The following is a 115,343-nucleotide window of genomic DNA, read 5'->3' as shown; positions in this document are numbered from 1 at the left end:
CGACGGCGGCGACCCGGCTCCCGTCGTCGACTGCCCTTCCGCGCTGTACCCGCTGAAGGTCCAGTGGGTTCCTGCCCGCGAGCACCGCTTGGACGCTCGAGGCGTTTCCCGGCTTTTCCTTGACCACGTGGCCCACACGGCGGCGACAACCCACGCAGCAGCCTTGGCCCCGGACGCCGACGTAGACGCCTTGGTTTTCCTTCCGGGAGCCCGTGAAGTGTCCGACGTCGCCACTCGTCTTCGTGGTCTGGTGTCGGGGAACGTGGAGGTGCTGGAGTTGCACGGCCAGATCGGTCCGGAAGCCCAGGACCGCGCGGTATCCGGCCGTGAACCTGGCGGCCTGCCGCGCATCATCGTGTCTACCTCCTTGGCTGAATCGTCGCTCACAGTTCCCGGCGTGCGTGTGGTCATCGACTCGGGGCTTTCAAGGGAACCGCGCCGGGACGCCGGCCGCGGCATGTCCGGACTCGTGACCGTTTCCTGCTCCAGGGCCTCGGCTGATCAGCGTGCCGGCCGTGCAGCACGGCAGGGTCCGGGTACGGTGGTCCGCTGCTACGACCAGCAGGCTTATGCTGCAGCTCCGGCACATCAGACACCCGAAATCTCCGTTGCAGACCTCACCAGCGCTGCTTTGGTCCTTGCATGTTGGGGCGCGCCGGGCGGCGTAGACCTGAAACTTCCCGATGCACCGCCGGTTGCGGCCATGAACGATGCCGTGGAGGTCCTCCGGGAGCTGGGTGCCGTGACAGCGGAAGGAACAGTCACCGCCGTGGGCAAGACCTTGGCCCGGATCCCCGCCGACCCCCGGCTTGCCCGCGCCTTGCTGGACGGATCGGCGGTGGCGGGTCGACGCGCAGCGGCTGAAACAGTGGCCCTCGTTGCCGGCGGGCAGAGGGCACCGGGGGCGGACCTCAACAAGCTGCTGTCGGCCCTGCGCTCAGGTTCGGACCCGGGCGCGCGTCGTTTCGCGGAAGACGTCCAGCGGATGGAGACGTTGGTACGGAAGGAAGCTGCCGCCGTCGTGCGTCCCAAGGCGGCCGCCGATGTCACGGCAGGGGAAGCGACGGGCCTTGTGGTGGCGCTGGCTTTCCCGGACCGCGTGGCAAGGCGTGTTCCCGGCGACGGCTCTACCACGTACTTGTTATCGTCCGGAACGCGCGCCGGACTTCCCTCCGGTAGTTCACTGTCCGGGCATGACTGGCTTGCAGTTGCCGAGGTGTCCCGCGCGCAGGGGCGCGATGCCGCAGGAACGGGCGCCGTCATCCGTTCGGCCGCGCCGTTGTCGGCCGAATTGGCGGAAGCGGCCGCACCGGACCTCCTCACGGAGAAGGTGCAGGCGAAGTTCGATCAAGGCCGCGTGATGGCCAGGCTGGAGCGGCGCTTGGGTGCCATCGTGTTGTCCTCCACGCCTGTCCGCCCCACCGCCGAATCCGGTCGTCGTGCCGTGTCCGAGGCGCTGGAGAAGACGGGATTGTCCATGATCGGCTGGTCACCCGCAGCCGATGCCCTGCGGAGGCGTCTTGCCTTGCTGCACCGTGAACTCGGAAGCCCGTGGCCCGACGTCCGCGAAGCAGCCCTTCTGTCCAGGCTGGAGGATTGGCTGGGCCCGGAGCTCGAGGCGATGGCCACCGGCGCCGCCGTGAGTTCCATCAACCTCGTTGATCCTTTGAGGCGCCTGCTTCCGTGGCCGGACGCCGCGCGGCTCGAAGACCTCGTGCCGGAGCGTCTGGAGGTGCCGAGTGGCTCGCGTGTGCGCATCGACTATCCCGAGGTTTCGGATCGCAGCAGCGGGGATCACGACGACGGCCGTCCGGTGGTGGCGGTCAAGCTTCAGGAATGCTTCGGTTGGGACAGCACGCCGCGGCTCCTAGCTGGCAGGGTCCCTGTTCTGTTTCATTTGTTGTCCCCGGCAGGAAGGCCGTTGGCTGTCACGGACGATCTCGCGTCGTTCTGGTCCGGTCCCTACTCCCAGGTTCGGGCCGAGATGCGTGGGCGCTACCCCAGGCATCCCTGGCCCGAAGACCCGTGGACAGCGCAGGCTACGGCCAAGACCAAAAACCGCATGTAGCCGCGCTCTTGTGCTCGGGACGCGGCAGTTACGCGAGCCGCTCCAGGAGGAACTGGAGCTCGCCGTCCACGATCGTCCCCAGGACATTGCTGGCGGCGAACTCGTCCGGAGCCGTGGTCAGGGGATCGAGTTCGAACGCCGTGAAGTCTGCCCGCTTGCCCACCGTGATCGAGCCCGAAACTTCCCACAGCCCCGCAGCTTTCGCCGCATGCGAGGTGTAACCCTCAAGGGCTTGGAGTGCCGTGAGGGCCTGGGACGGGGCGATGGGTTCCTGCTCCGGCACTCCGGATCGGCGCCGCAGCTGTGCGTCCGCCATGATCGGAAGCGGCTCGTAGGGTGCGATCGGCCAGTCAGAGCCGATACCCAAGGTCACTCCGGCCTCGCGAAGGTCCCGGCACCGCCAGGCCCGGTCGGCGCGCTCATTCCCCAAGCGCATGGACCAGTTGTCACTGTGGTCCGCCAGGGAGTAGTGCGTGCAGTGGGTCGGCTGCATGCTGGCTACGACGCCCGTGCCCTTGAATCGGGCTACCAGCTCGTCCGGCACTGTTTCGATGTGCTCGATCCTGTGGACGGTCCGGCGCAGGACATCTGCCGGAACAACGGTGGCCAGGGACTCCAGAGCGTCCAACACATGTTCAACGCCGGCATCGCCGATTGCGTGCGTCGCCGTCGGGATGCCCCGGGAGGCAAAGTAGCGGACAGCAGCGGAGTATTCTTCGGGTCGCGGCCAGAACGGTGCCGTGGATTGACCGTAGAGGTCCGGTTCGTAGAGCCAGGCAGTCCCGTTGTCTACGGTTCCATCGACGAAGAGCTTGATGGCTTCAATGGACCACCTGCGGCCGCCCTTCCCCAAGGTTCGGGCCAGCGACTTCCAGTCGTTCTCATCGCTGCCCGGCATGCACCACGGAGCGGTTCGAAGCCGCAGCGGCAGCTCCCCATCGGCCTCCAGGGCCTGGAAGAGGGCCGACGATTCCTCGCTATGGTCCATGACATGGCCGCCGGTAAGCCCTGCGCGGGCGAAGTCCCTGAGGAGCGCGGCAAGCCTCGACTTGCGCTCCTCGAAGGTCTCCCGGGGAATGTGGCTTTGGATGAGTTCCATCGCCGCCGCCTCAACAAGGAAACCAGTGGGCCGTCCGTCGGCGTCGCACACCACCTCGGAGGCCTGGTCAAACTGGTACCGTCCATGGACACCGGCCACTTCAAGCGCCCGGCTGTTCACCAGCGCTGAGTGCCCGTCGAACAACCGGATCATGGCGGGCTTGCCGTTGCTGACGTCGTCCAGGACGCTACGGTGCAGCGGCACCGTACCGAAAGCGTTCGGGTTCAGTCCCCAGCCACGCAACCAGCCGTCGTCGTGGCTTGCTTCTGTCAGCAGGAGTGACCGGACTTCATTCAGCGTCGAAGCCCCGGAGAGATCCACGCCGATAGTGAGGTCCAAACCGAACACGGGGTGGATATGGCAGTCCACCAGGCCCGGTGTCAGCGTTGCGCTGCCGAGGTCCACCACGCGGGTGCCGGCCTGGCGCCATGCTTGGGCGTCCTGACGGCTTCCGACGGCGGCAATCAACCCGCCGCTGACTGCGACGGCCTGGATGGGCTCGGCATGTCGGTTGTCCAGGGTGTGGATGGTGTCCGCAAGGACGATGAGGTCAGGAGTCATGGGTTTCAAAGCTTCCAATCCGGGCGAAGACGTCAGGGCGGGTGGTGCGCAGTCTGCGGGCAATCAGCAGGCCCGCAAGGAAAACAAGAGGGGCGACCAGGAGCAGGATGGTGTTGGTTAGAGCATCCGCAAAGGTGAGTAGTTCGATGTTGATGGCGATCAGTGCCACCACACCGAAGAGCAGGATGGCCGAGGCCACGCTCAGGGGAATGAGGAAACGGTTGGTGGCTGCGGCGCGGTTGCGTCGCAGGTAGATGAACGCTGCAACGGACACCAGACCCTGCAGGGCCACAATGCCAACGATGCCGGGGGTGTTGACCCAAATCAGCAGTTGCTTGTACGGGTCCGCGCCGGCGATGGCGCACATGATGATGACGACGGCGGCCAAGATAGTCTGGATCTGCCCGGCACGATGTGGGGACTTGTACTTGGGGTGGGTCCTGCCGAGGAAAGCGGGGAGCACGCCGTCCTTGGCCAGCATGTACACGTAGCGGTTGATGGCGTTGTGGAAGGCCAGTTGCGAGGCATAAACACTGGTCACGATCAGCACATACATGACCACCTCGGCCCAGGGGCCCACGTATTGGTTGATGGTGGCGAAGAACATCCCATCGGCCAGTTCGCCGGCAGCTGCAACCACGTTTCCGTCACCGTAGGCCTGGATGACGGTCCAGACAATGAAGGCATAGAACACGGACATGAAACCCACTGCGATGTAAGTTGCCCGGGGGACGGACTTGTCCGGATTACGCGCTTCACGGCGGTACAGCACGGTTGATTCGAAGCCCATGAAGGCAGCGAAACAGATAGCCAGGATGGCAAGGACTCCAGGGGTGAAGGCATGCTCCGGGGAGAACGAGGTGAAACTGATGCCTTCCGCACCGCCGCGGGCAAGGATGCCGACGCCCATGATTGCCAGGATGGCGGTCTCGGCAATAAGCAGGACGCCGAGTACCTTGGCGCCGACGTCGATGCCCCGGTATCCGAGAAACCAGACGGCCGCGATGGCCACCAGGGCAACGGCGGGCCATGGCACATCCATACCAAAGAGTGCGAGGAGCATGGCTTGTGTTTGGACGGCGAACAATCCATAGACCCCGATTTGCAGGCAGTTGTAGGACACGATCGCCAGGATGGCCGAGGCCAGGCCCACGGTTTTGCCCATGGCCAAGGTGATGTAGGTGTAGAAGCCACCGGCGGCTTTAACGTGTTTGGTCAGGGCCATGAAGGAGACAGCGAAGACCAGCAGGACTGCGCCGGCAATGACGTAGCCCATGGGGGCGCCTATGCCCCCAACTCCGATGGCCACGGGCGCCACGCCGGCCATCACGGTCAGGGGAGCTGCTGCGGAGATCACCAGGAAGGCGATACCGCCGGTGCCTATGGCATTTCGTTTGAGCCCATTCCCGGCATCAGCTGCCGGGGGTCGGGTTTCGAGGTCAGACATGGGGATCCTCTGGGGTGTTCGGGGAGGGAAGATTCTCGGGGAGCCATCAATAAAGCGAAAGGCTTTCGTTTATGGTAGATCCTTGTGACCCGCCGCACAATACTCCGACGCAAAGTTCTGGCTAGAGTCGTAACAACAACCTTGAATGGAGACACCCGTATGGCACGCCCGCTGGTCCCGCTGATATCCATCGACGCACTCGTCACCGCTGCCTTGGAGCTGGTGGACGAGGCAGGGGACTTCAGCCTGCCGAAACTGGCCAAACGGATCGGGGTCAGCCAGTCCTCCATCTACAACCACGTCAGCGGCCGGGAGGAGATCCTTGAGCTCATGCGTGGCCGGATCATCGCGGAAAGCCCGTACGTCTTGGAGGATGAGCAGGATTGGGAGGCTTCGCTTCGTGCCATCGTCCGGAGCTATCGTGATGCCTTCGCCCGCCATCCAAAACTCGCGCCGCTGCTGGTACTCCAGACGGTGCAGGATGACCAGGTCATGGCCCTGTACGAGAACCTGGCCGTGGCCCTCGAAACCGCGGGGTTCCGGGGCCGGGACGTGATGTCAGCGATTTCCACCATTGACAGTTTCGCGCTGGGCTTCGCTTTGGACTTGGCGGCACCGGACGTCGTCTGGGCACCACCCGCGCAGGGGTACCCCGCCCTCACCAATGCCTTGGCCCAGGCAGGACCCGCGGACGAGCGAGGCGAGGCAGCTTTCGAGTTCGGCCTGGAGATCCTCATCGCCGGACTGCACTCCCGTCTTCAGTCGACGGTGCTGTGAAGCAGACGGCAGAGGGGGCTTGGAAGGCGCAGTGAACCTCCTTCAAACCTGGTGGGACGCCGTGGTCCGCGGGTTCACCGACACCCACACCACCGCGGTGCCATTGCCAGCCCTGCTGGGCATACTCGCGTGCGCCGTCGTCTTGAGCATCCCGCGCGTCACGTGGCGCTGGTTCGGTCTCTACGTCACTTTTGTCCATGAGCTGGGCCACGCCTACGCCGCGCTCATGACGGGCCGTTTCGTCCATGGGCTCCGGATCGGACTCGACCATTCGGGCCGCCTTGTCAGTAGTGGCAGGAGCGCCTTCGGGGCAGCATGGTCCGGATTCTGGGGCTACCCTGCACCCGCCGTGGTTGGTTTGTGCCTGATTGCCGCCTTCGCCGCCGGCCGCTCCGGCGCCGCTATGTCCATCGGGGCCTTGATCCTGCTGGTCTCGCTGATCTTCCTGAGGAACCTTACCGGGATCCTTGTAGCGGTGTTGAGCGCCACGATCGCCCAACTGCTGATCCTGTTCGCGACACCCACAACGGTCAACTACGTTGTGCTGGCTCTCGGAGTTGCCCTTTCCGTGGGCGGCGTCCGGGATTTGCTCAAGCTGGCCGGCGTGCACACCCGTCGCCGCGACCGGCTGGCGGCATCCGATGCCTTCATCCTCGGCCGCACCACGGCCGTACCCGCATTCGTTTGGCTGACCGGATTCACAACCGTGATCGCCGGATGCGCTGTAGCGTCGGCGTGGTTACTGTGGGGGATGCTCACCGTATAGGCCGTGGTGGATCCGCTGTCAGGGGTCCCGACGGCGATTGGCTGGCTTTCGTCCCCACCAGCCCTTGCCCTGTGGTCGCTTCAGGGTGTCCAATCCTCTTTAACGTTCGAACTGGATGTGTTCGGACTCCGTGCCGGGATACAACACCAGGAGGTGCCCATGTCCGCGAAGGGCACACGCGAAACGGCAAGAGGAACCGGACCTGGCACCGCGGAGGCCAGGCGCGGTGAGAACGGTGCTGCCCTGGCTGCAAGCGATCCAGCGAAGATCCGGAATGTGGCGCTCGTGGGACATTCGGGTGCAGGAAAATCGATGCTCGTGGAGTCGTTGCTCGCCGCAACCGGAGCCATCACCAGGATGGGCTCCATCAGCGAGGGCACCACTGTCAGTGATTCCGATCCTTCAGCCATCCATCAGCAAAGGTCAGTGACGTTGTCTGTCGCCCCGATTCTAGTGGGCGACGTAAAGGTCAACCTGATCGACACACCCGGGTACACGGACTTCACCGGCGAACTGCGTGCAGGTTTGAGGGCCGCCGATGCGGCCCTTTTCGTTGTCTCGGCCATTGATGGCATTGACGGTGCCACCGTTGCTTTGTGGGGCGAGTGCGAGAAGATCCGGATGCCGCGTGCCGTGGTGGTCAGCAAACTGGACCATCCGCGCGCTGACTTCAGTGCCGCCGTCGTGCGTTGCCAGGAAGCGTTCGGTGAGTCGGTCCTCCCGCTGTACGTCCCGGCTGTTGGCAACGCCGGACTCATCGGTGTGCTCCATGGCGCCGCGGATGAGGACCAGACACCGGCTTCGGATGTCGAAGAAGCCAGGGGCCCGCTGATTGAGGGCATCATCGCGGAGAGCGAAGACGAAACCCTCATGGACCGGTACCTCGAGGGCGAAGAACTGCCTCTCGCGGACCTGATACAGGATCTTGAAACTGCTGTGGCACGGGCAAGCTTCTTTCCCGTCATGCCCACCTCGGCCGAAACCGGTTTGGGCCTTGCGGAACTTATGGCCCTGCTGACTGATGCCTTGCCATCGCCGTTGGAACGCATCAACCCCGCGGTCATGAAACTCGACGGTTCGTCACTGAAGCCACTGGAGGGTGAGCCCACCGGGCGCCTTGCCGCGGAAGTGGTCCGAACCACTGTGGATCCCTTCCTTGGCCGTGTCTGCCTGGTCCGGGTCTTTTCGGGAACCCTCCGGGAGGATTCCTCGATCCATATCGGCGGCAGGGGATTGGCTGACAGGGGGCACGAGGATCATGACGCCGATGAACGCATCACGCATCTGTACTCGCCTGTTGGATCCAGCCTGAAGGCGGTTCCACAGTGCATTGCCGGTGACATCTGCGCCATCAGCAAGCTGGCCAGTGCCGAGACCGGGGACACGGTCTCAGACCGTGAGGCGCCGCTGCTGATCGAGACGTGGAACATGCCCGAGCCCCTGATGCCGGTAGCCATTGAGGGGGCATCCCGCAGTGATGAAGACGCGCTGGCCAAGAGCATCGGAAAGGTGGCGGCCGCCGATCCGACGCTGCGGTTGGAACGAAACCAGGACACGCACCAACTGATCCTGTGGTGCATGGGGGAGGCCCATGCAGAGGTGGTCCTGGACAGGCTGCGTAGCCAGGGCGTCAAACTCCAGACCGTGGACGTGATCACTCCGCTCCGGGAAACCTTTGCCAGCAAGGCCGCCGGACACGGGCGGCATGTGAAGCAATCCGGTGGCCACGGGCAGTTCGCCATCTGCGACATCGAGGTGGAGCCCCTGGCCCGCGGCGGGGGCTTTGAATTCACCGACAGAATCGTTGGCGGTGCAATCCCCGGTACGTTTGTCACGTCAGTGGAAAAGGGTGTCCGCTCGCAAATGCTCAAGGGTGTGTCAGCGGGATTCCCCGTGGTGGACATCAAGGTGACGCTGGTGGGCGGAAAAACGCACAGCGTGGACTCGTCCGACGCAGCCTTCCAAGCTGCGGGTGCGTTGGCTCTCAGGGAAGCTGCCGCAACCGCCAAAATCCAACTGCTGGAACCCGTATCGTCCGTCGTCATCAGCGTTCCTGATGAATACGTGGGCGCCGTCATGAGCGATTTGTCCGGACGCCGGGGTCGCGTGACCGGCACAACCGCCGCAGACGGTGAGGGCACGGAAATCAGCGCCGAAGTCCCGGACCAGGAACTCCTGCGATACGCCATTGAACTCCGTGCCCTCACAGCAGGCACGGGGCGTTTCAGCCGGTCCTACCTTCGACACGAACCCCTGCCGAAATAGGCCTAGGTGTTTGCCCGAAGGAAGGTTGCGACTTCCGGGGCGAGGGACGCCCCTACCTCGGCCGCACCACGCTTCACACCTTTGACAGCGAACGAATGGTCCCCGCCCTCGCTCCACTGAAGAGTCGCCGTCGGGCCTATTTTTTCCACCACACGCTCCAACAGTTCCGGCGTCGCGAACGTATCGCGGGTGCCTTGGAGAAAGAGCATCGGCACCGTGACGCCATAGAGGTGTTCGTCCCGGAGCTTCTCAGGCTTTCCGGGGGCGTGGAGTGGGTAGCCGAGGTACACGAGGCCCCTTGCGGCCATCCCTTCAGCCACTGCCATGGAGGCCATGCGTCCACCGAACGATTTACCGGCAGCCCAGAGGGGCTCTCCTTGGCTTAGCTCAGCTGCTTTGTCCATCACTGCCCGCCAGGTAGCGATGGCCAGAGGAGGACGATCCGGGAAACGCCGGCCGGCCTCACGGTAGGGAAAGTTGAAGCGCAACGTGGCCACGCCTTCCTCGGCCATCGCCTCAGCGAAACCCTGCAGGAACGGGTGTTCCATTCCTGCTCCCGCGCCATGCGCCACCACCAGGGTGGCGGAGGGCTGCTTGGGCCGGATGTGAAGGGCAGAGACTTCGGTTTCTCCCACAGCGACGTTCAAGGATGTTTCAGTGTCTGGCATGCATCCATCATTGCCCATCACGGCAAAACGCACTGGGGTGCTGACGCGCAGGGCATAAACGGGGTAGCTTGTGGCCATGGCGAGCGAAGCAACCACCGTTACTGTCCCTGGTCCCGACGGCCCGCGCGAGGTCAGGATCTCCAGTCCAAGCAGGGTGATGTGGCCCGAGGCGGGACTGACCAAACTGGACCTTGCCACGTACCTCATCGACGTCGGTGAGGCTTTTGTCGAGGCTAACGGGAACCGGCCCATCAGCCTCCAGCGTTACTCGGGCAACATTGAGGGTGAGATGTTCTTTTCCAAGAATCCGCCCAAGGGTGCCCCGGAGTACGTCCGTTCCGTGCCGGTGACCTACCCCAGCGCGCGTTCGCATCCCCAGTTGGTGATCGATGAGCCGGCGGCTGCAGTGTGGGCCGCGCAAATGAACACCGTGGTGTTCCACCCCTGGGCGTCCCGGGCCAACGATCCCGACAATCCCGACCAGCTCAGGATTGACCTTGATCCTCAACCCGGCACGGACTTCGATGACGCCATCCCTGCCGCCTTGGAACTTCGCACCGTGCTGGAAGAAGCCGGACTGACTGCGTTCATCAAGACCTCCGGAAACCGGGGGCTCCACGTCTACGCCCCTATCCATCCGAAGCATGAATTCCTGGATGTCCGCCATGCCGTGATCGCCGCTGGACGCGAGCTGGAGCGGCGCATGCCGGAGAAGGTCACTACGGCCTGGTGGAAAGAGGAACGCGGTACGAGGATTTTCGTGGACTTCAACCAGGCCAACAGGGATCGAACCATTGCCGGGGCGTACAGCCCCCGCGCCGTCCCCACGGCCCAGGTGTCCTGCCCGTTGACGTGGGACGAACTGGAGAACGCCGATCCCGCGAAATACACCATCAAAACGGTCCCGGACCGCTTGGCAAAAGTAGGCGACCCTTGGGCGTCCATGCACGATCACCCGGGCGACATTGACGTGCTGTTGAAGTGGTGGGAGCGTGACGTCAAGAACGGTCAGGGGGAAATGCCCTTCCCGCCGGAATTTCCCAAGATGCCGGGCGAGCCCATGCGCGTGCAGCCGAGCCGGGCACGCAAGCCCGAAGAGTAGGCCGGAGAAACTGAACCGGGAGAGCGTGTGCCGCGACCACCAGCTGAAAGGATCCAGAGGATTCCCCGGGCGTGCAGCTTGTTCCTCAGCGGTTTGTTCCTGAGCTGTTTGTTTCTGAGCGGGTGCACCGAAACCCCGGAGCCACGTCCGCTCCCGCCCACCACCGCTGCAGCGCTCCCGTCAACGCTCACGCCAACAGCTCAACCGCCGACGACAGGCCCTCCTCCCGGTCCAACCCCCGCGCCTGCTCCGGCGCCCTCGAACAGTGTTGTATTCACCCCAGCGTTCCAGGAGCTCCGTGCCACCCTTGAGCTGTTCTCGCGGGAGAAGCTGGATGAAGGGGCATCAGCCGTCCTCATCAAGGCAAAGGTCGGCCAGCAGGAATGGACGCTCGCAGAAGGAGTGCTCACCCGGGAGGGACGGGTTGCTGTCCAACCGGGTCACCGTTTCCATGTGGGGGAGCAGTTCCGGACGCTACTGGCTGTGTCAGTCATGAAACTCGTGGAAGAGGGCCGGCTGGGTTTGGACGACCCCCTGGCTGCCTACCTTCCCGGGTCAGTCTCGGCGGGCACAGCCGTGACCATACGCCAGCTCCTTGGCGACGTCGCGGACTTGCCTGCTGGCCTGGCTGCCTCAGAGCGCGCGCCTGGCGCTCCGGGACCCGATGCGTTGCTCGGCCTGGTGGTGGAGCAGCTTAGAGGCGTGCCGCTGGGTACCGTCCTGCGAACGGATGTCCTGACACCCTTGAACCTTCGTTCCACGGAGCTGCTGGATGCTAATTCAGCAATCCCGGATGATCTCGTCCACGGATACGTCCAGCTGGAGGGAGAAACCATGGACGTTACCCGCACCGGGCTCCAGGACGGGATCGCCAACGGAGGTCTGGTGTCCACTGTGGAGGATATCTCGGCGTTCCACACTGCGCTGCTGAGGGGTGAGTTGGTGCAGCCGGCGAGCCTTATCGCCATGAAGGGGACAGTGTTTGACGACTATGGCCTTGGCCTGGATCACTGGGATGACCGCTGCACCAACGGCTCCTACTACGGCCATGCCGGCGACGTTCCGGGGTATGGAAGCATTGCCATGAGCAGCGCCGACGGCAACCGCCAACTATCCATTTTCATGGCCTACCCGCCTCAGGCGGTGTCCACACAGCCGTCAGCCTTGGCACTGGAAATGACGGGCGTCGCCCAGGTTGCCCTGAATGCGGGATGCCGCTTCCAATTCCGGTGAACAGTCAAAAATAGTTCGGTGACGCTTATTCGAAGCGCGAAGGATCGCCGGTTCCGTACCGCACAACCTCGGCCACTCCGCTGGAGAAGTCGATCACGGTGGTGGGTTCCGAGCCGGTGTCTCCGGCATCGATGACGCCGTCCACTTGGTTATCCAAACGCTCCTTGATTTCCCAGCCCTGAGTCAACGGTTCTTCCTCATCCGGCAGCAGGAGCGTGCTGGAGAGCAAAGGCTCGCCCAGCTCGGCCAACAGCGCCTGGACCACACGGTGGTCAGGAATGCGCACGCCCACGGTTTTCTTTTTGGGGTGCAGAAGCCTTTTGGGAACTTCCTTGGTGGCCGGGAGGATGAAAGTGTAGCTGCCAGGGGTAACTGCTTTGATGCTCCTGAAGATGTCGTTGTCCAACATGACGAACTGACCCATCTGGGCGAAGTCCTTGCACACCAGCGTGAAATGGTGTTTGTCGTCCAGCTGCCTGATGGTCCTGATGCGGTCCAAAGCTTCCCTGTTTCCGATCTGGGCGCCCAGCGCGTAGCAGGAGTCAGTAGGGTAGGCGATCAAACCGCCGCCCTGGAGCATGTTCACCACTTGGCCGATGGCGCGTGGTTGGGGATCTTCCGGGTGCACGTCAAAGAATCTGGCCATGGAAAGAGCCTACGACAAAGCTATGACAAGACGTCCTTGTTGGAGAATTTTGCATATGCCAGCGCGCCGCAAACCGCGATATAACCGGTTTGGAGGAGCGCATTCTCACCGAAGGAAGTCCACGAGATCGGCTGTCGCAGCAGATCCGCGAAACCCAGCCAGTGGTGGCTGAACAGCCACGGATGCAGCCACTCGAGCTGGGGCAGATTGTCGAGCACCTGCGATACCACGGAGAGCACGATGGTTGCAGCCATGGCCCCCACCGGAACGTCAGTGAAGGTTGAGATCAGCAGGCCGATCGCGGACAGGCCGAGCAGGGACACCGTAATGTAGGCGGCGATCAGCAGGGATCTCAACACCGACTCGCCAACGCTGATGGTGTTCCCGGACAGCAACGTCACCGGACCCACAGGAAAAAGTACGACGCCGGCCAAGGCGCCCGAGGCTGCTACGGTGGCTGTCGCAGCGAAACAGAAGGCAACGGCCCCGGCGTACTTCACCAGCAGCAAGCGAATGCGCCCGGCGGGAGCAAGGAGCAGGTACCGCAAGGTTCCCAGGTTCGCCTCCCCGGCGATCGTATCCCCGGCCACCACTCCGACAGTGAGTGGCAGGAACAAAGGAACACACACCACCAGGGCAGTGACCGCGACGAAGAGGCCGTTCTGGGTGATGCGGTCCAGAAACAAAGGCCCCCGGCCGGGAGTTGCAGGCCGGGCCGACAACTTGACTGCCACGGCAATCAGAATGGGCACCGCAGCGAGGGCGAGCAGCATGGCCCACGTGCGGAGCCTGCGGAACAGCACGGACAACTCCGAGCCCAATAGCGCCCATCCAACTCCAGCACGCTGAGGTGGTGCAGCAGTTTCAGCCGACAACGTCAAAACCCTCCCCGGTCAAGGACACGAAACGCTCTTCCAGGCTTGCGTTCTCCACGGTGAAGCCGCGGACCCGGACGCCGTCAGCAACCAATGCGGCCACGATCGCCTCGGGTTCATGTCCGTTGATGCCGGTACCCACCACCGCCGCGTTACCCCACGGGCTGCCGGCGCCTGGTGCTTCGCCGGGAACCAGGCCAAGGCGCGTCAACACACGGGACGCCAGTTCGACGTCGGGCGTTTGCACCACAACGTGTGCCTGCCCGGCAGACCGGAGCTCCTCCAGCGGCCCTTGGGCCACAAGTCGACCGGCGCTCATCACGCCCACATGGGTACACATCTGCTCCACCTCGGCGAGCAGGTGGCTGGAGACGAATACAGTGGTCCCGCCCGCAGCGAGGGAGCGAACCAGGCTGCGGACTTCACGGGTACCTTGGGGATCCAGGCCGTTGGTTGGTTCGTCGAGGACCAGCAACTCCCGCGGCCGGAGCATGGCGTTGGCCAGTCCGAGGCGCTGCTTCATGCCCAACGAGTAGGCACGGACCTTCTTGCCGGCTGCGTGGCTGAGCCCTACGCGTTCAAGGGCGTCCTGAACGCGCTGCCGCCTGGTGGAAGACGACGCATGACGGTCGGCGGCATCCAGGCGCATCAAGTTACCCGTGCCGGAGAGGAAAGGATAGAAGCCGGGGCCCTCCACTAACGCCCCGACATCAGGGAGTACAGAAGCCAAAGCCAGTGGCATCTCCCGGCCAAGAACGCGGATGTCTCCGCTGTCCGCCGAAGCCAAGCCCAGCAGCAATCGGATGGTGGTGGTCTTCCCCGATCCATTCGGACCCAGGAAGCCGAACACGGAGCCGCGGGGAACCGCCAGGTCAATTCCGTCGACGGCGGACCGGTGACCGAAGCGCTTCACCAACGCGCGCGTTTCTATGGCGAGATCAGACGAGCGGACGGGAGTCGCACCATGAGCGGCGGCTGTCCGGGGTTCGTTCACTGGGCGGCAGCGGCTGACTGAAGCCGTTCCAAAGGAACCATACCCGCATAGACGCGGCCGTCATCGAGAATCAGCACGCTCAGTAGCGACGTCGTCAACGCCCGGCCACCGTCAACAGGCTGCAGGGTTTGGGAGAGCTCGGGATTGGACGTGAATTCTGCGGGGGCAGAACCAGCGGGCAACGCGACCACGGAATCCCAACCCATACCCGTGACTGTGGCCCCCCTCGCCGGCGCATCGGGGGAGGGCGCATCGGGGGCGGGCGCATCGGGTGCCGGGACAGGGGCATCGGCGGGGGGCTTCACCGGCAGTACCTTCTCATTAGCCGGCAGTACCTTCTCAGTGACCGTTGCTCCCGGTGGCGGGGTGAAGTCAAACAACGCAGCATCCGGCGTGGACAGGTCCAGCTGGGTGTATTCCAGTGAATACGCTGGTTCGGACTGGCCTTTGGCCCGCACCTCGACACCCAGCGGCAGACCGGTTTCGGAGTCGACGTCGATGGTCACCGAATCAACCAGGGTTTCAGTACTGCGGGGGTTAAGAGTCAAAGAGTAAGCGCTGCGGCCAGCCACCGTTGAGGCCTCAGCAACGGTCACCTCCGTGCTGGCATCAATGGCTGCAATGAAACGGCTGGCCATGGCCTCCGGCGTCGGCATGTCCGGACGGGTCGGCTTGGCGGGAAGGGACTTCAGTTCCGCCAGGGACGGAACCGGCACGGTCAGATGCGTGGCGCTGTTGTCCCTTGAGTTGTAGAACCAGGCGTCTCCGCCGTTGACTACCACGTCACGCTCGGCCATCTGGTCCAGGATTTGTACCCGCGCCCGCAGGGGCCCGTCTACATACACCCTGGCCGTGTGGGAGCCCGTCAGGAACTCAAGGGCAGAGGCGGCGCCCGAAATGATGCCCGGACCTGATGCGGGGACTTCCGGAAGCCCCAACTCCGCGGTCTGCTCCACCGTGCCGGACAACGCCCGCACCTCGGTGCGCGCCACCATGGCCAGAATCTCTTCAGCGGTCTTTAGCGGAAGGGAAACGGTAGCGCCGGCTTGCACTGAACCGAAGAGGACAGCCATTGCCAAGGCAAGGGGAATGAAGAGAGCTGGCAGCCACCGCTGCCTGGCCCGCGCCACTGCTACCAACCACCGCTCGTGAGAGGCATGAATCCAGACTACTCCGGTTGGGTGCGGCGATCACCTGCCCGTATCGGTCCTGAATAAGCCGGCCCAGTCCTGCATTAGCCGGCCCAGTCCTGCATTAGCCGGCTCAGTCCTGAATCAGGCGACGGGCCAATTCCACCGCTCCATGGACCGGAGGCTGCGCCAGGATCCGGATCGTGGACGGATCCTCCAAGGAAACCTTGCGGGCCACCGCCCCGGCGAGTTGGCTCTGATTCACCAACAAGGCACCAGCCATGACCAACGGCAGGTCCAGTCCCAGCTCGCCCATGACCTGCCGGGCAAGCGTGGCCAGCGAATGCGCGGCCTCCGCCTGGATGCGCAATGCCGCGGGATCGCCCTCCGCGGCCAGGTCCAGGACAAGCGGAGCCAAACCGGCCCAATGGTCGGGTTCGGGTTTGGCGTAGAAGGCGTCCATGAGCTGCAAAGCGTCCACGCTCGCCGTCGCTGCCATCACTGCCTTGACCAGGGTGCCGGGTTCCAGCCCGGCATAGTACTCCCGGAGCGCCTCACGGACGGCATCCCGCACCACCGAGTAACCGCCGCCCTCGTCGCCCAGCAGGTACCCGTAGCCTCCGCTGCGGGCCTCCCGTCCGTCACGGCTCCGGCCCCACGCCACCGAGCCGGTGCCCGCAACCAAGACGGCTCCGGCGTCGAGACCTGATGCTGCCAGCACAATGCGGGTGTCATGGACGACGTCGATCCTGGCACCGGGAAAATGCTCCGTGAGCAAGGCGGACAGGACTGCCCGGCTTGCCGGGGTATCCGCTCCGGCGGCTCCTGCACAAACGGCCTCGATTCCGCCGCCCACACTCGACGCGATCCGGCGCAGCACGGCGTCGGCACCCTGGTGCCCCACGGAGGACAGGTTTGCGCTGGCTTCGGTAATTTCGACGCCGGAGCCTCCTTGGGAGCCCGCATCGCCTCGCGCTGCATCGGAGCGGACGGCGTGCGTCTTGGAGCCACCGATGTGAAGGCCCAGAACGGCGGGCGTCACAGGATTCCCGCCGGTTCAGTGGTCTTTTGCGATGACGCGTGTGTGGTCTCAACTTCAGGCCACTCGCGGCCGTTTCGCCGGAACTGCTGTGTTTTCTCCAACTGGCGTCCCTTCGTTTCGGATGCGAACCTTCGGATAAACATAAACCCGAGGATAGCCAGTACTCCGAACACTGCGTGCAGGATCGGCATCTTTGTCCTTGGTTGTGTGGAAAAGTATGGTCTTCGGGAGTGTTTCCGAGATTGGTTTAGACCAACGTGACAAGATTGGCATAGACCAATGATGTTGTCTAGAAGTAGGATGTCCAATATGCCCAGTGATGTCGCGCATGCAACCCCCAAGTACTACGTCCTCAAGACCGAGGTACTCCGGCTGATGGCGGGTCTTCAGCCAGGCACGCTCATTCCTACCGAGCGTGCCCTGGCCGAAAAGTACGGGACATCCAGGACCACCGTCAGGCAGGCCATCAGCGAGCTGGTGGCTGAGGGGAAACTGGGCCGCATCCAAGGTCACGGCACCTTCGTAGCACCGCCAAAGGTGACGCACGTCCGGCAGCTGACCTCATTTTCTGATGACGCCCGTACCCAAGGCATGCGGCCGGACTCCACCCTGGTTGCCCTCAACGTGGTTGGTTCCGATGCTGAGATTGCCGCCCGCTTAGGGCTCGATCAAGGCGAGCCGGTGACCCGGCTTGAGCGCATCCGTTTGATAGAGGGAGAACCGCTGGCACATGAGGTCGCCTGGCTTCCCGGCAAGCTGCCGCGGTTCAAGTCCAACCTGGCCAAGGCGGGGTCGCTCTATGCCGTCCTGGCTGACGTCTACGGGGTCCATATAGCCGACGTTGAGGACACGGTGGAGACAGCACTTGCCGGTCCGGCCGATGTCAGGCTGCTGGGAATCGAGATGGGAGCACCACTGTTGGTGGTCCACCGCTTGGCCCGGGATGCGGCGGGAGCGCCGGTGGAATGGACTCGCAGCGCATTTCGCGGTGACAGGTTCCGGTTCGTGTCGCGCGTAAAGTCAGGGAGCTAAAGTGGCCAACTCAACCTCGGGTGAGTCCGTCATCCGCCGGGTGGTCCGCTTGGCGGGCGCGTTCGGGAACGTCCCGCAGGTCTTCGCAGCGGCAGTTGGGCTTCAAAACACCCATCGAAGATCTTGCGGAGCCGTATTCGCGGGGAGTCGCAGCCGGGAACGGGATGTAGCCGTCAGGAAACGGCCGCCCGGGCAGTTTCCTGAAGAACGCTCCGGACAAACTGCCCGCTCGGTTCCGCGTATGCAGCAACTATCCGACTGAACAGGGCAGTGCCCTGGGCCCCGGGCCAGTCCGCAGGCAGGAATGCCGACGGCAACCCGGGGTCGAGGTACGGAATGATCCGCCATCGATCGATGCACTGGACGTACGCAGCAAAGGCCTCCGGGGAAGGCTCCACCGCTTCACCGCTGCTCGCTGGAATGTCGGCGCCGTTTCCGCTGACCCATCCGTGCTCGCGGATAAAGTCCCTGTGCAGTTCGGCCACCGCGTCCAAGTCCCACCACTTGGACGCCGCATCCTGAAGGCTGCCGCCCACAAGCGGAGTCTCCGTCACGAAAATGGTGGCCATGGACCGCAGATCGAGATCGGCAAGAATTTCTTCCACCTCAACCCGCAGCGAATCAGGGCAGATCCACAGTCCGGCAGCCACCGTACCGCAACCGATCCAGTGGAGCCTGCGCCGTAATTGATGCCGCTTCTCGCGCTCTGTCTCCGGAATGGAAAAGGAGATCAGGCACCAAGGGTCCGACGCTGACATGCTCCGGGGGTTGTAGATCCGGCGGTCGCCGCGGGCCAGCATGGTCGCCGCGCCCTCGGTGAGCGTAAAGCCGGGGACGCCGTCCCGGGCCTCTTGCAACACCACGTCCTTCTTGCGGAGCCGCCCCAAGGCCGTCCGGGTTACTGTCCCGGACGTGCCCAAGGCTTCCATGAGAGTCACGATGTCCTTGGCGGACATCCACCCCCCGGCGTCACGCAGATAGAGGCCGATGACGGTACGCAGCAGCGACGTTGTACTCCCGGGACGGGAGTCCATATCGTCTAGGACGGCACTCATTTCCGGTTCACAGGAGTTCCGAGAGGGCGTCGCGGATGGCTGCGACTCCCAGCTCGACCTCGGCAAAGCTTGTGCTCAGCGGTGAAAGGCCAATGCGCAAGCCGTGGGGTGGACGGAAGTCGGGGATGACACCCTTTTCCCACAGCTTGGGCGTGACATCAGCGAAGAGCGGGTGGTCCACCGTAATGTGCGAGCCACGCTGGGCGGGATTGCGAGGACTCACGATTTCGGCACCAAGCGGCACCAGGAGCTCCTCGGAAAGCGCGATTGCATATTCGGTCAGCTTGATCGACTTCTCGCGGACGGCGTCCATTCCCACCGTGGCGATCAGTTCCACCATGTCTTTGAGGGGCTGCATGGCCAGCACCGGAGGCGTTCCCGTGATGAACCTGCGCATGCCCTGTGCGGGTTTGTACGACTCCGTCATTCCGAATGGGTTGTCTGCACCCATCCAACCCCAGATGGGCTGCTGCAAACGGTCCTGCTGCGAGGCGTTGACGTAGGCGAAGGCGGGCGATCCGGGTCCGCCGTTGAGGTACTTGTAAGTACACCCGACGGCAAGGTCAACACCCCATTCGTCCAGCTCCAAAGGCACGGAGCCAACCGAGTGGCAGAGGTCCCAGAGCATGAGGGCTCCGGCTTGGTGCACCTTGGCGGTAATTCCCTTGGCATCGGCCAGGAACCCGGAGCGGTAGGCCACATGGCTCAGGACAACGACGGCGGTCCGCTCACCCAACAGCCCGTCCAGGTCTTCCGCGCACACGCCGCTGGCAGGGTTCGCAGCAATCCATTTGATGTTCGCCCCGCGCTCCTTGGCGATGCCCTCAATGATGAACCGGTCAGTGGGGAAGTTGTCGCGGTCGATGATGATTTCGTCGCGACCCGGCTGGGCATCCACTGCGGCGCGGATCATTTTGTACAGCATCACCGAAGTGGAGTCACCCACCGTGGTCTGTCCCGGCGCAGCACCCAATGCCACTTCGCCGATGCGGTCGCCCACCACGGTGGGCTCGTCCATCCATTGCTCGTCCCAGCCACGGATGAGGCGGCTGCCCCAGGCATCGTGAACGAAAGACGCCAGATTCGCGGAGGTGACCTTCAGCGGGCGTCCGAGGGAGTTGCCGTCCAGATATGAGACGAGCTGATCGGCGTCGGGCGTGTAGAAGGCATCACGCTGGGCGGCGAGGGGATCAGCGGCGTCCAATTCGGCCGACGTTGGCCGTTGGGTTTGCTGTGCTGTGGTCATGGTTGCTCCTGCGGAAGTATTGGGCGGCAGCGGCCCGGTGATGTTGTTAGTTGCCGATCTCGGTGCGAACGGCGTAGAGCTCCGGGAAGAACGTGAGGTCCAAGGCGCGCTTCAGGAAGTCCACGCCGGACGATCCGCCGGTACCTACCTTGAAGCCGATGGTGCGCTGGACTGTCCGGAGGTGGCGGAAGCGCCAGGCCTGGAAGTTGTCCTCAATGTCCACCAGGTCCTCGCAGGCTTCATAGAGGCCCCACGGGGTATCGTCCGATTCGTAGATCTTCTGGAAGATGGGAACCAGGTCTTTGCGGAACGTCCACGGCTCGCTCGTGTCCCGGTCCAGAATGTCGGCAGGAATGTCATAACCGGCGCGGGCCAGAACCCTAAGGAAGGCGTCGTACAACGTGGGCTCCTCCAGAAGCGTGCTGAGCAACGCGTGAGCCTCCGGTTCGCTCTCGAAGACGCGCAGCATTCCACGGTTCTTGTTGCCGAGCAGGAATTCAACGCCGCGGTACTGGTAGGACTGGAAGCCGGATGAGCTCCCCAGGAAACCACGGAACTGCGCGTACTCGCGGGGTGTGAGCGTTCCTAGTACGGACCATTGCTCGGTCATGGTGCGTTGGATGGCCTTGACCCTGGCGATGCACTTGAGTGCCTTGCCAAGGTTGTCCGCGTCGAAAAGCCGGCGGGCTTCCAGCAGCTCATGCAGGACAAGCTTCAGCCAAAGCTCGCTGGTCTGGTGCTGGATGATGAACAGCAGTTCATCGTGGTGTTCGGGTTCGCTGAGGGGGTGCTGGGAGCTGAGCAGACGGTCAAGGTCCAGGTACCCGCCGTAGGACATCGCATGCCGGAAATCGGTGCGGACGGTGTCCTCGATGTCACGAACACTTTGGGCGGAATGGACTGTGGGCTTTTCCATGATTTGAGATTATCACTTCCATGACGAACGTCAAGAGTTTGATTTTTCAGGCTGCGCCAAGCTGTTGTCCCGTAGGCTAAGCCACAGTCGTGGGAAAGGGGGAGTGTCATGGATTCCAGCCAAGGCGCTGTCGCGCCGGTGTCTGTTTACCTGGACGTCGACGGCGTGGTGAACCCCTTCAGCCCTCTGGGTACCACCGACTGGGGTGGCGAATGGGCCATCGCCGATGCCGGCATCCTGGATGTCGCCTTTGCGCCGGAAGCCGTAGCCGAACTGAATGAGTTAGCGGCCCATCCTGCTGCACGTTTTGTCTGGCTTACTACCTGGGAACGCCTGGCCCCTGAGTTCTTGTGCCCCGCGATCGGGCTGAACGGACACGATTGGCCCGTGCTTTCCAGCCAAGGTTGGGACGAGGGCCCGGAATGGTGGAAGCTGGTGGCCCTTCAACGGGATCTGGCCGCTGTCGGCAGCGAACGAATCGTCTGGCTCGACGATCAGCTCAGCCAAGAGTCAGATGCCCGATCCTGGGCCGAGTACCAGCAGGATCGTGTGCTTTGCATCTCACCGGATCCCCGCAAAGGTCTGTCCCGTCGCGACCTCGCTGCTGTGAGGGCGTATTTAGGCTGAACCGGAACCCGCGCACGTTTGTCCGCTCACCGGTTGGCACGTAGGATTCTTAAGGTTTCAAGCCCGCCAGAGTGAATCCCGCAAGCCACTTCAGTTGAACAATGGCTGAACTATGCTGTGGATGGCAGGTATGGGGAAGTGAAACTGCTGAACGTCGTCGACTCTGCAGATTGGGCAACAGGTGGATATCACCTTCATGGTCGCGCTGGTAATAGCGTTGGCCCTATTCTTTGACTTCACCAACGGGTTCCACGACACTGCCAATGCGATGGCTACGCCTATCGCTACGGGGGCGATCAAGCCCAAAACGGCCGTCGCCCTGGCCGCCGTGCTCAACCTCGTCGGCGCGTTCCTCTCCACGGAAGTGGCAAAGACCATCTCCGGCGGACTGATCCGCGAAGGCTCGGACGGCATCCACATCACCCCGGACATTATCTTCGCCGGACTCATGGGGGCCGTTCTCTGGAACATGATCACCTGGCTCAAAGGCCTGCCGTCGAGTTCCTCGCACGCCCTCTTCGGCGGCCTCATCGGAGCAGCAGTGGTGGGCATCGGCTTCCACTCCATCAACTTCGAGACCGTGCTGCAGAAGGTGATCCTGCCCGCCATCTTCGCGCCGCTCATCGCAGGCCTTGTAGCGTACATCTGTACCCGCCTGGCCTATGCCCTTACCTCCCGGCACGATCCCGAAACCGGTGACAAGCTCACGCAGAAACGCGGCGGCTTCCGCACCGGACAGATTTTCACCTCCAGCCTGGTGGCCCTCGCGCACGGAACCAACGACGCCCAGAAGACCATGGGCATCATCACCCTGGTCCTCATCGCAGGAGGTACGCAGGCTCCGGGCAGCGGTCCGCAGTTCTGGGTTATCGCTGCCTGTGCTTTCGCCATCGCGATCGGCACCTACGCCGGTGGCTGGCGCATCATCCGCACCATGGGCTCGGGCCTCACTGAAGTCAAGCCGGCCCAGGGATTCTCCGCCGAAACCAGCACGGCCTCGGCCATCCTGGCCTCATCCCACTTGGGCTTCGCCCTTTCCACCACACAGGTTGCCTCGGGCTCTGTCATCGGTTCAGGGCTCGGCCGCAAGGGAACCTCTGTCCGCTGGGGCACCGCCGGCAAGATTGCCCTCGGTTGGTTGTTCACCCTCCCGGCCTCTGCCATCGTGGGAGCACTGACGGCCCTCCTGGTCAGCATCGGCGTTGTTGGCGTCGTCATCGCCGCCGTGGTGGGAACCGCGGCAGTCCTGTTCATGTTCGTGGTGTCACGCAAGTCCCATGTGGGCCACCACAACGCCGTCGAGGTCGAAGAAGCCGGCCACGCGGTGCGCTTCCGCAAGAAGAAAAAGTCCCGAAAGACCACCACCCCCAGCGAGGATGTGCAGCGATGAAATGGTTGGAATTGCTGCAGGTGGCCGGAGTCACTCTCTTGGCCGCAGTCACTTTGGTGGTGCTGTATTCCCTGGGCGTACGCCTCACGGCCATCGCCGGTGACGCCCAACAGAAATCGCCCGCCTTGGTGCGTTCACTGGCCTATATCTGCTTTGGTTTCTGCGCGCTGGGCGTCCTGTTCGGCATCTACCTGATCGTGCCCTACTTCGGAAAGTAGCTGCCTTTCTGGTCGTCAGCTCTGTTCGGGAGAATAATCAGCACTGTAGTTATGCACATAGCTGCGTGATTGAGAACCGCCAAAGGTGGGGCTGTCATGAAGAGCCGATCCCGGGAGCATCTCATCGGACTGGTGCTGTGCCCTGTCCTGATGCTGGGACTTTCGGCATGCCTTCCGCCTTCAACTGACGGTCTCTCGCCTGGCTCGAACCCCGCTTCGCCCCCTGCGGCCCCCGAGGCAAATGCCAGCGCATCTCCGAACAGCACCACAGCAAATAGCACCTCATCAAACAGCGCGTCCCAGAACACCCCGGCACAGGACACCTCGGCGTCGGCCCCCACAACACAGGAGGCCTCGACGCAAACGCAACCCGCCGGCGTCGACCCCACCGGAAGTTCCAGCATCTCCCAACAACCCGGGGAAAGCACGGGTCCCGTGGCAGCTCCCCAGGAGCCCACCGTGGTGAGCTGGCTACCCACCGGACCCATCGGGTCCGGCGATCCTGTCCCGGGCCAGCGGTACCTCCTGCTCCAGCAACTCCAGTGCGATGCCTTGGCCGAGCACGTGGAAGGCGCATCGGATGCCGCGCTCTGGCTGGCGGGCGCCGCCGTCTGCCGCGCCCTTCAGACCGGAAGCCAAGAGGACTGGCAGCGGGCGTCCATCGCCGTAGCCACCACTCCACGGGTGTCCCAAAGGCAGTGCCTTGAATTCAGGGTGGCTGCCACGTTGACTTCTGTGGTGGCGCAGCACCGCCGCAGTCCCGGCAGTGTTTTCACGGCGGATCCGGCACCGGGAGAAGCGTGCCCCCGGCAATTGCTCGGGCTGACCGTAGTGGACGAGGACTTGCGACCCCTCATCGGCAGGCCCCGCGCCTCGGGTCCCAGGACAGGCGGCACCATTGTGCGCTTGGACGGCTACTACGTACGGGTAGGAGCTGTCCTGTTCGACGGCGTCCCTGCAGTCCCGGACATTGTGGCCGGGGGAGGGGACTACCAGGCGTTGTACCTGCGAATGCCGCCCGCCGATGGCAGGGACACCCTCCGGATTTCCATCACGGACACGGTGGAGGTGGCCGGGACGGTGACATTCTTCTACGACGATCCCGCCGTTTCCAGCAGCACCCCTCATCCATCGGAAGCCGCGGGCACGCCACCGGATAATGAGTCGGACAATGAGCCGGCCAACGGGCCGCCAAGTGAACCGCCCAACAACAGTCTCTCTCGACGGACAGGGCAAGACGCGCCCTCCCTGGGCAAGCGGACCCGTCCGTCCACTGACTAGTCCGGGGTCATGTCTTAGTCTGGGGCCATGTCGATTTTCCAGTACTACGTAGCTTCAACTGTTGATGGCTTCATCGCATCACCGGATGACGACCTTGGCTGGCTCCTGCAGTTCGACCGAGTCGAGGGCGTGAACGAGAGCATCGAGTCCTTCATGGCCGGTGTCGGCTGCATCGCCATGGGGGGCGAAACCTACCGATGGCTTATGGAACATGAACCCGGGAAGTGGCCGTATCCGGGCACCCCATGCTGGGTCTTCACCCACCACGAGTACTCCGCACCGGCCGGCTCGGATATCACTTTCGTCCGCGGTGACGTTCGTGAGTTCGCACCGGACCTGCTCAAGGACGCTGGAGACAAGAACGTTTGGCTCGTGGGTGGGGGCGACCTCGTGGCCCAATTCGCTAATGCCGGTCTGCTGCACGAGATGATTGTCACCATCATTCCCGTGGTGCTGGGCGCAGGAAAGCGGCTGTTGCCGCTCAACGGCCCCACGGCGCCGCTCGAGTTGGTTTCGTCCAAGATCCTTGGCGGGGCGGCGGCCGAACTGCACTACCGGCTTCCCCGGTAGTCACGTCAACTGGCTGGAGTCAGTGGCGATTGTCCCGGATCATATTGGTGATCCGGGCTGTTGAGAGCCTCCGCCCTTTGTCATCCGTAATGACAATCTCGTGGGTGGCCAGGGTGCCGCCCAGGTGGATGGCCGTGCAGGTGCCCGTTACGGTGCCGCTGGCGACGGATCGGTGATGGGTTGCGCCGACTTCAATGCCCACGGCGTGGCGTCCCTTGCCGGCGTGCAGCGAAGCAGCAAACGATCCCAGTGTCTCCGCCAGGACAACGTGCGCCCCGCCGTGCAGGATGCCCGCAACCTGGGTGTTTCCCTCCACGGGCATGGTGGCAACACTGCGTTCGGCGCCCAGTTCCGTGAAGCGGATGCCAAGTTTCACTACAAGGGCACCAACGCCGTGTGCTGAGAGCCAATCGTGGAATTCCTGCGGCACACCTGCCTCGTTGAGCTCGTCGACAAACCTGTTCGGCGTGAAATTGTCCATCATGCCAACTAGGCTGGCACCTGTGAGTGAAACAACCAAACCGGACCAGGTTCCAACGGCCCAAGCTGCTGCCATCGCTACAGCACCCACCCCCTCTGCCACAGCATCCACCAGCATCACGGGGGAGGGCCGGCCAAGGTTGCTGGTCCTGGACGGCCACTCCATGGCGTTCCGGGCTTTCTACGCCCTCCCCGCAGAGAATTTCTCCACAGCCAGGGGGCAATACACCAACGCCGTCCACGGCTTCACGTCAATGCTGATCAACCTGATCAAGGACCAGAAGCCCACCCACGTCGCCGTAGCCTTCGATGTCTCCGATGACACCACGTTCCGTAAGGCGGAATACAGCGAATACAAGGGCGGCCGTAACGCCACGCCAGCGGAATTCGCCGGCCAAATCGATCTCATAGCCAAGGTCATGGAAGCCTGGGGCATCCGGACCATTGCCATGCCCGGATACGAAGCCGATGACGTCCTGGCCACGCTGGCAGCACAAGGTGACGCTGCAGGCTTTGAGGTGCTGCTTGTTTCCGGTGACAGGGACGCGTTCCAACTCATCAATGACAACGTCTTTGTGCTGTACCCCAAGCAAGGTGTCAGCAACATCCCGAAGATGGACGCAGCGGCCATCGAGGAGAAATACTTCGTCAAGCCCGGCCTGTACTCGGACCTTGCCGCGCTGGTGGGGGAGACTGCGGACAACCTTCCCGGAGTTCCGGGAGTTGGCCCCAAGACCGCTGCCAAGTGGATCAACCTCTATGGAGGGCTCGAGGGCATCCTGGAAAACCTTGATTCGATCGGCGGAAAGGTGGGTGGCGCACTCAAGGAGAACCTTGAAAACGTCAAGCGAAACCGCCGGCTGAATCAACTTCTGACCGATCTTGACTTGCCTATCACTCTGGCGGATCTACACGAGCCCCGCCCGGACCGCCAAGCGATCGAGGAGCTCTTTGAAGAGCTTGAATTCCGTACCCTACGCACCAGGCTTTTCGATCTCTACGGCGACGACACCGCTGGGGCCGCGCCGGAGACCATCGAGGCACCTGAGTTCGCCAAGCTCACGGATGCTGCAGGACTCGAAGCATTCTTCGCCGCAGGATCCGGTGTCCGCTCAGCCCTCGCCGTGCAGCTGGTACCCGGACGCATCGGGGATGACGCGAGTGCCCTGGCTGTTGTCAGGAACAACGGAGCTGCCTACATAGAGCTGGCAGGCCTGGACGCGGCTGCAGAATCTGTCCTGGCCCGCTGGCTGCAGGATCCCGAGGAAGCCAAGGTCCTTCACGAATTCAAGTCGGCTCTCAAGGCCCTTCACAACCGTGGCTTGGGACTGGAAGGCGTGGTGGATGACACCTCCATCTCGGGCTACCTGATCCAGCCGGACCGCCGCAGCTACGACCTTGCTGAGCTGGCCCAAGTGCACCTGAAGATCTCCCTTGCCGCTGCTGCGGCCCAGTCCGGACAGTTGGAATTGGACCTTTCCGGTGACACCGACGAAGTTGCCGCAACAGCGCTCGTCCAGCATGCCGCCGTCGTGCACGCCCTGAGCAAGCACTTCGAAAAGGAACTTGCCGAGATCAAGGCCGATGCCCTGTTGACCACGCTGGAACTTCCGGTGGCACGCGTGCTGGCACAGATGGAACTGACCGGCATTTTTGTGTCCACGGACCGAATGGACGAGCAACTGGCTGACCTCACCAAGGTGATCGAGAATGCTCAGGAACAGGCTTTTGCGGCTATCGGACATGAGGTCAACCTCGGGTCCCCCAAGCAGTTGCAAACGGTGCTGTTCGACGAACTAGGCCTCCCGAAGACCAAAAAGATCAAGTCCGGCTACACCACGGACGCTGCGTCGTTGAAGGGGCTGTTGGAGAAGACCGGCCACGAGTTCCTGGTACAACTCATGGCGCACCGCGAGTCGTCCAAGCTGGCCCAGATGGTGGAGACCCTCAAAAAGTCCGTGGCGGATGATGCGCGCATCCACACTACGTACGCCCAGAACATTGCAGCCACGGGCCGCATCTCGTCCAACAACCCCAACCTGCAGAACATCCCGGTCCGCAGCGAAGAGGGTCGTCGGGTTCGCAGCATCTTCATGGTCAGCGAGGGCTATGAATGCTTGCTATCGGCCGACTATTCGCAGATCGAGATGCGCATCATGGCGCACCTTTCAGGGGACCAGGCATTGATTCAGGCCTACAAAGACGGGGAGGACCTGCACCGCTTCGTCGGTGCGCGGATCTTCAATGTTGAACCGGCCGAAGTCACCAGTGCCATGCGCTCAAAAGTGAAGGCGATGTCCTATGGCTTGGCTTACGGCCTGACGTCATTCGGCTTGTCAAAGCAGCTGGAGATCTCCGTGGACGAGGCTCGCACGCTGATGAAGGACTACTACGACCGCTTCGGTGCCGTACGCGCCTACCTTGACGGCGTCAGGGACCAAGCCAGGGTAGACGGTTACACAGCCACCATCGAAGGGCGCCGCCGCTACCTGCCGGACCTGACCAGCACCAACCGTCAAGCCCGGGAAGCAGCCGAGCGCATCGCACTGAACTCACCCATCCAGGGTTCGGCCGCGGACATCATCAAGCGCGCCATGCTGGGCGTCTCGGCTGAGCTTGCCAGCCAAGGACTCAAGTCCCGCATGCTGCTGCAGGTCCACGACGAACTTGTCCTGGAGGTTGCCCCGGGAGAACGCGAAGCCGTGGAGAAGCTCGTGATCGAACAGATGGGCTCAGCTGCTGAATTGTCAGTCCCGCTTGATGTCCAGATTGGCGTCGGTTCCAGCTGGTACGAGGCCGGACACTAATCCGGGCAGAGCATTCACAGGAACGCCGGAGGGCGCGCCGCCGAGATGGTGGCGCGCCCTCCGGCGTCTGGCTAGGCTCGAGGCGTGGCTGATCCCATTGACAACAACTCCGGAAAATACACCGTCCAACGTTTCCCTGCCGTAGCCGATCCGGCTGACCCCGGCTACAGCCGCTGCACCACTTGGGTACAGGCCGTCTCCCACGGCTTCCACCAACAGCGGCGCGACGACGAATACCTGGCCAAGACCCTGACGGCCTATCAAACCGACAAGCGCGAACTGACAGGCGTCTATGTCAACGGCAGCGTGCCTGATCACTCGCTCGGCGCCGACGTTCCGGTGGCAACGTACGCCACCATGCGCAAGGCCTTGAACATTGGCTTCGGCCGCCAGTTGGAAGCCCACCTGGTCACCGCCGTCACAGTCCGCGGTACGCACCGGCGGAACGGGATCCTTCGCGGCATGATCACCGCTGATCTGGAAGCTGCCAAGGATGACGGCCTTGCCATGGCCGCCCTCACAGCGTCCGAGGCCTCCATTTATGGCCGCTTCGGCTTCGGCGTGGCAACTTTTGAACGAAGCATCAAGGTTGATACAGGCCCACGCTTCCGGCTGAGGGGTCTGCCGCAAGGCACTGTGGAAGTCGCCGATCCGTCTGTGCTCCTGGACGTGGCCCCACAGGTCTTTGAACGTCTCCAGCGGCTCTCGCCGGGTTCCATTGACCGGCAGGAGTACTACCGGCTGGTCGCTTCCGGTTCCATCGGCCATGACGGCAAGCCAGACACCTCCGTCCGTTGCGCCCTGCACTATGACCTTTCCGGATCCTTGGATGGCTACGTTTCCTACCGCTTCAAAGGCTGGGACCACAAGCCATACACCATGGAGATCGTGGATCTTGTGGCGGCAAGCAACGCGGCCTACCTTGACCTGTGGCGCTTCCTGGGCAGCATCGACCTCATTGACGAGGTGACGTGGGTTGAAGCGCCTGTCGATGACCCCCTTGCGTGGGCACTGGAGGATCCGAGGTGCATTGAGGCCTCTGAAATCCGCGACATGCTGTGGCTCAGGATCCTGGATACACCAGCCGCCTTGCAAGCCCGCAGCTTCCCCGTTGCCGGCAGGCTGGTGCTGGAGGTGACGGATTCTTTGGGTTTGGCGGGTGGCACCTGGGTTCTGGAGTCCGACGGCGGTGCTGCCGCCGTCGTGAAGGAAGCGGCCGGAGAGACGCCCGACCTCAGCCTCGACGCAGCGGACCTTGGCTCCATCTACCTAGGTGCGGTGTCGCCGGTGACCTTGGCCGCGGCCGGTCGGATCCAGGAGAAGACCCCGGGCGCAGCCTTACTGGCCCAGCAACTCTTTGCAGTCGAACGATCTGCGCACTGCCTCACCCACTTCTAGACGGCATCAGATAGCCACAATCACATAGTCACAACCAGATAGGGACATCCATGGGGGATTCCAAGCGGCGGCCGTTGGCCGGCCGGCGATCAGTGCTGCTTGGAATGGCAGGGCTCGCTTCTGCTGCCTTGGCGGCGTGTGCGGACGGAGGCAGTGCCATCCCACGGGCGGCCTCAAACGCAACTCCTTCAGGGGCCCCGCGTACGGGTCCGGCCATAGCCCCACCTTCCATTGCTGCCAGGTCCAGCGAACAGGCCGCTGCTGCCCTTGCTCCGGCCGCAACGGCCACACCGAAGGCCAGGCCGGACAAGCAGCAGATCGTGGCGGAATTCGCCGGCAGGCATCCCAAGGAATGGGGGCTGCACGTGACGGGAGTCGTGAACAAGTCACAGTCCCACAAGGTGGCACTGACCTTTGATGCGTGCGGCGGACCGGGCGGTACGGCCTGCGACCACAAACTCCTGCAAACCCTTCGGAAGCTCAGTGTTCCCGCAACGCTGTTTATCAACAGTCGCTGGATCCATGCCAACCCCTCTCTGTCCGCAGAACTGGCCGCTGACCCCCTGTTCGAACTCGCCAACCACGGCACCGCCCACCTGCCGTTGTCAGTGAATGGCAAGTCCGCTTATGGAATCCACGGCACCGCCAGCGTTGCCGCGGCCTACGACGAACTCATGGGCAACCAGGCGATCCTGCAGGAGATCGGCGGTAAGGTTCCGCAGTTTTTCCGCCCAGGGACTGCGTTCTACGACGACGTCGCGGTAGAAGTGACGCGAAGGCTCGGTATGATGCCGGTCAACTTCACGGTCAACGGCGACGGCGGAGCCACATATTCTGCAGCCACCGTCGCGGCGGAGGTGGGGCGGGTGGTGCCGGGTGACATCGTCATTTCACACTTCAATAGACCGGCTGCAGGCACTGCGGACGGCTATGCGCGCGCCTTGCCGCGCCTGCTGGACCACGGCGTCTCGTTTGCCCGTCTTGGAGACGTTCTGACGCTGTAACACTCCTTTTGACCCTGCTTTGCCAATGCGACTAGAATAAACGGGCGTGTACTACGTGCATGCATCCATTTTGTATTAATCCACAAATCAGGATGACCCGGTATTTTGCCGTGTTCTGCCGTCCGGACCCGGGCGGCAGCGGTTTGCCTGACCGACTATCTATCCACAACGGAGCCCCTACTACATGACCATCACCTCCACCGAGAAGCCCGGTACCCCCGTAGTCGCCATTAACGACATCGGTACCGCTGAGGACTTCCTCGCAGCTGTCGACGCCACCATCAAGTACTTCAACGACGGAGACCTCGTCGAAGGTACCGTCGTCAAGGTCGACCGCGACGAAGTTCTGCTCGACATCGGTTACAAGACCGAAGGTGTCATCCCTTCCCGCGAGCTTTCCATCAAGCACGATGTTGATCCCGGTGACGTCGTCGCCGTTGGCGATCAGGTCGAAGCTTTGGTTCTCACCAAGGAAGACAAAGAAGGCCGTCTGATCCTCTCCAAGAAGCGTGCTCAGTACGAGCGTGCCTGGGGCGACATCGAGAAGGTCAAGGAAGAAGACGGTGTCGTTACCGGTACCGTCATCGAGGTTGTCAAGGGTGGCCTCATCCTGGACATCGGCCTGCGTGGCTTCCTGCCCGCATCGCTCGTGGAGATGCGTCGTGTCCGCGACCTCGCTCCGTACATCGGTCAGCAGATCGAAGCCAAGATCATCGAGCTGGACAAGAACCGCAACAACGTTGTGTTGTCCCGCCGTGCATGGCTCGAGCAGACCCAGTCCGAGGTTCGCTCCACGTTCCTCAACAAGCTGGAAAAGGGCCAGGTTCGTCCGGGCGTCGTTTCCTCCATCGTCAACTTCGGTGCATTCGTGGACCTGGGCGGCGTAGACGGCCTCGTTCACGTTTCCGAGCTGTCCTGGAAGCACATCGACCACCCGTCCGAGGTTGTCGAGGTTGGCCAGGAAGTCACCGTCGAGGTCCTCGAAGTGGATCTGGACCGCGAGCGTGTCTCCCTGTCGCTCAAGGCTACGCAGGAAGATCCGTGGCAGACCTTCGCCCGCACCCACGCCCTCGGCCAGGTTGTTCCGGGTAAGGTCACCAAGCTGGTTCCGTTCGGTGCGTTCGTTCGCGTCGAAGACGGCATCGAAGGCCTCGTGCACATCTCCGAGCTGGCAGTCCGCCACGTTGAGCTCGCCGAGCAGGTTGTCTCCGTTGGCGACGAACTGTTCGTCAAGGTCATCGACATCGACCTCGAGCGTCGTCGTATCTCCCTCTCCCTCAAGCAGGCTAACGAGGGCGTTGACGCTGACAGCACCGAGTTCGATCCCGCTCTGTACGGCATGGCCGCTGAGTACGACGAAGAGGGCAACTACAAGTACCCTGAGGGCTTCGACCCCGAGTCGAACGAATGGCTCGAAGGCTACGAGACCCAGCGCGCCGCTTGGGAGCAGCAGTACGCTGACGCCCAGACCCGCTGGGAAGCTCACAAGAAGCAGGTTGCCCAGCACGCTGCTGACGACGCTGCTGCTGCAACGTCCGGTGAGAGCGATTCCGGCACCACGAGCTACTCCTCGGAGCCGGCTGCTGCTGAGTCCAACGCTGGTACCCTGGCGTCCGACGAAGCACTCGCCGCACTGCGTGAGAAGCTGACCGGCAACTAATTCCGCCTCCCTCACGGGATGTGCTGAATAGCCAAAGAAGGACCCCTGCCTCCGGGCAGGGGTCCTTCTTGCTTAAGCCGGAACGGGGCAATCGATTAGCAGGGAACGTCCACCCACTCGGTTCCCTGGAGCCGTAGCTCCAAGTTCCCGGACGTCAACGAAGCCAAGCGGGCGTGGGCCTCGGAGATGGCCGCATCATCATCAGGCAAGGCCACCCGAAGTATGGTGTGGCGGGGTTCGTATCCAGTTTCGGCCATCACATAACCGGCGCTGCGCAGGTCATTTTCCAGGCGTCCTGCGTCAGCGTGGGGACTATTTATGGCGCACAGCCGCAGGCGTCGTCGCTGGACGAGCGGAGCGAGGTCCAAAGCAGTGGAGACCGACTCGGAGTACGCACGGACCAGCCCGCCCGCACCCAGCAGGATTCCTCCGAAATAGCGCACGACGACGACGCTGATGTCGCTAAGGTCAGTCACCGTTGCTGCCGTCTCACGTTTGATGAGGGCCTCCAGCATGGGGATGCCCGCAGTACCGGAAGGTTCGCCGTCGTCGCTGGAGCGTTGAATCATGCGATCCGGACCAATGACGAAGGCGGAACAGTGATGGCGGGCGTCGTGAAATTCACGCCGCAGGTCTGTGACCAGTGAGCGGGCGGTTTCCTCATCGGGTGAACGTCGAAGAACTGTGATGAAACGGGACCGCCGGATCTCCAGTTCGTGACGGTGATCCGGACCCGCCGCGAGTGTTGTATACCTTGTCGCGCGGCTGTCTTCCTCATTGTCCACCGCTTCAGTCTAGTGTTGGAGGGTGCTGAAGATCGGGCTGACGGGCGGCATCGCCTCGGGGAAATCACTGGTGGCTTCCAGGTTGCAGGAACTGGGTGCGATCCTGGTGGACGCAGATGTCATTGCGCGGGAGGTGGTGGAGCCCGGGACACCTGGCTTGGAGCAGGTTGTTGGGGCCTTCGGTCCTGGCATCCTCGACGCCAGTGGCAGGCTTGATCGGCCCAAGCTCGGTTCCATTGTGTTTCAGGACCCTTCTCAACGCGAAGTTCTCAACAGCATCATCCATCCGTTGGTCCGTGAGGTTGCTGCGTCGATCGTGGCCAGTGCGGGCCCTGGTGACATCGTGGTCCAGGACATTCCGCTTCTTGTCGAAACAAGGCAGGGCAGCAACTTTCACTTGGTAGTGGTGGTGGATGCTCCCGATGAAGTTCGCGTTCAACGCATGGTGGGCTTCCGGCGGATGTCCAAGGAGGACGCGCTGGCCCGTATGGCGTCGCAGGCTACGCGTGCAGAGCGCATGGCCGCTGCCGACGTTGTCCTGGACAACTCCGGAACTCGGCAAGAGTTGCTCGACGCGGTGGATGATTTGTGGGCGCGCCGCTTGATGCCTTTCGCGGAGAACCTCCGCCGAGGCACCAGGGCCCGCCGCGCAGTTTGCCCTGTCATTGGTGCTTCGAAGGGGGAGTGGGCAGCTCAGGCTGAGCGGCTCGCCGAACGAATTCTCGCCGTCGCGCACCGGGACATTCTTGCGGTGGACCACATAGGTTCCTCGTCGGTGCCCGGGCTGGTGGCAAAAGACGTCATTGACCTCCAAGTCGCTGTCGCAGATCTTGAAACGGCGGATCGGATCTCGCCCCTCCTCGCCGCTTCCGGGTTTCCCGCAGTACCCCAATCCGATCAAGACACGCCAATGCCCTCGCACCCGAAACCAGCAGAGTGGCAACAACGATTCCACGCCAACGCGGATCCGGGCCGGCCGGTGAACCTGCACGTCCGGGTGGCCGGCTCACCCGAATGGCGTTATGCGCTGCTGTTCCGCGACTGGTTACGGGCAGAACCGTCTGCCGCGGAACTGTATCAAGCACACGAGCACGAACTGGCGGCCTCGCACACGGGGGACCAAGGCGCTGCTGCCTACGCCGACGCCAAGGAGCCGTGGTTGACCGAGGTTGCCTGGCCGCTCATGGATGAGTGGGCCAACCGCACAGGCTGGATGCCGCCGTCGTATATCTCTTCTGCTGAAGGCAAACGCGGACAGTAGCTGTCCTGGGGCGGGGGTAGATTGGTTTCATGAGCCTTGCCCAGGAAATCAACCGTGTCGTCGCGCCTTTCGAAGTGATCAGCGAGTTCAAGCCCGCCGGTGATCAGCCGACAGCCATTGCAGAGCTGACAGAACGAATCAACAATGGCGAAAAGGACGTCGTCCTTCTCGGCGCCACGGGTACGGGTAAGAGCGCCACCACGGCATGGCTCATCGAACAGGTCCAGCGCCCCACCCTGGTGATGGTCCAGAACAAGACCCTCGCCGCACAGCTGGCCAATGAATTCCGGGAGCTGCTGCCCAACAACGCGGTGGAATACTTCGTTTCCTACTACGACTACTACCAGCCGGAGGCCTACGTAGCGCAGACGGACACCTTCATCGAGAAAGACTCCTCCATTAATGAGGAAGTCGAAAGGCTCCGGCACTCGGCCACCAACGCCCTCCTGACCCGCCGCGACGTGATCGTGGTGGCCACGGTATCTTGCATTTACGGCCTGGGTACGCCGGAAGAGTACATCGCCGGCATGGTCACGCTCCGCAAGGGCGCGGAAATGAACCGCGACCATCTTCTTCGGAAATTCGTCTCCATGCAGTACGCCCGGAATGACATGGACTTCCACCGCGGCACGTTCCGCGTGCGCGGCGACACCGTGGAGATCATTCCGATGTACGAGGAACTCGCCATCCGGATCGAATTCTTCGGTGATGAGATCGAGAACATCCAGACACTCCACCCCCTGACCGGAGAGGTTCTGCGGGACGAGGAAGAGATGTACGTTTTCCCGGCCTCGCACTATGTGGCCGGGCCTGAACGGATGGCCCGTGCCATCAAGCGGATCGAGGATGAACTCGCTGACCGCCTCAAGGTCCTCGAAGGCCAGAACAAGCTCGTGGAAGCCCAGCGGCTTCGCATGCGCACAACGTACGACCTCGAAATGATGCAGCAGATGGGTTTCTGCAACGGCATTGAGAACTACTCCGTCCACATTGACGGCCGTAACCCCGGGACCGCGCCGCACTGCCTCATCGACTACTTCCCTGATGACTTCCTGCTCGTGGTTGATGAATCGCACGTCACCATTCCACAAATCGGAGCCATGTACGAAGGCGATATGTCCCGTAAGCGGAACCTCGTAGACTTCGGCTTCCGCCTGCCGTCGGCCATGGACAATCGGCCCCTGAAGTGGGATGAATTCCTGGAACGCATCGGCCAGACTGTGTATCTGTCCGCAACCCCGGGTAAGTACGAGCTAGGCAAAGCCGATGGCTATGTCCAGCAGATCATCCGTCCCACCGGACTCATTGACCCGGAGGTGGTGGTCAAGCCCACCAAGGGACAAATCGACGACCTCCTCGGTGAGATCAGGACCCGTACGGAAAAGAACGAACGCGTTCTGGTCACCACGTTGACCAAGCGCATGGCCGAGGACCTCACCGACTACCTGGTGGGTCATGGCGTCAAAGTGGAGTACTTGCACTCCGACGTCGACACCCTGCGGCGAGTGGAATTGCTCCGGGAGCTCCGGATGGGCGTCTTCGACGTCCTCGTGGGCATCAACCTGCTCCGCGAAGGTTTGGATCTTCCCGAGGTTTCCCTCGTCAGCATTCTGGACGCGGACAAGGAAGGCTTCCTGCGGTCCTCCACCTCCTTGATCCAGACCATCGGCCGTGCTGCCCGTAACGTTTCGGGCCAGGTACATATGTACGCAGACAGGATCACCGACTCCATGGCCCACGCCATTGAGGAGACCAACCGCCGCCGTGCCATCCAGGTGCAGTACAACACCGACCACGGCATAGACCCCCAGCCTCTGCGCAAGAAGATTGCCGACATTACCGATCAGCTGGCAAAGGAAGACGCAGACACCCAGGAACTGCTCAACAACAACCGGCTGGCCAAGGGTGGCAAACGTGGCAAATCAGCCGCCAAGGGCGCCGCTACTGTTCGGCAGGATGGCCTTGCCGCAGCTCCGGCCGAAGATCTTGTAGGTCTCATTGAGCAGCTGACAGAACAGATGCATGGGGCGGCCGCTGAGCTGCAGTTCGAAGTCGCAGCCCGGATCCGCGATGAAGTCAAGGAGTTGAAGCGCGAATTACGCCAGATGCAGTCCGCCGGGCACGCCTAAGGTAAGGTTGAGGTCACGTAGGGGAGTATCCCAAGCGCTACGTCCGTCAGCACGCAAGGCACAGATGCCTCGCCGGATCTAGCGGGCCGCCAACATTTGCATTCACCGCACCCTGGCAGGCCGGAGAGACTTACACCGCTTTCCCGTACCCTGCGAAAGGCACCTTTAATGCAGCTTCCCGTCTGGTTCGAGATCGGCTCTTTTGTCGCCCTCGGAATCATCCTGCTGATCGACCTCCTGTTGGTCGTCAAGCGTCCCCATGAACCTTCCATGAAGGAAGCCGGCCTGTGGGTCGGCTTCTACGTTGCACTCGCCCTGCTGTTTGCAGTGGCCATGTTCATCTTCGCCGGCCCGGAATACGGCGGGCAATTCGTCGCCGGCTGGGTCACTGAGTACAGCCTCAGTATCGATAACCTCTTTGTCTTCATCATCATCATGGCGCGCTTCTCGGTGCCCCGTAAGTACCAGCAGGAAGTACTGATGGTGGGCATCATCATCGCGCTGATCCTCCGCGGTATCTTCATTGCCCTGGGCGCAGTGGTCATCGAGCAGTTCAGCTGGGTCTTCTACATCTTCGGCGCCTTCCTCCTCTGGACTGCTTGGAAGCAGGCCCGGGACTCCGGTGAGGACGAGGAAGACACTGAGAACCCGCTGATTGCCCGGATCCGCAAGGTCCTCCCGATGTCCGAGAAGTTTGATGGCAACAAGATCCGCACCGTGGTGGACGGCAAGAAGGTCTTTACCCCCATGCTGATCGTTTTCATCACCATCGGCCTCACTGACCTCCTGTTCGCCGTGGACTCCATCCCGGCGATCTTCGGCCTGACCCAAAGCGCCTTCATCGTCTTCACCGCGAACATCTTCGCCTTGATGGGCCTGCGTCAGCTGTACTTCCTCCTCGGCGGACTCATGACACGCCTGGTGTACCTGAAGCACGCCCTGTCCGTAATTCTGGCCTTCATCGGCGTCAAGCTTGTCCTGCACGCCATGCACGTCAATGAGCTTCCGTTCATCAACGGCGGCCACCACATCGAGTGGGCTCCTGAGATCCCCACCTATGTTTCGCTGGCGGTCATCGTGGGCACCATCATCGTTGCTGTCGTAGCAAGCCTGTTGAGCCCTGCAGCACGCCAGGCGAAGCTGGATGCACGCTTGGAAGAAGATGCACGCAAGAGCATGAGCGAAGCAGAGTAACTGACCTCCAAAAGTTGTAGTCTCGTGAAGTGACTACCACTTCAACTACGGCGCTGGACCCACAACGGGTTCAGCGCCGTACTGTTTTCCTGCTCAGTTCCGCACAGCTGCTCAGCGGCGTTGGCAATGGGGCCACACTTTCCATCGGCTCCCTGCTGGCCGTGGACCTATCAGGATCCGAAGCATGGGCGGGATCCATCACCACCGTCCTGACACTGGCTGCCGCAGTTGCAGCACTGCCGCTGGCCAGATTGGCTGAGGCACGCGGCCGGCGCGTAGGTCTTGTCACCGGGTTGGTAGCTGCGATGGTGGGTGCGCTGCTCATCATCGCGTCAGTCATGAGCCAGTCGTTTGTGCTTCTTTTGCTGGGCGCAGCCTTCCTTGGCCTTGGGACCGCCGCGAACCTGCAGGCACGGTTCGCCGCCGTCGACCTCGCTGAACCGGAGCACCGTGGTCGATCATTGTCCACCGTGGTCTGGGCCATCACCATCGGAGCCGTGGCAGGGCCTAACCTGATCCAGCCCGGAGCCGCAGTGGGTGAGGCACTTGGCCTGCCGCCCATCGCCGGCCCCTTCGTCTTCTCCGCTGTGGGACTGTTCCTGGCAGCCGGCCTGTTGTTCGCAGGCTTGAGGCCGGATCCTCTGCTGATGTCCCGTCGACTGGCCGCTCAGGCTGAGGCTGGAGACGAGCCAGGGGCCCAGCCTGTCCGGGGAACCATCCGGTCCGGTCTTCGCGCAGTCCGTTCATCACCGCAGGCGATGCTCGCACTGGCGGCAGTGGTCGCTGCCCACGGCGTCATGGTGGCTGTCATGTCAATGACACCGCTGCATCTTCAACAGCTTGTGGGTGGATCCCACGAAGGACACCATGGAGGAACCACCGACAGCACGGATGCGCTGGTGGTCATCGGGCTCACGATTTCCCTCCACATCGCTGGAATGTTCGCCCTATCGCCCCTGTGGGGTTGGCTGACAGACAAGGCCGGCCGCTTTCAGACCATTGCCATGGGCCACGGGCTTTTGCTGGTCGCGGTGTTCATCGCCGGCTTCGGCCAACATGAACCTGCGTTGGTGACGGTAGGGCTGATTCTCCTGGGCCTGGGATGGTCGGCGGCAAGCATTGCCGGATCAACGCTGTTGGCCGAGAGCCTCGCACCTGAGCAACGCGTCACCGTGCAGGGCGTCTCGGACACCCTGATGGGTGCCGCCGGGGCGGTCGGCGGTGCAACCTCCGGCCTCTTGCTTGCCTGGATTGGCTATCAAGGCCTCAACATCGCTTCCAGCGTTCTCGCCGCAGCCGTGCTTGCCCTGACTGTCATTATGGCAGCCGGCCGGCGGACACCGGCATTGATGGGCGGCCAGCCGGATGGCACGTCTGCTTAGCGGGTGGCGCGCACCATGCCGAAGAGTCTCCCAAAGATGCCCTCACCGTCTTCGCCGATGCCGTCATGGTGGAAGTCCGAGGTGACCCAGGTTTGAAGTCCGCGCACCGCAGCAGCGGTTTCAAGGGAAAGATCATGATCCACGTAGATGTCGTCCTTGTATACGGCGGCGGCAACGGGGACTGTGTTGGACGCCAACCGGGTGGGGTCGTATAACGGTTTCCAATCTTTCCGGGCGGCAAGTTGCTCGGCCACATCGCGCAAGGGAACGAGTGCCGGATCCTGTTCGAAGTACCAGGGGTAGACCATTTCCCCCGTGAGCAGAGGCTCTTCCGCCTCAGGCTTGAACTCCGGGTAGTCCTCAAGAACACGCCAAGCGGCCCAGTTGGTTGCCTCGCCCTGACCATAGATTGATTCGTGCAGGACGGCGTAGAGCGGATTGGCTGCCCGGCTCACGAGCCCCCGTACTTGTTCCAGGAACGTTTCTGACAATCGCTCGCCCGAAGGCGTGTCGATAAAAGCATCCTCCAACAGGTAGTGCAAAGCATCGACCCTGGTGTTGCCGCCCAGGAAGGATCCCACCATTTGGAAACGCTCCGGTGTCAACCGTTCGCCACTGGCCATGAGTTCAGTGTGCTGCTCCAGATGACGGGCAATTCGCGTGACCTTTTCCCGGTCCTCCGGGTACCACGAGAAATACTCCGCATTCCTCGCGGCAACTCGACGGAATGTTGCCTGATACACGCGGTCCGCTGCACCGTGGAGGGGTGCCAAGCCACCGGTGATGAGCACTTCCCGCAGCCCCTCCGGGGCGAATGACAGGTACGTCAAAGCACAGAACCCACCGAAGCTTTGGCCCAGTACTGACCACGGGCCGGATCCCAGGACAGCCCGGATGTGCTCGGCGTCGGCCACGATGGAGTCGGCACGGAAGTGGGTCAGGTATTCTGCTTGCGCCGCGGCGTCGCCCTGGAGCTCAAGCGACTGCCGTTCAATCGGCGCGGACAATCCGGTGCCCCGTTGGTCCAGCATCAGGATGCGGAAATCCTTTGCCGCAGCCTTCATCCAGCCGGACAGCGAGGTGACACGGTTGCCTCTGCCACCGGGTCCACCCTGGAGGAACAGCAGCCACGGCAGCTTGGAGGCCTCGACCGCCGAATGGTCGGTGGAGGAGTATTCCCGGGCAAAGATGGTGATCGTCTCGCCGGGGACTTCCGCCTGATGCACCAAGGGAACCGTGAAGTAATGCTCCACTGTCCGGAGTCCACGGAATTCGTGGCGGGCTTGGATGCGGTGCTCGCCAGCGGAGGGCCGCTGGTTAGCCATTGACCAGTCAGCCATGGGTAAGAGCCTCTTTCGCCTCACCGACGTTCGTCCCGTACGCCTGGAGCGCGTCGCCTGTCAGCCTGAACGTTGACCATTCCTCCATGGGGAACGCACCAAGGTTCTTGTAGAAGTTGATGGAGGGTTCATTCCAGTTCAGGACGCTCCACTCCACCCGGGCGTAACCACGTTCGACGGCGGTGGCGGCCAGATACTGCAAGAGCGCCTTGCCGTGTCCCTCGCCACGGGCATCCGGAACCACGTAGAGGTCCTCAAGGTAGATGCCGTGGACGCCTTCCCATGTGGAGTAGTTCAGGAACCAGAGCGCGAAACCCTGAACTGTGCCTGCACTGTTTTCCGCAATGGTGGCGTATACCCGCGGATTCTCGCCAAAGAGTACTTCGGTGAGCATGGCCGGGGTGTTCTTAACGGCGTCCGGTTCCTTTTCGTAGATCGCAAGGTCGTGGATCATACGAAGGATGGCAGGGACGTCTTCAATGGTGGCGGGGCGGATTACACTCATGCATTCGAGCTTACTAGGGGCTCGCGGGCTTCCTACCGCCAGGCGAGCGTGGACGTTCCGTAAGGCACAGGTGGCTGCCGGTAACTGAGCGGGACGCCCTCAACCAGAAGGGGCGGCCCCACAAACGTGAGCTGGCCGTAGGGGCTGTCTGCTCCGAGGAGGTTCGGCTCCCGCAGTGAGCTCACGGGGATGCCCTGATAGCCGGAAGGCACGGCGAACAGCTCCTCGGCCGTCCGTGCCAAGGAGAGACTCGCAGATCCACCGGCTCCGGTCCTTGATCGCTCCGCCAGTAAAGCCAGCACCGCCGCCGCGAGCCCGTAACCTGTGGCGTGGTCCAAGGCCTGTACCGGGAGCGCCCCGGGTTTCCACCCGTCGTCGTGCTTCTGTCCATACCGCTCCGCTATCCCGCAGGCTGCCTGAACCAGGCTGTCAAAGCCTCGCCTGCCCGTCCATGGCCCGCTGCTGCCCCAAGCGGTCAGTGTGACCACCACAAGGTCCGGCCTCGCAGCCAGCAGGGCATCCGGAGCTAAACCGAATTTGTCCAAGCCGCCGGCCCGGTACCCGGTGATCACCACATCCGCTGAAGCCACAAGAGCGTGAACAGCTGCCAGGTCGTCGGACTTCCTGAGATCCGCTTCGGCGCTGCGTTTGTCGAACCCGGCGTCGATGAATGCATCGCTCAGTTCCGGAAGGAGGGGCGGGTCGATGCGCAGAACGTCCGCGCCCAGCGCACCCAATAGGCGCGTTGACGTAGGTCCGGCGATGACCCGCGTCAGGTCGAGCACTTTAAGCCCGTCCAACGGCCGGAGTGGGTCCGCAGACGGCGTCCATGACGGGGCCTTCGAATCCAAGGACCCAATATTAGTGGGGGTCAGGCTGATCCAAGGGCCGGAGCTTGCCGCAGAGTGCATGGGTGAGGAGACCCATGCCTCGCGGCTCCGGACAGCGGCAGCCGCTCCCTTATGTGCCACGATTGCAGTCTCGGCCTCCAAGGAGGTCATAGACAGCAACGCGTTGTCCACGTCCTGCGGGACGCTGGCCGAGAGCGCTTCCATCAACCGGGCCGCATGATGGGGATAGTTGGCGTGAAGGCGGATCCAGCCGTCCGCAGTGCGCCGGAACCCGGATGCGGGTGCGAAGCCCTGGGCCGTCCGGCCCATAATCCGGAGGTGGCCCAGCGAATCGAAGGATGCTGCCGTCAGCCCTGAGTCAACCGAGTATCTCCCGGGAGAACCTGTCAGTGCGTTGAGCGCTGTGGCGGCGCTTTGAACCGAACCGAGCGCCAAACCCTCGACGTCCAGGCCGCCACCCCACCACCGACGTGAACCGCTGCAGGCCGCCGGCTGTTCTTTGCGCAGGGCTTCCACCTCGCGCAGGCCGGCGGTCAGATCCGGGACGGATTCCATGGCACCGGGTTTCATTGCACGTGGACCTAGAGCCTGTTGACGTCTGTCACCCGGACCACGGCGGTGCCGGTCTCATCGGACGCCGCCAAGTCGATGTCGGCAGAGATTCCCCAGTCGTGGTTGCCCGCGGGATCGTCGAAGATTTGGCGGACCTTCCACGTCCCCGTTTCCTCGTTGATGATGAGCAAACCAGGACCCCTCGCGTCAGGGCCCGTGCCAATGTCGTCATGTTCGTCGAAGTAATCGTCCAGGACCTCTTCCCACCTCTCCGCATCCCAGCCGGCATCGGCGTCGAGTTCGCCCAACGCGGCGGAGTCCTCGTCGGCAAAAAGCTCAACCCTGCGGAACATCTCGTTCCGAACCATGACCCGGAAGGCTCGAACGTTGGCGGTCAACAGCGGCGGCGGGGGCGGGGGAGCGTCATGGGGTGTGGGGGCGAGTCCGGACGTCAGCTCCTCCCACTCATCCAGCAGGCTGGAATCCACTTGGCGTACCAGCTCACCCAACCAGGCGATGAGATCTTCAAGGTCCTCACGGAGCGAATCCTGGGGAACTGTCTGCCTCAGCGCGCGGAAGCCGTCCGCCAGATAGCGCAGGACGATGCCCTCCGAGCGGGCCAAGCCATAGAACTGCACAAACTCGCCGAAGTTCATGGCACGCTCGTACATGTCCCGGATAATCGATTTCGGAGCAAGCTCGAAGTCGCCCACCCAGGGGGCTGCCTTGCGATAGACCTCAAAGGCCTCACCAAGAATCTCTGCCAGCGGCATGGGGTAGGTAACTTCGTCCAGCATGGCCATGCGCTGGTCATACTCAATGCCGTCAGCCTTCATGGCCGCAACTGCCTCGCCCCGGGCCTTCTTCTGCTGAGCGGAGAGGATCTGCCGCGGTTTCTCCAGGGTTGACTCAATGACAGAGACAACATCCAATGCGTAGGAGGGAGACTCCGGATCAAGCAGCTCCAGGGCGGCAAGTGCGAAGGGGGAGAGCGGCTGGTTGAGGGCAAAGTTGGCTTGCAGATGGACAGTCAGCCGGACTGAGCGTCCCTCAGCCTCTTGTTCCTCCTCCGGGATGCGTTCCACGACACCCGCGGCAAGAAGTTCCCGGTAGATCCCCAGGGCCTTCTTCATCAGCTTGAGTTGCGCCGGACGGCTCTCATGGTTCTCACTAAGCAGGCGCCGGGTTGCCTGGAAGGGGTCGCCCGGGCGTTCCATGAGGTTCAGCAGCATCGCATGGGTAACGGTGAAGCTGGACGTCAGGGGCTCGGGCACAGACTCGACGAGTCGCTTGAACGTGGGTTCGCCCCAGGACACGAATCCTTCCGGAGGCTTTTTCTTCACCACTTGGCGCAGTTTCTTCTGGTCATCGCCGAACTTGGCTGTGGCCTTGGCCATGGCTTTCGTATTTTCAACCACGTGGTCCGGAGCCTGAACCACCACTGTGCCTGCGGTGTCGTAGCCTGCGCGGCCCGCACGGCCGGCAATCTGGTGGAACTCACGGGAGTTAAGAGACCTGGTGCGTACGCCGTCGTACTTGCTCAGAGCCGTCAACAGCACTGTCCGGATGGGCACGTTGATGCCCACCCCCAAAGTATCGGTTCCGCAGATCACTTTGAGGAGGCCGGCTTGGGCGAGCTGTTCCACGAGTCGGCGGTACTTCGGCAGCATACCGGCGTGGTGGACGCCAATGCCGTGACGGACCAGCCTGTTAAGGGTCTTTCCGAAGCCGGCGGCGAACCTGAATCCCGCGATCAACTCGGCGATGCGGTCCTTCTCTGCCCGGCTGCACATGTTGATGCTCATCAGGTTCTGGGCACGCTCAATGGCTTCCGCCTGGCTGAAGTGAACCACGTACACGGGAACCTGCTTGGTTGAGAGCAGTTCCTCCAGCGTCTCGTGAACAGGGGTCAGGTGGTAGTAGTGGTGCAGCGGAATGGGTCGTTCCGCTGAACTTACAGTCGTGGTAGTCCGGCCCGTCAGCTCAGTCAGACCGGTTTCGAACCGCGAGACGTCGCCCAACGTGGCCGACATCAGGAGGAACTGCGCTTGGGGCAGTTCCAGCAGCGGTACTTGCCACGCCCAACCGCGCTGCGGGTCGGAGTAGAAGTGGAACTCGTCCATGATCACGGAGCCCAGCTCTGCCGCCGAGCCTTCGCGGAGGGCGATGTTGGCCAGGATTTCCGCCGTGCAGCAGATGATGGGTGCATCCTGGTTCACGCCGGAATCACCGGTGATCATGCCGACGTTTTCAGCGCCGAAGATTTCGCAGAGTGCAAAGAACTTTTCGGACACCAGTGCCTTGATGGGAGCCGTGTAATAGCTCCGCTGGCCCCGAGACATAGCCTCGAAGTGCGCCGCGATGGCTACCAGGGACTTTCCGGAACCGGTAGGAGTAGCCAGGATGACGTTCGCGCCGGAGGCGAGCTCCATGATCGCTTCGTCCTGCGCCGGGTACAGCTGCAGCCCGCGGCTCTCAGTCCACTCCACGAACCGTGTGTAGATTTCGTCCGGGTCCAAAGGACCGGTGGCGGTGGAACCGGGGAGCTGCTCAAGAAGTTTCATTGGTTTCCAGCTTAGTGCCCGGACGGTTTAGGCTCGGCCCAGCAGGCATGCCCGATCCGAGGAGGCTTTTCGTGAAGTGGGACCCGTCCAAGTATGTGGAATTCGGCAACCATCGGGACAGGCCGTTCCATGACCTCGTGGCGAGGGTCCGGGCCCACGATCCACAGAAGGTTGTTGATCTCGGCTGCGGCCCCGGGAACCTGACCGCAACGCTGGCCGACCGCTGGCCGGAGGCACTCGTGGTGGGTCTGGACTCATCGGAGGAAATGCTCCTCAAAGCGGAGCCCCTTAGACAACAGTCCAATCGCTTGGCCTTCACTCAAGGCGACATCGCGGAGTGGGTTCCCGATGCTGATACGGACGTCGTGGTGACGAACGCCGCTCTCCAATGGGTTCCCGGTCATCAGGAGATGCTGGCCGGCTGGCTTCGCGCCCTCAAACCGGGCGCGTGGTTTGCCATGCAGGTGCCGGGAAACTTTACGTCCCCGTCCCACACGCTCATGCGGCAACTGGCAGAGTCGGGAACGTGGTCCACACGGCTCGGCGGCGTGCTTCGGCACGATGGCGCAGTGGGCAGTCCTGCGGACTACTTGGGAATCATGCTCGACGCCGGATGTGCGGCGGACGCTTGGGAGACCACCTACCAGCAGGTGCTGCCGGGGGAGGACCCCGTCCTGGAGTGGGTCCGCGGTACGGGCCTGCGTCCCGTGCTGGCGGCCCTGTCTGCGCAGGAGGCAGCTGACTTCGAGGCAGAGTACTCAGCCCTGCTGCGCGAGGCCTACCCCCCGACGAGCCACGGAACGGTCTTCCCGTTCCGTCGCATTTTTGCTGTCGCCCAAAAGGCCGCATGAACCGGCAAGACGCTTCGCCCCCGCGCAGCACGCTCGGTTCCATGCAACGTCACGGCTTGTCCCTTGCCGACGTCGCTGGTCTAATTCTCGGCATGGACCAAGGACGCTTCGAACAGCAGATGCCCCAAGTGGAACCGGCACCAGGCCGGAGTTCCTCGTGACTCCCACAGGCGATTTTCCGGGCAGCTGGCGCCCCAACACCAGCAGTGCCGTTGCGCTCTTTGATCAATTGAGATTGCGGATCATCGAACTCGTGGATGCCGGAGTCCTTGCCGTTGGCGCCAAGCTTCCTCCTGTTCGCAACCTGGCCGGGGTGCTGGACGTCGCTCCGCACACGGTTGCGCGTGCTTACAAGGAATTGGAAGCAGCAGGGGTAGTGGCAACACGGGGCCGCAACGGCACCGTGGTCTGCGCACGGGATGATCGTTGGGGAGCGCTGGCCGGCGTCGCGGCACAATACGCCGCCGCCGCGAAGGCCCAGGGGGCTTCATTCGCCGAGGCAGTGCAGCTTCTTGCTGCGGCTTATGACGCCGACTGATACCGATCAGTAGCATGTGAGGCACGACATGGAAATTCGAAGAAGTTTTCGATTAGCATTGGTAGGTGCCCAAAGCCTTAGCTGAAGATACCGCCATGGATGCCTCTAAAGGCGTCTCCGTCCTTCCCGTTGCCAAACCCGCCAAGCCGGATCTTTCCCGCTTGGTGGTCAAGGGTGCCAGGGAACACAACTTGCGAAACGTGGATCTCGATCTCCCCCGTGACGCCATGATCGTGTTCACGGGACTCTCCGGTTCCGGCAAGTCATCCTTGGCTTTCGACACTATCTTTGCGGAGGGCCAGCGTCGGTATGTGGAGTCATTGTCCGCGTACGCGCGCCAGTTCCTTGGCCAAGTGGACAAGCCTGATGTCGATTTCATCGAAGGCCTGTCTCCGGCAGTGTCCATCGACCAGAAGTCCACCAGCAAGAATCCGCGTTCCACGGTTGGCACCATCACCGAAATTTACGACTATATGCGTTTGCTGTGGGCGCGCGTTGGCCGTCCGCACTGTCCCGTATGTGGCGAGCCCATCGCCCGGCAGACGCCGCAACAGATTGTGGATCAGCTCCTGGAACTGGATCCGGGCACGCGATTCCAGGTCCTGGCTCCTGTTGTTCGAGGGCGCAAGGGTGAATTTGTTGACCTCTTCAAGGAACTGACCGCGAAGGGTTATTCCCGCGCCCGTGTAGACGGCGAACTGGTTCAGCTGAGCGATCCTCCCAAGCTGGGCAAACAGTTCAAGCACACCATCGAGGTTGTGGTGGACCGTTTGGTGGTCAAGGAAGAGATCAGCCAGCGGCTCACCGATTCCGTGGAGACGGCTCTTGGCCTTGCAGAAGGCCGGGTGTTGGTGGAGTTCGTGGACCTCGATGCTGAGGATCCCGAGCGTATCCGCGCCTTCTCGGAGAACCTGGCGTGCCCCAACGAGCACCCTTTGGCCATCGACGAAATTGAACCCCGCTCGTTCTCGTTCAACAACCCCTTCGGCGCCTGCTCCGCTTGTAGCGGCATTGGCACCCGGCTGGAAGTGGATGAAGAGCTGATCGTTCCCAATCCGGAGCTCTCCCTGGGTGAGGGCGCCATTGCCCCTTGGGCCCTCGGCACAGCGACGACGGAGTACTGGAACAGGCTCCTCGAGGGCCTGGCGCACGAGCTGGGCTTCTCCATGAAGACATCATGGGAGAAGCTGCCCAAGGACGTCCGCAATACCGTGCTTCATGGCAAGGACCACAAGGTTGTTGTCCAGTACAAGAACCGTTTTGGTCGTGAGCGTAAGTACAGCACCGGCTTTGAAGGTGCCATTCAGTACGTCCACCGTAAGCACGGGGAAACGGATTCCGACTGGGCCCGCGACCGGTACGAAGAGTACATGCGTCAGATTCCCTGCCCTGAGTGCAACGGTGCGCGCCTCAACCCGGCGTCGTTGTCCGTGCTCATCAACGGGAAGTCCATCGCCGAGGTTGCTGCCCTTCCGATGCGTGAGTGCGCCGAGTTCCTGGGCAGCCTTACCCTGACCAACAGGGAAGCCCAGATTGCCAACCAGGTGTTGAAGGAAATCCAGGCCCGCCTGACCTTCCTCCTGGACGTCGGCTTGGAGTACCTCAACCTTGAGCGCCCCTCCGGGACCTTGTCCGGCGGCGAGGCACAACGCATCCGATTGGCCACCCAAATCGGTTCCGGCCTGGTGGGCGTCTTGTACGTTTTGGATGAGCCATCCATTGGCTTGCACCAACGAGACAACCGGCGGCTGATCGAGACGCTCACACGCCTCCGGGACCTTGGCAACACCCTGATCGTGGTGGAGCATGACGAAGACACCATCCACGAAGCCGACTGGGTGGTAGACATCGGACCTGGCGCCGGCGAACACGGAGGCCAGGTGGTGCACTCCGGAACCTACAAGGAACTCCTGGAGAACACCGATTCGCTGACGGGTGACTACCTCTCCGGACGCCGGAAGATTGATGTCCCCGCCAAGCGCCGCAAGTACGACAAAAAGCGTGAACTCAAGGTTGTGGGCGCCAGGGAGAACAACCTCGACAACGTGGACGCCACGTTCCCCCTGGGACTCTTTACCGCCGTGACCGGCGTTAGTGGTTCCGGCAAGTCCACGTTGGTGAACGAGATCCTCTACAAGGTGCTCGCTAACAAACTCAACGGCGCCAAGCAGGTTGCAGGACGTCACCGCACGGTGGCCGGACTTGAGCACCTGGACAAGGTGGTCCACGTAGATCAAAGCCCCATCGGCCGTACACCCCGATCCAACCCGGCCACCTACACCGGCGTCTTTGACAACATTCGGAAACTCTTCGCTGAGACAACCGAAGCCAAGGTACGTGGATACCAGCCCGGACGGTTCTCGTTCAACGTCAAGGGCGGGCGCTGCGAAGCCTGTTCAGGCGACGGTACGTTGAAGATCGAGATGAACTTCCTGCCGGATGTCTATGTTCCTTGCGAGGTGTGCCACGGCGCCAGGTACAACCGGGAGACCCTTGAAGTTCATTACAAGGGCAAGACCATTGCCGACGTCCTCAACATGCCCATCGAGGAAGGCGCGGAGTTCTTCGCTGCTTTCACTCCGATCGCACGGCATCTGAACACCCTGGTGGATGTCGGCCTTGGCTACGTCAGGCTTGGCCAGCCGGCAACCACTCTGTCCGGCGGCGAGGCCCAGCGTGTGAAGCTGGCTGCCGAGCTCCAGAAGCGTTCCAACGGTCGCAGCATCTATGTCCTGGATGAACCCACCACGGGCCTGCACTTTGAAGACATCCGCAAGCTGCTCATGGTTCTTCAGGGCTTGGTGGACAAGGGCAATACCGTGATCACCATTGAGCACAACCTGGACGTCATTAAATCCGCGGACTGGATTGTAGACCTCGGCCCCAATGGCGGTTCAGGCGGCGGAAAGATCGTGGCCACGGGAACGCCTGAGCAGGTGGCAAAATCCACCGACAGCCACACAGCGACCTTCTTGGCTGAGATTCTGAGTTAGTTACTGACGGGACGGCCGGGAGGCCGTCAGAGGAATATCTCCGAGACCTTGGAAGTATTCCCGTAGCGGCATGCGAGTTTCAGGCATGCCGCTACTCGTGAGAAACTAACCCGGTGACTCAAACAACGGTGCCCGTAATATTCGATCTGGACGGCACCCTTGTCGATCCTGCCGGTGGTATCACGGGAGGCATTTCTGCGGCCCTCCGGGAAATGGACCTTCCTGTTCCGGAACAAGCAGTGCTGAATTCCATGGTGGGTCCTAAACTCAGCGATTCCCTTCTGCATTTGGCCGACGTCCCGGGCGAATTAGTGGATGAAACCATTGAGCGATACCGGCATCACTACAAAGAAACCGGCATTGGCCAGAGCAAGCTGTACCCAGGCATCTTCGATCTCCTTGAGTATTTCGCGGAGACCGGCCGGCCTGTCGCGGTAGCCACCCAGAAGCCGCAGTCAATTGCACGGCTAGTGCTTGAGCACCACAAAATTGCAGACTTCTTCGTCTCCATTCGAGGTGCTGCGGACGACGAATCCCTCAAAGCAAATACGGCGTCCGGCAAAGTTGAGATCGTGGGCGCGGCCTTGAAGGATCTTCACTCCCAGCCGGCCGTCATGGTCGGGGACAGGCATCAAGACGTCGCGGGTGCTTTGGCCAACGGGTTGGATTGCATCGGGGTCAGTTGGGGTTTCGCCCCGGACGGTGAACTTGAGGAAGCCGGAGCAGTCGCCATAGTAAGCACTGCCCTGGAGCTTCGCAGCAAAATTGAAGAACTTGACGCTGTCCGCGCGGCAGCCCTGAGCGAGGTACAAAACGATGGCAGTCTTTGATGCGATCCGCTGGACAACCCGTGGCCTGATTTCCTCCACGTGCCGTCCAACGGTCATTGGACTGGAGAACGTTCCCAAGGATGGGCCATTCATCGTAGCGCCGAATCACCTGTCCTTCCTGGACAGTGTCATTGTCCAGGCACTCATGCCCCGGCCTGTTGCCTTTTTTGCCAAGGCTGAATACTTCACCACCAAGGGCGTCAAAGGCGCCGTGATGAAGTCGTTCTTCGAGGCAGTAGGTTCCATTCCCGTTGAGCGCGGTGAACAGGCGGCCAGCGTGCAGGCGCTCAAAACATTGCTGGACATCTTGGAATCCGGGAAGGGCATCGGCATTTACCCTGAAGGCACCCGGTCCCGAGACGGCATTCTCTACCGTGGCAGGACCGGCGTGGGGTGGCTCGCCTTGACCACAGGTGCCCCGGTAATCCCGGTCGGTCTGATCGGGACCGAGAAGTTGCAGCCTGCGGACAAGAATGCGGTTCGCCCGCAGCACTTCACCATGAAGGTGGGAGAACCCCTCTACTTCGACAAGACGGGCCCGGACCATTCGCTGCCGGCCCGCCGCGAAGTCACGGATAAAATCATGGATGCCATTGCGTTGCTCAGCGGGCAGGAACGGTCCACGAGCTACAACCAAAGCAAATCGGTCGACTAAGGCCTGGCAACCCGGCTCCTGGCAAAGACTGTCGCTCCCGTTCACTAGACTGGAACAGTGGCAGATCCAGCAAGTTACCGGCCCCAAACGGGTGAAATTCCCACTACGCCGGGCGTCTATCGTTTCCGCGACCCCCACGGTCGGGTCATCTATGTGGGCAAGGCAAAGAACCTCCGCTCCAGGCTGAATTCTTACTTCGCCAACCCCGCAGGGCTTCTCCCCAAGACCCATGCAATGGTCCACGCGGCCAGCAGTGTTGAGTGGACCGTGGTGGGTAGCGAGCTGGAATCGCTGCAGCTGGAATACACGTGGATCAAGGAATTCAAGCCACGGTTCAACGTGGTGTTCAGGGACGACAAGACCTACCCCTATCTGGCTGTCACCATGGGGGAGAAGTACCCCAGGGTGCAGGTCATGCGTGGTGAAAGAAGGAAGGGCACCAGGTACTTCGGCCCCTACACAGCCGGTGCCATCAGGGAAACCATGGATACGCTCTTGCGGGTTTTCCCTGTCCGGAGTTGCAGCGCGGGCGTCTTCAAGCGGGCTGAGTCCAGCGGCCGGCCCTGCCTTCTGGGATATATCGACAAATGCTCGGCACCCTGTGTGGGACGGGTCACCCCTGATGAGCACCGCGGCCTCGCTGAGGACTTCTGCTCCTTCATGGGCGGCGAAGCCAAACGTTTTATCAGCCGCTTGGAAAAAGACATGGCTGCCGCCGTTGCCGAACTGGACTACGAGCGCGCGGCGGGGCTGAGGGACGACATCATTGCCCTCCGCAAGGTCTTTGAACGGAACGCAGTGGTGCTCGCGGAGGACACGGACGCTGACGTCTTCGCTCTCCACGAGGACGAACTCGAAGCGTCCGTTCAGGTGTTCCACGTGCGCGGCGGCCGTGTCCGTGGGCAGCGCGGCTGGGTGGTGGAAAAGGTGGAGGATGCCACCACTCCCGAACTCATCGAACACTTGCTGCAGCAGGTCTACGGCGAGGACAGTGAAGTCCAAGGCCGCATTCCCCGGGAAGTCTTGGTTCCCGAGAACCCCAGCAACCATGCTGAATTGATGGAATGGCTTGGCGGCTTGCGTGGCGCCAGGGTGGACATCCGTGTCCCTCAGCGCGGCGACAAGGCCGCCCTGATGTCCACTGTGCGCGAGAATGCCGAGCAAGCCCTGAAGCTGCACAAGACCCGGCGCGCAGGAGACATTACGGTCCGCTCGCTTGCCCTTCAGGAACTTCAGGAGGCCCTGGAGATCCCGGTTCCGCTCCTGCGGATCGAGTGCTTCGATATCTCCCATGTCCAAGGCACCAACGTGGTGGCTTCCATGGTGGTGGTGGAAGACGGACTGCCCAAAAAGTCCGACTACCGGAAATTCTCCATTGCGGGCGCGGCAGCAACGGACGATACTGCGGCCATGCACGACGTCCTGACCCGTCGGTTCAGGCACTACCTGACGGATAAGGCTGCACAGGTCCCCATCGTTTCCGGCGAGATCGTCAACCCGACGCGTGCAGGCGCCAAGAGCGGCACTGAGCTGCCGCCGTCGGACCTTGACGTTCCAGCGCCGAAGGCCAAGTTTGCCTACCCGCCCAACTTGGTTGTGGTGGACGGTGGGCAGCCGCAGGTCAATGCTGCGGCCCGTGCCCTTGCTGAGTTGGGTATTGATGATGTTTACGTGGTGGGTCTCGCCAAGCGGCTCGAGGAAGTTTGGCTGCCTGACAGTGACTTCCCCGTCATCCTGCCCCGAACATCGCAGGGGTTGTATCTCCTGCAACGGATCCGTGACGAAGCCCACCGCTTTGCCATTACTTTCCACCGGCAGAAGCGCGGCAAGGCGATGACAGTTTCCGTCCTGGACGGCGTACCGGGCCTTGGCGAGGCAAAACGCAAGGCTTTGGTAGCCCATTTTGGCTCGCTCAAGAAGATCAAGGCCGCGTCCGTGGAGGAACTCACCTCTGCCAAGGGCATCGGGCCCGCGCTGGCCGCTGCCGTGGTACAGCACCTTGGGTCCACCGAAGACGCAGGTGAAAGGGCGCCGGCGGTTAACATGACCACCGGCGAAATCCTCGAATCTTAGCTAGGGTAAGAACCTGGCCGGTCGGCGCACCATTGATTCCGGACGCCTTAAACGGGCCATATGCGACCTCCTTCCCAGGCGGCTGCCACGAGCTTTTCGAATGACCACTTCCGACGAAACGGGGACAACTGATGGATGAGGCTACGGCAAAGTCCGGCACGGAGCAGGACGGCCTGACGCCCGTCAAGCCACCTGAAGCGGAATTGTTGGTGGTAACCGGCATGTCGGGCGCCGGACGCAGCACCGCCTCCGATGCTTTGGAGGACCACGGCTGGTACGTCGTGGACAACCTTCCTCCGCAAATGCTGGGCACTTTGGCCGAAATTGTGTCACATGCCCCGAAGTCGATTCCCAAACTTGCCGTAGTGGTGGACGTTCGCAGCAAGGACCTCTTCACTGACATCCAGACGGCTTTGGGGGCGCTGAGCGCGAGCGGCATCACCTTCCGGGTACTCTTCCTGGACGCCAACGACGACGTCCTGGTCCGGCGCTTCGAGCAGGGGCGCCGCCCGCATCCGCTGCAGGGCGGGGGAAGGATCCTCGACGGCATCGGCATCGAGCGTGAGGTCCTTCGTGAACTGCGCGAACACGCCGACGTCGTTCTGGACACCTCCGAGTTCAACGTCCACGGCTTGGCTACGGCCATCACGGAACTGTTCAGCGATACCGGGCCGGTGACACTTCGCTTGAACGTCATGAGCTTTGGCTTCAAATACGGGCTGCCCGTGGACGCGAATTTCGTGGCCGACGCCCGCTTCATCCCCAACCCGCACTGGGTTCCCCAATTGCGGCCGCATACGGGCTTGGATGAGGATGTCAGCGATTACGTGCTGGGCGCGGAGGGTGTTCAGGAGTTCGTGGACCGCTATGTGCGGGCTTTGGAGCCTGTCCTGGACGGTTACCGCCAGGAGAACAAGCACTACGCCACGCTGGCAGTTGGTTGCACAGGCGGCAAGCACCGTTCGGTGGCAGTCGCCATGGAACTTTCGAAGCGCCTGGCGCAGTACCCGCGCGTCACCGTGACCACCACCCACCGCGACCTGGGACGCGAGTAGTGGGGGTTCTGACGGGCCCGCTGCCACTTATTCCGCCCAAGGGCGTCCCCGGCAGCCAGCAGAAGAAGAGCCCCTCCGTGGTGGCCTTGGGCGGCGGTCATGGCCTCGCGGCGTCTCTGTCTGCCTTGCGTCTGCTCACCTCGGAGCTGACGGCAATCGTCACAGTGGCGGACGACGGCGGCAGTTCCGGGCGTCTCCGCGATGAGTACGGCGTCCTCCCGCCCGGAGACCTGCGGATGGCCCTGAGCGCCCTGTGTGATGACACTGACTGGGGCCGCACCTGGCGCGATGTCATGCAGCACCGCTTTGAAGCGGGTTCGGCGAAGGGCGGCTCGCTGGACAACCACGCCATGGGCAACCTGCTCATCGTCACACTGTGGGAGCTTCTGGGGGACACCGTTGCCGGCCTGAAGTGGGCCGGAGCACTGCTGGGTGCCCGCGGACAAGTACTGCCGATGTCCAGCGTTCCCCTCACCATTGAGGGCAAGGCGCGCATGGAGTTGCCGGATGGTGGCCACGAACTGAGGACGGTTCGGGGGCAGGCGAAGTGTGCCGTGGCGGGAAAGCTGGAAGAAGTCAGGCTCCTGCCCGAATCCGCTCCTGCCTGCACCGAAGCACTCACCGCGATTGAGCTTGCTGATTGGGTCATCCTGGGCCCCGGCTCTTGGTATACCTCGGTTTTGCCGCATTTGCTGTTGCCCGAGCTTCGTCGGGCCTTGGGCGATACCGCTGCCAAACGCTGTCTCACCATGAACCTGGACGTTGAAACCAAAGAAACCTCGGGCATGACCGCAGCGGATCACTTGGATGTCCTGCGCCGCTATGCGCCTGAGTTCACGGTGGACGTCGTCCTGGCGGATCCCGCGGCCGTGCAGGATCGCAAGGCCTTTGAGAAGGCGGCCGCGATGATCGGCGCCGAAGTGGTGTTGGGTAGAGTAGGGGCGTCGAGGCGCCGCCCCGTCCATGATCCACTGCTGCTGGCAGCGGCGTACCACGATATTTTCGGGAACAGTTAGGAATACGCGATGGCACTTACTGCGTCGGTCAAGGACGAACTGTCCCGGCTGGACATCAAGAAATCTTCCGTCCGCAAAGCGGAGGTTTCGGCAATGCTGCGTTTCGCAGGCGGCTTGCACATTATTTCGGGGCGGATCGTCATCGAGGCTGAAGTTGACCTCGCCTCCACCGCCCGTCGTCTCCGGGCAGCGATCGCTGAAGTCTATGGGCATCAGAGCGAAATCATCGTTGTTTCCGGCGGAGGATTGCGCCGGGGGAGCCGCTACGTGGTCCGCGTAGTGCGCGACGGCGAGGCACTTGCCCGCCAAACGGGCTTGTTGGATGGCCGTGGACGTCCTGTTCGGGGTCTTCCTTCCGCAGTGGTCAACGGTTCAGCGGCCGATGCTGAGGCCGTGTGGCGGGGCGCTTTCCTTGCCCATGGCTCACTCACTGAACCAGGGCGATCGTCGTCACTCGAAGTGACGTGCCCGGGCCCTGAGTCCGCGTTGGCGCTAGTCGGTGCTGCCCGCCGGCTTGGGATTCAGGCCAAAGCACGTGAAGTTCGCGGCGTGGACCGTGTGGTCATCCGTGACGGCGACACCATTGCTACCCTCCTGACACGCATGGGCGCCCATGACGCCCTGATGGTCTGGGAAGAACGGCGCATGCGAAAGGAAGTCCGGGCAACGGCCAACAGGCTTGCCAACTTTGATGACGCCAATCTGCGTCGCTCGGCCCAGGCGGCAGTAGCAGCGGGCGCCAGGGTGGACCGTGCGTTGGAGATCCTTGGCGACGACGTTCCGGACCATCTCAAGTACGCCGGGGAGCTTCGCGTGGCCCACAAGCAGGCCAGCCTGGATGAACTCGGCCGCCTTGCCGATCCACCCATGACCAAGGACGCCATAGCGGGCCGTATTCGCCGGCTCCTGGCCATGGCAGACAAACGCGCCCTGGATTTGGGCATTCCGGGCACTGAGGCAAATGTGACTCCGGAAATGATGGACGAGTAGAGCACACCCATAGAATCGAAAAGTGTGAAGGAAATACTGCGAGGCCACCGCCGGTTGTTCCCGGTGGAGGCATGAACAGTCTTCTTCACCAAGGATTTCCGGCCGGCCCGCTGGCCGGATGACATAACGAGAGTTACCAACCCGGACGTGAGTCCATTACATTGGAGGATTTCGTGACAGAGTACGTTCTGCCCGAGCTCGGCTACGACTACGCAGCACTCGAGCCGCACATTTCGGCAAAGATCATGGAGCTGCACCACAGCAAGCACCATGCGGCATACGTTGCAGGCGCCAACAACGCCCTCGCCCAGCTGGCCGAAGCGCGCGAAAAGAATGATTTCGCCAACATCAACCGCCTCTCCAAGGACCTCGCGTTCCACACCGGTGGGCACATCAACCACTCCGTGTTCTGGAACAACATCTCCCCGGACGGCGGCGACAAGCCCGAAGGCGAACTGGCTGCTGCCATTGACGACGCTTTCGGCTCCTTCGATGCTTTCCGTGCCCAGTTCAGCGCGGCTGCACTGGGCCTGCAGGGTTCCGGCTGGGCCTTCCTGGCATACGAGCCCATCGGTGGAAACCTGCTCATCGAGCAGCTCTACGATCAGCAGGGCAACGTGGCAGTGGGCACCACCCCGCTGCTGATGCTGGACATGTGGGAGCACGCCTTCTACCTGGACTACGTCAACGTCAAGGCTGACTACGTCAAGGCCTTCTGGAACATCGTCAACTGGGCCGACGTCGCCAAGCGCTTCGAAGCTGCCCGCGCCAACGCCACGGGCCTCATCGTCCTCTAGTTGGTGAGTCCCGGTTCACGCGAATGTAACAAAAGTCACTTTTGGCGTGAATTGGGGCCAAATGCTGGAAAGCCTGCCTCCGCAGTTGCGGGGGCAGGCTTAGTTAAACGTAAGATGGATCACGGAAGGCGGTTAGCCTTCAGCAACGTGGCTGGTCGCCCTCCGATCTGATAATCACCTCTGCCCAAAGACGTGCGGGGTCTGTTAGTTGGAAATATTTGATCCGACTCACTAGGCGTGCTTGCAAGAGCACCAAGGAGATTGACACATAGTGACCACCCGTATTGGTATCAACGGCTTCGGCCGCATCGGCCGTAACTACTTCCGCGCAGCACTGGCCCAGGGCGCAGACCTTGAGATCGTGGCAGTGAACGACCTCACCAGCCCCGAGACTCTCGCCCACCTCCTGAAGTACGACTCCGTCGGTGGCCGCCTCACGCAGTCCGTGGAGGTTGTTGATGGCAACCTGGTAGTCGATGGCAAGTCCATCACCGTTCTGGCCGAGCGCGATCCCGCCAACCTCCCTTGGGGCGAGCTGGGCGTAGACATCGTCATCGAGTCAACCGGTTTCTTCACCAAGGCAGCAGCTGCGCAGAAGCACATCGATGCCGGCGCCAAGAAGGTCCTCATTTCGGCACCCGCCAGCGACGAAGACATCACCATCGTTATGGGCGTCAACCAGGATCTCTACGATCCCGCAACGCACAACATCATCTCCAACGCATCCTGCACCACCAACTGCCTCGGCCCGCTGGCCAAGGTTGTCAATGACGCTTTCGGCATCGAGCGTGGCCTGATGACCACGGTCCACGCCTACACCGCAGACCAGAACCTGCAGGACGGCCCGCACGGCGATCTCCGCCGCGCCCGTGCTGCCGCCATCAACATGGTTCCCACCTCAACCGGTGCAGCCAAGGCTATCGGCCTGGTCCTGCCGGAACTGAAGGGCAAGCTGGACGGTTACGCCATTCGCGTTCCCGTCCCCACGGGTTCCGCCACGGACCTCACGGTCACCGTTTCCCGCGAAGTCACGGTTGAGGAAGTCAACGCTGCCGTCAAGGCTGCCGCTGAGTCCGAGCAGTTCGCCGGAATCCTCAGCTACACGGATGCCCCTATCGTGTCCTCGGACATCGTCGGAGACCCCGCGTCCTCCATCTTCGATTCCGGCCTCACCAAGGTCATCGGCAACCAGGTCAAGGTTGTTTCCTGGTATGACAACGAGTGGGGCTACTCCAACCGCCTCGTAGACCTCACGGAGCTTGTCGCATCCAAGCTGGGCTAGGGTAGACACATGACATCTCACACCCTCAACGAGCTCATCGCTGAAGGTGTCCGCGGGCGGTACATTTTGGTCAGAAGTGACCTGAATGTGCCGCTCGACGGCTCTGCAGTGACCGATGACGGCCGCATCAAGGCCTCCCTTCCGGTCCTCAAGAAGCTCTCGGACGCCGGTGCCCGTGTGCTCGTAACCGCACACCTCGGACGCCCCAAGGGCGCCCCAGAGGACAAGTACTCGCTCAAGCCCGCTGCGGCCCGCTTGGCGGAGCTCGCGGACTTCAAGGTCCAGTTGGCCAACGACACGGTGGGGGACTCCGCGAAGGAGCTCGCGGCCGGTCTCCAGGACGGCGAAGTACTCGTCTTGGAAAACGTTCGCTTCGATGCCCGCGAAACCAGTAAGGACGACGCCGAGCGCGGCGCCTTCGCTGATGAGCTGGTTGCCCTGACGGGGACCAACGGCGCGTATGTTGACGACGCCTTTGGCGCGGTCCACCGCAAGCACGCCAGCGTCTTCGATGTCGCAACCCGGTTGCCGTCATACCTGGGCGATCTTGTGCACACCGAAGTAGAGGTTCTCCGGAAGCTCACAACGGATACGCAACGTCCCTACGTTGTGGTTCTTGGTGGCTCCAAGGTTTCTGACAAGTTGGCAGTCATTGACAACCTGTTGGGCAAGGCTGACACCATCCTTGTTGGCGGCGGCATGCTGTTCACCTTCCTGGCAGCAGCCGGGCATAAGGTGGCGGGCAGCCTCCTCGAGGAAGACCAGATTCCGGTGGTCCAGGACTACCTCAAGCGCGCATCCGATGCCGGAACGTCGTTCGTGATCCCAACCGATGTTGTGGTCGCCAGCCGTTTCGCTGCGGATGCTGAACACGAGGTCGTTAAGGCAGACGCCATAGAGGACAGCACCTTTGGTGCTTCCGGCATCGGCCTGGACATCGGCCCGGAATCCGCAGCGGCATTCGCGGCCCAGATCGAGGGGGCCAAAACCGTGTTCTGGAACGGCCCCATGGGCGTCTTCGAATTCGAAGCCTTCTCCAGCGGCACGCGCGCCATTGCGCAGGCACTTACGGATACGGTTGCGTTCACCGTGGTTGGCGGTGGCGATTCCGCCGCAGCCGTCCGCACCCTCGGCTTCGAGGATTCGCAGTTCGGCCACATTTCCACCGGTGGCGGTGCCAGCTTGGAATACCTTGAAGGCAAGGAACTTCCCGGTCTGAGCGTCCTGGACCGCTAAGCATCAACCGACCGGCAGGGCGCCACCGCGTCCTGCCGGTCGTTCCATATCTCAACGCATTTTTTGGAGTTCATGTGACTACCTCTGCTAACGGCAACTTCATCCGCAAGCCCTTCATCGCCGGCAACTGGAAGATGAACATGGACCACGTCCAGGGCATCACCTTGCTGCAGAAGCTCGCGTGGACACTGTCAGACGCCAAGCACAACTACAACCGTGCGGAGGTTGCAGTATTCCCTCCGTTCACCGACCTCCGCGGTGTCCAGACACTCGTACAGGGTGATGAACTGGAAATTGTCTACGGTGGCCAGGATCTGTCCCAGTTCGACTCCGGCGCTTACACGGGTGATATCTCCGGTCAGTTCCTCAGCAAGTTGGGCTGTGCCTACGTATTGGTGGGCCACAGTGAGCGCCGCACTATCCACAACGAGTCTGACGAGGTTTTGAACGCCAAGGTCAAGGCCGCCTTCCGCCATGGACTTACTCCCGTACTGTGCGTAGGTGAGGGCCTTGAAGTCCGTCAGGCGGGCACACACGTTGAACACACCTTGGCCCAGCTGCGTGCCGGTGTGGAAGGCCTCACGGCTGAGCAAGCTGCTGAACTCGTTGTGGCTTACGAACCCGTCTGGGCCATCGGTACCGGCGAAGTTGCTGGCCCGGAAGACGCACAGGAAATGTGCGCTGCAATCCGTGCCGAGCTTGCCGAACTCTTCGATGAGACTGTCGCAGGGAAGACGCGCCTCCTTTATGGCGGCTCCGTCAAGGCCAATAATGCTGCCGCCATCATGGCCGAAAGCGACGTTGACGGATTGCTCGTGGGTGGCGCCAGCCTGGACCCCGCCGAGTTTGCTAACATTGTCAGGTTCGAGAGCCACCTCGTCACGGACTAGTCCGGCTCCCGTTTTCCGCTTCTTCGAAAGGCCGTCGTGGACGTTCTTCAAGTCATTCTGCAGATCCTGCTGGGCATCACCAGCCTTCTGCTGACGCTGCTCATCCTCTTGCACAAGGGACGTGGCGGCGGTTTGTCCGACATGTTCGGTGGCGGAATGAGCTCCGGATTGAGTTCATCCGGCGTAGCTGAGCGCAACCTGAACCGCTTCACCATCATTCTCGGAATCACGTGGGGTGTTGTGATCATCGGTTTGGGCCTGATCATGCGATTCAGCTCGGGTGGCGACTCCTAGTCATTGCCAAAAGGGAGGCTCCTGGACAGGAGCCTCCCTTTTTCTTGCCCCCGGGCACCCAACCCTAGTGCCGTCGTCGAGCCCCTCGCATTAGACTGTCCCTGTTGGCCGTAAGGCCACAGGCCGTGACGGCCGACCACCGAGTCGCTAGGGGTTCGAAAATGGTTCATGGCACGTCTGGTTATCGGGGCACTCGCGTAGGCGTAACCCAGGGTTCAGAGCCGCGGCAACAAAGCGACCACGGATCCGGCGAACAGTTGCCGCGTATTCGTGTTCCCTATTGGTGCGCCAAGGGACACGAAACGCGGCTTGTTTTCCTTAAGCTGCCGGACGAGCAGATTCCCAGGACGTGGGACTGCCCCAAATGTGGTTCGCCCGCTACGCGGGATCCCGGCCATCCGGCCCCGGAAAGACCTGACGATGAGATCTTCAAATCGCACTTGGATTACGTTAAAGAACGACGCTCCAGCCAGGATGCCGAAGTGGTCCTGGCTGGAGCGCTGGATCGGTTACGCGCCCGCGGGGTCCTTCCGGACCAACTGCTGGGGGACGCGTGACGCCGCATTCTCGTCGATAAGCCATAGGGTCCTCGCCCGCCCCACAGGACCCGCTGCGGGGACCTGGACGGGGTTGGCGCCTGCGAGGGCCAAGCCCACAGCTCCTGCCTTGTCCTCGCCGGCAACAACCATCCAGATTTCCTGTGCTGTGTTGATTGCAGGAAGCGTCAATGAAATGCGGGACGACGGTGGCTTGGGCGAGTTCTCGACGCCCACCACGGGACGGGACTTCTCGCGGATGCCGGCTTGCTCGGGGAAAAGCGATGCCACATGCGCATCGGGTCCCACGCCCAGGAGCAGGATGTCGAACCGGGGCAGAGTCCCGGGCTGCTCGGGCCTGTCATCAGACGTGTCTGCTGCGTGCTCGGCCTCTGCAGCTGCCTTGAGCTCTTCAGCGTAGGCAGCTGCTGCCTCGTCCGCCGTAGCGTACTGATCGGCGGAGCCGGGCTCGTGAACCCGGGCAGGATCTACCGCCAAGTGGGAAAGCAAAGCCTGGTGTGCTTGGCGGGTGTTCCTGTCGTCGCTGTCAGCGGCAACAAATCGCTCATCACCCCACCAGAAGTTGACCCTTGACCAGTCGACAGCGGGCGCCGCGGCAGAGTCTGCGACGGCCTTCAGGGTCCCAATGCCAACGGTTCCGCCGGTCAGGACTACTGTGGCCTCGCCATGCTTGTCCTGGACATCCACAAGCTTGGTGATGAGACGTGCCGCAATGGCGGCCATCAACACCTTTGAATCGGGGTGGATGCTTACTCTTGGCTCAGCGTGCACTGGTCTGGACTCTCCTCTGGCTGGTTAGTGGCAGTCCCATCGTAATCACTTCTCCGAAGACTTCGTCCGGATCGAGCCTGCGGAGTTCCTCGGCGAGGCAATCCTTGAGGCTTCTGCGGGGGAGCGTGATACGCTGCGCCGGCTGTCCGGGCTGTGTCAGCTCGGCCACGGACAGGCCGGGACGGAAGAGCTGCACGTCGCCACTGGCGCGGGTGAGGCGCACACGGCGGATGCCGGTTCCTGCCGGATCGGCAACGATCGTGACCGGAGCCTGCAGGGCCAAGCTCAGCCATGCGGCGAGGAGCAGCGTGCTGGGGGAGTCCGAGGCACCTTCCACGGCGACGGCTGATACCGGGTCACCATCAACCTGGTCGAACACGGCTGCGAGCTGCATGCGCCAGTTGGTCAGGCGGGTCCAGGCGAGGTCGGTGTCGCCGGCTTTGTACGTGGCCCGGATGTTTTCCAGGGCGAGCCGGGGATCGGGTTCGTTGGCGGAATCCGTGATGCGTCGGTGGGCGATGCGGCCGATCGATGTCTCGCAGGCGCTTTCCGGTGCACCGTGCGGCCACCACGCCACGATCGGTGCGTCCGGGAGCAGCAGCGCAGCGACCAATGATTCGCTCTCGTGCGCCATGTGCCCGTGGCCGCGCAGGACGATGACCTCCGAAGCTCCGGCGTCGCCACCCACGCGGATCTGCGCGTCGAGGCGGTCCGGGCCTTCTACGCCTGCGTCTGCCAGGACAATGATCCGGCACGGGTGTTCCCGGCTGGCTTCATTGGCTGCCTCGATGGCTTCCTCTTCCTGCCCGGACTTGGTCACGACCACCAGGGTGAGGACACGACCCAAGGCGATGACGCCGCCTTGTTCGCGCAGCGACATGATCTTCTTGGAGATCTTGGAGGTGGTGGTATTGGGAAGATCTACGATCATGGCCTTCTCCAGGTTCGTCCGTCACGGGCCAGCAGGGCGTCGGCCGAGGCCGGGCCCCAGCTGCCGGGTGCGTAGGGTTGCGGTTGTTCGTCCAGGCCGGCCCAGTATTCCTCGAACGGGTCAAGGATCTTCCAGGACAATTCCACTTCCTGGTGGCGCGGGAAAAGCGGCGGTTCGCCCAGGAGCACGTCCAGTATGAGGCGTTCGTAGGCTTCGGGGCTGGACTCGGTAAAGGAGTGGCCGTAGCCGAAGTCCATGGTGACGTCGCGGACTTCCATCTGCGTGCCGGGAACCTTGGAACCGAACCGGATGGTGGCGCCTTCGTCGGGCTGGACACGGATCACTACGGCGTTCTGGCCAAAGTCGTCCTCGCCGTGATCGCGGAAGAGCAGGTTTGGTGCGCGTTTGAAGACCACTGCGATTTCAGTGACGCGGCGGCCGAGGCGTTTGCCGGCGCGCAGGTAAAACGGCACGCCGTTCCAGCGGCGGGTGTTGATGTCTACCCGGATCGCAGCGAACGTCTCGGTCTTCGAATCGGCAGGAATACCGTCCTCATCCAGGTATCCGAGGACTTCTTCGCCGCCCTGCCAACCACCGGTGAACTGACCGCGGGCCGAATGGGTGGAGAGGTCATCGGGCAGCTTGACCGCTGCGAGGACCTTTTCCTTCTCCGCCCGCAGATCGTCGGCGTTGAAGGAGATGGGTTCTTCCATCGCCGTCAACGCGAGCAACTGCAGCAGGTGGTTCTGGATGACGTCGCGGGCCGCACCCACGCCGTCGTAGTACCCTGCGCGGCCACCTGTTCCGATGTCCTCGGCCATGGTGATCTGGACGTGGTCCACGTAGTTGGCGTTCCAGAGCGGTTCGAACAACTGGTTCGCGAAACGCAGCGCCAGGATGTTCTGTACCGTCTCCTTGCCCAGGTAGTGGTCGATCCTGAACACGGCATCGGCCGGGAACACCGATTCCACGATGTCGTTCAGCTGCCGGGCAGACTCGAGGTCGTGCCCGAACGGCTTCTCGATGACCACTCGGCGCCACTGACCGGGCTTGGCCTGCGCCAGGCCGTGCTTGGACAGCTGACGACACACCTGCTCGAAGGCCTTGGGCGGGATGGACAGGTAGAAGCCGTGATTGCCGCGGGTGCCACGGGTCTCATCCAGCTCATCCAACACATCACCGAGGCGCTCGAAAGCGTCGTCGTCGTCGAACTCGCCCTGGACAAAGCGGATACCGGAAGCAAGCTGCTCCCACACGGCTTCATCGAACTTGGTCCGGGCGTGGGCCTTGACGTTTTCCTTGACCTCGGCCGCGAAGTCGGCGTTGTCCCAGTCGCGGCGGCCGAAACCCACCAGCGCGAAGCTGGGCGGAAGGAGGCCACGGTTGGCGAGGTCATAGACCGCCGGCATGAGCTTTTTACGGGCGAGGTCGCCGGTGACTCCGAAGAACACCAACGACGACGGCCCGGCAATGCGGTTCAGGCGCCGATCCCGCGGATCCCGCAAGGGGTTCCGGAGACCGGCGGCTTTCCTGCCGTTTTCAGTTTCTGGCATGTTTGGTTCTGTGCCTTAGCTTTCGAGTGCGCTGGCTTGGGTGGTCAGCGCAGCGACGACTTCCTGGAGTTGGGCGACGCCCGCAGCGCGCTCAGTGAGGTGCAGACGCAACACCGGCCGTCCATGGCCTTCCAGTACCTGGGCATCACCTGAGGCCTGTGCGGCAATGAGCTGGCCGAAGGTGAAGGGGCGCTCCGGGATGTCGAGGTCGGTGGAGGATGCCGCAGTGATCTGAAGGAACACACCGATTGCCGGTCCACCCTTGTGGAACTGACCCGTGGAATGAAGGAAACGGGGTCCCCAACCGAAAGTCACCGGACGTCCGCTGACAGCTGCGAGTTCGTCGCGGATTCCTTCGAGCGGTGCGTAGGAAATACGGTCAAAGTAGGCCTGAACGCTCAAGTAACCATCCGCGCCGAGCTGGGCCAGAAGTGCCTGAACAGCTTCCGAAACAGTGGACGCAGAACCAAGCCAGTCTCCGCCGCGAACCTCCACAGCACCATCGGTGAAGACAGCGGGGGTGGGCTCCGGTCGTGCATCCAGCAAGCCGCGCGCAGCCACCTTCGCGGCTTCGACGTCGGGCTGGTCGTAAGGGTTGATGCCCAGAAGGCGACCAGCCACCGCTGTGGCGAATTCCCAGACGAACATCTGCGAAGGCAGGCCACCGGCAATGGCGACCTCGTTTTCGCGAAGTTCGACGTCGGCATCCGCGCCTACCAGCCGAACCACCAGGACGTCGTCGGCGCCGTTGGTGGCCTCGGGGGAATCCGGTCCGGCGACCACCGGCAGAACGCCAGTGCCAAGCTTGCCCGTGGATTCGGCGATGAGCTGCTCGGCCCAGTCGGCGAAACCAACAATGCCCGAGCCGTCTTCGGCAATGACGATCTTGTTGCGCAGCGGGCTGGTACCACCCAAGGCGATGCCCAAGGCAAGGCCAATGTTATCGGCTGAGTCCTCGTTAAGGATCTCCGCCGCCTCTTCTGCCTCGTCCAGGAATGCCTGAATATCGACACCCGCCAAGCCACTCGGAACCAGACCAAAAGCGGTCAGTGCGGAGAAGCGTCCACCCACGTTGGGATCGGCGTTGAACACCGCACGGTAGCCGGCCTCGCGGGACGCCTTGTCCAAAGGCGAACCCGGATCCGTGACAATGATGATCCGGCTCTTGGCATCTATTCCAGCGTCGTTGAACGCCTTCTCAAAGACGCGTCGCTGGGAGTCGGTTTCAACAGTGGAGCCCGACTTGGAGGAAACAACAATAGCCGTCTCCTCCAACCGATCAGCCAAAGCAGCACTGACCTGCTCAGGATCAGTGCTGTCCAGCACAGTCAGCTCGACGCCGGCAGTACCGGCAATGACCTCAGGAGCCAACGAAGACCCACCCATGCCACACAGGACAATGCGTGAGACACCGTCTGCACGGAGGGCATCACGAAGTTCCAGAATGTCCCCGACCAGGGCCTGGGACACGGTGGCAGCCTCCACCCAGCCCAGACGGATCGCAGACTCGGACTCCGCATCAGGACCCCACAACGTGTGGTCCTTCGCGAAAATCCGGGTCGCGATCTTGTCCTCGACCAGGCTGTCAATGTGCTGGGCGATGGCTTCTTGCGCGGCACCGCTGGCGTCGTAGCTGATTGTGCTCATGATGGGTTAGGAAGCCTTCCGTGCGGTGACCAGTGCGCCTTCGACGTCGGCGAGGAGTTCCTTCCAGGAGCCCACGAACTTCTCGAGGCCTTCGGTCTCGAGGAGGGTGACGACGTCGTTGTAGGAAACACCGAGAGCTTCCAGGGCGTTGAGGGTCTCGTTCGCTTCGTCATAGGTGCCGGTAATGGTGTCACCGGTGACTACGCCGTGATCGAAGGTTGCATCGAGCGTCTTCTCCGGCATGGTGTTGACCACGCCGGCTGCAACGAGTTCCGTCACGTAGAGGGTGTCCGGGTAAGCCGGATCCTTCACACCGGTGGAGGCCCACAGCGGACGCTGAGGAAGCGCGCCGGCCTCGGCCAGCACTGCCCAGCGCTCGGTGGAGAACAGCTCTTCGTAGACCTGGTAGGCCAGGCGAGCGTTGGCCACGCCGGCCTTGCCCTTAAGTGCCTTGGCTTCATCGGTGCCGATGGCGTCGAGGCGCTTGTCGATTTCGGAATCAACGCGGGAAACGAAGAAGGAGGCCACGGAGTGGATCTTGGAGAGGTCGTGGCCGTTCTCCTTGGCCTGCTCAAGGCCGGACTGGAAGGCATTGATGACCGCGCGGTAGCGCTCCAGGGAGAAGATCAGGGTCACGTTGACGCTGATGCCCTCGGCCAGTGTTGCCGTGATGGCTTCAAGGCCTTCCAGGGTTGCCGGGATCTTGATGTGGACGTTGTCCTTGTTGACCTTCGCGTAGAGGTGCTTGGCCTCGGCGATGGTGCCGGCGGTGTCCCAGGCGAGGCGGGGATCAACCTCGATGGAGACGCGGCCGTCCACACCGTTGGTGGCGGCGGCGATCGGCGCGAAGAGATCGCAGGCGTCAGCGACGTCCGTGGTGGTGATTTCGAAGATGGTCTCTTCAACGCTGGCGCCGGCGGCAGCCTGTGCCGCGATAGTGGCGTCGTAGTCCGTGCCGGAGGTGATGGCGGCGTGGAAGATGGACGGGTTGGTGGTCACACCAACAACGTTCTTTTCGTCGATGAGCTTCTGCAGGGTGCCAGTGTCCAGGCGGGTGCGGGAAAGGTCATCGAGCCAGATGGAAACGCCGGCATCAGAGAGCTGCTGCGTGGGAGTGCTAGACATGTTTTTTTCTCCTGTGAGAGGGGAGCAGACTGTTATGCGTTGACGTCTGCGAGGGAGTCTTTGGCTGCGGCTGCAACGGCTTCGGCGGTGATGCCGAATTCGTTGAAGAGCCGCTTGTAGTCGGCCGAGGCACCGAAGTGCTCCAGGGAGATGGAGCGGCCGGCGTCGCCGACGAATTCGCGCCAGCCCAGTGCAAGGCCGGCTTCAACAGAAACGCGGGCCTTCACGGAAGCGGGGAGCACCGATTCGCGGTAGGCCTCGTCCTGCTTGTTGAACCACTCAACGCAGGGCATGGAGACGACGCGCGCTGCGATACCTTCGGCCTGGAGGGCTTCGCGGGCCTGGACTGCCAGCTGGACTTCCGAGCCGGTGCCGATCAGGATGACCTGGGCGTCAACGGTTTCGCCGTCCTTTGAGGCTTCAGCCAGAACGTAACCGCCCTTGGCCACACCTGCGGTGGAACCGAAGGTGTCACCGGTGGCTTCACCTTCGCCGCGGGCGTAGGTGGGGATGTTCTGGCGGGTCAGGACAATGCCGGCCGGGTTCTCGTGGTTCTCCAGCATGGCCTTCCAGGCTGCCGAGACCTCGTTCGCGTCACCGGGGCGGACGACGTCCAGGCCCGGGATGGCACGCAGGGACGCGAGCTGCTCCACCGGCTGGTGGGTGGGGCCGTCTTCGCCCAGGCCGATGGAGTCGTGCGTCCATACGTACAGGGACGGGACACCCATCAGCGCGCCGAGGCGGATGGCCGGGCGCTGGTAGTCGCTGAAGATCAAGAACGTGCCGGAGAACGCGCGGGTGCGGCCGTGCAGGGAGATACCGTTCACGATCGAGGCGGCAGCGTGCTCGCGGATACCGAAGTGCAGCACGCGTCCGTACGGGTTGCCCTTCCAGGCGTCCGTGGAGCGCGAGGTCGGGATGAACGACGGCGAGCCTTCGATGGTGGTGTTGTTGGACTCCGCGAGGTCAGCCGAACCGCCCCAGAGCTCCGGAAGGACCGGGCCGATGGCGTTCAGGACCTTGCCCGAGGCCGCACGGGTGGAAACATCCTTGCCGGCTTCAAACACGGGAAGGGCAGCGTCGATGCCCACGGGAAGCTTCTTGGCTTCAACACGCTCCAGCAGGGCAGCAGCATCCGGGTTGGCGGACTGCCATGCTTCGAACGAGGTCTGCCAGGCAGCGCGTGACTCGGCACCGCGGTCCAGGACCTTGCGGGCGTGCGCCAGAACTTCCTCGTCAACGTCGAAGGACTTGGCAGGATCGAAACCGAGCACGGTCTTCAGTGCTGCGACTTCTTCTGCGCCCAGGGCGGAGCCGTGGATCTTGCCGGTGTTCTGCTTCTTCGGGGCCGGGTAGCCGATGATGGTGCGCAGTGAGATGATGGACGGCTTGTTCGTCTCAGCCTTGGCTGCCTGCAGCGCGGAGTACAGCTCCTGCACGTCTTCGACGTAGTCGCCGGTCTTGGTCCAGTCCACGCGCTGGGTGTGCCAGCCGTAGGCCTCGTAACGCTTGAGGACATCTTCGGTGAAGGCGATGTCGGTGTCGTCTTCGATGGAGATGTGGTTCTCGTCGTAGATCACCACGAGGTTGCCCAGTTCCTGGTGCCCGGCAAGCGAGGACGCCTCGGAAGTCACGCCTTCCTGAAGGTCGCCGTCGGAGGCGATAACCCAGATGGTGTGGTCGAACGGCGAATCGCCGGCGGGAGCGTCGGCGTCGAACAGGCCGCGCTGGCGACGCTGGGAGTAGGCGAAACCAACAGCGGAAGCCAGGCCCTGACCCAGCGGGCCGGTGGTGATTTCCACACCGGCGGTGTGCTTGTACTCCGGGTGGCCCGGGGTCAGCGAACCCCAGGTGCGCAGCGCTTCGAGGTCCTTCAGTTCCAGGCCGTAACCGGAGAGGAACAGCTGGATGTAAAGGGTCAGCGAGGTGTGACCGGGGGACAGGACAAACCGGTCACGGCCGATCCAGTCCGGGTTCTTCGGGTCATGACGCATCAGCTTCTGGAACAGCAGGTACGCTGCCGGAGCCAAGCTCATCGCCGTACCAGGGTGGCCGTTGCCGACCTTCTCCACGGCATCAGCGGCCAACACGCGAACGGTGTCAACAGCCTTCTTGTCCAGATCGGTCCATGACAGTTCTTGCTCTTCCAAATGTGGCACGAAAACCGAGCCCCTCTCTGTGCTGACGGCAGGCTTACGGACACGGCACGCAGGAAGCACAGGATGGCGCCCGCTGCAATGTGTCTACCAGCCGTTCACCATTGAAACGTTGATCTCTCATCCAGACGCACGGATATCCGAGAATACGGTTTCCCGGATCGTCAACGTGTGCTGATCTGCTCAATAGCTTAGCCCTAAACGTGTCGCGGAACTCAGGGAATCCCACTAACTGGACAGAAATTCCCTTATATGAATCACGATGGCCCGCCTTGCCAGTGAAGATTCGGAAACATTGACGTATTTTGCGGACATCGGGCCACTTCCGGCCACGGTATGATATTTGGAGGCCACCAGCGGTTCATGCGCCCGTGTTTGCTTTCGACAACAGGGACGGCAGCCGCTGCGAGAACCCCAGAGCATAGAACAGAGTGACTGCCGCCGTGAGCACAACTGATACGCCCCTTAACGCGTCCCCGGCCCGGGGAAGCATCGGTATTTCCCGTAAGTTCAAGGCGTATCTGGCTCTGACCAAACCCCGTGTCATCGAGCTGCTCCTGGTCAGCACACTGCCCACCATGATCTTCGCGCAGCGCGGTTTTCCCTCCATCGGACTGATCCTGGCAACCCTCGTTGGCGGTGCCTTCGCAGCCGGCAGCGCCGGCGTGTTCAACTGCTACATCGACCGTGACATCGACAAATTGATGCACAGGACCGAGAAACGGCCGTTGGTGACCGGCGAAGTGACACCACGCGAGGCCCTGGTCTTCGCATGGATTCTTGGCGCCGCCTCCATTGCGATCCTGTGGTTCGGTGCCAACCCTCTTTCTGCTTGGCTTGGCCTCGGCGCCATCGTCTTCTATGTGGTCATCTACACGATGATCTTGAAGCGCCGCACCGCCCAGAACATCGTGTGGGGCGGCGCTGCGGGATGCTTCCCGGTGCTCATCGCATGGGCAGCTGTCACCAACACCGTTGAGTGGCCCGCCATCGTCCTGTTCATGGTCATCTTCCTCTGGACGCCCCCACACTACTGGCCGCTCTCCATGCGTTACGGAGAGGACTACCGCAACGCGAAGGTGCCCATGCTCGGCGCAATCGCCGGCGCGAAAGTGGTTTCGGTGCAGGTTGTCCTCTACGCCTGGGCCATGGTTGCCTGCTCCTTGCTGATGGTCCCCGTAGGCGGTGCCGGCTGGGTCTACACCATCGCGGCTGTTGCTGCGGGCGCATGGTTCCTCTACGAGAGCCACGCACTGTACAAGCGCGCACAGGGTGGCGACGTCTCCAACAAGGGCGCCATGAAGGTCTTCCACGGCTCCATCAGCTACCTGACACTACTCTTCATCGCGTTGGCCGTTGACCCCTTCGTCGGCTCGGCGATCGTCGGCAGCTAGCCCCGGTTCCTCAAGTCTTCACGCAAAAGCGCGACGTCGGCACTCACTCCGGGTGCCGACGTCGCGCTTTTCATTGCCCCCAACCCTCTCTCACATGAGCCCAACCCTCTCTCACATCCCTCGGGCTTGAGCCCAACCCTCTCTCACATCCCTCGGGCTTGAGCCCGACCCTCTCTCACATCCCTCGGGCTTGAGCCCAACCCTCTCTCACATATCGAATGATGCAACCAGGCGAGCGAGAGGGGGAGGCGCCTGTCCGTGCGGTAGCGCGGCGACCAGCAGGGGAGCGTATCGAATCTTGTTGCCGCTGCGTCCGCCGAAAAACCGGCGCAATTGCATCGTTATGGGTTGGTCCCGCAATGAAGGCTGGCGTTGAAGGAGCTCGAACGACGCGAGCTCGCCCTGGTCTTCGATGACGCTGAGCACGGCTTCAATGCCAAGGCAACGGATGAGTTCGTCCTCCAGATCAGCATCACAGACCTGGAACCCGAGCTCCTCCAATGGGCCGACCCCCAGGCCTGCCCTGCTGAGGGCGCGGGCAACTCCCGGAGACTCTGCTGAGTCGCAGAGGCCCAGCAACCTGTGACCGGCGCCTTTCGAACCGTAGAGCTCGAGGAAGTGGACTATGCTCGTGGCGCCGCCCATCGGCACCACCGAGATTCTTCGCGCGCCGATGTCATATCCACGGAGGGCGGCCAGTGCCTCGACCGCCAGGCGGTCACTTTCACCCTCTACCAGTACTGTCGTCGACTCCATGGGGACAGTATGCCGGACGCTATGCCGGCCAATCCGGCTGGACCCCAAACCCAAGTACTGTCAGGCAGTATCGGTGGTGGAGCTAGTTGGCAGGGCTGTGCTTCGCTACATCAGCGGCGTTGGTGGCCGCACTCATCAACACGGCAGCACCGAACATGTGCGCGCCGACCAAGAGAGCCGGAATTCCGTTGTAGTACTGCGTGAAGCCGATGACCGCCTGCAGCAATGTAACGCCGAGCAGAAGGTATGCGGCCGTGCGGAACGGGCCCCCAATCTTGTGACGGACCACCAAGTACACCGCGAACAGTGTTCCTGCCGTGATGAGGTAGGCCGGTACGGCGTGAATATGCGAGAAGAGATCCCAGTCCAGGTCATTCCGCGGAGCGTCTGCATCTCCTGCGTGGGGCCCGGCGCCAGTGACCACAACACCCAGCATCACCGAAAGTGCCGAGAAAACAGCGACAGCCATCATCACGGGGCGTGCGATGGAGGGGAGCGCCGGAAGGGTGCGGTTCATGAAGCGGCCGGTCCGCCCATAGGCCCGGTTGACCAGCAATGTGGCAAAGACCACCAGGGCCATGGAGACAAGGAAGTGCAGCCCTACAACCCACGGGTTGAGGCCGGACAGAACGGTAATACCGCCAATGATGGCCTGGGCCGGGATGCTTGCAAGGAGCCCCAGGGCAAGGATGAAGAGGTCGCGACGTTCCTTGCGGAGGTTCCACAAGTACACGAGCATGAGCGCGGCAACGGCCGCGAGGGCGAACGTGAGCAGGCGGTTGCCGAATTCAATGAACCCGTGGATGCCCATCTCCGGTGTATTGACCAGGGAGTCGTTGGTGCAACGGGGCCACGTGGGGCAACCCAGCCCCGAGGCGGTGAGGCGGACGGCACCACCGGTCACCACAAGAACCGTCTGCCCAATGAGGGACAGCAGGGCCAACCGGCGTACGGCCTTGTTAACCTCGGTGGGCAACTTGGACGTGAATCGCTGGATGGTTTTCGGGAGGCGCGATGCCGTGCTCACAGTTTTCTCAACTCTCAGTTCTGAATGTTGGTGGATACCAGGTTGCTTAGTTCCACTTAAACCAGCGGATGGCTGCAGCGCCGGCCAGCACTGTCCACAGCAGGAGGATCACAACGGCAGGGAACGGGACGGCCCCCGCCAGGAAGGCGTCCCGGAGTGCTTGGCCCAGCGCACCGGAAGGAAGGAATTGGACGATGCCCTGCAGCAAAGAGGGCAGTCGTTCGGCCGGTACCACTATGCCGCCCAACGCTCCGAGGAGAATCCACAGCAGGTTGGTGATCGCAAGGGTAGCTTCGGGCCGTACCGTTCCAGCCACGAGCAAGCCCAATGCGGTGAAGGCAGCAGCACCGAGAACCAGCAGACCGAGCCCCGGAAGCCAGGCCTCCGGCCGCGGCTGCCATCCCAGCAGACCGGCAACGGCCCCTACTACCAGCACTTGGAGGAACAGAACCACCAGCACGGCGAGGATCTTGCCCGCGATGAGCCCGCCCCTGCCAAGGGGAGTGGTGGAAAGAAAGCGGAGAACTCCGTATCGGCGATCAAAACCGGTAGCGATGCCCTGACCGGTGAAAGCCGTGGACATCGCGCACAGGGCGAGAATTCCCGGGGTCGCAACGTCCACACGGGAGCCACCAAGGCCATCCAGCATCGGGGTGACCACCAAGCCAACGAGCGCCATCAGAGGCAGCACGATGGCGAGAATGAGTTGCTCACCATTGCGGAGCATGGTGATGGTCTCGTAGCGCCCCTGCTGCATGATCCGGCGCGGCAAGGATGCCGGCCCGGCGTTGGGGGAGAGAAGCTTGCTCATCGGAGTTCCCTTCCGGAAATGTCCAGGAACACGTCCTCCAGGCTGCGGGCTTCCAATCGCAGTGAGGCAGGCATGATGTTCCGTTCAGCCCACCAGGCGGTGAGGGCCGCAAGGTCCTTCGGCGTGAGTTCACCAGTGATGGTGTAGCTGCCCGACCGGGTCTCGGTGACCTGGAGGCCCGCACCAAGCACGTTGGCAAAGTTCAGCCCGGCCGGAGCATCAAAGTACAGTGTCCGGTCCGAAACAGCGGATTCGGCGGAATGGTCATGTCGAAGCAGTTCGGCGACTGTTCCTTCCACAACGTTATGACCGCCGTCGATGATGTAAACATAATCCGCCAGGCGTTCGGCATCATCCATGAGGTGAGTCGTCAGGACGATTCCCATGCCTGCGTCCCGAAGTTCCGCGATGAGATCGAAGACCATCTGGCGTGACTGTGGGTCAAGCCCCGCGCTGGGTTCGTCCAGGAACAGGATCTCCGGGTTTCCTACCAAGGCTGCCGCCAGTGCCAGCCGCTGCTTTTGGCCACCCGAAAGACGCCGCACGCTGGTCCTGCTGAACTGGTTGATGCCCAGCCGCCCCACCAGGGCGTCAACGTCCATGGGCTTTTGGTACATGCCGGCAATGTGCCGCAACAAAGGTATGGGACGGGCCGACGGCGGGAGGCCACCGTCCTGGAGCATCACACCTACGCGGGACCTCAAGCCCGCTCCTGCCGTGTCCGGGTCCTCGCCAAGGAGGGAGATTTTTCCGTCCGTTCGCTTCTGCAGGCCTTGGGCGCATTCCAGAGTGGTGGTTTTACCTGCGCCGTTAGCCCCCAGCAGGGCGGTTACTTGGCCGCGTTCGGCCACGAGGGACAGCCCGCTGACCACCCTGAGCATTTTGCCGTCAAGGGAGGCCAGGGGGCCTACGTCCTTAATGAGTCCATCTATAGTGAGGACAGGGGAATCGGGGGATCGCACCAGAGTATTCTACGGGAAGTAGTACGGTCACACTTGGCGGGCGGCGCAGGTCAGTCTTGCCTTACTGGATGCATGAAACAAATTACGACATGATTGTGTTGTGTATTCCATGAGCAGTCCAACTTCCATGCCCTCAACACGGCATGCTGCAGCGGCAGAGGCATTCGTTGCCTCGCCTGCGCTGCCGGACGCGGATGACCGCACACGGGACCGCGTCTTGAGCGCCGTCCTGGAGAACGGCCCGGTAAGTGCCGCGGAACTGGGCGACCTTCTAGGATTTACGCCGGCTGCGGTGCGGCGGCACCTTGACCACCTGGAACGCACCGGCGTCATCGAAGTCAAGCGTGTGGCCAAAGCCGGTTCCGGCGCAGGCCGTCCGGCCCGACGATATGTCCTTAGCTCGCAGGGGCAGTCCAAGCTAGGCGACGATTACCTGAATATTGCCAGTTCGGCACTCAGGCGCCTTCAGGAGCTTGCCGGCGAGGACGCAGTCCGTGAGTATGCCGAAGAACGCTTCTCGGACATGGAGCGCCGCTACGCCCCCGAGGTGGAAGCCGCCGGTAGTGACATCACGGCGCGCGCAATGGCGTTGTCGAAGGCCCTCAGCCGTGATGGCTTTGTTGCCTCGGCCCATTCCATTGAAGCCAAGGCCCCTCTGCCGGCCGCGTTGTCCAGCGTTCAGCTGTGCCAGGGCCACTGCCCGATTCAGCGGCTCGCCGCAGAGTTTCCCGTGTTCTGCGACACCGAGACCAAGGTCTTCTCGCGTTTGGTGGGCGTAGATGTCCGGCGCCTTTCCACCCTCGCGCAGGGCGGACACGTCTGCACCACCCACATACCTACCGGGCGCCCGGCTGCCACGGCATCCCCAGATGTCGCAGTGCAGCCCGGGAACCCGTATCAGGAATCAAACAACCAGCAAGAAAGGCCGTGATGACGGACCAAATAGCAGAGAAAGCGGTAGCTGACGGCACTGTGATCTCGGAGATTCTGGAGAAGAATCCCGAACTGCACGGTATCGGAAACTACGAGTACGGCTGGGCCGACAAGAACGACGTAGGCGCCAACGCCCGTCGTGGCCTCAACGAGGAGGTCGTCCGTGACATCTCCTCGAAGAAGAACGAGCCCGAATGGATGCTCGATCTGCGGCTCAAAGGCCTGAAGTACTTCGACCGCAAGCCCATGCCTACCTGGGGTGCAGACCTCTCCGGCATCGACTTCGACAACATCAAATACTTCGTTCGCTCCACTGAGAAGCAAGCGGCAACATGGGAAGACCTTCCGGAGGATATCCGGAACACCTATGAGAAGCTGGGCATTCCCGAAGCTGAGCGCAGCCGCCTTGTCTCAGGCGTCGCTGCCCAGTACGAGTCCGAGGTTGTCTACCACCAGATCCGTGAGGACCTGGAAGCCCAGGGTGTCATCTTCCTGGACACTGACACCGCCCTGCGCGAGCACCCGGAGATCTTCCAGGAGTACTTCGGCACCATCATCCCGGTGGGCGACAACAAGTTCGCTTCGTTGAACACGGCCGTATGGTCCGGCGGATCGTTCGTGTACGTGCCCAAGGGCGTTCACGTGGACATCCCGCTGCAGGCCTACTTCCGTATCAACACGGAGAACATGGGCCAGTTCGAGCGCACGCTGATCATCGCTGATGAGGACTCTTACGTCCACTACATCGAAGGCTGCACGGCTCCGATCTACACCTCGGATTCCCTGCACTCGGCCGTCGTGGAGATCATCGTGAAGAAGGGCGCCCGCGTCCGCTACACCACCATCCAGAACTGGTCCACCAACGTGTACAACCTGGTGACCAAGCGCGCCATCTGCGAAGAGGGCGCCACCATGGAGTGGATCGATGGCAACATCGGATCCAAGGTGACCATGAAGTACCCGGCCGTCTACCTCGTTGGTGAGCACGCCAAGGGTGAGACGCTGTCCATCGCCTTCGCCGGCGAGGGCCAGCACCAGGACACGGGCTCCAAGATGGTGCACATCGCGCCGAATACCAAGAGTTCCATCATTTCCAAGTCCGTGGCCCGCGGCGGCGGACGTGCTGCTTACCGCGGCCTCGTCCAGGTCCGCGAAGGCGCCAAGCACTCCGCCAACACGGTCCGTTGCGATGCCCTCCTGGTGGACACCATTTCCCGTTCGGACACATACCCGTACATCGACATCCGCGAGGATGACGTTGTCATGGGCCACGAGGCCACCGTTTCACGCGTCAGCGAAGAGCAGCTCTTCTATCTGATGTCCCGCGGCATGCCTGAAGACGAGGCCATGGCCATGATCGTGCGCGGCTTCATCGAGCCGATCGCCCGTGAATTGCCCATGGAATACGCTCTTGAGCTGAACCGCCTGATTGAACTGCAGATGGAAGGGTCCGTCGGTTAACAATGACTGATATCACTACTGAAAAGGCGCGCATCGGCGCGCCCTCGGCCCAGCCGTTTATCAACGGCTTCACCGAGGAAGGCGAGAACCTTTCGCCCGTCAACACCGGAACGAACACCAGCACGACGTCGGAGCAGCCTTCCGCTGGTCCGCTCGCCGGCGCTTCGGCCAAGAGCCACTCGCACGGTGGCGGGGTCGGCATCCCGGACAGTTCCCGCGCCGGCCGCCTCACCTCATACAAGTTGGCAGACTTCAAGCCGCTGAACGGCCTCGAGGAAGACTGGCGCTTCACTCCGCTGAAGCGCCTCCGCGGCCTCCACACCGAGGTCCTCAGCGGCGCAGCTCCGGCTGTCAGCGTTACTGCACCGGCCGGGGTTGTTGTTGAAACCGTTGGACGCGATGACAAGCGCATCGGCCAGGCTGCCATTCCGGAGGACCTCGTGTCCGCCAATGCTTGGGAGAACTTCGCCGAAGCTACAGTCGTCACCGTGCCCGCCGAACTGCAGGCCGACAGTGAAGTTTCGGTCCTGATCACCGGCGCCGGAGAGGCTCCTTCTGCCCAGCACATCGTGATTGTGGCGGAGCGTTTCTCCAAGGCTGTGGTGGTTCTGGACCACCAAGGCAGCGCGGTTGTCTCCGAGAATGTGGAGATCATCGTTGAAGACGGCGCCGAGCTGACCGTCGTCTCGCTGCAGGAATGGGCCGACAACGCCGTTCACGCGTCATCGCAGCAGGCAAAGATCGGCCGCGACGCCAAGTTCAAGCACATCGTTGTCAGCCTTGGCGGCGACCTTGTACGTGTCACCCCGTCCACGCGCTTCACTGCCCCCGGCGCCGACGTCGAAATGTTCGGTCTGTACTTCGCCGATGCCGGTCAGCACCTTGAGCAGCGTCTCTTCGTTGACCATGCAGTGGCCAACTGCAAGTCCCGCGTCCTCTACAAGGGTGCTCTTCAGGGACGCAACGCCCACAGCGTCTGGGTTGGCGACGTCCTGATCCGTAAGGAAGCTGAAGGCACGGACACCTATGAGGCCAACCGCAACCTGGTCCTCACGGACGGTGCCCGCGCTGACTCGGTTCCCAACCTTGAAATCGAAACCGGTTTGATCGAGGGTGCAGGCCACGCCAGCGCCACCGGCCGTTTTGATGACGAGCACCTGTTCTACCTCATGGCCCGCGGCATCCCGGAAAAGGTTGCCCGCCGTCTGGTGGTCCGGGGCTTCCTTAACGAGATCATCCAGCAGATCAAGGTCCCGGCAATCGAAGAGCGCCTGACCGCAGCTGTTGAGCGCGAACTCGCCGCGACCGACAACTAAGACAGGCCAGGCAGAGCAACAATGAGTGAAGAAACCAAGGGCGAACTGGTATGCAACGCCAATGACATCCAGGTCAAGCAGGCGCTGCGTGTCCTGATCGACGACTACCCCGTAGCCATCGTCAAGGACTCGATGGGCGATATCCACGCCATCGCCGATACCTGCTCGCACGCGGACATCTCGTTGTCCGAGGGTGAGGTTGAAGGCTGCGCAATCGAGTGCTGGGGACACGGTTCCCAGTTCGACCTCCGCAGCGGACAGCCCCTCCAGCTGCCTGCTTACGACCCCGTGCCCGTATTTGCCGTCACCATCGATGGCGACGACGTTTACGTGGACGTGACCAACGTTGTGAACGGCGCCTCGGTAGATAACTACTGAGCGCCCAGTACCGCCAGACTTACGAACGGAAAGAAAGAAGAGCATGTCAACTCTTGAAATCAAGGACCTGCACGTCAGCATCGAGACGGAGCAGGGCACCAAGGAGATCCTGAAGGGCGTCAGCCTCACCATCAAGACCGGTGAAACGCACGCCATCATGGGCCCCAACGGCTCGGGCAAGTCCACCCTTGCCTCCACCATCGCCGGTCACCCGCGCTACAACGTCACCAGCGGCACCATTACGCTGGACGGCGAAGACGTTCTTGAGATGAGCGTCGACGAGCGCGCACGTGCAGGCGTCTTCCTGGCCATGCAGTACCCGGTAGAGGTTCCCGGCGTCACCATGACCAACTTCCTGCGCACCGCCAAGACCGCGATCGAAGGCGAAGCACCGGCCCTGCGTACGTGGACCAAGGACGTCAAGGCTGCCATGCAGCAGCTCCGTATCGACGCCGACTTCGCACAGCGCAACGTCAACGAAGGCTTCTCCGGTGGTGAGAAGAAGCGCGTTGAGATCCTTCAGCTCGAACTCTTCAAGCCGAAGTTCGCCATCCTTGACGAGACCGACTCCGGCCTGGACGTCGACGCTTTGAAGGTTGTCTCCGAGGGCGTCAACCGCGCCCACGAAGAGGGCAACATGGGCACTCTGCTCATCACCCACTACACCCGCATTCTGCGCTACATCAAGCCGGACTTCGTCCACGTGTTCGTTGACGGCAAGGTTGTTGAAGAAGGCGGACCCGAGCTCGCAGACCGTCTTGAAGAAGAGGGCTACGACCGCTACGCCCCAGGCGCCGGCGTTGCCGTTGCTCCTGCTGTGCAGGCCTAGTTAGGATCGTTCCATGACCGAAATCAACACGGCGCGAACCAGCCTCGAGGACGTCGAGGAAGCGCTCAAGGACGTCATCGACCCGGAACTCGGGGTCAATGTGGTGGATCTGGGCCTTCTTTACGGACTCAAGTACTCCGATGAGGACGGCGCGCTTCTGATCGATATGACACTGACCACGGCGGCCTGCCCGCTGACGGACGTGCTTGAAGAGCAGGTGGGCAAGTCCCTCGACGGCGTGGTTGATGATTGGCGCCTGAACTGGGTATGGATGCCGCCTTGGGGTCCCGAGCGGATCACCGACGACGGCAAGGACCAGATGCGGGCCCTCGGCTTCAACATCTGATCAGCAGTTTTTCGCTCGCTACCAGCGGGCACAAGGAAGGGTTCCGGGCCATTGGCCCGGAACCCTTCTTCGTCTTACCTTCCAGCCCTGTTCTTCCAGCCCTGGCCTTCCAGCTCTAGGGCGCTGCCACTCCGAAGGTGTCGCACTTGTTGATGTCACCTGTGGTGTAGCCCTGATAGAACCACTTCTGCCGCTGTTCACTGGATCCGTGCGTCCACGATTCCGGGGACACGCGCCCCGTAGCCGCCTCCTGGATGCGGTCATCGCCGACGGCGGACGCGGCCGAGAGCGCGTCCTGCAGGTCTTGTTGGGTCAGGGGATCAAGGAAAGGCTTGCCGCTGGCATCCGTCTGTGTCGTAGCGTGGCGAACCCACAGACCGGCAAAGCAGTCGGCTTGGAGTTCCACCCGGACTGCTCCCGACTGCGGACCCTGGGGGTCCTGCTGTGCTTGATCCAAGGTGCCCAGAATGTTTTGGACATGGTGTCCGAATTCGTGGGCTACTACGTACTCCTGTGCCAGTGGTCCTCCCGACGAGCCGAAGCGGGTGACCAGGTCATCGAAGAACCCGGGGTCAAAGTAGGCGGTGGTGTCCGCAGGGCAGTAGAACGGTCCCACGGCACTCGTGGCCGAACCGCAACCCGTGGTGGTGGCTTGGCTGAAAATGACGGTATTTGGCCGTGGATACTGCACGTTGTAGTCCGCAAGGTAGTCAGGCCAGAACGCATTAAGGCTGTTCACGGTGCCCGTGATCCGGCAATCCAGCCGCTTGTCCGCATCAGCGCCGGTCTGGCACTCCTGGACACCTCCGGCACCACCGCCACTTTCGACGGCGGGTGGCTGGCTACCGCTGCCCGTCAGGTCCCCGAGGATGTTGGGATTGATACCGAAGAGTGCCAGCAGCAGCACCACTATGCCCCCTCCGATGCCTCCGCCGATCTTGGTGCCGCGGCCCATGCCACTGCCACGTCGGTCTTCCACTTGCGAGGGGTCCAGCTGCGCGCCGTCATTGAAACTCATACAGTCAGAATAGACGTCACTATTGGTGCCCGGTGCCGGACACTGCAGTAAAATTGCGTGGATGCCTTTCCTGGACAAACTTCAGCTCTGGGCCGAGGAGCGCCCGCACGACGCCGCCGTCGTTGTGGGCAGCAGCCGGCTCACCTGGGCGGGACTCCGCGACGCTGCAGCAGGGCTGCTCGGTGATGCGACTGCCACAACTGTCCTTGCCGAGCCCAACTCCGTTCGCTTTGTGGAGCGGTACACTGCTGCGGTGGCGGGGGAGCGGCGCTGTGCCGTACTGGACCCCGAATGGCCGTCGCCAATGATCGAAGAAGTCTCGTCGCGGATCGTCGAGGCCATCACGCCGGTTGAGACCGGGCTGGTGGATGGAGATCCGTCGAGTACCTTCCTGATCGGGCTTACCTCGGGCACCACCTCTGTCCCCAAAGCCTTCACCAGGTCCCGCCGTTCCTGGCAAGTGTCCTTCGAAGCTTCGATCGAGTTTTTTGGCCTCTCGCAGGACGACCGGACCCTTGCGCCGGGCCCTTTGTCAGCCAGCCTGAACTTGTATGCACTCTCGGAGTGTCTGTACGCCGGAGCTGCATTCCACACCCTTGAATCGTTCGACGTCGGCGACGCCCATGCTGCCATCAGTCACGATGGCATCACCCGCCTGGTCCTGGCACCCACTGCGTTGAGGTTGCTCAGCGAGCGGGGTCTCGCAGGGGACGTTGATGCTTCCGGCATTCGCAGCATTATTTGCGCAGGTTCCAAGTTGGATGCCCGGACGTTGGAAGCGGCCCGGCGTTGGGCGCCCCGCGCCGCCATCTACGAGTATTACGGGGCTTCGGAGTTAAGCTTTGTTTCCGGCACCCGTTTGGCCGCTGGTGAACCCTTGGACTCCGGTGGTACCGGAATCGGCTTGCCGTTCCCGGGCGTGGAGCTGAGTATCCTCGATGATGCCGGCAGCCCCCTCCCGGACGGTGAGCACGGAAATATCAGCGTTCGCAGCGGAATGGTCAGCAACGGCTACCTTTGGGGCGACGATGGACAAGCCTTGCGGTGCCTTGACGGTTGGTACACCGTGGGGGACCAGGGCTTCCTGGACAACGGCACTCTTCACATCCTTGGCCGCCGCTCGGACATGATCATCACCTCGGGAAAGAACGTTTACCCGCACGAGGTAGAGCTTGCCGTCGCATCCGTGCCGGGTGTGGATGTTGCGGTTGCAGCGGGTGCGCCCGACGATATCCGCGGCCAAAAGGTGATCGCCGGCGTCGTACCTGTGTACGGTGCGGTCACTGCCACCCAGCTCCGCACAGGGCTGGATGGTCTGCTGGCACGGGACAAGTGGCCGTTGCAGTACTACTTGTTGGCGGAGCTTCCCATGACCGACCGCGGCAAGGTCAGTAGAAAAGTCCTGCTGGACTGGATCAAGAACCATGACCCCCGGGCACAACTCCTTGGGTAGCGGAAGCCCCGTGGCCAGCGTCGAGGAGCTGCAACGCGAGTCCGACGAATCGCGGCAACCGGTTATCATCGCCGCGCTCCGCTCTCCGATCTGTCGTGCCAACGGGCAGCTGAAGCATCTCCGTGCGCCGGATCTCCTGGCACCCGTGTTGGGTTCCCTCCTGGAGACAGCGGGCGTGGACCCCACGGACGTGGACGATGTCATCATCGGGAACGCCGTGGGCGGAGGCGGTAACGTGGCCAGATTCGCTGCACTCCAGGCAGGGATGCCCATCACAGTGCCCGCCCTCACCGTTGACCGGCAATGCGGCTCGGGTCTTGACGCCATTGCACTGGCGTCACGCCTGGTTGCAGCCGGCGGTGATCCTCTGTATCTGGCCGGTGGAGTGGAGAGCATCAGTACCGCTCCGGCCCGGGCCAACAGAACCGACGACGACGAACTCGACTTCTACTCCAGGGCCAGCTTCGTGCCGCCACAGTTCGGCGACCCTGACATGGGTGTTGCTGCGGAGAACGTGGCCCGCGAGTTTGGCGTGACACGGCAAAGACAAGACGAGTACGCGCTCCGGAGCCATCGCCGTGCGGTCGACGCCGCGACGGCGGGCACATTTGCGGATGAGATCGTTCCGCTCAAGAACAACGAAAAACTGGTGGATTCCGACGACGGCCCCCGGGCTTCCCTGCGGGCGCCGCTGATGGCCAGGTTCCCTGCTGCGTTCGTGGCCGGGGGAACGGTCACGGCAGCGAACTCATGCTTCGACGCGGACGCCGCGTCCGCCGTCGTCATCACGTCGCTCAAGCGGGCCCGCTCCATGGGTGCGACGGACGGGCTGCTGGTGCTGGGATGCGACACCGCCGGCGTTGATCCCACACTCCTTGGCATCGGAGCCGCCCAAGCCGCCGAACGGCTCCTTGACCGTCACGCGATGGCCGTGGGAGACATTGATCTGATTGAATTCAACGAGGCCTTCGCCTCCCAGGCCATCGCTTGCCTGGATCACTTGGGTGTAGATCCTGGCACTGCCAACCTCGATGGCGGCGCACTGGCCCTGGGTCACGGCTACGGCGCCTCAGGGGCGGTCCTGGTGACGCGGCTGATGGCCCAGGCGCGCAGCCGATATGCCTCCCAAGGACAGAGCCCCCTGGCCTTGGCGATGATCAGCATTGCAGGCGGCATGGGAACCGCAACGCTCCTGCAGTACGCCAGGCTCTAGTCCCTCAGGTCCGGTTCGCCCAACCCGCGGGCTGCCAGAGCGTCACCCGTTTGCCGGGCATACGCCACGGTGGTGATGAACACGGGCAGAACCAGCGCTCGGGGATTGCGTTCAAGCCCTCGGGCCCGCGCTGAGTCCCGGACGTCCGAGAAAGCGCCCGCTATGTAGGGGATGCTCCTCAGCATCACCGCGATGGTCAAGGCGAAGCGCTCCGGGTCGGCACCGAAGCGCCGGAACGGTTTTGCGAGGGCCACCACGCCATCCAACAGGTCCTGTACGGGAGTGGTTGCGGTCAGCACTGAGGCAGCCACCACGCAGACCAGGACGTTCAGGACGATGCGCCCTGCGGTAGGGGCCCCGAGTTGCCACCATTGGAAGAGTCCGATGACCAAGAGGATGGGCGTCACCATCCACACTGCACGCAGGAGGCGGCGGAACCCCGCGCCCGTGAGCAGGAACAGGCCGCACATGATGGCGAAGATCACAAGGGATACGGCCCAGTCCACAATGAGGAAGGATGCCGTTCCGCAAGCCGCCACCACCAGGAATTTCAGCCACAGGGGAGTGCGGTGGATGATCGAGTTCCCTCGCACGTAATTGGCGATCAGGAAGCCATGCCCCCTCATCTCGGCACATCACCTAAGCGGGCGCCATGCCCGACGTCGTCCAAGGCAGCCGCGCACAGTGCACGGTAACGGGCGACGCCGTCGGCAGCACCGCCGTCGAACACGATGCGTCCGGACTCCACCACCAACACCCGGTCCATATCGAGCGCGAGGTCCAGATCGTGCGTGGACATGATCACCTGCTGGTCCAGTCCGGCGATGGTTCGCCGCAGGAGTTCGCGGTTCCTCAGATCAAGGAGGGTGGACGGCTCGTCGAGAACCAAGACTGTGGGGTCGACGGCAAGGACTGCGGCCAACGCCAACAACTGCCGTTCACCACCGGAGAGTTCGTAGATGCTTTGATCGGCCAGATGAAGCAGGCCGAAGCGATCCAGCACTGCTTCTGCCCGCGCGGCCCGCTCCTTGGAGTTCTTGACGGAACGGCGTAACGAGAGCTCAACGTCTTCCCGCCCGGTAGGCATCACCAACTGTGACAGGGGATCGGTAAAGACGAAACCCACATTGCCGCGGACGCGGCGTACATCGGAAACAGAGTCGACGCCGTGGACCACAACCGTGCCAGTGCTTGGAACAACCAGGCCGTTCAGGAGCCGTAGCAGCGTGGATTTCCCGGATCCGTTGGCTCCGATCACCGCGATCCGGCGCTCGGTCAGTTCCAAGGAAAAGTCGTGCAGCAGGGTCTTGGGCACGTCGCTGCCATCAACCGCGACGTGCACCGAGACCCTGCTGAAACAGATGGAGTTCATGTACTGATTGTTCCCGCTTACTTGACCCGGCGCACCAGGACGTCCGGGAAGGCCTTATGAATCGCCACGGCGATGATCACGGCCAGGACGTTCTTGATGATGTCACCGGGGACGAAAGGGAGGTCGGCGAGGAAGGCCTTGGGAAAGTCCAACTTCGCATTGACCATCATGCCCAGGACGCCAAGTGCGTGGATAACCACGATGCTGCTTACCATGGCCGCTGCGAAGAGCCACAAGGCACGGAACTTAACCGTCCTGCGGATGACCACCGCCGCAAGATAGCCGGTTGCCGCTGCCGCCAGTGGAAACGCGATGATGTAACCAGCGGATGGAGTGGCAAGGATACCCAAGCCACTGCGGCCACCACTGAAGATCGGCAGCCCGGCGAAGCCAAGCAACACATAGAGGCCGACGGCGGCGAAACCGCGCCCGGCGCCCAACACCAGTCCGCTGAGCATCACGGTCAGGGTCACCAACGTGATGGGAACGCCAAGGGCGCCTACCGGAATACCGGGGACGATCGCGGAGGCTGCCACGAGGGCAGCGAAAACCGCGATGAGGCCCAGATCGGTGGCGGTCCAGCGTTTGCGGGACGTGGTGGTGCGCTGCCCAGTGGCAGAGGCAGCGGCAGAATCGGTCTGGCTCATGACGGTCCTAACGGGTGTGATGCGATGCGATGAAAATGTTTGTTTCCCCTCTTGTCGAGGGTACGGAGGGATCGAATGCCGGATTTTGGAGCCTTTCCACAATGCTGAGCGGGAATTCTTTGGCCGTTGGCACAGTTTTCCTCTCCGTAGGCCGATGTCAGCCCTCGGCCGGGGTACCGGTAGACTTGAACAGGCTGTTCTCACGGCCGCCCCCGCCGCACTTATCGGACCCACCGGTCCCCGCGAGCGTTCCCCATTGAAAGGCATCACCCGAATTGATTACCGTCCAGGACCTCGAACTCCGCGCTGGCGCACGCCTGCTCATGGACCAGGTCAACTTCAGGGTGGACAAAGGGGACAAGATTGGACTCGTCGGACGTAACGGTGCCGGCAAGACCACCCTCACCCGGGTCCTCGCCGGCGAGGGGCTTCCCGCAGGCGGAAAAGTCACCCGCAGCGGTGAGATTGGTTACCTTCCGCAGGACCCGCGGACACCGGACATGGAACAGCTCGCCCGCGACCGCATCCTTTCCGCTCGCGGCTTGGACGTCGTGGTGGGCAAGCTCAAGAAAGCCCACGAGGACATGGCAAGCGATGATGCAGCCGTCCAGCGCAAGGCCATGAACCGCTATGACCGCCTGGAGGCTGAGTTCCTTTCGGGTGGCGGCTACGCTGCCGAAGCTGAAGCCGCTGCGATCTCCTCCAACCTCGCGCTGCCGGACAGGCTCCTCAACCAGCCGCTGAAAACACTATCGGGTGGCCAGCGGCGCCGTGTGGAGTTGGCGCGCATCCTGTACTCCGATGCGGAGACCTTGCTCCTCGACGAGCCCACCAACCACCTTGACGCCGACTCCATCACTTGGCTGCGGGACTTCCTTAAGAACCACCAGGGTGGATTGATCGTGATTAGTCACGACACCGACCTGCTCGAAGCAACGGTGAACAAGGTCTTCCTCCTGGACGCCAACCGTGCCCAGATCGACTTTTACAACATGGACTGGAAGCGCTACTTGCTCCAGCGTGAAACGGACGAGCGCGCCCGGAAGCGTGAACGCGCCAATGCTGAAAAGAAGGCGCAGGTCCTGATCGATCAGGCCAACAAGATGCGTGCCAAGGCAACCAAGGCCGTGGCTGCCCAGAACATGGCCAAGCGCGCTGAGAGGCTCTTGAGCGGTTTGGAGGCCGTACGCGAAAACGACCGCGTGGCAGCTCTGCGGTTCCCGGATCCGTCTCCTTGCGGCAAGACCCCCTTGACGGCGGAGGGATTGAGCAAGTCCTACGGTTCGTTGGAGATTTTCACGGACGTGGACCTTGCTATCGACCGCGGCTCCAAAGTGGTCATTCTTGGACTCAACGGTGCCGGCAAGACCACTCTTCTGCGCATGCTGGCTGGTGTCGACAAGCCGGACACCGGCGACATCATCCCCGGACACGGCCTCAAGGTGGGCTACTACGCCCAGGAGCATGAGACGCTCGACGTCGACCGCACGGTCCTGGAAAACATGCGGTCTTCAGCTCCGGACATGAAGGATGCCGAAGTCCGAGGCATCCTGGGCTCGTTCCTCTTCTCCGGTGACGACGTTGACAAGCCCGCAGGCGTTCTCTCCGGCGGTGAGAAGACCCGGTTGGCCCTGGCTACAATTGTGGCCTCCAGCGCCAACGTGCTGCTCCTCGATGAGCCCACCAACAACCTGGACCCTGCAAGCCGCGCCGAAATCCTGGGCGCACTGAAGAACTACAGTGGCGCCGTCGTCATGGTCAGCCACGACGAAGGTGCTGTGTCAGCGTTGAACCCGGAGCGCGTTGTGTTGCTCCCGGACGGCGTTGAAGACCACTGGAACGAAGACTACCTGGACCTCATCACGCTGGCGTAGGGCCTGGGCTAGCGGACCTGGAGAGGTTCCGCGGCGGTGATTCGTGCCAGTTCCTCGTAGCTGATGGAGAACATTGAGTTGTGATCTCCTGCGCCGGCCCAGAGGACCGGGTGCGCTTGGAGTGAGATGTCCAGAAGCGTCCTGATCTTCCGGGGGTGGCCCACCGGCGCAACTCCGCCTACTTCCTGGCCAGTGTGTTGCAGCACGAATTCCGGCCTGGCACGGCGGATCTTTCCGATGCCGAGCTGATCGGCCACCATCGTCGTGTCCACCTTCGCCGCACCGCTGGCGAGGATAAGCAGGGGCTCGCCGTCGAAATCGAAAATCAGGCTGTTGGTGATCGCCGCTACATCGCAGCCAAGGGCCGATGCTGCCGCAGCCGCTGTGGGCACCTTGTCCTTGAAAATCCGGACCGTGTCCTCTGCACCAGCGGCTATCAAAGCAGACCGGACGTTCAGGACGGGATCATGAAACAGTTCAGTAGCCTTGTGCATCCAGAATGGCGTCTTCCTCTTCTTCGGACGTGGGCCGTTTGTTTTTGCGGGGAGCAGGCGTGCGCTTCTTGGGCGTGCCACCGGCGGCAAGGATGTGCTCGTCCTCTTCCTCTTCTGCGTCGATGGCCGCGTTCCGGGCCTGTTGCCGCGCTGCGTATCCGAACCCGATAAACATCAAGACGCCAAAGGCGAACCACTGCAGGGAGTAGGAGAGATGCGTGCCCTCTTCAGTGGCTGGCTTAGGGAAGGGCGTGGGCATGGGTTGCACCGCAGGAGTCTCGCTTGCCAATTGCCCATAGGCTCCCGTGGCTATGCCGTAGGGGAGTTCAGTGGCAAAACTGGCCAGGTCAATGGAGGCGAGCTGACCGTCCACGGCGCCGCGGTCCAGCTTGGGCTCTGCCGGCTTGAGGCGGGCGACCACGGTCACCTCACCTGTGGGAGGCGCGGGAACGACGTCGGGACGGCCAGGTGTGTCGTTGCCGATCGGCAGCCAGCCGCGGTCAATCACCACGGCTTCGCCTGTAGTCAGCCGGAAAGGAACTACGACGTCGTAACCTGGCTGGCCGTTCAGCGGCCGGTTTCGCACAACCCGCTGACCATCGAGGTCGTAGCTGCCACGCATCTCAACCTGGGTCCATTCCCTTTCAGGATCCAGATCCTGAAACTGGTCCTTGATCTCCGCGAAGGGGATAGGGGTGGCCGAGTAGTTGCTCACCACACGATTGATTTCCGCCAGCGTTTCAGCCCTGCGGTCCATCTGCCAACGGCCCAGAAAAACGCAGGCCGTGGCGAAGATAACAGCCAGCACGAAATACCCCAGCCACTTGCTGGAGAAAAGGAAACGGTACATTCAGCCGGCCTCATTCGATGTTGCTTCACTCGCCGTGAACGGCACGGTTTCTTTCCACAGGCCGCGCGTCTGCAGGTAGTCCTCCAGCCAGTCCCGGTGGTCTCCGCACGAAAGCCATACCTTGCGGCGATCCGGCGTGTGGATCCGGGGATTGTTCCACAGGAGTTGCCACTCAGCGCCGGCACGGCATCCCTTGCGGGAGCACAACGCAGGAACCGTGGCGCGTTCGGCCTCCTGGCCGGCCGCCCCTAAGCCGCCAAGATTAAAGATATTCATGAAGCCGCCCGTTCGTCGCCGGGATGTCCGGCCTCGCTTGCACGGCCCGCTGCGGGGCCCGCTTGATTGCTTGGTGGTTCTTCATCCACCAGTTCACCTTGGAGCACTGTTGGTGCGTCTGCAGGAGTTTCTTCCGGCTCTGAGGAACGTTCTATTTCCGGGACGGCCACGTAGTCCAGCAAGGACTCGCTATGGTCCTCGGCTTTGTCGTTGCCGTTGGCGATGACCACAGCGATCCATGGCAGGAACACTGCGCCTGCGATGGCGATGATCTTGAACCAGCCGTCCACCACGAAAATCAGGATGATGCAGACCATGCGGATGCCCATGGCCACCGCGTACTTGATCATGCGATCACGCATGTCTTCGGAGTGTGCCGCAGCGGCATCTGTGATGCTGTGGACTTCGGGGTCGCTGGAAACAGCGTCCGGTTCCCCGGGCACTTGCTGCAGGGGACTGTTTTCTCGTGTCACAACTGAATCATCACGCTCCAAAGGCCTCTTCCAATTCTCTCACCAAGGCTGTACCCGCCCAAACCGCGCTGGTTTCCGGTTACCCGCGGGTTGCAACGAGCTGCGGATAGGATCGACACAGGAAAATCCCCCTTCATTGCGGCATACGAATGCCGCGGAACCTGGAGCGAAAGCATGTCTGAAGCAGTATCCACCGGCCGCAGCGTCCTCATTACCGGCGGCAACCGGGGCATCGGCCTCGCCATTGCAGAATCGTTCCTTGCCAACGGTGACAAGGTTGCCGTCACCTACCGCAGTGAAACAGATCTGCCTGAGGGCATCCTGGGCGTCAAGGCCGACGTCACGGACGAGGCATCGATTGACGCTGCGTTCAAGGTTGTTGAAGAGGCGCATGGGCCAGTGGAAGTGCTGGTAGCCAACGCAGGCATCACCAAGGACACGCTGCTGTTGCGGATGAGCGAGAACGATTTCACCTCAGTTCTGGACACCAACCTGACCGGCGCCTTCCGGGTCATCAAGCGGGCCTCCAAGGGCATGATCCGGCTGCGCAAGGGTCGCGTGGTCCTCATATCATCAGTCTCGGGTCTTTACGGCGCCCCCGGCCAAATCAACTACTCCGCTTCCAAGGCCGGAATGGTGGGCATCGCACGGTCACTGACCCGCGAACTCGGCAGCCGCGGTATCACTGCCAACGTAGTTGCTCCGGGTTTCATCAACACGGACATGACCGCAGAACTGCCGGAGGAAACTCAGAAGTCCTACTTGGCCAATGTTCCTGCGGGACGCTTCGCCGAGGCTTCGGAAGTCGCAGACGTTGTTCGCTGGGTTGCCAGTGACGAGGCAGCGTACATCTCCGGCGCCGTGATCCCGGTTGATGGCGGCCTGGGGATGGGCCACTAGGCCACTAGGCTGCACAGCAGATTTTGTCCGGGACCAACAAAGGATTTCTTTCCTGCCGCTGGCATGATGGAAGTCGAGCCCACGGAATTTGGATGAAGTGAACAAAAGGAGCACGAATGGGAATGCTGGATAACAAGACCGCCATCGTCACGGGATCTTCCCGCGGAATCGGCGCCGAAGTTGCCAAGATCCTCGCAGGTGAGGGTGCCGCCGTCGTGGTTAACTATCGCCAGAAGGCGCCTCGCGCCAACAAGGTAGTAGCCGAAATCCAGGCAGCAGGCGGGCGTGCCGCTGCCGTAGGCGCGGACCTGACAACCGATGAAGGTGTTCACGCGCTGGCAAGCACCGCCATGGAGGAGTTCGGGTCCCTGGACGTACTGGTACTCAATGCCTCCGGTGGCATGGAATCGGGCATGGAAGAAGGGTACGCACTCAAACTGAACCGCGATGCCCAGATCAACATGCTCAATGCAGCCGTTCCCCTCATGCCCGAGGGTTCGCGCGTGGTCTTCGTCACCAGCCACCAGGCGCACTTCGTCGAAACCGTACCCACCATGCCCGAGTACGAGCCCGTGGCAAAGAGCAAGCGTGCCGGCGAGGACGCCCTGCGTGCGCTCCTGCCGAACCTTGCCGACAAGGGCATCTCCCTGGTTGTTGTATCCGGCGACATGATCGAGGGCACCGTGACGGCGACCTTGCTCGATCGCTCCAACCCGGGAGCCATCGAAGCCCGCCGCGCAGAAGCCGGCAAGCTGTACTCCGTGGAGGAATTCGCGGCCGAGGTCGCCAAGATGGTGACCGCGGACGTCGAATCCGGCCACACCGAATACGTGGGCGGCTCCGACTACTTCGGCAAAACCGCCGAGTAGCGCGCACAGCAAACCAGCAGCGGTCCGGGACATACGTCCTGGACCGCTTCTCTTTAACCAGCTTTCCAGCGTTAGCCAGCCTTCCGGAGCAGAAGATGACAATCCAATAAAACATTCGGATTTTTGCGTCACGAATTGGTGGTTATTGTCTTGCGTTTTTAGCTTTGCATTAACGGACATCATCTGATTGACTTTCCACAGCGCCCACGTCCCAAGCAGCAATCGAATTGCATAAACACGGACGGCGGGATTACGCCCAATCACCCAGCTCAGGCAGCAGGTGGAAACTTCACGGGGTGACTCCAGTGGCGGCTATTGTCCCTTTGCTTTAGGAGCTTTCTTTGGACCTGTTATTGCGCGCCGATGATATCCACGCCTCGTACGATCATCGGCGCATCCTTAAAGGCGTCGGACTTTCGGTACAACGCGGCGAGATACTGGGGTTAATTGGAACCAACGGTGCGGGAAAAACCACCCTTATGGGCGTACTGGCCGGATCTCATAAGCACGATGCCGGATTGATGACGCTGGCCGGAGAAAAGTATGGGCCGGACTCTATGGAGGAAGCGCAGGCCTGCGGCGTCGGGCTCATCCCGCAGAACTTCCGCATCGACCCTCAACTAAGCATTGCGGAGGCCATCTTTCGTGGCACTTTCCAAGCAGGCAAGCCCCATCACGAACTTCGTAACCAGGCATCCGAACTGATCCGGGACATCGGCATCAGCTTGGATCCCGACACGAAGGTCGGAACGCTGATTCGCGCTGAGCAAGCCCTTGTGGAAGTCCTGAGGATGGTTGCCGAGGAAGCCCAGTTGGTCATCATGGACGAGGTTGCCGCCTCGCTGCCGGACCATGATGTAGCTGTACTGCATCAGGTCTTGCGAATGCTGGTCCGGCAGGGACGGGCCATCATCTACATCACGCATCGTCTGGATGAGGTCAGGTCCATTGCGCACCGCATAGCCGTCCTGAGGGAAGGCAGGGTGCACAAAATACTGGAAGCCAGCAGTACTGACATCGATGAACTGGCATTCCTGCTGCTTCAACAAGAACTGGAAGGGAACGCCAGGCCCACTGACCCGGCTGGAGGTGACGAGGCCCTCCGGGTGGTTAACCTCAGCATGGAGGACCGGGTTCGGGAGGTCACCTTCAATGTGGCCAAGGGCGAGATTTTTGGCTTGGCTGGAACACATAGATCGGGCGTCTACGAGTTGGTCGAAGCGCTTGCGGGCGTCCGCCCCAGCACATCGGGCCACATCCATTTGCACGGTGAACCCGTACAGATTCGAGGGGTCCAGGATGCCTTGCGCCTGAAAATCGGCTACTTGTCCGATGCTGCAGACAATGGTGAGGCAACCGGCAGCATTATGGACGGCCTTCAGGCAAGCGCTAACGGGGGTGCCGCAAATCTACAGGATGAGGTTACCCAGCTTCGTGGAGTAGTTGAAGTTATTCGACGCATGCGCATCAGCACGACGAACATCCATGGCGACATCAGCACCTTGTCGGGGGGCGACCGCCAGAAAGTCCAGCTCGCGCAGTGGATGGCCACGGGCTGTGATGTGCTGATCCTTAGCCATCCAAGCCGTGGCATTGACATCGGCGCCAAAGACGCGGTTTACAAGATGCTCAACGAGCTCAGTCAGACAGGGGTAGCCATTATTCTCCTGTCGTCCGACTTATCCGAACTGGTCAGCTGGTGCCACCGCATCGGCGTGATGCGCGACGGCGAACTTGTCACTATCGAGGCCAATGCCAACACCAATGAGGACGTATTGGTCCACCATATGTTGGGCGTGAAGTTTGAAACCGGCGGAAGCGAGGCCCGTCGCGTGAGAAATTAACGCGCTTCTGATTGCTGAAGTGCAAAGGGGACGGTGGCACAGAACCACACCGTCCCCTTTGCTTTGCCCTCAGGGGTTTGTCAGATGGTGATGTCCTTGGCGAGGTTCTTGAGCTTGTGCCTGGCCAGCGCCAGGTTGGCGTACGTGCGATCGAGTACCAGATAGACGAAGAGGCCTCTGGAACCGCTTGAGTTCAGAACGTTGATGAGGTGGTACTGCGTGCCCAACGTAATAAGAATGTCGTCAATGTCGCTGTCAATGCTGAGATCGGCCATGGTGCGCAGCTTGGCGCTCACTACATTTGAGTTGCCCGCGGCAGCAACGCCCAGGTCGAAGCCCGGGTTTCCGCCTTGGGCCAAGGCCATGCCGCTGGAATAATCCACCACGGCCGCACCGGTGGCCCCTTCAATGGCCAGTAGTTGCTTGATGGCCTCATCGAGTGTGCTCATATCGGGTTGTTCCTGTTCTGTTGTGTAACCGGAGGTATCCGTGCAGTCGGCAGTTCGGATTGCATCCACTCCGTAGAGATTCGCGTGGAAAATCTCATGGAGGGGCGTAAAGGGCTCGTCTTGCGGGGCGTGGTCATATCCAGCCGATTCGAATCTCACGATGCGTTTCCGCCATTTCCACCCTCGTTCCGAACGGCTCATTTTATGCCCCCGCATTTCCATCATCCCGACCTACCGCCTGCTATGCGGAGTTACTTATAGGACTCTTCACTTTACACAAAAAGTATCAGTTCGATGCAACAGGATTTACGCACCCCCAGCAAATACGCACGTGGTCGGTAATTAGTATCAGTTCGATAAATTACCGCAAATTCTTCGTCACGAAATTGGTTTTGTTGTTTCGCCACAGCCACCATGGCTCGGGTGGGGCATGCGGTCATGCAGAAGCACCGGTGGAAAAATTCCACCGGTGCTTCGGTCATGCGATCGTGAGGCGGCGTCGCGCGGGCGACGCCTGAATCAGACGTTGGCGATATGCCGCACGGCGTCCAGATACGGGATGGTAATAACAGCGTCGGCTACTGCGCGCACGGCCGGTTTGGCGTTGAAGGCAATTCCTATGCCGGCAGCACCGAGCATGTCCAGGTCATTGGCACCGTCGCCCACCGCAATGGTGTGCTCAAGGCCGATGCCTTCCTCAGCCGCCCATTCACGCAAGTACTTTTCCTTCGCGGCCCGATCGATGACCGCGCCAAGTACCTTACCGGTCAAGGCGCCGTCGATGATCTCGAGCTCGTTGGCAATCCAATAGTCCAGGCCGAGTTGCTCGGCGATGGGACCCAGGATCTGGTTAAAGCCGCCGGACACCACCGCCACCACGTGGCCGGCCTCCTTGAACGCGGCTACCAATTCTGCCGCTCCAAGACTTAGGCGCACCTCTTGGCGAACAGAATCGACGACGTCGGCCGGCAGGCCGGCGAGGACGGCAACGCGTGCGTGCAGGCTCTGGGCGAAGTCCAACTCTCCGCGCATGGCAGCCTCCGTGACGGCGGCGACTTCCTCGCGCTTGCCGGCGTGCGCCGCCAACAGCTCGATGACCTCTTGCTGGATCAGGGTTGAATCCACATCCATGATCAGAAGCTTCCGGGGGGCCTGGCGCAGGGCCTCCGGAACAATGGCTGTGTCCACCCCTGCCTTCGCGGCTTCCGCCACGAGCCGCCGCACGGTCAAGAGATCCGCATCCGTGTCAGCGCCGACGATGAGTTCGGCCGTATGCACAGCGAAGCGCTCGTCACCGCCGTGTGATTCCGATGACACCGAGGCACCGGCGTCGGCTAGTACCTTGAGCAGGTTTTCCAGTGATTCGGGGGACAAATTCACGCCGTAGCTGACTGCAGCCAAGTTCGAAGTCATGGCCTCAATCCTACTGAGGCTGCCGCGGGCACCCGAATTCGTTTCGGCTGGTAAAGCAGGAGAAACCCCGGTTATCAGTCATGTGCATTTTTGTCCTAGTGTCTACTGCTATGAGTGATGTTCTGGAATTGGCTTCCGTCAGCGTTGTCCGAGGCAAGAAGACCCTGCTGGACAAGGTCGATTGGCAAGTCAACGAAGGCGAACGCTGGGTCATCCTGGGGCCGAACGGCGCCGGTAAGACCACCCTTCTCCAGATTGCTGCCGCCCGCATGCACCCAAGCAGCGGCAGGGCAGGGATCCTTGACGAGACAATGGGGCGTGTTGACGTCTTTGAACTCCGCCCACGCATCGGCCTTTCATCGGCGGCACTCGCTACACAGATTCCTGAACACGAGAACGTCCTGAACGTCGTTGTCACCGCAGCCTACGGCGTCACCGGACGCTGGCGCGAGGGATATGAACGCGACGACGAACGCCGCGCCTTCGGTCTGCTGAACGACTGGGGGATGGGTCCCTTGTTGAACCGCACCTTTGCCACCCTGTCCGAGGGCGAGCGCAAACGCGTCCAGATCGCCCGTGCGCTCATGACCGACCCTGAATTGCTGCTCCTGGACGAGCCGGCAGCAGGCCTTGACCTCGGCGGACGCGAAGAACTGGTGCACAAGCTTGGCGAGCTCGCCAGCGACGAAGCAGCACCTGCGATGGTCCTTGTCACCCATCACCTTGAGGAAGTGCCGCCGGGATTCACTCACGCCATGCTGCTCCGCGAAGGCGGAGTGGTCGCTGCCGGCCCCATCAAGGAAGTCCTCACCGACGAGCACCTCAGCAACACCTTCGGCCTGGCCTTGGATGTTTCGGAAAACGCCGGCCGTTACACGGCTACTGCCCGGCGCTAGAGGGGTTCTGTAACTTACTGTGGAGATTCTTAGCAGCATTCTGGTCTTTTTCGCGGGCTTGTGGGCCGGCACCATCAATGCCGTAGTCGGCTCCGGCACGCTTGTGACATTCCCCGTGCTGATAGCACTGGGAGTGACACCGGTTGTCGCGTCCATGAGCAACGCCATGGGCCTGGTGGCTGGAACGGCCGCGGGAGCGTGGGGCTATCGGCGAGAGCTGGCGGGCCGGGGAAGGCAGTTGATGAAGCTGCTTCCGGCCTCCCTGCTGGGCGGCATCACCGGCGCATGGCTCTTGCTGCATTTGCCGGAAAAGGTCTTCCATTATGTGGCCCCCGTCCTTTTGGTGCTGGCCCTTCTGATGGTGCTGTTCCAGCCCAAGCTGCAGGCGTGGATTCGTAGCCGGGAACAGAATCCAGAGCATGCCATCCGGGACCGAAGCCACGGGATCCTCCTGGTGGTTCTTGTTTACTTGGCCGGCGTCTACGGCGGCTATTTCGTTGCCGCGCAGGGCATTCTCCTGGTCGGTATCCTTGGGGTGTTCCTTACGGGCACCATGCAAAACGCCAACGCCATGAAGAACATCCTGGTGCTCGGTGTGAACATGGTGGCGGCCATCTCTTACCTGATCTTCGCCTTCGACCGCATCAACTGGCTCGTTGTCCTGCTCATCGCCGTAAGCTCCACCATCGGCGGACTTGTGGGTGCCAAAGTGGGCCGGAAGTTGTCGCCCCGGGTTCTCAGGGCGGTCATCTTCACCCTCGGCATCGTGGCCCTCGGCTTCATGATCGCCAATCTGCTGAAATAATCGCCCGGTGACCTTTCACTACCTTGAGTCCGCAGCTGATCCACGAGTCACGGACTACACCACGCTCACTGACGTACACCTCCGGAAACTTCGCGAGCCGCGGGAAGGCATGTACATCGCCGAATCCTCCAAAGTCCTCCGGAGGGCACTGGCGGCAGGCCACCAGCCACGTTCCTTTTTCCTGGCAGAGAAGTGGCTCGAGGACTTGGACGACGTCTTCAAAGCCCACCCTGATGTTCCGGTCTACATCGGCAAGGCATCCTTGCTGGAGGAAATCACCGGATTCCATCTGCACCGCGGTGCCATGGCTGCCATGCACCGGCCGGCTCCGGTTCCGTTGGCGACCCTCCTGGCGAACGCGCAGCGAATCGCCGTCCTGGAGGACATCGTGGACCACACCAACGTGGGGGCCATCTTCCGCTCCGCCGCCGCACTCGGAGTAGATGCTGTGCTGGTCTCCCCGCGTTGCGGGGACCCGCTCTATAGGCGAAGTGTCCGGGTCAGCATGGGCACTGTTTTCCAGGTTCCCTGGGCGCGGCTGGAAAGCTGGCCGGACCACCTCGCTCAGCTGAAAGAGCAGGGGTTCACAGTGGCGGCCATGGAGCTGACCGATAACGCAGTGGACCTGGACGATCTTGCGGCAAGGAAGATCCCCAAACTGGCCCTGGTGCTTGGAACCGAAGGTGCTGGCATGAGCGAGGAGACGTTGGCCGCCGTCGACCTCGCCGTCAAGATTCCCATGCGTGCCGGCGTCGATTCGCTCAACGTCGCAGCCGCCTCGGCAGTGGCGTTTTGGGAACTCCGTCCGCGCGATTGATTGCAGTTCGTACGGGGTGGCCGTTTCCGCTATGATTGGTTGTTGGTCCAGCCGCTGGAATGTTCACATTGCAGCCAAGGTCCACCTCCATTCATACCTGGCAGCTGGCAAAATCCAGTTGCGCGAACAAAAGGTCCCATTATGAAGTCTGATATCCACCCGAAGTACGAAGCTGTTGTCTTCAACGACCTGGCTTCCGGTACGCAGTTCCTGACCAAGTCCACCGTGTCTTCTTCGAAGACCATCGAGTGGGAAGACGGAAACACCTACCCGGTTATCGACGTCGAAATCTCTTCGGAGTCCCACCCGTTCTACACGGGCAAGCAGCGCATCATGGACTCCGCTGGCCGCGTCGAGCGCTTCAACGCTCGCTTCAAGGGCTTCGGCGGCAAGAAGTAACCACTTCACCCCAAGGCTTTTCAAAGCCCGCATTGCCGGATTTCCGGCAATGCGGGCTTTTGCGTTTTCCGGCAAGATGGACAGCATGACTTCCCACCCTGATCACGAATCGCCCATCCACGACGACGGCACGCGCCTTCACGGTGAATATAAGGTACCGGGCGGCAAACTGGTAGTGGTGGACCTTGAGGTGGACGACGGACGATTTTCCAAGGTCTCGCTGAGCGGCGACTTTTTCCTGGAGCCCGATGAAGCCCTTGAGGACATCAATCGCGCACTGACCGGACTCCCGGACAACTCAACAGCGGCCGACATTGCCGCAGCCGTTGCTGCCGGCTTGCCTGAAGGTGCAGTCATGTTCGGGTTCTCCGCTGAGGCGGTGGCTGTCACAGTCCGGCGCGCACTTTCCAAGGCCACCGGGTGGGCAGACCACCAGTGGGAGGTCATCCCGCCCTCGGTTCTGCCCACACAGGTCAATGTTGCGCTGGACGAGGTCCTCACGGAGGAAGTGGGAGCAGGGCGGCGCAATCCCACCTTGCGGTTCTGGGACTGGGAAGAACCGTCCGTTGTCATCGGCAGCTTCCAGTCGGTACGGAACGAGGTGGATCCGGACGGCGTTTCCCGGCACGGCATCACGGTGGTGCGCCGCATCAGTGGTGGCGGTGCCATGTTCATGGAAGCCGGCAATTGCATCACTTATTCGCTCTACCTGCCGCAGACGCTGGTGGATGGGATCAGCTTCGCTGACTCATACGCATTCCTGGATGCCTGGGTCATGGCCGCACTGGAGAAACTGGGCATTACCGCCTTCTACGTCCCCCTGAATGACATTGCCACCGATCAGGGCAAGATCGGAGGGGCAGCACAGAAGCGGCTCGCCAACGGCGGCATGCTCCATCACGTCACCATGAGCTACGACATCGACGCCGACAAGATGGTGGACGTCCTGCGCATCGGCAAGGAGAAACTCTCCGACAAGGGAACCCGGAGTGCCAAGAAGCGCGTGGACCCTTTGCGGCGCCAGACAGGACTAGCGCGGTCGCTGATCCTTCAGGCCATGCAGGACGTCTTCACCGAACGCTACGGTGCTATGGAAACCCGGCTCACCCAAAGCGAACTCGACGAAGCCAGGCAGCGCGTGGACGCTAAGTTCGGCACTGACGAATGGTTGAACCGGGTTCCCTAGATCCGTGCGGTCAGCCGGTAGCCTGGGCCGTCAAAGCGCGCAAGAGGTGGCTCCGTTGCTCGATGATAATGCGACGCAAGGCACGGGGTGCGTCAGCGTGGTCACGAAGCCACTGGTCCGCACGCACCAGCACCGGATGTCGAGCAGGCTGTGTGCTTTCGGACAGGTTCTGGGCTCCCGGGAAGAGGCCACGAACAATCCTGCCCGCGATTTCAATGCTGCGTTCGGACCACACGCGCTCAAGGCACTCGAAATAAGGCTCCACGTAGCGTTCCAGAAGGTCTCCGGGAGCAGTAGCGAAGCCCGCTATTGTGGCGCTGAGGAGCTCGTTGGAAAGGCCTGTGCTGTTGACTACGGAGTCCCAGGCAGCTGCCTTGACTGCTGCGTCCGGCCGGGCTGCGGAGGCCAGGGCATGGCCTTCCCTGCCCGATGCTGTCGTATCCGTGTCAAGCTCCCTGTCCAGCTCGGCCAGGCTTGCTTGCCCATGGGCTGCCAACGCCTGCCACAAGCTCCATCGCAGTTCAGCGTCGACGGCCAAACCCGCCACTACGATGCTTCCCTCCAGAATTCCCCGCACCAGGGTTAGCTGGCTGTCTCCATGCCTGGAAACGTCGGCCAAGGTCCTGGCCCAGGCAAGTTGAGGGTCAGAGCCGGGAGCAGCAGCCATCAACTGGTCACCGGCCACGGCCAGGAAGTCCTTTCGCACACCTTCGCGCGTCGCTGCCGGGACGTAACGTTCGATGGCGCTGGCGGCGTTGCCCAGCACGTTGAGCAGGACACCTATGCCCGCTTCCGTAGGCGCGAACTGCTCGACGGCGGACACGTAACGTGCCGCCGGGGTAACGCCATCCCGGGCCGAATCCCAGAGCGCGGTCCAGCAGAGAGCGCGCGCCATGGGATCCGAAATCTTGTGGAGCGATGTCCGGACTGTGTGTTCGGACTCAGGGTCCAGCCGGACTTTGACGTAGCTCAGGTCGTCATCATTGACCAGGAGCAGCGCGGGCCGACGCTTTCCATTCAACGCAGTCACCAGGGTGCTCGGACCGGCGACGTCCACGTCAATGCTTTCAGTCCTCACCAGGGCACCGGTGGAGTCGGCGTCATACAAGCCCAACCGCATACGGTGCGGACGGAGTTCCTGGTGGCCCGTCAGGGGATCGATGGCCTCCTGCTGGAGTGTCACGGCGCCGAGGACCCCGCCGTCCTCCACGAGCTCGGCGGCAACCGTGGAGATACCGGAAGTCTGCAGCCATTGGCGTGCCCAGTCCGAAAGGTCCCTGCCGGAGGCAGCGCTGAGCGCTTGGAGGAGGTCCTCCAGGGAAGTATTGCCGAACTCGTGATCCCGAAAATATTGACGTGACCCCGCGATGAACGCATCAAAACCAACGTAGGCTACCAGTTGCTTCACAACCGACGCGCCCTTGGCATACGTAATGCCGTCAAAATTCTGTTTAGCCGCCTCAAGGTCCGGGATATCCGCCACGATCGGGTGCGTGGTGGGCAGTTGGTCCTGCACATAAGCCCAGGCTTTCCGCTTGCTGGCGAAATTCACCCAGGCTGTGTCCCAATCCGTAGCCCGGTCCACTCCGAGCGTCCCCATGTAATCGGCGAACGACTCTTTGAGCCAGAGGTCATCCCACCAATTCATGGTGACGAGGTCGCCAAACCACATGTGTGCCATCTCGTGCATCAGGGTGTTGGCGCGGGCCTGGTACTGGGCATCGGTGGCGCGGGAAGCGTAGACGTACTTTTCCGTGAACGTCACCAGCCCGGGGTTCTCCATGGCCCCGAGGTTGTATTCGGGCACAAAGGCTTGATCGTACTTGCCCCAGGGATAGGGGTAGGCGAAGAGGTCGTTGAAAAACGCCAGCCCGTTCTTCGTCAGCCCGAACAACTGATCGGTATCAAAGGAGTCCGCCAAGGAGGCGCGGCAGAAAAGTGCCAGCGGCACGTCAAGGCGGGTGCCGTCGTCGAGCGTTGCTCCCCAGTGATCCGTGGCCTTGAAGTAGGGGCCGGCGAGCACGGTGGTGATGTACGTGGACATTCGTTTGGTGGTGGCGAAATCCCACCGCGAAGCAGCAGGGTCGCCCGCCACCGGCGTACGCGTCTCCTCAACTCCGTTGGACGCGACTTCCCAGCCGGCAGGCGCCAGCACGTGGAAAGTAAATTCGGCTTTCAGGTCCGGTTGTTCGAAGTTGGCAAAGACGCGGCGACTGTCCGCGGGTTCATACTGCGTGTAGAGGTAGCACTGGCCATCGGCGGGATCCACAAAGCGGTGCATGCCCTCGCCGGAGCGGCTGTAGAGTGCCACCCCGGTCACAGTCACAGTGTTGTCGGTGGCGAGACCTTCCAGGATGATCCTGTCGTGGTCCACCACAGAGCCAACGTCAAGCGTCCGGCCGTTCAACACCACTGACTCGACGCCGCCGCTGATGAAATCCAGGAAGGTGGCGGAGCCGGGTTCGGCCGAGAAGGTGATGGTGCTGGTACTCGGGTATCCGGCGACGGCGGGATCTGCCGCATCGCGGACATCGAGGGTGACGTCGTAGCTGTGGGTGGTGATCAGGGCTGAACGGGTAGCGGCTTCATCGCGCGACAGATTGTGATTCGACACACAGCTATCTAATCATGATCCACGCAGCCCCCAGGCCCAACGATGCGATGAGCAGCCAAGAGCCCAACGCCACCAAAATTGCGCGCCCTCCCGTGTGAATCAGCGTGCGGACCCTCACCGCGGACCCCAGCCCGAACAGCGCCGTTGCCAGGAGGATGTCCTGGACAGCTGCCGCGATTTCCAGTCCCACCGGCGGCACCCAGCCCAAGGACCGGACTGCAACCATGGACAGGAAGCCGACGACGAACAGCGGCACGATGGGCGGGAAACGGCCATCGATGCTCTTGGCCGCGTCGCCCTTCCCGTTGCTGCGCTCCCGCACGTGGAGAATCCGCTGGTGCACCCCGGCGGCTGCCGCAACGGGCGCCAGCAGGACCACACGGGTCAATTTCACGACGACGGCAATCGCCAGCGCCGATGTACCTGCGGTTTGTGCTGTGGCCACCACTTGGCCGACGTCATGCACGGACGCGCCGGTCCATGCCCCGAACTGTTCGGGATTGAGGTTGAGGGGGTGCATCAGCAGGGGCAGTACACCGATGGCAAGGGTGCCACACAGTGTCACGAGTGCCACCGGGAGCACTGTGTCTTGATGCTTGATGCGGCGCACAGCTGCCATCGCGCCGATTGCGGAGGCTCCGCAGATGGAAAAGCCCGTGGCGATGAGGAGGGCAGCTTCTCCCGGAAGACGCAGCAAACGCGCCAGTCCGTAGGTTCCCGCAAAGCTCAGCAGGACCACGCCTGCGATCAGGAGGAGGGACAGCCACCCCAGGCCGATGACGTCGCCGATGCTGACTTTGAGGCCCAAAAGCACGATTCCGGCACGCATGAGGTGCTTTCCGGCGAAGTCCAGGCCTGGTCGGGCGCGTCCCGCAGTCAAGACCGCCGTGCCCGGTATATTTGCTGAGAGCAAGCCCAAAGCAACTGCGAGTGTCATGGCCGGGACCGCCGGGAAAACGGTGTGGATGGCGAAGGCAAGACCCGTTGCGGCGATGCTCAGGACCAACCCGGGCCCCAGCCGGGAAAACTGGGGCGCAAGAGTGTTGAAGGGCATGCCTCAACCCTGCCGGATGGGGGCACGGAAGGCGAACCGGGAGCACCCGGAAACGGCGACACAATCAGCGCGAAATGCGCCCGACCCAAAAAGGTGATTACCTGAATCCCATGTCTGACCTATTCCAGGATTACTCCGAGGCCGCCGCACGCAGTGGCGCCTACGACGAGATGTTTGCCCAGGGCCACGTTGCCAGAAGATCCTATGGTCAGGTTTCCGGGGCTCTCCGCGAGCTTTCCCTGGCGGATGTCACCGCCCGTGCCGACTCGATGGCACGAACCTTCCTGGACCGTGGCGTGACGTTCGACTACGCGGGGGAGGAACGCCCCTTTCCCTTGGACATTGTTCCGCGTGTCATTCCCGCCGATGAGTGGAATGTGTTGGAGCGCGGCGTGGCCCAGCGCGTCAAGGCTCTCGAAGCATTTCTGAACGACGTCTACGGGCGGATGGCAGTAGTCACAGATGGCGTGATTCCCCGGCAGCTTGTGACAACCAGCGCACACTTCCACCGTGCCGTGCACGGTTTCGAGCCATCAGGCGGGGTTCGCGTCCATGTGTCGGGCATTGACGTGGTTCGCGACGCCGCAGGAACCTTCCGAGTGCTCGAGGACAACGTCCGCGTACCTTCGGGGGTCAGCTACGTCCTGGAGAACCGGCGGGCCATGGCCAAGGGTTTGCCCGAGGCTTTTGGCCAGCAGCACATCCGGCCTGTGGAGGAGTACCCCCGGAGGCTCCTGTCCGCACTGCGCAAAACCGCTCCCGCCGGCGTGGACGATCCCACCGTGGTTGTCCTGACCCCGGGCGTCTTCAACAGTGCGTACTTTGAGCACACCCTCCTTGCAGGGCTGATGGGCGTGGAGCTCGTTGAAGGCCGTGACCTCATTTGCCGTGGCAACCGCGTTTACATGCGGACCACTGCCGGTGAGCAGCGCGTGGATGTGATCTACAAGCGCATCGATGACGACTTCCTGGATCCACTGCAGTTCCGCTCGGATTCCATGCTCGGTTGCCCGGGACTGGTCAACGCCGCCCGAGCCGGGGGAGTGACCATCGCCAACGCTGTGGGCAACGGAGTAGCCGATGACAAGCTCGTGTACAGTTACGTGCCTGACCTGATCCGGTACTACCTTCACGAAGAGCCGATCATCGCCAACGTCGACACTTTCCGGCTTGAGGAAAAGGAAGCCAGGGAGCATGTTCTGGACCGCCTCGACGAACTGGTGGTCAAGCCCGTGGACGGCTCAGGCGGCAAAGGACTGGTCATTGGGCCGGACGCCACGAAGGACGAACTCGACGCCCTGCGCAAGCGCGTCATTGCAGATCCCCGCGGATGGATCGCACAGCCAGTTCTCCAGCTCTCTACGGTGCCGACGCTCTCCGGAGACAAGTTCGGCCCCCGCCATGTGGACCTGCGGCCATTTGCAGTCAACGACGGCGACGACGTCTGGGTCCTGCCCGGAGGCCTCACCCGGGTGGCACTCAAGGAAGGGTCTTTGATAGTGAACTCCAGCCAGGGCGGCGGTTCCAAGGACACCTGGGTTTTGGCCGACTCTCCGCAGCTGCCGGCCGAGATCATTCCCCGCCAATCCGTTACTGTCCGTGAGCAGGTATCCGTGTGGCCCGTGGAGAGCAACTGGCGGGACCGCCAAACGGAGCAGCAGCAGTGAACGCACTCCACCAACACTTGAACTTCGATCTGCACCACGCGAAGGAGGCAGTTCCATGCTGAGCCGCATTGCTGAGTCACTCTTCTGGATCGGACGCTACGTAGAGCGTGCCGACGGTACTTCCAGGATTTTGGATGTCCACCTTGAGCGCCTGAACCACCTGCCCCTTGAGGAACAGCGAAGCGTCGCCCGGGAGCTCCTTGCCGTGATGGGTGCCAAGCCCCAGAGCGAGGACTTCGGCCTCCCGGAACTCCTGCACGCGTTGGCCTATGACAAGCACAGCGCATCGTCCATCGCAGGTTCACTCGGGGCAGCCCGCGAGAATGCGCGGCGGGCCCGCGAAACCGTGTCCCAGTCCCTCTGGGAAAGCCTCAACACCACCTATTACGGCCTCAACCAACACCGCAAGGACGTTGTGGGAACCTACCGTTTCTGCAATTGGGTCTTGGAGCGGACCGCCATGGTTCGCGGTCTCGCGGACACCACGGTCAGCCATGATGAGAGCTGGTTGTTCATGGTGCTCGGCCGCTCCTTGGAACGGGCCGATATGACTGCCCGCATGTTGTCGACGCGCGATGTTCAGTCCGCTGGAATGTCCTGGGTCAACATGCTGCGGTGCGCAGGAGCTTATGAGTCCTTCATCCGAACCCGAAGGGCAGCGTTCGGAGACCAGCACGCGGCGGAATTCCTGCTGCTGGACCGGTTGTTCCCGCGGTCGATTGTCTATGCTTTGCGCGATGCCGATGAATGCCTCGCCAAGCTGGATCCATCAGCGCAGCGCGTGGGATTCATCAACGATGCCCGGCGAATTGTTGGCCAGGCCCGGACATTCCTGGAATTCCACCGCACAGACGATCTCATGTCCGAACTGCCTGAACACATGGAACGTGTGCAGAAGGCCGTAACGCAGGCGTCTGACGCAATTTCCCGTAAGTACTTCAATCAGGCTGATGAACACGCCTGGGTGGGAGAAGTTTCATGACCCGGCTGAGCATCATTCACAAGACTGCCTACAAGTACAACCGCCGCGTGACCCTGTCCTATAACGAGGCCCGGATGACTCCGCTGACTGATGGCCAGCAGGTGGTCCTGGAGTCCTCACTGAAGGTTTCACCTAACCAGGCCTCGGTCAGTACCTACCGTGATTATTGGGGTACGCGGGTCACAGCTTTTGATATGCAGATGCCGCATGAGAGCCTCGAAGTCCTCGCGACAGCCACCGTTGAAGTGCACCGCACCGAGCGGGTGGCAACCGAGGATGACATCGTGGGGTGGGATGTCATAGCTTCGGAGAAGGTCCAGGACGAGTTCAGTGACTGGTTGCCGCAGTCCCGGCTCAGCGGGCCCGGTGAGGAAGTCCTCGAAATCGTCCCGGATGTTGTCAAGGGGAAGAACCCCCATGAGGCAGCGCTGGCAGTATTCGCGTGGATGGCCGGCGAGATGACCTACATGAAGGGCACTACGGGGGTCACCACCAATGCCGAACAGGCGTGGTCCCAGCGCCAAGGCGTGTGTCAAGATCTCGCGCACCTGGCAATCGGCGCCCTACGCTGCAGTGGCATCCCTGCGCGCTACGTTTCCGGCTACATTCATCCCCGGTCCTCGGCGGACATCGGCGAAACTGTTGCTGGCCAATCACATGCCTGGCTGGAGTGGTGGGATGGCGAATGGCGCAGCTGGGACCCCACCAACCACAAGCCTGCCGGTGATTACCACGTCACAGTTGCCCGAGGCCGCGACTATCGCGATGTTCCCCCGCTGAAGGGCATCCTGTCAGGTGGCGGTGGTTCAGGGCTCGCCGTCTCAGTGGAGATCACCCGACTCGCTTAGGTTTTTGTACAGATAAGGCCCTTAAGAGTCGCTCTTAAGGGCCTTATCCGTACTCAATCCTGGCGTCTTTCTACCAAGGTGACGGCTTGTAGTCCTTGAGGAAGACGCCGTACTGATCTTCACCCTTTTCACCCATCACGATGGGGTCGTACACACGTGCGGCGCCGTCCACCAGGTCCAATGGAGCATGGAATCCCTCTTCCATGAGCCGGACCTTTGTGTAGTGCGGCCGCTCGTCAGTGATCCATCCGGTGTCCACTGCGGTCATGAGGATGCCATCGGAATCCAGCATTTCCTGTGCGCTGGTCCGGGTCATCATGTTCAGCGCAGCCTTGGCCATGTTGGTGTGGGGGTGGCCTGGGCCCTTGTAGGCGCGGGAGAACTGCCCCTCCATGGCCGAGACATTAACGATGTATTTCCTGTGGGCTGTGGACCGCTTCATGGCATCGCGTAGACGGCTGACCAACAGGAAGGGTGCTGTGACGTTGCACAACTGGACCTCGAGCATCTCCAAGGGATCCACCTCGTCCACCACCTGGGTCCAGCTGTTGATGGAGGCGAGGTCCGGTACCAGGCCACCGGCGTCGATGGCCGTTCCCGATTCAATTCGTTCCAGTGATGCCGATCCGGTGGAGAGTGCCAGAGACGTGATCGCGTCGCCCGCCAAGACCGGATGTTCGGTGACGCTGCTGGCGAGGGCCAGCGGGTGCTTGTCATGGGCATGCCCGAAGGTCACCAGCTCCGGGCCGCCGTTGGCAGCGTCAAGGGCTGCAGGCAACGGCTCGTCCTCAGCGTCCACCAAGGGCTTGTAGGCGTTGCCGGAACGCCGCACCGTCTGTGCGGCGTTGTTAATCATGATGTCCAGCGAGCCGGCCTCGTTGAGCGAGTCCGTCAATGCCATGACTTGTGCCGGATCGCGGAGGTCTATGCCAACGATCCGGAGCCGGTGAAGCCACTCGCTGCTGTCTTCCATGGCAGCGAACCGACGCGCGGCGTCCTTCGGGAAGCGAGTGGTGATGGTGGTGTGGGCACCATCACGGAGAAGCCGCAGTGCGATGTACATGCCGATCTTGGCGCGTCCACCGGTCAACAAGGCCCTGCGTCCTGTGAGATCGGTGCGGGCATCGCGCTTGCTGTGGCTGAAAGCCGCGCACTCAGGACAGAGCTGGTGATAAAAAGCGTCAACCTGGGTGTAGTGCTTTTTGCAGATATAGCAGGGACGCGAGCGGATGAGATGACCCGCGATCTCGCCGGTGGCAGAGGGTGCCAGCTTGTTGCCGCGGGTTTCGTCGTCAATGCGGTCCGGCGCGGCGGTAGCCGTCATGGCGATGACGGCGCGGTCAGCCTCTGCGATGGAATCGCGTTTGGTGACACGACGGTGGCGTTTGACGGCCTTGAACATCTTGCCGGTGGCACGGCGGACTGCAACATAGTCCGGGTGCTCTTCGTCGTAGACGTGGATCGTGGTCAGAACCTTGAGGCAGGCCTGGATCTCTTCAGGCGTCAGATCGGTGGAGCTCATTGACCTGATTTTACAGCCTTGGGAGCCAGTGGCCTGCCTCGGGTTCTGTGTACGGTACTACCGGCTAATGCGCGGCACCCTGCGCCGCGGCGTCCGCCACTCGTGACTGGATGCCTGCAGCTACCTTTTCAGCGGAGTCGCGGATATCGGGATCATCATGGGTGGCTGCCTTGACAGCTTCCGGCAGCCCCCGGCGGTGTTGAGCGGACAGCGCGAGCTCTGCCTCACCGGGCTCGGGGACAACCTGGCCCTTCGCCAGCACGGTAATGCCTGACTCCGTGACCTTATATCCCCGGGCCTTATCCAAGGCCGGGTCCAAGCCGATGGCCGCACCGGCAGGGACCTTGACGTTCTTGTCCAGAATCGCCCGCTTGATCACGGCACCTTCGCCGACGCGGACTTTGTCCATCAGCACAGAGTCCTGGACCCTGCTGCCGGCCGCCACGTAGGCGTCGTTGGAGAGGACTGATCCCTCCACAATGCCACCGGAAACCACAACGCCGCTGGCAACAATGGAATCGAGGGCCGTTCCCACTGTGTTGTTCTCGCCTCGAACAAACTTTGCAGGCGGCGAGATGCTCTGGCGCGTGTATATCGGCCACTCGGAGTTATAGAGGTTGAAGATCGGCACGGGGGAGATGAGGTCCATGTGTGCGTCGTAGAACGAGTCGATGGTGCCGACGTCGCGCCAGTAGGTCCGGTCGCGTTCGGTGGCACCGGGAATGTCATTAAGCGTGAAGTCATACACGCCCGCTTCGCCTTGGTCCACGAAGTAGGGGATGATGTCACCGCCCATGTCGTGCTTGGTATCGAGGCGTTCCGCGTCCACATGCAGCGCTTCAACAAGGGCATCAGCATTGAAGACGTAGTTGCCCATGGATGCCAGGAACTGTGTGGGGTCGGCAGCCAGCCCGGGGGTGCTGGCCGGCTTCTCCACGAACGCGGCAATCTTCTGGGGATCGTTCTGGTCTACCTCGATCACGCCGAACTGGTTGGCCATGTTCAGCGGCTGCCGCACTGCAGCGACTGTTGCTTTGGCGCCACTGGCAATGTGCTGCTCCACCATTTGGGAGAAGTCCATGCGGTACACGTGGTCAGCGCCGACCACTACCACGATGTCCGGGGCGTCGTCATGGATGAGGTTCAGCGATTGATAGATGGCGTTGGCACTGCCAAGGAACCAGCTCTTGCCCACACGTTGCTGCGCAGGAACAGAAGCAACGTAGCGGCCCAGCTGCGTGGACATACGCCACGTTTCCGAGATGTGCCGGTCAAGGCTGTGCGATTTGTACTGCGTCAGAACGACGATTTTCAAATATCCCGAATTAACGAGATTGGATAGTGCAAAGTCAATTAGCCTGTAGCCGCCTGCGAACGGAACCGCGGGCTTGGCCCGATCCGCCGTCAGCGGCATGAGTCGGTTGCCTTCTCCGCCTGCCAATACGATTGCCAGAACTTTCTTCAACGCCATGGTCACAGCTCCCCGTACGTCTTCGTATCCCCCAAAAGTCCGATTTTCCGGACTCTTTCACACTAGAACACATACGCCGGAACGACTACGTTGGTTAGCGTGCGAATAGACATTGTGACTAAAGAATTCCCTCCGGAAATTTATGGCGGTGCCGGTGTCCACGTTGCCGAGCTCAGCCGGGTGCTGGCAAAGCACGTTGACCTTCACGTTCGGGCGTTCGGCGCGCCGCGTGATGCCGACTATCACGGGGCTACCGTGGCGTCCTACGCCACGCCCGAAGACCTCGGCGAAGCCAACGCTGCCCTCCAGACCCTCGGCGTGGACTTGAGGATCGTTCCGGACATTGCGGGAGCGGACCTTGTCCACTCGCACACCTGGTACGCCAACATGGCCGGCCACCTCGCGTCGCTGCTGCACGGCATTCCGCACGTGCTCAGCGCCCACAGCCTGGAGCCACTGCGCCCGTGGAAGGCGGAGCAGCTCGGAGGCGGCTATGCGCTGTCCTCCTGGGTGGAGAAGACGGCGTATGAGGCGGCCGCCGCCATCATTGCTGTGTCCGATGGCATGCGTCAGGACATCCTCCGCAGCTACCCCAACGTGGATCCGGACAAGGTCCGGGTTGTCCACAACGGCATCGACGTTTCCCTGTGGGAACGTGATGAAGAGGATGACGCAATCCGGGCACTGGGCATTGATCCTGCCAAGCCCAGCGTGGTCTTCGTGGGCCGCAACACCCGCCAGAAGGGTGTGCCGTACCTGCTCCGCGCCGCGTCAAGCCTGCCTGACGATGTCCAGTTGGTCCTGTGCCTCGGGGCCGCTGACACTCCCGAGCTCGCCGCCGAAACTGCGCGCCTCATCGAGGAGTTGCAGGCCAAGCGCGAAGGCGTCGTCCTCATTGAGCGGATGCTGCCCCGGAAGGAGCTGATCCAAGTCCTCAGCCACGCCACGGCCTTCGCCTGCCCTTCGATTTATGAGCCCCTGGGCATCGTGAACCTGGAAGCCATGGCCTGCGGTGCCGCAGTGGTGGCCAGTGCCACCGGCGGCATTCCGGAAGTGGTTCAGCATGGCGAAACCGGACTCCTGGTCGAATTGGAACAGGTTACCGACGGAACCGGAACGCCTTTGGATCCGGAGAAGTTCGTCAGCGACTTCGCTGCGGCCCTGAATGAAGTAGTAGCCGATCCTGCCCGCGCCCGCGAGATGGGAATTGCAGGGCGACGCCGGGCGGAGGAACACTTCTCCTGGGAGTCCATTACGGAAACCACGCTGGAGGTCTACCGCTCAGTCCTGCGGTAAGACAGGACTAAAGCGTCCCGGCATCACGTCAAACCACGACGGCGCCGTCCCCTTTGGTGGGGACGGCGCCGTCGTGCTTTAACAAAGTTCCGCAACTGTTCACCGTTTGGTGAGGAAGTACCGCTAACGCGACTTGCGGGCCTTCAGGGCAAGGAGCGTTTTCTCGTCTGCAGGGCCGCTTCCGCTGGCCCGCTGCTCGCTGAAGTGCTCGCGGGCTTCATCCTGCCTGACGGCTTCTGCACCGCTCGCTATGGAAGCGCGCAGATGCTCGGGACCGTAGCCGAAAGCATCCACGAGGTCCACGGCGTGCGGGCGGATCTTGACCAGCAAGCGGTTGATGTACGTACCCACGGTCCGGCCCCGCTGCATCGAAAGACGCCCGTTCATGAGGTACCAGGACAGGTGCTTCTCGATCAGGGACAGCCCGAAGAGGTCGCGCAGCCACGTCAGGACCCGCTTGGTCCCTTCATCAGAGACGTGGCCCAGAGCCTCAGTGAAGGCTTCCCACTGGAGGAGTTCGGCGTGCGCCTGGGCCGCTTCGATGAGTTCGTGTTGGTGCTGGTTGAAGAGGGCTGCAGCCTGGTGCTGGGGGAGCTTGTTGGCGCCCTTCAGTGCCGCACCGACTTCTGCCACCATCGACTGCACGCGGTCTGCGAGGAGGGTCCGCTGGCCTTCCTCATCCCGCAACGCCAAAGCAGCCTTTTGGACTGAACCGGTATCGGCCACGAACTGGGCCACCTGCCTTAGACCCGTACGGTGCAGAGCCACCCCGGCCGCCTGGTCCACAACGTAGCGGGCCAGTACGCCAAAGTCCGCGCTGCGGAATTCCTTGGCGTAATCGGCCAAGAGGCGCTTGGCCACCAGTTGGAGCAGGACAGTGTTATCGCCTTCGAAGGTTACATAGACGTCCAGGTCCGCTCGCAAGGAAGCAAAGCGGTTCTCGATCAGGAAGCCTGCGCCGCCGCATGCCTCCCGGCATTCCTGCAATGTATCCAGGGCATGCCAGGTGCTGAGCGGTTTGAGCGCGGCGGCCAGGGTTTCCAGGTCCTGGCGGTCGGCATCGGTGTCGTGGGCGCCGGAGAAGACGTCGTCGAACTTCTGCAACAACTGTTCGTGCGCGAAACTGGCGGCGTACGTGGTGGCGAGCCGGGTGAACAGGCGGCGCTGGTGCCGCTGGTAGTCCAGCAGGACCTCTTCATCGGTGCTGGACGACGCGTTGAATTGCCGGCGCTCGGTGGCATACTGAATGGCGGTCTTGAGGGCAACCTTGCTGGCAGCCACAGCGGCTCCATCCAGGGAAACACGGCCTTGAACCAAGGTGCCGAGCATCGTGAAGAAGCGGCGTCCCGGGCTTTCAATGGTGGAGGAGTAAGTACCGTCCACAGCGACGTCACCGTAGCGGTTCAGGAGGTTGGTGCGGGGGATGCGTACATTCGCAAAGTGCAACCGGCCATTGTCAATGCCGTTCAGTCCACCCTTGATGCCGTCATCTTCACCGCCGATGCCCGGAAGGAACTCCTTGGTGGCTGGATCGCGGAGTTCCACGTAGAAAGCGTGGACACCGTGATTCACGTTCTTGGTGATCAGTTGGGCAAACACCACAGCGGCCAGGCCATCGTTGGCTGCATTGCCGATGTAGTCCTTCCATGCCGCCCGGAACGGCGTATTGATCACGAATTCCTGGCTGGCTTCGTCGTAGGTAGCCGTGGTGGCAATGCTGGCGACATCCGAGCCGTGGCCCGTCTCGGTCATGGCGAAGCAGCCTGGAATCTCAAGGCTCATGATGCCGGGGAGCCACTTGTCCTGATGTTCCACGGTGCCGAGGTGCATCACTGCAGAGCCGAAGAGGCCCCACTGGACGCCAGCCTTGATCTGCAGCGACGGGTCGGCGGTGACGATCTCTTCGAAGCCGGCGATGTTGCCGCCATGGTCGTCGGAGCCGCCCAGCCGGGTGGGGAAGGCGCGATGGACGGTGTTGTTGTCCACCAGGAACTTCAGCTGCTCGAACACTCGGGCACGGTGCTCGGTGTGGTGCAGGCCCTCGATTTTCTGGACCGCCGGGTTGCCTGCCACCGCGCGGGCCTGGTGCCGGATGTGGGCCCACTTGCCCAGGAGCTGCTCTCCCAGGGCAGCGACATCCACCACAGGCTCGGCAGCGCTGGGCGTGGCTGCGTCGTCGCGGCCTGAGGGCTGGTTGGCCGATGAGGCCCGGTCCACTACTTCAGTCATGTTGTTTCCTTCTTTGGTTCCGACAACTGATGAGTCATTTCTTGCGTCAGGTGGTGGTCTTGAGTTCCGGGGCGATGCCCAGGCACAACCAATCAGTGATCTGCCCGGCCATGGTTGCTTGGTCGGGTTTGGTGCTGCTGGCGGGGCTTCCCAGCCACATTTCGCCCGCGTTCCTGACCAGTCCGATGGCGGCAGTGGGCCAGTACACGATGACGGATTCTTTCTCTTCGCCGAGGTGCTCCCGCATGGGAGTCGCGATCATGTCCGTGATTTGCTCGAAGAAGTTACCCAACGCGCCTGAGGCCGCGATAGCGTCTTGGGCCGAAGCCTCCCCGGGAGTGAGCCGGGTGATGAAGGCGTAGACGTTGGGGCTGGACTCGGCCATCTGCAGGTACGCGGAAACCATGGCGAACAACCCCTCGCGGGGTGTCTGGGCCAGTTGGGCGGCTTCCTGCATGCGACGCTGCATTTGACCCAGTACAACCTCGCCCATTGCTTGCTGAAGCCCGGCTTTGTCCCCGAAGTAGCGGTAGAAGACCGACTTCGACGTTCCGGCTGCTCCGGCGATGTCCTCCATCGAGGCGTCACTTCCCAGCCGGTGAACTGCCTTGCGGGCGGTTTTGATCAGTTCCCGCCGGCGCTCTTCACGGTGGGACTGCCACCGTGCCGCTCGCCCGTCAACAACGGCTTCGGACTCCATGGCCCCGGGGACTTCGAGGACAACCTCGGGGGAGCCGGCGGGGCTGGTGGATTCTTCGTGGCGACTGTTCACGATACCCAGCGTATCAGGTACGCTGGGTATCAGTAACTGGCATCGATCGAAGGAGATAAGCATGGCTGCAGCAGACGTGACCACGGACGGGCCCTTGGAACCGGCTTCCACCCCTCAAGCAACGCGCTCGGCGGTCATCGTGGGCGGCAACCGCATTCCGTTCGCCCGCACTGGCGGGGCATATGTTAAGTCCTCCAACCAGGACATGCTCACCGCTGCACTGGAAGGGCTCATTGCCAGGTTCGGTCTCCAAGATGAACGCATTGGGGAGGTGGCAGCCGGGGCAGTGCTCAAGCACTCAAGGGACTTCAACCTCACCCGGGAAGCCGTCCTCGGCTCTGCCTTGTCACCCGAAACCCCCGCATACGACCTCCAACAAGCCTGTGCAACCGGCCTGGCGACCGTTCTTGGGTTGTCCAACAAGATCAAGTTAGGGCAGATCGATTCAGGGATTGCCGGTGGGGTGGACTCGGCATCGGATGCCCCGATCGCTGTCAGTGAAGGCCTGCGCGAAATCCTGCTGGACCTGAACCGGGCCAAGACCCCCATGCAGAAGCTGAAGATCATCGGCCGGATCCGCCCCAAGGACCTGGCGCCGGATGCCCCCAACACCGGAGAGCCCCGCACAGGGCTGTCGATGGGCGAACACCAAGCCCTCACTACTGCCCAGTGGAAAATCTCCCGGGAAGCGCAGGATGAATTGGCTTTCAACAGCCATCGCAACCTCGCTGCCGCCTATGAGCGAGGCTTCTTCGATGACCTCATCACTCCGTACCGCGGCCTTAACCGCGACTCCAACCTGCGCGCAGACACCACACTGGAGAAGCTCTCCACGCTGAAGCCCGTGTTCGGCAAGAACCTGGGTGCCGAGGCGACCATGACCGCGGGAAACTCGACGCCCCTCACCGATGGAGCCTCCGCGGTCCTGCTGGCAACAGAAGAATGGGCCGACTCACACGGCCTGCCCAAGCTCGCAACCGTCCTGGATGGCGAGGCGGCCGCCGTCGACTTCGTTCACGGTAAGGACGGCCTCCTCATGGCGCCTGTTTTCGCAGTCCCGCGCCTGCTGGCCCGCCAAGGATTGACCTTTGAGGACATCGACTTCTTCGAAATCCACGAGGCCTTCGCGGGGACCGTTCTCAGCACCCTGGCGGCGTGGGAAGACGAGGAGTTCGGCCGGACGCGGCTGGGCCTTGACGGAGCGCTGGGCAAAGTGGACCGTGCCAAGCTCAACGTCAACGGATCATCGTTGGCTGCCGGCCATCCATTCGCAGCAACAGGTGGGAGGATCGTGGCCTCACTTGCAAAAATGCTCCATGAGAAGGGTGCCGTCAACGGCCGCCCCGCACGGGGCCTGATTTCCGTGTGCGCCGCAGGTGGTCAGGGTGTTGTTGCCATTCTGGAAGCAGCGTAGGGGGAGCGAGATGACAGATAAATACACACAGCTCGTAAGTCAGGGACTGGGGAAGGACGTAGCCAAGAAGCTCGGCCTGCCGCAGCCCGTTGTGCTTCGACGCCACCAACCCGGCGATCCGCTCATCACGGGCCCGGTCCTGGTCAGCGGAGACAGCGCAGGGGCCGATGACATCGCCACCTCCCTGCTCGGCTGGGGCTTGGACGTCCGGCGCAACGCGCTGCCCAAGGAAAAGTTGGGTGCCATCATCCTGGTGCTCGACGCCGTCCAGCATCCCGAAGACCTGGGCAAACCCGTACTTACCGCCGGCGCCTCCTTGCGGGACCTTTCGCCGAACGCCCGGGTTGTCACCATCTCGAGGACATCGCAGTCGGCCCAGTCGCCGGCATCCGCTGCTGCGCGGCAGGGGGTTGACGGGCTGCTGCGGTCCTTGGCCAAGGAGCTGCGGTCGGGAGCCACGGCAAACGGCATTCTCTTGGATGACCATCTGGCGACCACCAGCCCTTCGGCCCTGGGGGCGTTGCGGTTCTTCCTTTCGGGCCGCTCCGCATATGTGGATGGGCAGTTCCTGACCATCCGCTCAACGTCGGGCAGCTTGCCAAACGACGCCGACAAACCCCTCTCCGGCAAGGTGGCAGTGGTCACCGGCGCAGCACGGGGAATCGGAGCCGCCATCGCCCGGACCCTGCACCGCGACGGGGCCAAGATCGTGGCCGTGGACATCCCCGCGGCTGGAGACCACCTGGCAGCTGTTGCCAACGAGGTCCGCGGGACAGCCCTGCAGCTGGATATCAGTCGGGATGACGCCGGCCATCGCATCATCGAGCACGCCGTGGAACGCCATGGGCGACTC

The 115,343-nt window shown here is 62.2% G+C and carries 103 protein-coding genes (2 of these 103 cut by a window edge); 60 read left to right on the top strand and 43 right to left on the bottom strand.

What is annotated here, in order from left to right; genetic code table 11:
* Positions 1-2,068: the 3' portion of an ATP-dependent helicase HrpB gene (hrpB, locus tag J3A64_RS06535; RefSeq protein ID WP_210063840.1), read on the top strand. It extends 704 nt beyond the left edge of the window; only the last 2,068 of its 2,772 coding nucleotides appear in the window; its start codon lies off the left edge, out of view; the stop codon is at positions 2,066-2,068.
* A 28-nt stretch (positions 2,069-2,096) separates the two neighbouring features.
* On the opposite strand, the gene J3A64_RS06530 is transcribed toward hrpB, so the two are convergent.
* Both J3A64_RS06530 and J3A64_RS06525 read right to left on the bottom strand, forming a co-directional pair.
* Entirely contained in the window at positions 2,097-3,728 is a 1,632-nt protein-coding gene (locus J3A64_RS06530; protein ID WP_210063839.1) for an amidohydrolase, read from the bottom strand.
* Complete coding sequence (locus J3A64_RS06525; RefSeq protein ID WP_014921845.1) at positions 3,718-5,175, bottom strand: APC family permease; 1,458 nt, start codon at positions 5,173-5,175, stop codon at positions 3,718-3,720. The genes J3A64_RS06530 and J3A64_RS06525 overlap by 11 nt, the downstream gene beginning before the upstream one ends.
* 159 nt (positions 5,176-5,334) lie before the next feature.
* On the opposite strand from J3A64_RS06525, the gene J3A64_RS06520 reads away from it, so the two are divergent.
* From J3A64_RS06520 to J3A64_RS06510, 3 genes are all read left to right on the top strand, one after another.
* A complete protein-coding gene (locus J3A64_RS06520; RefSeq protein ID WP_014921846.1) occupies positions 5,335-5,952 on the top strand; it encodes a TetR/AcrR family transcriptional regulator C-terminal domain-containing protein in 618 nt (205 codons plus the stop codon).
* A 31-nt stretch (positions 5,953-5,983) separates the two neighbouring features.
* On the top strand, positions 5,984-6,718 hold the full coding sequence (locus tag J3A64_RS06515; RefSeq protein ID WP_307807166.1) for a M50 family metallopeptidase: 735 nt from the start codon (positions 5,984-5,986) through the stop codon (positions 6,716-6,718).
* Between the two features lie 159 nt (positions 6,719-6,877).
* A complete protein-coding gene (locus J3A64_RS06510) occupies positions 6,878-8,983 on the top strand; it encodes an elongation factor G-like protein EF-G2 (RefSeq protein ID WP_081589137.1) in 2,106 nt (701 codons plus the stop codon).
* 2 nt (positions 8,984-8,985) lie between these two features.
* Here the strand turns inward: J3A64_RS06510 and J3A64_RS06505 are convergent, their stop codons facing one another.
* Positions 8,986-9,651: an alpha/beta family hydrolase gene (locus tag J3A64_RS06505; RefSeq protein ID WP_210063837.1), complete on the bottom strand. Its 666-nt coding sequence runs from the start codon at positions 9,649-9,651 to the stop codon at positions 8,986-8,988.
* A gap of 76 nt (positions 9,652-9,727) precedes the next feature.
* Here J3A64_RS06505 and ligD point away from each other — a divergent pair, with 76 nt between their 5' ends.
* Positions 9,728-10,753: a non-homologous end-joining DNA ligase gene (ligD, locus tag J3A64_RS06500; protein ID WP_043806562.1), complete on the top strand. Its 1,026-nt coding sequence runs from the start codon at positions 9,728-9,730 to the stop codon at positions 10,751-10,753.
* 27 nt (positions 10,754-10,780) lie between these two features.
* The gene (locus J3A64_RS06495) at positions 10,781-11,986 is read left to right on the top strand and encodes a serine hydrolase (protein WP_014921850.1); all 1,206 of its coding nucleotides are present in this window, start codon (positions 10,781-10,783) and stop codon (positions 11,984-11,986) included.
* Positions 11,987-12,011: 25 nt separating this feature from the next.
* Here the strand turns inward: J3A64_RS06495 and J3A64_RS06490 are convergent, their stop codons facing one another.
* The 5 genes from J3A64_RS06490 to J3A64_RS06470 all read right to left on the bottom strand — a co-directional run bounded on the left by J3A64_RS06490 (position 12,012) and on the right by J3A64_RS06470 (position 16,673).
* Positions 12,012-12,632, bottom strand: a complete 621-nt coding sequence (locus tag J3A64_RS06490) for an L-threonylcarbamoyladenylate synthase (RefSeq protein WP_011774738.1) — start codon at positions 12,630-12,632, stop codon at positions 12,012-12,014.
* A gap of 20 nt (positions 12,633-12,652) precedes the next feature.
* Positions 12,653-13,513, bottom strand: a complete 861-nt coding sequence (locus J3A64_RS06485; RefSeq protein ID WP_011774739.1) for an ABC transporter permease — start codon at positions 13,511-13,513, stop codon at positions 12,653-12,655.
* Positions 13,497-14,501, bottom strand: coding sequence for an ABC transporter ATP-binding protein (locus J3A64_RS06480; protein ID WP_210063836.1), 1,005 nt, complete (start codon positions 14,499-14,501; stop codon positions 13,497-13,499). Before J3A64_RS06480 ends, J3A64_RS06485 begins: the two co-directional genes overlap by 17 nt.
* Positions 14,498-15,631 carry a DUF2092 domain-containing protein gene (locus J3A64_RS06475; protein WP_210063835.1) on the bottom strand — a complete coding sequence of 378 codons (1,134 nt, stop codon included), beginning with the start codon at positions 15,629-15,631 and terminating at the stop codon, positions 14,498-14,500. Before J3A64_RS06475 ends, J3A64_RS06480 begins: the two co-directional genes overlap by 4 nt.
* Before the next feature lie 133 nt (positions 15,632-15,764).
* Positions 15,765-16,673 (bottom strand): N-acetylglucosamine kinase, encoded by a 909-nt coding sequence (locus tag J3A64_RS06470; protein ID WP_210063834.1) that lies wholly within the window; start codon positions 16,671-16,673, stop codon positions 15,765-15,767.
* A gap of 300 nt (positions 16,674-16,973) precedes the next feature.
* Here J3A64_RS06470 and J3A64_RS06465 point away from each other — a divergent pair, with 300 nt between their 5' ends.
* Positions 16,974-17,705, top strand: coding sequence for a GntR family transcriptional regulator (locus J3A64_RS06465; protein WP_210063833.1), 732 nt, complete (start codon positions 16,974-16,976; stop codon positions 17,703-17,705).
* 173 nt (positions 17,706-17,878) lie between these two features.
* On the opposite strand, the gene J3A64_RS06460 is transcribed toward J3A64_RS06465, so the two are convergent.
* From J3A64_RS06460 to kynA, 3 genes are read right to left on the bottom strand one after another with little or no spacing between them, the layout of a single operon-like run.
* Positions 17,879-18,760, bottom strand: a complete 882-nt coding sequence (locus tag J3A64_RS06460; protein WP_210063832.1) for a PaaX family transcriptional regulator C-terminal domain-containing protein — start codon at positions 18,758-18,760, stop codon at positions 17,879-17,881.
* A 7-nt stretch (positions 18,761-18,767) separates the two neighbouring features.
* Entirely contained in the window at positions 18,768-20,006 is a 1,239-nt protein-coding gene (kynU, locus tag J3A64_RS06455; RefSeq protein ID WP_210063831.1) for a kynureninase, read from the bottom strand.
* Positions 20,007-20,052: 46 nt separating this feature from the next.
* A complete protein-coding gene (gene kynA / locus J3A64_RS06450; protein WP_011774746.1) occupies positions 20,053-20,922 on the bottom strand; it encodes a tryptophan 2,3-dioxygenase in 870 nt (289 codons plus the stop codon).
* A gap of 108 nt (positions 20,923-21,030) precedes the next feature.
* Here kynA and J3A64_RS06445 point away from each other — a divergent pair, with 108 nt between their 5' ends.
* The 5 genes from J3A64_RS06445 (at position 21,031) to J3A64_RS06425 (ending at position 25,008) form a co-directional block, all read left to right on the top strand.
* Positions 21,031-21,549 carry an HAD domain-containing protein gene (locus J3A64_RS06445; RefSeq protein WP_210063830.1) on the top strand — a complete coding sequence of 173 codons (519 nt, stop codon included), beginning with the start codon at positions 21,031-21,033 and terminating at the stop codon, positions 21,547-21,549.
* 181 nt (positions 21,550-21,730) lie between these two features.
* Positions 21,731-22,939, top strand: a complete 1,209-nt coding sequence (locus J3A64_RS06440) for an inorganic phosphate transporter (protein ID WP_011774748.1) — start codon at positions 21,731-21,733, stop codon at positions 22,937-22,939.
* Positions 22,936-23,157, top strand: coding sequence for a hypothetical protein (locus J3A64_RS06435; RefSeq protein WP_011774749.1), 222 nt, complete (start codon positions 22,936-22,938; stop codon positions 23,155-23,157). Before J3A64_RS06440 ends, J3A64_RS06435 begins: the two co-directional genes overlap by 4 nt.
* 96 nt (positions 23,158-23,253) lie before the next feature.
* On the top strand, positions 23,254-24,438 hold the full coding sequence (locus J3A64_RS06430; protein ID WP_210063829.1) for a hypothetical protein: 1,185 nt from the start codon (positions 23,254-23,256) through the stop codon (positions 24,436-24,438).
* Positions 24,439-24,465: 27 nt separating this feature from the next.
* Positions 24,466-25,008, top strand: coding sequence for a dihydrofolate reductase family protein (locus tag J3A64_RS06425; protein ID WP_011774751.1), 543 nt, complete (start codon positions 24,466-24,468; stop codon positions 25,006-25,008).
* 19 nt (positions 25,009-25,027) lie between these two features.
* Here J3A64_RS06425 and J3A64_RS06420 read toward each other — a convergent pair whose 3' ends face one another.
* The gene (locus J3A64_RS06420; RefSeq protein WP_081589172.1) at positions 25,028-25,492 is read right to left on the bottom strand and encodes a hotdog fold thioesterase; all 465 of its coding nucleotides are present in this window, start codon (positions 25,490-25,492) and stop codon (positions 25,028-25,030) included.
* A 160-nt stretch (positions 25,493-25,652) separates the two neighbouring features.
* Between J3A64_RS06420 and polA the strand changes: the two genes are divergently transcribed.
* From polA to rpsA, 4 genes are all read left to right on the top strand, one after another.
* Entirely contained in the window at positions 25,653-28,295 is a 2,643-nt protein-coding gene (polA, locus tag J3A64_RS06415) for a DNA polymerase I (RefSeq protein WP_286176591.1), read from the top strand.
* An 84-nt stretch (positions 28,296-28,379) separates the two neighbouring features.
* Positions 28,380-29,693 carry a GNAT family N-acetyltransferase gene (locus tag J3A64_RS06410; protein ID WP_011774754.1) on the top strand — a complete coding sequence of 438 codons (1,314 nt, stop codon included), beginning with the start codon at positions 28,380-28,382 and terminating at the stop codon, positions 29,691-29,693.
* A gap of 50 nt (positions 29,694-29,743) precedes the next feature.
* Positions 29,744-30,697: a polysaccharide deacetylase family protein gene (locus tag J3A64_RS06405; RefSeq protein WP_210063827.1), complete on the top strand. Its 954-nt coding sequence runs from the start codon at positions 29,744-29,746 to the stop codon at positions 30,695-30,697.
* Between the two features lie 184 nt (positions 30,698-30,881).
* Entirely contained in the window at positions 30,882-32,357 is a 1,476-nt protein-coding gene (rpsA, locus tag J3A64_RS06400; protein WP_011774756.1) for a 30S ribosomal protein S1, read from the top strand.
* Positions 32,358-32,452: 95 nt separating this feature from the next.
* Here rpsA and J3A64_RS06395 read toward each other — a convergent pair whose 3' ends face one another.
* On the bottom strand, positions 32,453-33,142 hold the full coding sequence (locus tag J3A64_RS06395) for a YigZ family protein (RefSeq protein WP_011774757.1): 690 nt from the start codon (positions 33,140-33,142) through the stop codon (positions 32,453-32,455).
* Between the two features lie 22 nt (positions 33,143-33,164).
* Between J3A64_RS06395 and coaE the strand changes: the two genes are divergently transcribed.
* The 4 genes from coaE to J3A64_RS06375 all read left to right on the top strand — a co-directional run bounded on the left by coaE (position 33,165) and on the right by J3A64_RS06375 (position 39,108).
* Positions 33,165-34,403, top strand: coding sequence for a dephospho-CoA kinase (gene coaE / locus J3A64_RS06390; protein WP_210063826.1), 1,239 nt, complete (start codon positions 33,165-33,167; stop codon positions 34,401-34,403).
* Between the two features lie 29 nt (positions 34,404-34,432).
* On the top strand, positions 34,433-36,532 hold the full coding sequence (gene uvrB / locus J3A64_RS06385) for an excinuclease ABC subunit UvrB (protein WP_011774759.1): 2,100 nt from the start codon (positions 34,433-34,435) through the stop codon (positions 36,530-36,532).
* Positions 36,533-36,700: 168 nt separating this feature from the next.
* Positions 36,701-37,726 (top strand): TerC family protein, encoded by a 1,026-nt coding sequence (locus J3A64_RS06380; protein ID WP_011774760.1) that lies wholly within the window; start codon positions 36,701-36,703, stop codon positions 37,724-37,726.
* A gap of 29 nt (positions 37,727-37,755) precedes the next feature.
* Positions 37,756-39,108: an MFS transporter gene (locus tag J3A64_RS06375; RefSeq protein ID WP_210063825.1), complete on the top strand. Its 1,353-nt coding sequence runs from the start codon at positions 37,756-37,758 to the stop codon at positions 39,106-39,108.
* Here the strand turns inward: J3A64_RS06375 and J3A64_RS06370 are convergent.
* From J3A64_RS06370 to J3A64_RS06355, 4 genes are read right to left on the bottom strand one after another with little or no spacing between them, the layout of a single operon-like run.
* Positions 39,105-40,448, bottom strand: a complete 1,344-nt coding sequence (locus tag J3A64_RS06370) for an alpha/beta fold hydrolase (protein ID WP_014921864.1) — start codon at positions 40,446-40,448, stop codon at positions 39,105-39,107. The two genes, J3A64_RS06375 and J3A64_RS06370, sit on opposite strands and share 4 nt — an antisense overlap.
* Positions 40,441-40,953 (bottom strand): GNAT family N-acetyltransferase, encoded by a 513-nt coding sequence (locus J3A64_RS06365; protein WP_011774763.1) that lies wholly within the window; start codon positions 40,951-40,953, stop codon positions 40,441-40,443. The genes J3A64_RS06370 and J3A64_RS06365 overlap by 8 nt, the downstream gene beginning before the upstream one ends.
* A 32-nt stretch (positions 40,954-40,985) precedes the next feature.
* On the bottom strand, positions 40,986-42,374 hold the full coding sequence (locus J3A64_RS06360) for a CoA transferase (RefSeq protein WP_210063824.1): 1,389 nt from the start codon (positions 42,372-42,374) through the stop codon (positions 40,986-40,988).
* Positions 42,375-42,385: 11 nt separating this feature from the next.
* Positions 42,386-44,920, bottom strand: coding sequence for an RNA helicase (locus J3A64_RS06355; protein WP_014921866.1), 2,535 nt, complete (start codon positions 44,918-44,920; stop codon positions 42,386-42,388).
* A 71-nt stretch (positions 44,921-44,991) separates the two neighbouring features.
* Between J3A64_RS06355 and J3A64_RS06350 the strand changes: the two genes are divergently transcribed.
* The 16 genes from J3A64_RS06350 to J3A64_RS06275 all read left to right on the top strand — a co-directional run bounded on the left by J3A64_RS06350 (position 44,992) and on the right by J3A64_RS06275 (position 60,977).
* Entirely contained in the window at positions 44,992-45,771 is a 780-nt protein-coding gene (locus J3A64_RS06350; protein ID WP_043806079.1) for a trans-aconitate 2-methyltransferase, read from the top strand.
* Complete coding sequence (locus tag J3A64_RS06345; protein ID WP_159101463.1) at positions 45,768-45,932, top strand: hypothetical protein; 165 nt, start codon at positions 45,768-45,770, stop codon at positions 45,930-45,932. The genes J3A64_RS06350 and J3A64_RS06345 overlap by 4 nt, the downstream gene beginning before the upstream one ends.
* Complete coding sequence (locus tag J3A64_RS06340) at positions 45,929-46,309, top strand: GntR family transcriptional regulator (protein ID WP_011774767.1); 381 nt, start codon at positions 45,929-45,931, stop codon at positions 46,307-46,309. The genes J3A64_RS06345 and J3A64_RS06340 overlap by 4 nt, the downstream gene beginning before the upstream one ends.
* A 65-nt stretch (positions 46,310-46,374) precedes the next feature.
* Positions 46,375-49,302, top strand: coding sequence for an excinuclease ABC subunit UvrA (gene uvrA, locus J3A64_RS06335; RefSeq protein ID WP_011774768.1), 2,928 nt, complete (start codon positions 46,375-46,377; stop codon positions 49,300-49,302).
* A 113-nt stretch (positions 49,303-49,415) separates the two neighbouring features.
* The gene (locus J3A64_RS06330; RefSeq protein ID WP_210063823.1) at positions 49,416-50,132 is read left to right on the top strand and encodes an HAD hydrolase-like protein; all 717 of its coding nucleotides are present in this window, start codon (positions 49,416-49,418) and stop codon (positions 50,130-50,132) included.
* On the top strand, positions 50,119-50,787 hold the full coding sequence (locus tag J3A64_RS06325) for a 1-acyl-sn-glycerol-3-phosphate acyltransferase (protein ID WP_011774770.1): 669 nt from the start codon (positions 50,119-50,121) through the stop codon (positions 50,785-50,787). Before J3A64_RS06330 ends, J3A64_RS06325 begins: the two co-directional genes overlap by 14 nt.
* Before the next feature lie 57 nt (positions 50,788-50,844).
* On the top strand, positions 50,845-52,860 hold the full coding sequence (uvrC, locus tag J3A64_RS06320) for an excinuclease ABC subunit UvrC (RefSeq protein ID WP_210063822.1): 2,016 nt from the start codon (positions 50,845-50,847) through the stop codon (positions 52,858-52,860).
* Positions 52,861-52,991: 131 nt separating this feature from the next.
* Positions 52,992-53,915, top strand: coding sequence for an RNase adapter RapZ (rapZ, locus tag J3A64_RS06315; RefSeq protein WP_011774772.1), 924 nt, complete (start codon positions 52,992-52,994; stop codon positions 53,913-53,915).
* Positions 53,915-54,931: a uridine diphosphate-N-acetylglucosamine-binding protein YvcK gene (gene yvcK / locus J3A64_RS06310; protein ID WP_011774773.1), complete on the top strand. Its 1,017-nt coding sequence runs from the start codon at positions 53,915-53,917 to the stop codon at positions 54,929-54,931. Before rapZ ends, yvcK begins: the two co-directional genes overlap by 1 nt.
* Positions 54,932-54,940: 9 nt before the next feature.
* Complete coding sequence (gene whiA, locus J3A64_RS06305; RefSeq protein ID WP_011774774.1) at positions 54,941-55,921, top strand: DNA-binding protein WhiA; 981 nt, start codon at positions 54,941-54,943, stop codon at positions 55,919-55,921.
* A 173-nt stretch (positions 55,922-56,094) separates the two neighbouring features.
* Positions 56,095-56,718: a superoxide dismutase gene (locus tag J3A64_RS06300; protein ID WP_043470256.1), complete on the top strand. Its 624-nt coding sequence runs from the start codon at positions 56,095-56,097 to the stop codon at positions 56,716-56,718.
* A gap of 271 nt (positions 56,719-56,989) precedes the next feature.
* Positions 56,990-58,000, top strand: a complete 1,011-nt coding sequence (gene gap, locus J3A64_RS06295; protein ID WP_014921872.1) for a type I glyceraldehyde-3-phosphate dehydrogenase — start codon at positions 56,990-56,992, stop codon at positions 57,998-58,000.
* Between the two features lie 9 nt (positions 58,001-58,009).
* Positions 58,010-59,236: a phosphoglycerate kinase gene (pgk, locus tag J3A64_RS06290; protein ID WP_011774777.1), complete on the top strand. Its 1,227-nt coding sequence runs from the start codon at positions 58,010-58,012 to the stop codon at positions 59,234-59,236.
* Positions 59,237-59,310: 74 nt separating this feature from the next.
* The gene (tpiA, locus tag J3A64_RS06285) at positions 59,311-60,126 is read left to right on the top strand and encodes a triose-phosphate isomerase (RefSeq protein WP_210063821.1); all 816 of its coding nucleotides are present in this window, start codon (positions 59,311-59,313) and stop codon (positions 60,124-60,126) included.
* Positions 60,127-60,162: 36 nt separating this feature from the next.
* Positions 60,163-60,420 carry a preprotein translocase subunit SecG gene (secG, locus tag J3A64_RS06280; protein WP_011774779.1) on the top strand — a complete coding sequence of 86 codons (258 nt, stop codon included), beginning with the start codon at positions 60,163-60,165 and terminating at the stop codon, positions 60,418-60,420.
* Positions 60,421-60,581: 161 nt separating this feature from the next.
* On the top strand, positions 60,582-60,977 hold the full coding sequence (locus J3A64_RS06275) for an RNA polymerase-binding protein RbpA (protein WP_081589140.1): 396 nt from the start codon (positions 60,582-60,584) through the stop codon (positions 60,975-60,977).
* Here the strand turns inward: J3A64_RS06275 and pgl are convergent.
* The 6 genes from pgl to tkt are packed head-to-tail and all read right to left on the bottom strand — an operon-like array spanning position 60,930 to position 69,163.
* Positions 60,930-61,748, bottom strand: coding sequence for a 6-phosphogluconolactonase (pgl, locus tag J3A64_RS06270; RefSeq protein WP_011774780.1), 819 nt, complete (start codon positions 61,746-61,748; stop codon positions 60,930-60,932). The two genes, J3A64_RS06275 and pgl, sit on opposite strands and share 48 nt — an antisense overlap.
* Positions 61,738-62,679 (bottom strand): glucose-6-phosphate dehydrogenase assembly protein OpcA, encoded by a 942-nt coding sequence (locus tag J3A64_RS06265; RefSeq protein ID WP_011774781.1) that lies wholly within the window; start codon positions 62,677-62,679, stop codon positions 61,738-61,740. Before J3A64_RS06265 ends, pgl begins: the two co-directional genes overlap by 11 nt.
* Entirely contained in the window at positions 62,676-64,232 is a 1,557-nt protein-coding gene (zwf, locus tag J3A64_RS06260) for a glucose-6-phosphate dehydrogenase (protein WP_011774782.1), read from the bottom strand. Before zwf ends, J3A64_RS06265 begins: the two co-directional genes overlap by 4 nt.
* 15 nt (positions 64,233-64,247) lie before the next feature.
* A complete protein-coding gene (locus J3A64_RS06255; protein WP_011774783.1) occupies positions 64,248-65,879 on the bottom strand; it encodes a glucose-6-phosphate isomerase in 1,632 nt (543 codons plus the stop codon).
* A 6-nt stretch (positions 65,880-65,885) separates the two neighbouring features.
* Positions 65,886-67,004, bottom strand: coding sequence for a transaldolase (gene tal / locus J3A64_RS06250; protein ID WP_014921875.1), 1,119 nt, complete (start codon positions 67,002-67,004; stop codon positions 65,886-65,888).
* 32 nt (positions 67,005-67,036) lie between these two features.
* The gene (gene tkt / locus J3A64_RS06245; protein ID WP_307807165.1) at positions 67,037-69,163 is read right to left on the bottom strand and encodes a transketolase; all 2,127 of its coding nucleotides are present in this window, start codon (positions 69,161-69,163) and stop codon (positions 67,037-67,039) included.
* Between the two features lie 428 nt (positions 69,164-69,591).
* On the opposite strand from tkt, the gene J3A64_RS06240 reads away from it, so the two are divergent.
* Complete coding sequence (locus tag J3A64_RS06240; RefSeq protein ID WP_011774786.1) at positions 69,592-70,554, top strand: heme o synthase; 963 nt, start codon at positions 69,592-69,594, stop codon at positions 70,552-70,554.
* A 207-nt stretch (positions 70,555-70,761) separates the two neighbouring features.
* Here J3A64_RS06240 and J3A64_RS06235 read toward each other — a convergent pair whose 3' ends face one another.
* The 4 genes from J3A64_RS06235 to J3A64_RS06220 all read right to left on the bottom strand — a co-directional run bounded on the left by J3A64_RS06235 (position 70,762) and on the right by J3A64_RS06220 (position 74,110).
* Positions 70,762-71,310, bottom strand: a complete 549-nt coding sequence (locus J3A64_RS06235; protein WP_210063820.1) for a TOPRIM nucleotidyl transferase/hydrolase domain-containing protein — start codon at positions 71,308-71,310, stop codon at positions 70,762-70,764.
* Between the two features lie 82 nt (positions 71,311-71,392).
* On the bottom strand, positions 71,393-72,337 hold the full coding sequence (locus J3A64_RS06230) for a heme A synthase (protein ID WP_210063819.1): 945 nt from the start codon (positions 72,335-72,337) through the stop codon (positions 71,393-71,395).
* A gap of 46 nt (positions 72,338-72,383) precedes the next feature.
* Positions 72,384-73,148 (bottom strand): ABC transporter permease, encoded by a 765-nt coding sequence (locus tag J3A64_RS06225; protein ID WP_014921879.1) that lies wholly within the window; start codon positions 73,146-73,148, stop codon positions 72,384-72,386.
* Positions 73,145-74,110, bottom strand: a complete 966-nt coding sequence (locus J3A64_RS06220; RefSeq protein ID WP_210063818.1) for an ABC transporter ATP-binding protein — start codon at positions 74,108-74,110, stop codon at positions 73,145-73,147. The genes J3A64_RS06225 and J3A64_RS06220 overlap by 4 nt, the downstream gene beginning before the upstream one ends.
* A gap of 109 nt (positions 74,111-74,219) precedes the next feature.
* On the opposite strand from J3A64_RS06220, the gene J3A64_RS06215 reads away from it, so the two are divergent.
* Genes J3A64_RS06215 through J3A64_RS06190 form a run of 6 tightly spaced genes read left to right on the top strand, consistent with a single transcriptional unit; the run spans position 74,220 to position 79,373 of the window.
* Positions 74,220-75,041, top strand: coding sequence for a metalloregulator ArsR/SmtB family transcription factor (locus J3A64_RS06215; RefSeq protein WP_014921880.1), 822 nt, complete (start codon positions 74,220-74,222; stop codon positions 75,039-75,041).
* Complete coding sequence (gene sufB, locus J3A64_RS06210) at positions 75,041-76,504, top strand: Fe-S cluster assembly protein SufB (RefSeq protein ID WP_011774792.1); 1,464 nt, start codon at positions 75,041-75,043, stop codon at positions 76,502-76,504. Before J3A64_RS06215 ends, sufB begins: the two co-directional genes overlap by 1 nt.
* Positions 76,505-76,506: 2 nt before the next feature.
* Positions 76,507-77,820 (top strand): Fe-S cluster assembly protein SufD, encoded by a 1,314-nt coding sequence (gene sufD, locus J3A64_RS06205; RefSeq protein WP_011774793.1) that lies wholly within the window; start codon positions 76,507-76,509, stop codon positions 77,818-77,820.
* A 21-nt stretch (positions 77,821-77,841) separates the two neighbouring features.
* On the top strand, positions 77,842-78,198 hold the full coding sequence (locus J3A64_RS06200; RefSeq protein WP_011774794.1) for a non-heme iron oxygenase ferredoxin subunit: 357 nt from the start codon (positions 77,842-77,844) through the stop codon (positions 78,196-78,198).
* 43 nt (positions 78,199-78,241) lie between these two features.
* On the top strand, positions 78,242-79,027 hold the full coding sequence (sufC, locus tag J3A64_RS06195; RefSeq protein ID WP_210063817.1) for a Fe-S cluster assembly ATPase SufC: 786 nt from the start codon (positions 78,242-78,244) through the stop codon (positions 79,025-79,027).
* A 13-nt stretch (positions 79,028-79,040) separates the two neighbouring features.
* Positions 79,041-79,373: a metal-sulfur cluster assembly factor gene (locus J3A64_RS06190; RefSeq protein ID WP_011774796.1), complete on the top strand. Its 333-nt coding sequence runs from the start codon at positions 79,041-79,043 to the stop codon at positions 79,371-79,373.
* Between the two features lie 115 nt (positions 79,374-79,488).
* Here the strand turns inward: J3A64_RS06190 and J3A64_RS06185 are convergent, their stop codons facing one another.
* Positions 79,489-80,391: a neutral zinc metallopeptidase gene (locus J3A64_RS06185; RefSeq protein WP_014921883.1), complete on the bottom strand. Its 903-nt coding sequence runs from the start codon at positions 80,389-80,391 to the stop codon at positions 79,489-79,491.
* A gap of 61 nt (positions 80,392-80,452) precedes the next feature.
* Here J3A64_RS06185 and J3A64_RS06180 point away from each other — a divergent pair, with 61 nt between their 5' ends.
* The gene (locus tag J3A64_RS06180; RefSeq protein WP_210063816.1) at positions 80,453-81,844 is read left to right on the top strand and encodes a class I adenylate-forming enzyme family protein; all 1,392 of its coding nucleotides are present in this window, start codon (positions 80,453-80,455) and stop codon (positions 81,842-81,844) included.
* Positions 81,816-83,057: a thiolase family protein gene (locus J3A64_RS06175; protein WP_286176192.1), complete on the top strand. Its 1,242-nt coding sequence runs from the start codon at positions 81,816-81,818 to the stop codon at positions 83,055-83,057. Before J3A64_RS06180 ends, J3A64_RS06175 begins: the two co-directional genes overlap by 29 nt.
* Here J3A64_RS06175 and J3A64_RS06170 read toward each other — a convergent pair.
* The 3 genes from J3A64_RS06170 to J3A64_RS06160 are packed head-to-tail and all read right to left on the bottom strand — an operon-like array spanning position 83,054 to position 85,076.
* The gene (locus tag J3A64_RS06170; RefSeq protein ID WP_011774800.1) at positions 83,054-83,683 is read right to left on the bottom strand and encodes an energy-coupling factor transporter transmembrane protein EcfT; all 630 of its coding nucleotides are present in this window, start codon (positions 83,681-83,683) and stop codon (positions 83,054-83,056) included. The genes J3A64_RS06175 and J3A64_RS06170 overlap by 4 nt on opposite strands.
* A complete protein-coding gene (locus J3A64_RS06165; RefSeq protein WP_210063815.1) occupies positions 83,680-84,429 on the bottom strand; it encodes an energy-coupling factor ABC transporter ATP-binding protein in 750 nt (249 codons plus the stop codon). The genes J3A64_RS06170 and J3A64_RS06165 overlap by 4 nt, the downstream gene beginning before the upstream one ends.
* 17 nt (positions 84,430-84,446) lie before the next feature.
* Positions 84,447-85,076, bottom strand: coding sequence for a biotin transporter BioY (locus J3A64_RS06160; RefSeq protein ID WP_210063814.1), 630 nt, complete (start codon positions 85,074-85,076; stop codon positions 84,447-84,449).
* A 275-nt stretch (positions 85,077-85,351) separates the two neighbouring features.
* Between J3A64_RS06160 and J3A64_RS06155 the strand changes: the two genes are divergently transcribed.
* Complete coding sequence (locus tag J3A64_RS06155) at positions 85,352-86,950, top strand: ABC-F family ATP-binding cassette domain-containing protein (protein ID WP_011774803.1); 1,599 nt, start codon at positions 85,352-85,354, stop codon at positions 86,948-86,950.
* An 8-nt stretch (positions 86,951-86,958) separates the two neighbouring features.
* Here J3A64_RS06155 and J3A64_RS06150 read toward each other — a convergent pair whose 3' ends face one another.
* Genes J3A64_RS06150 through J3A64_RS06135 form a run of 4 tightly spaced genes read right to left on the bottom strand, consistent with a single transcriptional unit; the run spans position 86,959 to position 89,064 of the window.
* Entirely contained in the window at positions 86,959-87,444 is a 486-nt protein-coding gene (locus tag J3A64_RS06150; RefSeq protein ID WP_210063813.1) for a YbaK/EbsC family protein, read from the bottom strand.
* A complete protein-coding gene (locus tag J3A64_RS06145) occupies positions 87,428-88,294 on the bottom strand; it encodes an SURF1 family protein (RefSeq protein WP_011774805.1) in 867 nt (288 codons plus the stop codon). The genes J3A64_RS06150 and J3A64_RS06145 overlap by 17 nt, the downstream gene beginning before the upstream one ends.
* A complete protein-coding gene (locus J3A64_RS06140) occupies positions 88,295-88,570 on the bottom strand; it encodes a hypothetical protein (RefSeq protein WP_014921889.1) in 276 nt (91 codons plus the stop codon). It abuts the gene before it with no gap.
* Positions 88,567-89,064: a DUF3099 domain-containing protein gene (locus tag J3A64_RS06135; protein ID WP_011774807.1), complete on the bottom strand. Its 498-nt coding sequence runs from the start codon at positions 89,062-89,064 to the stop codon at positions 88,567-88,569. Before J3A64_RS06135 ends, J3A64_RS06140 begins: the two co-directional genes overlap by 4 nt.
* Before the next feature lie 153 nt (positions 89,065-89,217).
* Between J3A64_RS06135 and fabG the strand changes: the two genes are divergently transcribed.
* The 3 genes from fabG (at position 89,218) to J3A64_RS06120 (ending at position 92,656) form a co-directional block, all read left to right on the top strand.
* Positions 89,218-89,943 carry a 3-oxoacyl-ACP reductase FabG gene (gene fabG / locus J3A64_RS06130; RefSeq protein WP_043806096.1) on the top strand — a complete coding sequence of 242 codons (726 nt, stop codon included), beginning with the start codon at positions 89,218-89,220 and terminating at the stop codon, positions 89,941-89,943.
* Between the two features lie 116 nt (positions 89,944-90,059).
* The gene (locus J3A64_RS06125) at positions 90,060-90,812 is read left to right on the top strand and encodes an SDR family oxidoreductase (RefSeq protein ID WP_011774809.1); all 753 of its coding nucleotides are present in this window, start codon (positions 90,060-90,062) and stop codon (positions 90,810-90,812) included.
* 341 nt (positions 90,813-91,153) lie between these two features.
* Positions 91,154-92,656 (top strand): sugar ABC transporter ATP-binding protein, encoded by a 1,503-nt coding sequence (locus tag J3A64_RS06120; protein ID WP_011774810.1) that lies wholly within the window; start codon positions 91,154-91,156, stop codon positions 92,654-92,656.
* 80 nt (positions 92,657-92,736) lie between these two features.
* On the opposite strand, the gene J3A64_RS23610 is transcribed toward J3A64_RS06120, so the two are convergent.
* A complete protein-coding gene (locus tag J3A64_RS23610; RefSeq protein WP_238324304.1) occupies positions 92,737-93,264 on the bottom strand; it encodes a hypothetical protein in 528 nt (175 codons plus the stop codon).
* 360 nt (positions 93,265-93,624) lie between these two features.
* Complete coding sequence (gene serB, locus J3A64_RS06110) at positions 93,625-94,518, bottom strand: phosphoserine phosphatase SerB (RefSeq protein WP_210063812.1); 894 nt, start codon at positions 94,516-94,518, stop codon at positions 93,625-93,627.
* A gap of 110 nt (positions 94,519-94,628) precedes the next feature.
* On the opposite strand from serB, the gene J3A64_RS06105 reads away from it, so the two are divergent.
* The 5 genes from J3A64_RS06105 to J3A64_RS06085 all read left to right on the top strand — a co-directional run bounded on the left by J3A64_RS06105 (position 94,629) and on the right by J3A64_RS06085 (position 98,621).
* Positions 94,629-95,414, top strand: coding sequence for an ABC transporter ATP-binding protein (locus tag J3A64_RS06105; protein ID WP_043471319.1), 786 nt, complete (start codon positions 94,629-94,631; stop codon positions 95,412-95,414).
* Between the two features lie 19 nt (positions 95,415-95,433).
* The gene (locus tag J3A64_RS06100) at positions 95,434-96,219 is read left to right on the top strand and encodes a sulfite exporter TauE/SafE family protein (RefSeq protein ID WP_011774814.1); all 786 of its coding nucleotides are present in this window, start codon (positions 95,434-95,436) and stop codon (positions 96,217-96,219) included.
* A 7-nt stretch (positions 96,220-96,226) separates the two neighbouring features.
* Positions 96,227-97,036, top strand: a complete 810-nt coding sequence (locus J3A64_RS06095) for an RNA methyltransferase (RefSeq protein WP_011774815.1) — start codon at positions 96,227-96,229, stop codon at positions 97,034-97,036.
* A gap of 141 nt (positions 97,037-97,177) precedes the next feature.
* Entirely contained in the window at positions 97,178-97,435 is a 258-nt protein-coding gene (locus J3A64_RS06090) for a type B 50S ribosomal protein L31 (protein WP_017200906.1), read from the top strand.
* Positions 97,436-97,511: 76 nt separating this feature from the next.
* On the top strand, positions 97,512-98,621 hold the full coding sequence (locus tag J3A64_RS06085) for a biotin/lipoate A/B protein ligase family protein (protein WP_374100535.1): 1,110 nt from the start codon (positions 97,512-97,514) through the stop codon (positions 98,619-98,621).
* A 10-nt stretch (positions 98,622-98,631) separates the two neighbouring features.
* Here J3A64_RS06085 and pepN read toward each other — a convergent pair whose 3' ends face one another.
* Both pepN and J3A64_RS06075 read right to left on the bottom strand, forming a co-directional pair.
* A complete protein-coding gene (gene pepN / locus J3A64_RS06080) occupies positions 98,632-101,235 on the bottom strand; it encodes an aminopeptidase N (protein WP_210063810.1) in 2,604 nt (867 codons plus the stop codon).
* Between the two features lie 4 nt (positions 101,236-101,239).
* Positions 101,240-102,289 carry a YeiH family protein gene (locus J3A64_RS06075; protein ID WP_011774819.1) on the bottom strand — a complete coding sequence of 350 codons (1,050 nt, stop codon included), beginning with the start codon at positions 102,287-102,289 and terminating at the stop codon, positions 101,240-101,242.
* Positions 102,290-102,399: 110 nt separating this feature from the next.
* On the opposite strand from J3A64_RS06075, the gene J3A64_RS06070 reads away from it, so the two are divergent.
* The 3 genes from J3A64_RS06070 to J3A64_RS06060 are packed head-to-tail and all read left to right on the top strand — an operon-like array spanning position 102,400 to position 105,786.
* Positions 102,400-103,956 carry a circularly permuted type 2 ATP-grasp protein gene (locus J3A64_RS06070; RefSeq protein WP_014921897.1) on the top strand — a complete coding sequence of 519 codons (1,557 nt, stop codon included), beginning with the start codon at positions 102,400-102,402 and terminating at the stop codon, positions 103,954-103,956.
* 55 nt (positions 103,957-104,011) lie between these two features.
* Entirely contained in the window at positions 104,012-104,938 is a 927-nt protein-coding gene (locus tag J3A64_RS06065; RefSeq protein ID WP_014921898.1) for an alpha-E domain-containing protein, read from the top strand.
* A complete protein-coding gene (locus J3A64_RS06060) occupies positions 104,935-105,786 on the top strand; it encodes a transglutaminase family protein (protein WP_011774822.1) in 852 nt (283 codons plus the stop codon). Before J3A64_RS06065 ends, J3A64_RS06060 begins: the two co-directional genes overlap by 4 nt.
* A 70-nt stretch (positions 105,787-105,856) precedes the next feature.
* Here J3A64_RS06060 and J3A64_RS06055 read toward each other — a convergent pair whose 3' ends face one another.
* Positions 105,857-107,308 (bottom strand): SDR family NAD(P)-dependent oxidoreductase, encoded by a 1,452-nt coding sequence (locus J3A64_RS06055; protein WP_210063809.1) that lies wholly within the window; start codon positions 107,306-107,308, stop codon positions 105,857-105,859.
* A gap of 64 nt (positions 107,309-107,372) precedes the next feature.
* On the bottom strand, positions 107,373-108,785 hold the full coding sequence (gene glgC / locus J3A64_RS06050; protein ID WP_011774824.1) for a glucose-1-phosphate adenylyltransferase: 1,413 nt from the start codon (positions 108,783-108,785) through the stop codon (positions 107,373-107,375).
* 93 nt (positions 108,786-108,878) lie between these two features.
* Between glgC and glgA the strand changes: the two genes are divergently transcribed.
* Complete coding sequence (gene glgA, locus J3A64_RS06045) at positions 108,879-110,075, top strand: glycogen synthase (protein ID WP_014921901.1); 1,197 nt, start codon at positions 108,879-108,881, stop codon at positions 110,073-110,075.
* A gap of 123 nt (positions 110,076-110,198) precedes the next feature.
* On the opposite strand, the gene J3A64_RS06040 is transcribed toward glgA, so the two are convergent.
* Both J3A64_RS06040 and J3A64_RS06035 read right to left on the bottom strand, forming a co-directional pair.
* The gene (locus J3A64_RS06040) at positions 110,199-112,304 is read right to left on the bottom strand and encodes an acyl-CoA dehydrogenase (protein ID WP_014921902.1); all 2,106 of its coding nucleotides are present in this window, start codon (positions 112,302-112,304) and stop codon (positions 110,199-110,201) included.
* 46 nt (positions 112,305-112,350) lie between these two features.
* Positions 112,351-113,139: a TetR/AcrR family transcriptional regulator gene (locus J3A64_RS06035; protein WP_014921903.1), complete on the bottom strand. Its 789-nt coding sequence runs from the start codon at positions 113,137-113,139 to the stop codon at positions 112,351-112,353.
* On the opposite strand from J3A64_RS06035, the gene J3A64_RS06030 reads away from it, so the two are divergent.
* The gene (locus J3A64_RS06030; RefSeq protein ID WP_210063808.1) at positions 113,138-114,490 is read left to right on the top strand and encodes an acetyl-CoA C-acetyltransferase; all 1,353 of its coding nucleotides are present in this window, start codon (positions 113,138-113,140) and stop codon (positions 114,488-114,490) included. The genes J3A64_RS06035 and J3A64_RS06030 overlap by 2 nt on opposite strands.
* A 10-nt stretch (positions 114,491-114,500) precedes the next feature.
* Positions 114,501-115,343 carry the 5' portion of a 3-oxoacyl-ACP reductase gene (locus J3A64_RS06025; protein WP_014921905.1) on the top strand. Its footprint extends 498 nt past the window's final position, so the window shows 843 of its 1,341 coding nt (coding positions 1-843); it begins with the start codon at positions 114,501-114,503; its stop codon lies beyond the right edge, outside the window.

The organism is Pseudarthrobacter sp. PvP004, from assembly GCF_017876035.1.
Lineage (GTDB): Bacteria > Actinomycetota > Actinomycetes > Actinomycetales > Micrococcaceae > Arthrobacter > Arthrobacter aurescens_A.
The sequence above is the reverse complement of the archived record's forward strand: the minus strand, read 5'-3'. Positions and strand labels throughout refer to the sequence as shown.

What these genes read in the sequence shown, in the direction of transcription:
- J3A64_RS06530 (WP_210063839.1), bottom strand. Translation starts at nt 3,728, where the DNA reads ATGACTCCTGACCTCATCGTCCTTGCGGACACCATCCACACCCTGGAC.
- J3A64_RS06525 (WP_014921845.1), bottom strand. Translation starts at nt 5,175, where the DNA reads ATGTCTGACCTCGAAACCCGACCCCCGGCAGCTGATGCCGGGAATGGG.
- J3A64_RS06520 (WP_014921846.1), top strand. Translation starts at nt 5,335, where the DNA reads ATGGCACGCCCGCTGGTCCCGCTGATATCCATCGACGCACTCGTCACC.
- J3A64_RS06510 (WP_081589137.1), top strand. Translation starts at nt 6,878, where the DNA reads ATGTCCGCGAAGGGCACACGCGAAACGGCAAGAGGAACCGGACCTGGC.
- J3A64_RS06505 (WP_210063837.1), bottom strand. Translation starts at nt 9,651, where the DNA reads ATGCCAGACACTGAAACATCCTTGAACGTCGCTGTGGGAGAAACCGAA.
- ligD (WP_043806562.1), top strand. Translation starts at nt 9,728, where the DNA reads ATGGCGAGCGAAGCAACCACCGTTACTGTCCCTGGTCCCGACGGCCCG.
- J3A64_RS06490 (WP_011774738.1), bottom strand. Translation starts at nt 12,632, where the DNA reads ATGGCCAGATTCTTTGACGTGCACCCGGAAGATCCCCAACCACGCGCC.
- J3A64_RS06465 (WP_210063833.1), top strand. Translation starts at nt 16,974, where the DNA reads ATGTCCAATATGCCCAGTGATGTCGCGCATGCAACCCCCAAGTACTAC.
- J3A64_RS06460 (WP_210063832.1), bottom strand. Translation starts at nt 18,760, where the DNA reads ATGAGTGCCGTCCTAGACGATATGGACTCCCGTCCCGGGAGTACAACG.
- kynU (WP_210063831.1), bottom strand. Translation starts at nt 20,006, where the DNA reads ATGACCACAGCACAGCAAACCCAACGGCCAACGTCGGCCGAATTGGAC.
- kynA (WP_011774746.1), bottom strand. Translation starts at nt 20,922, where the DNA reads ATGGAAAAGCCCACAGTCCATTCCGCCCAAAGTGTTCGTGACATCGAG.
- J3A64_RS06445 (WP_210063830.1), top strand. Translation starts at nt 21,031, where the DNA reads ATGGATTCCAGCCAAGGCGCTGTCGCGCCGGTGTCTGTTTACCTGGAC.
- J3A64_RS06435 (WP_011774749.1), top strand. Translation starts at nt 22,936, where the DNA reads ATGAAATGGTTGGAATTGCTGCAGGTGGCCGGAGTCACTCTCTTGGCC.
- J3A64_RS06430 (WP_210063829.1), top strand. Translation starts at nt 23,254, where the DNA reads ATGAAGAGCCGATCCCGGGAGCATCTCATCGGACTGGTGCTGTGCCCT.
- J3A64_RS06425 (WP_011774751.1), top strand. Translation starts at nt 24,466, where the DNA reads ATGTCGATTTTCCAGTACTACGTAGCTTCAACTGTTGATGGCTTCATC.
- J3A64_RS06420 (WP_081589172.1), bottom strand. Translation starts at nt 25,492, where the DNA reads ATGATGGACAATTTCACGCCGAACAGGTTTGTCGACGAGCTCAACGAG.
- polA (WP_286176591.1), top strand. Translation starts at nt 25,653, where the DNA reads ATGGCGTTCCGGGCTTTCTACGCCCTCCCCGCAGAGAATTTCTCCACA.
- J3A64_RS06405 (WP_210063827.1), top strand. Translation starts at nt 29,744, where the DNA reads ATGGGGGATTCCAAGCGGCGGCCGTTGGCCGGCCGGCGATCAGTGCTG.
- rpsA (WP_011774756.1), top strand. Translation starts at nt 30,882, where the DNA reads ATGACCATCACCTCCACCGAGAAGCCCGGTACCCCCGTAGTCGCCATT.
- uvrB (WP_011774759.1), top strand. Translation starts at nt 34,433, where the DNA reads ATGAGCCTTGCCCAGGAAATCAACCGTGTCGTCGCGCCTTTCGAAGTG.
- J3A64_RS06380 (WP_011774760.1), top strand. Translation starts at nt 36,701, where the DNA reads ATGCAGCTTCCCGTCTGGTTCGAGATCGGCTCTTTTGTCGCCCTCGGA.
- J3A64_RS06370 (WP_014921864.1), bottom strand. Translation starts at nt 40,448, where the DNA reads ATGGCTGACTGGTCAATGGCTAACCAGCGGCCCTCCGCTGGCGAGCAC.
- J3A64_RS06365 (WP_011774763.1), bottom strand. Translation starts at nt 40,953, where the DNA reads ATGAGTGTAATCCGCCCCGCCACCATTGAAGACGTCCCTGCCATCCTT.
- J3A64_RS06360 (WP_210063824.1), bottom strand. Translation starts at nt 42,374, where the DNA reads ATGAAACCCGGTGCCATGGAATCCGTCCCGGATCTGACCGCCGGCCTG.
- J3A64_RS06355 (WP_014921866.1), bottom strand. Translation starts at nt 44,920, where the DNA reads ATGAAACTTCTTGAGCAGCTCCCCGGTTCCACCGCCACCGGTCCTTTG.
- J3A64_RS06345 (WP_159101463.1), top strand. Translation starts at nt 45,768, where the DNA reads ATGAACCGGCAAGACGCTTCGCCCCCGCGCAGCACGCTCGGTTCCATG.
- J3A64_RS06325 (WP_011774770.1), top strand. Translation starts at nt 50,119, where the DNA reads ATGGCAGTCTTTGATGCGATCCGCTGGACAACCCGTGGCCTGATTTCC.
- rapZ (WP_011774772.1), top strand. Translation starts at nt 52,992, where the DNA reads ATGGATGAGGCTACGGCAAAGTCCGGCACGGAGCAGGACGGCCTGACG.
- whiA (WP_011774774.1), top strand. Translation starts at nt 54,941, where the DNA reads ATGGCACTTACTGCGTCGGTCAAGGACGAACTGTCCCGGCTGGACATC.
- pgk (WP_011774777.1), top strand. Translation starts at nt 58,010, where the DNA reads ATGACATCTCACACCCTCAACGAGCTCATCGCTGAAGGTGTCCGCGGG.
- J3A64_RS06275 (WP_081589140.1), top strand. Translation starts at nt 60,582, where the DNA reads ATGGTTCATGGCACGTCTGGTTATCGGGGCACTCGCGTAGGCGTAACC.
- J3A64_RS06265 (WP_011774781.1), bottom strand. Translation starts at nt 62,679, where the DNA reads ATGATCGTAGATCTTCCCAATACCACCACCTCCAAGATCTCCAAGAAG.
- zwf (WP_011774782.1), bottom strand. Translation starts at nt 64,232, where the DNA reads ATGCCAGAAACTGAAAACGGCAGGAAAGCCGCCGGTCTCCGGAACCCC.
- J3A64_RS06255 (WP_011774783.1), bottom strand. Translation starts at nt 65,879, where the DNA reads ATGAGCACAATCAGCTACGACGCCAGCGGTGCCGCGCAAGAAGCCATC.
- tal (WP_014921875.1), bottom strand. Translation starts at nt 67,004, where the DNA reads ATGTCTAGCACTCCCACGCAGCAGCTCTCTGATGCCGGCGTTTCCATC.
- J3A64_RS06235 (WP_210063820.1), bottom strand. Translation starts at nt 71,310, where the DNA reads ATGGAGTCGACGACAGTACTGGTAGAGGGTGAAAGTGACCGCCTGGCG.
- J3A64_RS06225 (WP_014921879.1), bottom strand. Translation starts at nt 73,148, where the DNA reads ATGAGCAAGCTTCTCTCCCCCAACGCCGGGCCGGCATCCTTGCCGCGC.
- J3A64_RS06215 (WP_014921880.1), top strand. Translation starts at nt 74,220, where the DNA reads ATGAGCAGTCCAACTTCCATGCCCTCAACACGGCATGCTGCAGCGGCA.
- sufB (WP_011774792.1), top strand. Translation starts at nt 75,041, where the DNA reads ATGACGGACCAAATAGCAGAGAAAGCGGTAGCTGACGGCACTGTGATC.
- sufD (WP_011774793.1), top strand. Translation starts at nt 76,507, where the DNA reads ATGACTGATATCACTACTGAAAAGGCGCGCATCGGCGCGCCCTCGGCC.
- J3A64_RS06200 (WP_011774794.1), top strand. Translation starts at nt 77,842, where the DNA reads ATGAGTGAAGAAACCAAGGGCGAACTGGTATGCAACGCCAATGACATC.
- sufC (WP_210063817.1), top strand. Translation starts at nt 78,242, where the DNA reads ATGTCAACTCTTGAAATCAAGGACCTGCACGTCAGCATCGAGACGGAG.
- J3A64_RS06190 (WP_011774796.1), top strand. Translation starts at nt 79,041, where the DNA reads ATGACCGAAATCAACACGGCGCGAACCAGCCTCGAGGACGTCGAGGAA.
- J3A64_RS06185 (WP_014921883.1), bottom strand. Translation starts at nt 80,391, where the DNA reads ATGAGTTTCAATGACGGCGCGCAGCTGGACCCCTCGCAAGTGGAAGAC.
- J3A64_RS06180 (WP_210063816.1), top strand. Translation starts at nt 80,453, where the DNA reads ATGCCTTTCCTGGACAAACTTCAGCTCTGGGCCGAGGAGCGCCCGCAC.
- J3A64_RS06175 (WP_286176192.1), top strand. Translation starts at nt 81,816, where the DNA reads ATGACCCCCGGGCACAACTCCTTGGGTAGCGGAAGCCCCGTGGCCAGC.
- J3A64_RS06170 (WP_011774800.1), bottom strand. Translation starts at nt 83,683, where the DNA reads ATGAGGGGGCATGGCTTCCTGATCGCCAATTACGTGCGAGGGAACTCG.
- J3A64_RS06165 (WP_210063815.1), bottom strand. Translation starts at nt 84,429, where the DNA reads ATGAACTCCATCTGTTTCAGCAGGGTCTCGGTGCACGTCGCGGTTGAT.
- J3A64_RS06160 (WP_210063814.1), bottom strand. Translation starts at nt 85,076, where the DNA reads ATGAGCCAGACCGATTCTGCCGCTGCCTCTGCCACTGGGCAGCGCACC.
- J3A64_RS06150 (WP_210063813.1), bottom strand. Translation starts at nt 87,444, where the DNA reads ATGCACAAGGCTACTGAACTGTTTCATGATCCCGTCCTGAACGTCCGG.
- J3A64_RS06145 (WP_011774805.1), bottom strand. Translation starts at nt 88,294, where the DNA reads ATGTACCGTTTCCTTTTCTCCAGCAAGTGGCTGGGGTATTTCGTGCTG.
- J3A64_RS06140 (WP_014921889.1), bottom strand. Translation starts at nt 88,570, where the DNA reads ATGAATATCTTTAATCTTGGCGGCTTAGGGGCGGCCGGCCAGGAGGCC.
- fabG (WP_043806096.1), top strand. Translation starts at nt 89,218, where the DNA reads ATGTCTGAAGCAGTATCCACCGGCCGCAGCGTCCTCATTACCGGCGGC.
- J3A64_RS06125 (WP_011774809.1), top strand. Translation starts at nt 90,060, where the DNA reads ATGGGAATGCTGGATAACAAGACCGCCATCGTCACGGGATCTTCCCGC.
- serB (WP_210063812.1), bottom strand. Translation starts at nt 94,518, where the DNA reads ATGACTTCGAACTTGGCTGCAGTCAGCTACGGCGTGAATTTGTCCCCC.
- J3A64_RS06105 (WP_043471319.1), top strand. Translation starts at nt 94,629, where the DNA reads ATGAGTGATGTTCTGGAATTGGCTTCCGTCAGCGTTGTCCGAGGCAAG.
- J3A64_RS06090 (WP_017200906.1), top strand. Translation starts at nt 97,178, where the DNA reads ATGAAGTCTGATATCCACCCGAAGTACGAAGCTGTTGTCTTCAACGAC.
- J3A64_RS06085 (WP_374100535.1), top strand. Translation starts at nt 97,512, where the DNA reads ATGGACAGCATGACTTCCCACCCTGATCACGAATCGCCCATCCACGAC.
- J3A64_RS06075 (WP_011774819.1), bottom strand. Translation starts at nt 102,289, where the DNA reads ATGCCCTTCAACACTCTTGCGCCCCAGTTTTCCCGGCTGGGGCCCGGG.
- J3A64_RS06070 (WP_014921897.1), top strand. Translation starts at nt 102,400, where the DNA reads ATGTCTGACCTATTCCAGGATTACTCCGAGGCCGCCGCACGCAGTGGC.
- J3A64_RS06065 (WP_014921898.1), top strand. Translation starts at nt 104,012, where the DNA reads ATGCTGAGCCGCATTGCTGAGTCACTCTTCTGGATCGGACGCTACGTA.
- J3A64_RS06060 (WP_011774822.1), top strand. Translation starts at nt 104,935, where the DNA reads ATGACCCGGCTGAGCATCATTCACAAGACTGCCTACAAGTACAACCGC.
- J3A64_RS06055 (WP_210063809.1), bottom strand. Translation starts at nt 107,308, where the DNA reads ATGAGCTCCACCGATCTGACGCCTGAAGAGATCCAGGCCTGCCTCAAG.
- J3A64_RS06040 (WP_014921902.1), bottom strand. Translation starts at nt 112,304, where the DNA reads ATGACTGAAGTAGTGGACCGGGCCTCATCGGCCAACCAGCCCTCAGGC.
- J3A64_RS06030 (WP_210063808.1), top strand. Translation starts at nt 113,138, where the DNA reads ATGGCTGCAGCAGACGTGACCACGGACGGGCCCTTGGAACCGGCTTCC.
- J3A64_RS06035 (WP_014921903.1), bottom strand. Translation starts at nt 113,139, where the DNA reads ATGCTTATCTCCTTCGATCGATGCCAGTTACTGATACCCAGCGTACCT.